Origin of the sequence: Pseudomonas fluvialis (assembly GCF_002234375.1) — a bacterium.
Lineage (GTDB): Bacteria > Pseudomonadota > Gammaproteobacteria > Pseudomonadales > Pseudomonadaceae > Aquipseudomonas > Aquipseudomonas fluvialis.
In genome coordinates, this window is the sequence record NZ_NMQV01000013.1 from 1 (window position 1) to 112,970 (window position 112,970).

A 112,970-nucleotide genomic window follows, 5' to 3' on the forward strand; every position below is an offset into this window, starting at 1 on the left:
GCAAGCGGCAAGCGGCAAGCGCATCATCCTGGCGCTCGACCTGAGGTTGGCATGTCCTTTTGCGCCTACCTGCAACTGGACGCCTATGGCTGCCGTAAAGCGGCCGCATGATGACGCAGGTGGTCCTCGATAAAGCTGGCGATGAAGTAGTAGCTGTGGTCGTAACCCGGCTGCAGGCGCAGGGTCAGTGGATAACCTACCGCCTCGGCCGCCACCTTGAGCGCCAGGGGCTTGAGCTGAGTCTCAAGGAAGCTGTCCGCCTCGCCCTGATCAACCAGGATCGGCAACTTCTGTGTAGCCCCAGCCAGCAGTGTGCAGGCATCCCACGCCTGCCAGGTGGCACGATCTTCGCCCAGGTAGCGGGAAAACGCTTTCTCGCCCCAGGGACAATCCTGTGGATTACTGATCGGCGCGAAAGCCGACAGCGAGCGATAACGTCCCGGGTTGCGCAGCGCACAAACCAAGGCACCATGCCCGCCCATGGAGTGCCCGCTGATACCGCGCCGCTCGCTAACCGGCAAGTGCGCTTCGATCAGCGCCGGCAGCTCATGTACCACGTAGTCATGCATACGGTAGTGGCGCGCCCAGGGCTGCTCGCTGGCATTCAGGTAGAAGCCGGCGCCGAGACCGAAGTCCCAGGCGCCCTCGGGATCGCCCGGCACACCTTCGCCTCGCGGACTGGTGTCCGGCGCCACCAGCACCAGTCCCAGCTCGGCAGCGACGCGCTGCGCGCCGGCCTTCTGCATGAAGTTCTCATCGGTACAGGTCAGCCCCGAGAGCCAGTAGAGAACCGGCAAGCGCTCCCCCTGCTCGGCCTGCGGTGGCAGGTAGACGGCAAACTGCATGTCGCAATCCAGCGTGCTGGAGCGATGGCGATAGCGCCGGTGCCAGCCGCCGAAACTGCGGTTACTGGAAAGAAGTTCCAGAGTCATCGCGGCGCCCTCAGAAGTGGATGACCGTACGGATGCTCTTGCCTTCGTGCATCAGCTCGAAGGCGCTGTTGATCTCGTCCAGGCCCATGGTGTGGGTAATGAAGGTATCCAGGGGAATCTCGCCCTTCTGCGATTTCTCCACATAGCCCGGCAGCTCGCTGCGCCCTTTCACGCCGCCGAAGGCGCTGCCGCGCCACACCCGTCCGGTGACCAGCTGGAACGGGCGGGTGCTGATCTCGGCGCCGGCCGGCGCCACGCCGATGATGGTCGACTCGCCCCAGCCCTTGTGGCAGCACTCCAGCGCCGCACGCATCAGCTGCACGTTGCCGACGCACTCAAAGGAATAATCGACGCCGCCATCGGTCATCTCGACGATCACCTCCTGAATCGGCTTGGCGTAGTCCTGCGGGTTGACGAAGTCGGTGGCGCCCAATTCACGCGCCACGTCGAACTTGGCCGGGTTGATATCGATGGCAATGATTCGCGCGGCCTTGGCCATCTTGGCGCCGATGATGGCTGCCAGGCCGATACCGCCCAGGCCGAAGATCGCCACCGTGGAGCCCTCGCTGACCTTGGCGGTGTTGAGCACCGCGCCGATGCCGGTGGTCACACCACAGCCGAGCAGACAGACCTTCTCCAGCGGTGCTTCCTTGGGAATCTTCGCCAGGGAGATTTCCGGCAGCACCGTGTACTCGGAAAAGGTCGAACAGCCCATGTAGTGATAGACCGGCTGGCCCTGGTAGGAGAAGCGCGTGGTGCCATCGGGCATCAGGCCCTTGCCCTGGGTGGCGCGCACCGCCTGACACAGGTTGGTCTTGCCAGAAGTGCAGAATTTGCACTCGCGGCATTCGGCCGTGTACAGCGGGATCACGTGATCACCGACCGCCAGCGAGGTCACCCCCTCGCCCACCGCCTCGACGATGCCACCGCCCTCGTGACCAAGGATGCACGGAAACACCCCCTCGCTGTCCTGACCGGACAGGGTGTAGGCGTCGGTGTGGCACACACCGCTGGCGACGATACGCACCAGTACCTCGCCAGCCCTGGGTGGCGCCACGTCGACCTCGACGATCTGCAGCGGCTGGTTGGGGGCAAAGGCCACGGCGGCACGGGATTTGATCATGGGAAAGGCTCCTGCAGGCGTTCTGAAGTGACGCCAGTGTAGATCACTGCTAATTCAGGGATAATCCGTCGCCCTGCAAAACATTATTGCCAATAAGGAATAATCCATGAATCGCTGGGATGGTCTGGATGAGTTCGTCGCGGTCGCCGAATGCGGCCAGTTCGCGGCGGCCGGTAAACGCCTGGGACTGTCTACCTCGCAGGTCAGCCGTCAGGTCGCACGCCTGGAAGAGCGCCTGCAGACCCGTTTGTTCTACCGCAGCACCCGCCGCGTGGCGCTGACCGAGGCCGGACAGACCTTCCTGCTGCACTGCCGCCGCCTGCAGGATGCCCGCGAGGAAGCACTGCGTGCCGTGGGTGACCTGGCCGGTGAGCCCAAGGGGCTGCTGCGCATGACGTGCGCAGTCGCCTATGGCGAGCGCTTCATCGTCCCCCTGGTCAACCAGTTCATGTCCAGACACAGCCAATTGAGGGTAGATATCGAGCTGGACAACCGGCCACTCGACCTGCTGCAGGAAGGCCTGGACCTGGCTATCCGCCTGGGTCGCCTGCAGGACTCGCGCCTGGTAGCCACGCGCCTGGCGCCGCGGGTTATGTACCTGTGCGCCGCACCGACCTACCTGCAGCGCGCCGGCCAGCCGGCCAACCTGAGCGCGCTAAGCGAGCACAACTGCCTGATTGGCAGCAGCGACCTGTGGCATTTCCAGGAGCAGGGCCGTGAAGTACAGGTGCGGGTAGCCGGCAACTGGCGCTGCAACAGCGGGCAGGCAGTCCTCGATGCCGCACTGCACGGCGTTGGCCTGTGCCAACTGCCGGACTACTACGTGCAAACGCATCTGCGCAGCGGCGCGCTGGTTTCCCTGCTGGAACACCTGCGCCCGCCGAATACCGCCGTGTGGGCGCTGTATCCGCAACAACGCCACCTCTCACCCAAGGTACGTCTGCTGGTCGAGCACCTGCGCGAAGGGCTGTCTGCTCAGGCGTCGCGCAGCGCCCAGCGCTGACGAAGCCATTCGAGATCTTCCGGGCGGGTCACCTTGAGGTTGTCGGCACGCCCTTCGATAAGCCGCGGCGCCTGTCCGGCCCACTCCATGGCCGATGCCTCATCGGTAATCGCCACCCCCGCCGCCAGTGCTTCGGCCAATGCCTTGCGTAATGCTCCCAGGCGGAACATCTGCGGTGTGTAGGCCTGCCAGATGACACTGCGATCGACCGTTGCGCAAACTCGCCCGTCCGCCCCCGCACGCTTCAGCGTATCCCGCGCCGGCACGGCTAGCAGGCCACCTACCGGATCATCCGCCAGACTGTGCAGCAGCTTGTCCAGATCGCTGCGCGCCAGGTTGGGACGCGCCGCATCATGCACCAGCACCCAGCCCTCATCCGGCACCCCTATCCCGGCCAGATAATCCAGGCCGGCCAGCACCGAGTCGGCACGCTCAGCGCCGCCCCGCACGCGCTGGATACGCGCATCCGCGGCGCAGGACAAGGTTGGCCACCAGGGGTCGTCAGCGGCCAGCGCCAACACCAGGCCACGCAAGTGTGGATGGTCGAGAAAGCCGCTCAGACTGTGTTCGAGAATCGTGCGCCCAGCCACCTGCAGATACTGCTTGGGGCGATCCGCACGCATGCGGCTACCGATACCGGCAGCCGGTATCACCACCCAGAAGGCAGGCAGGCTATCCATCACTGCGCCAACTGGTAGAGGGTCTCACCCTCTTTAACCATGCCCAACTCGTGGCGGGCGCGCTCTTCGACGGTTTCCATACCGCTCTTGAGTTCCAGCACTTCGGCTTCGAGGATGCGATTGCGCTCCAGCAGGCGCTCGTTCTCACCCTTCTGCTCGGCAATCTGCTCCTGCAACGCACGAATCTCCGCCAAGCCGTTGTCGCCCAGCCACAAGCGATATTGCAGGCCGGCAAGCAACAGGCACAACGCGAAAAACAGCCAGAACGGAGCTTTCGACATGATGGGGAGGGCTATCCATAAAAAAGGGCAGCAGGCACAGAAGCTATGCCGGAGCGCTGCCCTTTTAGCATGTTTACCGCGGCAGGCAAATTCCCACCCCACAGGTCTTGCCGCTGTGGGGTGGCAGGATCAGCCGCGGAACTCGGCGCGACCCTTGTAGGGTGCCTTGCCAGCCAACTGCTCTTCGATACGCAGCAGCTGGTTGTACTTGGACACGCGGTCGGAGCGGCACAGCGAGCCAGTCTTGATCTGGCCTGCGGCAGTACCCACGGCCAGGTCGGCGATGGTGCTGTCCTCGGTTTCACCACTACGGTGCGAGATCACCGCGGTGAAGCCAGCGGCCTTGGCCATCTGGATGGCTTCCAGGGTCTCGGTCAGCGAGCCGATCTGGTTGAACTTGATGAGGATCGAGTTGCCGATCTTCTCTTCGATGCCACGCTTGAGAATCTTGGTGTTGGTAACGAACAGGTCGTCGCCAACCAACTGCACCGTCTCGCCGATCTTGTCGGTCAGGACTTTCCAGCCAGCCCAGTCGGACTCGTCCATACCATCTTCGATGGAGATGATCGGGTAGCGCTGGGTCAGACCGGCCAGGTAGTCGGCGAAACCTTCGGCGCTGAACACCTTGCCTTCGCCAGCCAGGTCGTACTGACCATCCTTGAAGAACTCGCTCGATGCGCAGTCCAGGGCCAGGGTGATGTCGGTGCCCAGCGTGTAGCCGGCGTTGGCCACGGCCTCGGCGATGGCGGCCAGGGCATCTTCGTTGGACGCCAGGTTCGGCGCGAAGCCGCCCTCGTCACCCACCGCGGTGTTCAGGCCACGGGCCTTCAGCACGGCTTTGAGGTGATGGAAGATCTCGGCGCCCATGCGCAGGGCGTCGGCGAAGTTCTTGGCGCCGACCGGCTGGACCATGAACTCCTGGATATCGACGTTGTTGTCGGCGTGCTCGCCGCCGTTGATGATGTTCATCATCGGCACCGGCATGGAGTAGACGCCCGGGGTACCGTTCAGATCGGCAATATGCGCGTACAGCGGCACGCCCTTGGCCTGGGCGGCAGCCTTGGCCGCGGCCAGGGACACGGCGAGGATGGCGTTGGCGCCCAGCTTGGCCTTGTTCTCGGTACCGTCCAGCTCGATCATCGCGCGGTCCAGGGCCTGCTGATCAGTCGCGTCCTTGCCCAGCAACAAGTCACGGATCGGCCCATTGATGTTGGCTACGGCCTTGAGTACGCCCTTGCCCAGGTAACGGCTCTTGTCGCCATCACGCAGTTCCAGCGCTTCGCGGGAACCGGTGGAAGCACCGGATGGCGCACAAGCGCTACCGATGATGCCGCCTTCGAGGATTACATCGGCCTCCACGGTGGGGTTGCCACGGGAGTCGAGAACCTCACGACCCTTGATGTCGACGATTTTTGCCATTGTTGTTGGTACTCCGTTGGGTAGCTGCGAAGCTTCAGGCTGCAAGCGGCAGGCTCAAGCGGTTTCGATAGTTGGGAAGCTCTTGACCAGGTCATCCAGCTGCTTGAGCTGGCTGAGGAAGGGCTCCAGCTTGTCCAGGCGCAGGGCGCAGGGGCCATCGCACTTGGCGTTATCCGGGTCCGGGTGCGCTTCGAGGAACAGGCCGGCCAGCCCCTGGCTCATGCCGGCCTTGGCCAGATCAGTGACCTGAGCACGTCGTCCACCCGCCGAGTCGGCACGGCCACCCGGCATCTGCAGGGCGTGGGTCACGTCAAAGAACACCGGGTAGTTGAACTGCTTCATGATGCCGAAGCCGAGCATGTCTACCACCAGGTTGTTGTAACCGAAGGAGGAACCACGCTCGCAGAGGATCAGCTGATCATTACCGGCTTCCTCGCACTTGCGCAGGATGTGCTTCATCTCCTGCGGGGCGAGGAACTGCGCCTTCTTGATGTTGATCACCGCACCGGTCTTGGCCATGGCCACCACCAGGTCGGTCTGCCGCGACAGGAAGGCCGGCAGCTGGATGATGTCGCAGACTTCGGCCACTGGTGCGGCCTGGTAGGGTTCATGCACATCGGTAATCACCGGCACGCCGAAGGTCTTCTTCACTTCCTCGAAGATCTTCATGCCCTCTTCCAGGCCAGGGCCACGGAAAGAGGTAATGGACGAGCGGTTGGCCTTGTCGAAGCTGGCCTTGAACACATAGGGGATGCCGAGTTTCTCGGTGACCCGCACGTATTCCTCGCAGGCGCGCAGCGCCAGGTCGCGCGACTCGATGACGTTGATACCGCCGAACAGCACGAATGGCTTGTCGTTGGCAATGTCGATATTGCCAACGCGAATGGTCTTCTGACTCATGCCTGACGCGCCTTCTGGGCCAGCGCAGCATTGACGAAACCGCTGAACAACGGATGACCGTCACGCGGCGTGGAGGTGAACTCCGGATGGAACTGGCAGGCCACGAACCACGGATGATCCGGCGCCTCGACCACTTCAACCAGCGCACCATCGGCGGAACGACCGGTGATATTCAGACCGGCCAGCTGCAACTGCGGCAACAGATTGTTGTTCACTTCGTAGCGATGGCGATGGCGTTCGACAATACGCGCCTTGCCGTAGCAGGCATGCACATTGGAACCCTCCAGCAACTGGCACTCTTGGGCACCCAGACGCATGGTGCCGCCCAGGTCGGAGGCATCGGTACGCACCTCGACGCTACCGGCAGCATCCTGCCATTCGGTGATCAGACCTACTACCGGGTGGCTGGAGTTCGGATCGAACTCGCTGGAATTGGCATCGGCCCAGCCCAGTACGTTACGTGCATACTCGATAACCGCGACCTGCATACCCAGGCAAATACCCAGGTAGGGAATCTTGTTCTCGCGGGCGTACTGCACGGTGCGGATCTTACCTTCCACGCCACGCAGGCCAAAGCCACCCGGCACCAGAATGGCATCTACGCCCTGCAGCAGGTCGGTGCCCTGGGTTTCAATATCTTCCGAGTCGATATAACGAATATTGACTTTGGTGCGGTTCTGGATGCCGGCATGGCTCATCGCCTCGATCAGCGACTTGTAGGCATCCAGCAATTCCATGTACTTGCCGACCATGGCAATGGTGACTTCCTTCTCCGGATGCAGCTTGGCATCCACCACACGATCCCACTCGGACAGGTCAGCTGGCTGGCATTGCAGGCCGAAACGCTCGACGACGATGTCATCGAGGCCCTGGGCATGCAGCACACCAGGAATCTTGTAGATGGTATCGACGTCTTCCAGAGCGATGACCGCGCGCTCTTCGACATTGGTGAACAGGGCAATCTTGCGCCGCGAAGACAGGTCGATCGGGTGATCGGAGCGGCACACCAGCACATCCGGCTGCAGGCCGATGGAGCGCAGCTCCTTGACCGAGTGCTGAGTCGGCTTGGTCTTGGTCTCGCCGGCAGTGGCAATGTACGGCACCAGGGTCAGGTGCATGAGCATGGCACGCTTGGCACCGACTTCCACGCGCAGCTGGCGAATCGCTTCGAGGAACGGTTGCGATTCGATATCACCCACCGTACCGCCGATCTCCACCAGGGCCACGTCGGCATCACCGGCACCCTTGATGATGCGGCGCTTGATCTCGTCGGTGATATGCGGGATGACCTGAATGGTCGCCCCCAGATAGTCACCGCGACGCTCCTTGCGCAGCACGTACTCATAGACGCGGCCGGTGGTGAAGTTGTTGTTCTGGGTCATGGTGGTGCGGATGAACCGCTCGTAATGGCCCAGGTCGAGGTCGGTTTCCGCGCCATCGTGGGTGACGAACACCTCACCATGCTGGAACGGGCTCATGGTGCCCGGATCGACGTTGATGTACGGATCCAGTTTGAGCATGGTGACCTTCAGGCCCCGCGCCTCCAGGATAGCCGCCAGTGAAGCCGAAGCGATGCCTTTCCCCAAAGAAGAAACAACACCACCCGTGACGAAAATGTAGCGCGTCATGAAAAATCCTAGAAGTCAGCGTTCAAGCGGTCAGGCCGCCGGGGTGAAAGCACAGGCTGGGAAAACCAGCCTGAAATAAGCTAGCCGCTGCGGGTTCCGAAGGAAACCACAGAAGCACTAACAAGACGGGAGCGTAGTCTACCGGAAAGGCCTCGCCAGCTCAATTATTGCCACTGCGGCATTTTGCTCACGACGAAGGCGGCGGCTGCCACTGCACCTGCCAGTCACCGCACTGCCGGCCATCCAGACCGGCTAGCCCCGCCACCGCACGCAACTGTCCGTCGATGGCCAGCAGCGGCCAGCGCTGCCGGAGGAACGCTGGCACGTCACGCTCGTTGAACAAACGCTTGAGATCGCGCTGACCACGCCCAGGCAGACAGAGCAGCTCGCCACCGCGCCGGTAATGCACGCTTACCTGTCCAGCCGGCAAGACGCCCTGCACATGCAGCACACCATTCCCCGGCAATGCCAGAGACGTTTGTCTCGTCCAAGCCGGCGGTTCCTCGGGCGTCACGCACCAGTCACCGGACAACCAGAAGAGCCGCCCGGCACTGCGGCGCAACTCGCCAGCGTGCAAGCGCCACACGGGCTGGCGATCCTCGCCGGCGTCACGCAAGGCTTCCCAGCCGGCCCAATGGGCCGCATCCGGTAGCAGAGTGCGCGGCGCCAACCAGTGCCGCAGGGCATTGCGCTGACGGGCCTGGGACAGCGCGCGCAGCGGCGCCAGTGCCAGCTGCGGCAAGCCCAGCCAGTCCCAGGCAGCGGGCTGTTGCGCTGCGGCCAGGTCGGTTACCGCCAGCTCATCCAACAAACCCTGCGCCTCAGCGGCCTGTTCGGCACAGCGGCGCAAGCTGGCGTCCACGCCTGGCCAATGCTCACGCAGGGCCGGCAAGACCTGGTGACGCAGGCGGTTGCGCGTGAAGCGCATATCCAGATTGCTCGGGTCGTCCACCCAGCGCAACGCATGCTGTTCGGCATAAGCCGCCAGCGTGGCGCGCGACTCGTTGAGCAGCGGGCGGAACAGCCAGCCAGCAGCCAGCGGCCGCACGCTCGGCATGCCGGCCAGTCCGCGCACGCCGGTGCCACGCAATAGGCGTTGCAGCACGGTTTCCACCTGGTCGTCGGCATGCTGGGCGAGCAACAGCAGCTCACCATCCTGCAGCTGCGCCCCCAGCGCCGCATAGCGTGCCTGGCGCGCTGCCTGCTCCAGACTGGCCTCACGCAGCACCTGCACCGCGAGCACCTCAAACGGTACCTGCCAGGCCTCACAGCAGGTCTGGCAGTGCGCCGGCCAGTCTTCCGCTACGGCCTGCAGGCCATGCGCCACATGCAGGGCACGCAGAGGCGGCAAGGCATGCTGCTCACGCAGGCGGCTCAGCGCATGCAACAGCACCAGGGAATCCAGCCCGCCGGACAGCGCCACACTCCAGCGCGGCGCGCCACGCCAGGCGGAAAGGGCTTGCAGGAGGCGATATTCGAGGGACATGGCGCGGGCCGGATGGCAGGGAAGCACTGCGCCAGGCCAGTCAGCCAGGCGCAGTGAGGAGAGGTCGGACTCAGGCGACGCCGAAGCTCATCAGCTTCTCGTAACGCCGGGCCAGCAGCTCGCTGCTGTCCAGGGTCGCCAGGGTGTCCAGCTGTTCAAGCAGCTCGTTGCGCAGCCCCTCGGCCATTGCCGCCGGATCACGATGGGCACCACCCAGCGGCTCACTGATCACCTTGTCGACGATGCCCAGGCCTTTCAGACGCTCGGCGGTAATACCCATGGCTTCGGCCGCCTCCGGCGCCTTATCGGCGGTTTTCCAGAGAATCGAAGCGCAGCCTTCCGGGGAAATCACCGAGTAGGTCGAGTACTGCAGCATGTTCAGGCGATCACACACGCCGATGGCCAGCGCACCGCCGGAGCCGCCCTCACCGATGACCGTGGCGATGATCGGGGTTTTCAGGCGGGCCATGACCCGCAGGTTCCAGGCAATCGCCTCGCTCTGCCCGCGTTCCTCGGCATCGATGCCCGGATAGGCGCCCGGGGTGTCGATGAAGGTGAGGATCGGCAGCTTGAAGCGCTCGGCCATTTCCATCAGACGGCAGGCCTTGCGGTAGCCTTCCGGGCGCGGCATGCCGAAGTTGCGGCGTACCTTCTCGCGCACATCGCGGCCTTTCTGGTGGCCGATGACCATCACCGGACGATCATTCAGGCGTGCTACGCCACCGACGATCGCCGGGTCGTCAGCAAAGTGACGATCACCGTGCAGTTCGTCGAACTCACTGAACAGCTGTTCGATGTAGTCCAGGGTATAGGGGCGGCGCGGGTGGCGGGCCAACTGGGCAATCTGCCAGCTGCTCAGGTTGCTGAAGATACTGGCCGTCAGGCTGCGACTCTTGTCCTGCAGGCGGGCAATCTCGTCGCTGATGTTCAGCGCATTGTCGCTACCCACCAGGCGCAACTCTTCGATCTTGGCCTGCAGGTCGGCGATCGGCTGTTCGAAATCGAGAAAATTCGGGTTCATCGGCTTTCCGTCGTGCTCATGGGGCCTGTGGCCGGTTCCTGTCAGCGGTCTACCTTAAGGGATAGACCGCGCGTGGTCGATACTGCGGGCTGGGCCTGTCAGCGGTAGTGCAGGAAGACGTTGTCTTTGCCGAACTGGTCACGCAGGGTCTGCAGCAACAGATCGCCCGGCTCCACCTGCCAGGCCTCCCCCAGGCTGAGCAGAGCACGCGCCTGTTCGCCGCTGTACTCGATGGCCAGCGGACAGCCGCCGCGATGGCGCGCCAGCAGTTCGCCCAGCCAACGCAGGCGATCACCTTGCAGCTGCTGATGCGACAGGCGCAGGCGCAGGCTGTCGGCCAGCCCGGTACGCGCTTCCTCCAGGCTCATCACCCGCTTGGCACGCAGGCGCAAGCCACCGGAGAAGTCATCGTTGCTGACCTCGCCCTCGACCACCACCAGTGCGTCGTTCTGCAGCAGTGCCTGGTTGCTGGCGAAGGCGTCGGCAAACAGCGAGGCCTCGATGCGCCCGGAGCGGTCGTCAAGGGTGATGAAGCCCATCTTGTCGCCCTTCTTGTTCTTCATCACCCGCAGGTTGACGATCATCCCGGCTACCGTCTGGGTGTCGCGCGCCGGTTTGAGTTCGACGATGCGCTGGCGGGCGAAACGGCGGATCTCGCCCTCGTACTCGTCGATCGGGTGGCCGGTCAGGTACAGGCCCAACGTGTCCTTTTCACCTTTCAGGCGTTCCTTGATCGACAGCTCGCGGGCCTGCCGGTGGTTGGCGTAGACATCCGCCTCCGGCTCGGCGAACAGCCCGCCGAACAGATCCATGTGCCCACTCTCGGCGCTACGTGCGGTTTGTTCGGCAGCCTGCACGGCTTCCTCCATGGCCGCCAGCAACACCCCGCGATTGCGATCGAGATTGGCCTGGTAGGCCTTGGCCTCGTCGTGGAAATACGGCCCCAGGCGATCCAGCGCACCGCCACGGATCAGCGCCTCCAGGGTGCGTTTGTTGATGCGTTTGAGATCGACCCGCGCGCAGAAATCAAACAGGTCCTTGAACGGCCCATCGGCATTGCGGCATTCGACGATGGCTTCCACCGGGCCTTCGCCCACCCCCTTGATCGCGCCCAGGCCGTAGACGATGCGCCCCTCCTCGTCCACGGTGAACTTGAACTCGGAGTTGTTCACATCCGGGGCGAGGATGCGCAGCTTCATGCTGCGGCACTCCTCGATCAGCGTTACCACTTTCTCGGTGTTGTGCATATCCGCCGAGAGCACCGCCGCCATGAAGGGCGACGGATAATGCGCCTTGAGCCAGGCGGTCTGGTAGGACACCAGGCCATAGGCCGCCGAATGCGATTTGTTGAAACCGTAGCCGGCGAATTTTTCCACCAGGTCGAAGATGTTGCCCGCCAGTTCGCCATCGATGCCGTTGTTGGCGCAGCCTTCGATGAAGCCGCCGCGCTGCTTGGCCATTTCCTCGGGCTTCTTCTTGCCCATGGCGCGGCGCAGCATGTCCGCGCCACCCAGGGTGTAGCCGGCCATCACCTGGGCGATCTGCATCACCTGTTCCTGATAGAGGATGATGCCGTAGGTGGGCGCCAGCACCGGCTTGAGGCCTTCGTACTGGTAATCGGGGTGCGGGTAGGACACTTCGGCACGACCGTGCTTACGGTTGATGAAGTCATCCACCATGCCCGACTGCAGTGGCCCCGGGCGGAACAGTGCCACCAGAGCGATCAGGTCTTCCAGGCAGTCCGGCTTGAGCTTCTTGATCAACTCCTTCATGCCGCGCGATTCCAGCTGGAATACCGCGGTGGTCTCGGCTTTCTGCAACAGCTGGTAGGTTGGCTTGTCGTCCAGCGGAATGAAGTCGATGTTGATCAGCTCGGCATCGCTGGCGCCCTTGGCGCGCTGTTCGCGATGGATGGTTTCCAGTGCCCACTTGATGATGGTCAGGGTACGCAGGCCAAGGAAGTCGAACTTCACCAGGCCGGCCGCCTCCACGTCATCCTTGTCGAACTGGGTGACCAGGCCGCCACCCTCCTCGTCGCAGGCAATCGGCGCAAAATCGGTCAATTTGGTCGGCGCGATCACCACGCCCCCGGCGTGCTTGCCGGTACCACGGGTGATGCCTTCGAGCTTGAGCGACATCTCCCAGATTTCCGCGGCTTCCTCGTCGTGCTTGAGGAACTCGCGCAGCGGCTCCTCCATTTCGTAGGCCTTCTCCAGGGTCATGCCGACCTCGAAGGGGATCATCTTCGACAGCTTGTCGGCCAGTCCGTAGGACTTGCCCTGCACCCGCGCCACGTCGCGCACCACCGCCTTGGCCGCCATGGAACCAAAGGTGATGATCTGGCTCACCGCGTTGCGCCCGTACTTGTCGGCCACGTAGTCAATCACCCGATCACGGCCGTCCATGCAGAAGTCGACGTCGAAGTCGGGCATGGAGATCCGCTCGGGGTTGAGGAAGCGCTCGAACAGCAGGTCGTAGGCCAACGGATCGAGATCGGTGATCTTCAGCACATAGGCGACCAGCGAGCCGGCGCCCGAACCGCGCCCCGGGCCAACCGGCACGCCATTGTTCTTGGCCCACTGGATGAAGTCGGCAACGATCAGGAAGTAGCCGGGAAAGCCCATCTGAATGATGGTACCCAGCTCGAATTCCAGGCGGTCGACATAGACCTGCCGCTTCGCCTCATAATCCGGCGTGTCCCTGGGCAGCAAGACCTGCAGGCGCTCTTCCAGCCCCTGGTAGGAGGCATGACGCAGGTAATCGTCGATCCCCATGCCGTTGGGCGTGGGAAAGTCCGGCAGGAAGTAGGTCCCCAGCTGCACGTCGATATTGCAACGCCGGGCGATTTCCACGGTATTTTCCAGCGCCTCGGGCAGGTCGCTGAATAGCTCGGCCATTTCCTCCGGGGTCTTCAGGTACTGCTGGTCGGAGTAGTTACGCGGCCGGCGTGGATCGTCCAGGGTGCGCCCTTCGCCGATGCACACGCGGGTTTCGTGGGCCTCGAAGTCATCCTGCTTGAGAAAGCGCACGTCATTGGTCGCCACCAGCGGCGCACCACACCGCTCGGCCAGAGCCACCGCAGCATGCAGGTACTCCTCATCGCCAACCCGGCTGGTGCGCTGAACCTCAAGATAGAAACGTTCAGGAAACACTGCCTGCCACTCGGCCCACAGGGCTTCGGCCTGAGCCATGTCGCCCGCCAGCAGGGCCAGGCCAATCTCGCCTTCACGGGCGCCGGACAGGGCGATCAACCCGGCGCTGGCCTGTTTCAGCCAATCACGCTGGATCACCACCAGGTCGTTGTGCTGACCTTCGGTCCAGCCACGGGAAATCAGTTCGGTCAGGTTGCGGTAACCGCCAGCATCCATGGCCAGCAGGGTCAGACGGGTCAGCGGGCCATCCTCGTCGCGGCTGGCCAGCCAGATATCCGCACCGCAGATCGGCTTGATACCTCCGCCCATGGCGGTCTTGTAGAACTTCACCAGCGCGCACATGTTGCTCATGTCGGTCACTGCCACCGCCGGCATACCGGCAGCCGCCACCGCCTTGATCAGCGGCTTGACCCGCACCAGGCCATCGACCAGGGAGTATTCGGTGTGCAAACGGAGATGAACGAAACGGGCGGTCATGGCAATCCTGTAGCCTGGAAAAACGCAGGCGCGGATTGTAGCCCAAGCCGAACCCGCTGCGGGTTCTGTCCGCTGTGTCAGCCGCGCCCGCCATGTGCCTGCAGGTGCGGCAGCACCGCGCCGAGCAGAGCCTGTTTGAAAGCTCCCTGGAAGCGATGTGCCAGGCCGGGAATCAGCACCAGCGCACTTCCACGCACATGTGCCGCGACATGCACGCCATGCATCACCGGCAACAACGGATCGGCCGTGCCATGCACCACCAGGGTGGGCACGCGCAAGCGACGCAGCAACTGCACGCGACTGGGCTCGGCGAGAATGGCCAGCAGCTGACGCTGTACGCCTTCCGGGTTGAAGGCCCGGTCGTAGGCGCGCGCCGCCTCGGCCAGCAAGTCCGGCCGCGCATCGGGCAATAGCGGGCTGCCCAGCGCGGCCAGCAACTCGGCCTGCTGGGCCAGTACCTGGGCGCGACTGCTGCCGGTGCGCCGCGCCAGGAGATCCAGCAGCGCTGCGCTGGGCGGCGGAAGGCCATGGTCACCGGAACTGGTCATCAACAGCGTCAGGCTGATCACCCGCTGCGGGGCCAGGTCGGCAAGGTGCTGGGCAATCATCCCGCCCATGCTTGCCCCAAGCAGGTGAAAGCGCGGAATGTGCAGGTGATCCATCAGCGCCAGGGCATCAACGGCCATGTCGCGCAGACTGTAGGGCGCCTGCAGGCTAAGACCGAGCCGATAACGCAGCACCTGGTAACTCAGGTTGGGGGTTGCCGGAATCGGCTGCAGGGTACTCAGGCCGACATCGCGGTTATCGAAACGAATCACCCGCAGCCCCTGGGCACACAGGCTCTGCACCACCTCGTCAGGCCAATGGATCAACTGCCCGCCCAGGCCCATGACCAGTAACAGCGCAGGGTCCTGCTCACGGCCGATGCTCTGGTAGGCCAGGCGCAGGCCATCCAGCTGCAGGTAACGGGTAGCCACCTGGGGCGAACAGTGAGCACCGGCCAGGGCCGGCAAGGCCAGGCTGAGCAGCAGGCCGAGTAGAACAGCGCGCATAATGGGACATCCAGCTGGACACGGCCTTGCACCGTGCGACAAAGCCGGCAGTCTGCCGCCCTCGCCGTCACGCCACTAGCACAGCAGCGTGACGGTTTGGTGACAGCCGACCAGTGGCGCGTCACTCAGCCGGCCAACTCACGACGCAACTGGCGCGCCGCCGCCACCATGTTCGCCAGGGCCGCCTCGCTTTCCGCCCAGCCACGTGTCTTCAGGCCACAGTCGGGGTTCACCCACAGGCGCTCCACGGCAATCCGCCGCGCGGCCTTGCGCAGCAGCTTGAGCATCTCGCCGCTATCCGGCACGCGTGGCGAGTGAATGTCATAGACGCCCGGACCAATCTCGTTGGGATATTCGAAACGCTCGAAAGCGTCCAGCAGCTCCATGTCCGAACGCGAGGTTTCGATGGTAATCACGTCGGCATCCATGGCCGCGATGGCTTCGATCACGTCGTTGAACTCGCTGTAGCACATGTGGGTGTGAATTTGTGTCTCGTCGCGCACTGCCGAGGCACACAGGCGGAACGCTTCACTGGCCCAGGCCAGGTAGTGCGACCAGCCTGCCCGGCGCAGCGGCAGCCCCTCGCGGAAAGCCGCTTCGTCGATCTGGATGACCCCTATGCCAGCGGCTTCGAGGTCAACCACCTCGTCACGAATGGACAGCGCCAGCTGACGCGCCTGTTCCTCACGGGACATGTCATCACGCGGAAACGACCACATCAGCATGGTCACCGGCCCGGTCAGCATGCCCTTCATCGGTTTGTCGGTGCAGCGCTGGGCATAACTGATCCAGTCCACCGTCATCGGCCGTGGGCGGGACAGGTCACCATAGATGATCGCCGGCTTGACACAGCGCGAGCCGTAGCTTTGCACCCAGCCAAAACGGGTGAAGGCATAGCCATCGAGCTGCTCGGCAAAGTACTCGACCATGTCATTACGCTCGGCCTCGCCATGCACCAGCACGTCCAGCCCCAGGCGCTCCTGCACCTGCACGGCATGGCGAATCTCGCTGTACATGGCCTCGCGGTATTCCGCCGCGGACAACTTGCCGGCCTTGAAGGCCTGGCGCGCCAGGCGGATCGCCGAGGTCTGCGGGAAGGAACCGATGCTGGTGGTGGGAAACAGTGGCAGGTTGAGCCGCGCGCGCTGCCGGGCACTACGCTCGGCAAAGGGCGACTGGCGCTGGCAATGCTGCGCAGTGACGGCGGCCACACGCGCCTGTACCGCTGGCTTATGGATACGTGGCGAGGCACGACGGCTTTCCTGCACCTGGCGGCTCTCCGCCAGCGCGGCCTGCACCTCGACAGCCTGCGGTTCGCCCAGGGCCTTGGCCAGCACGGCTACTTCGCGACACTTCTGCACGGCAAAGGCCAGCCAGCTTTTCAGCTCGACATCCAGCTTGTCCTCGCGGGACAGGTCCACCGGGCAATGCAGCAGCGAACAGGACGGCGCCACCCACAGCCGCTCCCCCAGACGCTCATGGGCCTGCTGCAGGATAGCCAGCGCGGCGTGCAGGTCACTGCGCCAGACATTGCGCCCGTCGACCACGCCCAGCGACAGCACCTTGTAGGCCGGCAGGCGGTCGAGGATGGCCGGGAACTGCTCCGGCGCGCGCACCAGGTCGATATGCAGACCATCCACCGGCAGGCCGGCGGCCAGGCCGAGGTTGTCCTCCAGGCCGGCAAAGTAGGTGGCGATCAGCTTCCTGCCCGGCTCCTTCTGCAGCAGGTTGTAGGCGCGCTCGAAAGCCGTTTTCCAGTCCTGCGGCAGGTCGAGGGCGAGGATCGGCTCGTCGATCTGCACCCATTCGATGCCTTGCGCGGCCAGGCGCTGGAGGATCTCGCCATAGACCGGCAGCAGGCGCTCCAGCAGATCGAGCTTGTCGAATGCCGCCCCCTTGCATTTGCCTAGCCACAGGTAAGTGAGGGGACCGATCAGCACCGGCTTGAGGGCATGCCCGAGGGCCCGCCCCTCCGCCACCTCCTCGAACAGCTGCTCCCAGCTCAGGGCGAACGACTGCTCCGCGCTGAACTCAGGGACCAGGTAGTGATAGTTGCTGTCGAACCACTTGGTGAGCTCCTGGGCATGCGTAGCGCCGCAACCCCCCCCCTGACTGACGCCCCGCGCCATGCCGAACAGGGTGTCCAGGGTCGGCCGGCCGCTGTGCGGACGGAAACGTTCGGGAATCACCCCGAACATCAGCGAGTGGCCGAGTACCTGGTCATACCAGGCAAAGTCTCCGACCGGCAGCAACTGTATGCCGGCCTCCTTCTGCAACTGCCAGTGCTCGGCGCGCAGCCGCTGGCCCACTGCGCGCAGTGCCGCTTCATCCAGCTCCCCCTTCCAGTAGGCCTCCAGGGCCTTCTTCAGTTCGCGGTCGCGGCCGATACGTGGAAAGCCGAGGTTATGTGCCAATGCCATGGGATAGTGCTCCTTGTCTGTGAATGACGACATTCTCGACAAGCCCATGCACATGAGACAAACTCAATGTATTCTTGATCATCACAAGTTTCTCTCATTGAGAACCGCTCATGCTGGAAATACGCCACCTGAAGACCCTGCAAGCCCTGCGCGAAGCCGATAGCCTGGTTGAGGCGGCCGAACGCCTGCACTTGACGCAATCCGCGCTATCCCACCAGTTCAAGGAACTGGAAAGCCAGCTGGGCCTGACCCTGTTCATCCGCAAGACCAAGCCGGTACGTTTCACCAGTGCCGGCCTGCGCCTGTTGCAACTGGCCGACGAAGCCCTGCCGCTGCTGCGCGGCGCCGAGCGCGACCTGGCGCGCCTGGCCGGCGGTACCGCAGGTCGCCTGCACATGGCCATCGAGTGCCACAGCTGCTTCCAGTGGCTGATGCCGACCATCGACCAGTTCCGCGATGCCTGGCCGGAAGTCGAGCTGGACCTGGCCTCGGGGTTTTCCTTCGCCCCGCTGCCGGCGCTGGCGCGTGGCGATCTTGACCTGGTGGTAACCGCCGACCCGGTGGAAATGCCCGGTATCACCTACGTACCGCTGTTCACCTACGAGGCCCTGCTGGCGGTTGCCAACCAGCACCCCCTGGCCAGCCGCCCCTATGTGCAGGCCGAAGACCTGGCACGGGAAACCCTGATCACCTACCCCGTGGAACGCGACCGACTGGACGTCTTTACCCGCTTCCTCGAGCCGGCCGATGTCGAACCGGCGCAGGTGCGCACCTCGGAACTCACGGTGATGATGATGCAACTGGTCGCCAGCGGACGCGGCGTATGCTGCCTGCCCAACTGGGCGCTGCACGAGTACAGCTCGCGTGGCTATGTGACCGCCAAGCGCCTGGGCGACAAGGGCCTGTACTGCACGCTGTTCGCCGCGATTCGTGCCGACATGCTCGATGCGCCGTTCATGCGTGATTTCCTGCTCACCGCCAAGGACACCTCCTTTGCCACCCTGGCCGGGGTCAGCGCGGTGCGCGGATGAGCATGCCACCCTACAGCGTCAGCCCGGTGGGCATCCTGCATTCCTGCTTCAAGGAAAAATTCGCCATTCCGCGCCAGCCACAACTGGCCCCGGCGGCCCGCGGCATCCTCGAACTGCTGCCACCGTTCAACACTGGCGAGGCCGTGGCCGGCCTCGAGCAGGTCAGTCATGTCTGGCTGATTTTCCTCTTCCACCAGGCGCTGGAAGACAAGCCGCGCCTCAAGGTGCGCCCGCCCCGCCTGGGCGGCAACCAGAGCATCGGCGTATTCGCCAGCCGCGCCACCCACCGCCCCAACGGTATCGGCCAGTCGGTGGTGCGCCTGGACAAGGTGGAGACCGGCCGCCTGCACCTTTCCGGCATCGACCTGCTGGACGGCACGCCGATCCTCGACATCAAGCCCTATGTGCCCTATGCCGACAGCCTGCCCGAGGCACGCAATGCCATTGCCCCGCAGGCGCCGCAAGCCATTGCCGTCAGTTGGCAGGCCGCCGCCCGCCAGTCCGCCGTACAGCATGCCCAGCGCCTGCAGCAGCCGCTCTGCGAGCTGATCGAACAGTGCCTGGCGCAGGACCCGCGTCCGGCCTATCAGCAACCCGACGCGCAACGCCGCTACGGCGTACGCCTGTGGGATGTGGAGGTGCACTGGCACTACCCGCAGCCGGGACATATCTGTGTGCTGGCCGTGGGCTGAGGCGCCGCCTGTCAGGTGCGTGCCTTGCTGCTCACCAGCCAATAGGTAATGCCTAGCGCCAGGACAATGCCAGCAATGCCGAACAGATAACCCGGCTCGATCACGCTGGTATCGAGCACGATCACCTTGCGTGCCACGGCCATCAGTGCGGTGGCAATCACCAGCTTGACGTGTATGACGTCGTCACGCAGGTACAGGGTGATATTGGCGAAGATCTCGATGGCAATGAGCACCGCCAGGAAGGCGGCGAACACGGCAAAAATATCATTCAGGTTGAGCAGCATGAACGGCGGCGCCATCAACCGCTGGTACAGCACCATCACCACGTCGGCTATGCACCACATGATCACCAGCACCATGAGGATCGCCAGCAGGCGAATCATCTGGCGAATGACCGCATGCAGGTGACGGAGCAGCGGGTCACTCTGCAGTTCGCTGAGATGGTTATCCGGTGCTTCGCCCGGCGGGGTTTCTGTCGACATGCTCAACCTCCTTGCGACGCGGCGTGCGGCCCTGTCTTCTTACTAGCACAGGCTGCACGTCTTGCCGCAAACGGATGATTACCGCATGCGACGAGCCACTCACTCGTCGCACTGCTCCGCCAGTTCCTGCAAGGTACTCAACAAGGCCTCTTCATCGAGCACCCGGATACCCAGCTCCGCCGCCTTGGCCAGCTTGGAACCGGCACCGGGGCCAGCCACCACGCAGTGGGTCTTGCTCGAGACCGAACCTGCCACCTTGGCACCCAAGGCCTCCAGCTGCTGCTTGGCCTGGTCACGGCTGAGGCTTTCCAGGGTTCCGGTGAGCACCCAGGTCTGCCCCAGCAGCGGCAGGCCACCGGCCTGGCGCCGCTCACTCAGCCAGTGCATACCGAAGGCCTGCAACTGGGCGTCGATATCCTCGGCGCGACGCCGCTGCTGCGGGTCGGCAAAAAACTCGCGCAGCGCCTGCCGGGCTTTTTCGTTGAGCCCCTTGCACTGGGCCAGCGTCAGCCAGTCCTGACTGAGCGCAATCAGCGCTTCCAGACTGCCCGTCTGCTCCGCCAGCAGGCGTGCACCGGTGCTGGCGATACCAGGAATGGCCAGTTTTTCCAGCAGCTCGGCCAGGCTGGCGCAGGCCGTGAACTCGGCGGCCAACTCGCTGCTTTGCTGCGGCTGCACGCCATGTTCGAGTAATTCGTTGATCACCTGGCGGTTGTGCGCGTCGGCAAAGAAACTGTGGATTTCATGCGCCACCTCCTGCCCCACATCCGGCAACCAGGTCAGCACCTCGGGCAGCGCCTGGCTAATGCGCGGCAAGTTACCCAGCGCGCGAGCCAGCAGCTTGGCGGTTTCCTCGCCGACATCGGGAATCCCCAGGGCAAAGATGAAGCGCGCGAGACTTGGCTGGCGGCTTCCCGCAATCGCCGCCAGCAGGTTGCGCGTGGACAACTCGGCAAAACCTTCCAGGGCCAGCACCTGCTCGTGGGTCAGGCGATACAGGTCGGCCGGCGAATGCACCAGCCCGTTGTCGACCAGTTGCTCGACGATCTTTTCACCGAGGCCATCGATATCCATGGCGCGTCGCGAGACGAAGTGGATGATCGCCTGCTTGAGCTGGGCTTCGCAGGACAGCCGGCCCACGCAGCGATACACCGCACCCTCGCTGAGACTGGCGCGACCCTTGCTGCGCTTGACCAGCTGGGTGCGCTCCACTGCCGAGCCGCACACCGGACACTGTGCGGGAATCTGCACAGGCCGCGCATCGGCCGGACGGCGCTCGGGCACCACCGCCATGACCTGTGGGATCACGTCGCCGGCACGCCTGATGATCAGCGTATCGCCGATCATCAGGCCCAGCCGGGCGACTTCATCCATGTTGTGCAGGGTGGCATTGGACACGGTAACCCCCGCCACCTGCACCGGGCGCAGGCGGGCCACCGGGGTCACTGCGCCGGTGCGACCTACCTGAAACTCCACATCGAGCAGTTCGGTCAGCTCTTCCTGGGCGGGAAACTTGTGGGCGATCGCCCAGTGTGGGCTACGCGCACGAAAGCCCAGCTGCTGCTGGTCTTCCAGGCTGTTGACCTTGAACACCACGCCATCGATGTCATAGGCCAGGCTTTGCCGGCGCGCGCCGATCTCTGCGTAGTAGGCCAGGCAGGCATCCACGCCACGCGCCAGGCGTAGCTCGCGGCTGATCGGCAGGCCCCAGGCCTTGAGTTGCTCGAGCATGGCGATATGGCTGGATGGCAGGTCGGCGGCGTACTCGCCAACCCCGTAGGCGCAGAACTCCAGGGGGCGGCTGGCAGTGATCTTCGGGTCCAGCTGGCGCAGGCTGCCGGCGGCCGCATTGCGCGGATTGGCAAAGGTCTTGGCACCGGCATCCACCTGGCGGGCATTCAGGGCCTCGAAGCCGGCGCGCGGCATGAACACCTCGCCGCGCACTTCCAGGCGCGCCGGCCAGCCACTGCCCTGCAGGCGCAGGGGTATCGTACGGATGGTCCGCACATTGGCGCTGATATCCTCGCCGGTACTGCCATCGCCCCGCGTGGCGCCGCGCACCAGCAGGCCATCGACATACAGCAGGCTGACGGCCAGGCCGTCGAGCTTGGGCTCGCAGCTGTAATCCACCTCAGCGCCGCCGCCAAACAGGTCACCCGGCGGCAGGCCCAGGCCAGCCTGCACGCTGCGGTCGAAGGCGCGCAGGTCGTCTTCGCTGAAGGCATTGTTGAGGCTGAGCATCGGCACGCTGTGTTGCACTTCGGCAAAGGCCTGCAAGGCACTGCCACCGACCCGCTGCGTCGGCGAGTCGGCACTGATCAGCTCGGGATGGGCCTGCTCCAACTGCTGCAACTCACAGAACAACCGGTCGTATTCGGCATCCGGAATACTCGGCTCATCGAGCACGTAGTAGCGGTAGTTGTGTGCATCCAGTTCATGGCGCAGGGCGCTGATGCGTTGGGCGGCGTCAGTCATGGCAAATAAGCCTCAAGCGGCAAGTTCCACGCGGCAAGAAAGCAAAAAGCCCCAAGCCAAGCGATTAACCTGTGGCTTGAGGCTTGTAGCGTACCGCGGTGGTCTAGCGTTTCTGGGTCATGTGCTTGCGTTCGAAATCGACGATACGCTGGCGGTAGTGCTCGATGGTCTGCGCAGTCAGCACACTGCGCTGGTCGTCCTTGAGGTCGCCTTCCAGCTCGCTGGACAGCTTGCGCGCCGCAGCCACCATCAGATCGAAGGCCTGTTTGGGATAGCGCGGGCCGGGCAGGCCGAGGAAGAAGCTGACCGCACGGGTGCTGAACAGGTCCATGTCATCCAGGTCGAAAGTACCCGGCTTGACACCGTTGGCCATGGAGAACAGCACTTCACCATTGCCGGCCATGCTCTCGTGGCGATGAAAAATGTCCATCTCGCCAAAGCGCAGACCACTTTCCAGGATGCTCTGCAGCAGCGCCGGCCCCTTGAAGCCTTCCGGATGGCGGGCCACCACATTGATCACCAGCACTTCCTCTACCGGCGGCAGGTCTTTCTGGCTGTTCGCGGCCGGCTTGGCCGCGGCGCTTTCCTCGACCGGAGTGAGCAGGGTCGGTACCGGCTCCTCGCTGTCTAGCTCCAGGTCGCCCTGGCGGGGCTCGACACCACGGCGTTTGTTGATGTCCTTGGCGCTGAACGACGGCAGGTCCTGCTCGTCGAAGGTCGGTTCCTGGTCACGCTTGACCACGCGTACCGGGCCGAGCAGGTTGGGATCGACCGGTTCGTCATCCGGCAATTCACTCAGGCTGCGGTCAAGCTTGAACTTGAGCTTGCCCTTGCCGCCACTCATACGTCGCCAGCCGTCGAACAGGATGCCGGCAATCACCACGACACCGATGACAATCAACCATTCACGCAAGCCAAAATCCATGTGCGTCACTATCCCCGAAAAAAGATGAAAAGGGCATTGAGCGGGGCTTGAACCCCACCTCACCGGACGATTCGCATGCTCCCGGAAGCCACTGCAACACGCTGTTCTGCATGGCGTTTTTGAGCACGGTAAAAAAGTGTGCCTAAGCTAGCATGAGCCACGCCCTCTTTGCACCGTCTGGCGTTGCTCCACGCGCATTGATTTGCATCACTTTTTGCTACGGGGCGGGCTGATCGCTCAACTTTCCACCAACTGCATGGCCTCGGCCACATCCACCGCCACCAGGCGCGAGCAGCCTGGCTCGTGCATCGTCACCCCCATCAGCTGCTCAGCCATTTCCATGGCGATCTTGTTGTGGGTGATGTAGATGAACTGCACCTTCTCGGACATCTCCTTGACCAGCCGGGCGTAGCGGCCGACGTTGGCATCATCCAGCGGTGCATCCACTTCGTCGAGCATGCAGAACGGTGCCGGGTTGAGCTGGAAGATGGCGAATACCAGGGCCAGCGCGGTGAGTGCCTTCTCGCCACCGGAGAGCAGGTGGATGGTGCTGTTTTTCTTGCCCGGTGGACGCGCCATGATGGCCACGCCGGTATCCAGCAGGTCCTCGCCGGTCAGCTCCAGGTAGGCGTGACCGCCGCCGAACACCTTGGGGAACAGCGCCTGCAGGCCGGCGTTGATCTGCTCGAAGGTGTCCTTGAAGCGGTTGCGGGTTTCCTTGTCGATCTTGCGGATGACGTTTTCCAGGGTCTCCAGCGCCTCGACCAGGTCGTCGTTCTGCGCGTCCAGATAGCGCTTGCGCTCGGACTGCTGCTGGTACTCGTCGATCGCCGCCAGGTTGATCGCACCGAGGCGGGCAATACGTCCGGCCAGCTGTTCCAGCTGCTGCTCCCAGGCCAGCTCTGCGGCCTCTGCCGGCAGACTGGCCAGCACGCCATGCAGGTCATAGCCATCGCTGTGCAACTGCTCGGCCAGCGCCTTGCGCCGTACATCCAGCCCTTGCCAGTCGAGGCGCTGCTGTTCGATCTGGCCGCGCAGCAACTGGGCCTGCTGTTCGGCCTGGCTGCGGCGTTTTTCCTGCTCGCGCAGCTCACGGTCGGCATCATCCAGGGCATGCCGCGCCAGGCGCAGTTCATCATCCACGGCCAGACGCCGCTCAAGCAGCTCTTCCAACTTCAGACGCAGCTCTTCGAGGGGCGCTTCGCCCTCCTCCAGGTTCAGCTGCAACTGTTCGCGGCGCTCGAGGCTGCGCTCGAACTGCAGCTCCAGACGCTCCAGGGCCTGGCGGGTGGACACCTGTTGGGCCTGCAGGGAGCCCAGGCGCAAGGCCAGCTGGTGGGCATGATCCTTGTGCTGGCGGGCAGTTTGCCGCTGGCGGTCGAGCTGTTCGCGCAACTGATCGCGACGCCCCAGCAACTGTTCGCGCTGCTCGCTGTCGCTGGCCATGCTGTCCAGGGCATCTTGCAGGGCCAGGCGCGCTTCGCCCAGTTGTTCCTGCTCCACGGCCTGCTGCTCAACCAGCTCGGCCTGCTCCTGCTGCAGGCGCTCACGGCGCAGCAGGAGTTGTTCGTTGCGTGCCTGCAGGGCCGACAGGCGCGCCTGCAGATCAGCCAGCAGGCGCGCCTGTTCGGCCAGTTGCCGGCGCTGCTGGTCACGCTGCTGCTCCAGCCTGTGCTGCTGCTCGCGCAACTGCTGCAGCCGGGCATCCTGCTCGTCGAAGCGCTGTTCGGCCTGCGCACAGGCTTCCTGCAGGTCCGCAATCTCCTGGCCACGTGCCAGCAGGCCGCTGTCACTGGCAGCAGCACGTCGCACCCGTAGGAAGTGCCGTCCCACCCAGTAGCCATCGCGGCTGACCAGGCTCTCCCCGGCTGCCAGGCCGGCGCGCGCCGCCAGGGCCTGTTCCAGGCTGTCCACAGTACGCACCTGGGCCAGCCAGGGCGACAGATCGAACGCAGCCTGTACTTTATCAAGCAGGCTGCCCGGCAGCCTGACGCCGCCGGCATTCAGCTGCAACAGGCGCAGTTCACCCTCGCTCAGGCTGGCCAGCGGCAGGCTGGCAAAGTCATCCAGCAATAGCGCCTGCAGGTCGGCACCCAGCACGGTTTCCACCGCCAGCTCCCAGCCGGCCTCGACGCGCAAGCCTTCGGCCAGGCGCGGCCGTTGCGTCAATCCTTGCTCATGCAGCCAATCACTTGCCCCCTGCGCGGGGTTCAATGCGGCCTGTTGCAGCGCTTCCAGCGAGGCCAGCCGGCCATTCAGCCGCTGCAGCTCGCCCTGGGCCTGTTGTTGCGCCTGCTGGGCCTGCTGCAACTGTTCACGCACCTGCAGCAACTGCTCGCCGGTCAGTTGCTCGGCGTCCTGCAATATGAGCTGCGCCTGCGCTGCCTCAGCATGCTGCACCTGCAGCGTCTGCAGCTCCGCCTCCTGCGGCGCGCTGGCCAAGTGAGCCTGCTCATCGCGCAGACGCCGCTCCCGCTCGCCCAGGCGCTCCAGGCTCTGTTCCAGTTGGCTGATCCGCGCCTGCTGGACTTCTGCCTGGCGGCGCGGCTCGGCACTGCGCTGGTTGAAGGCGTCCCACTGTTCCTGCCAGGCGTGCATGGCCGCTTCGGCCTCTTCCAGCGCCGCAGCACCTTCTTCGGCCGCCGCACTGGCTTCCTCCTGCTCCGGCAGCAACAGCTCCAGCTCTTCTTCCAGAGTGGCCAGCAAGGTACGGTCATGGCCCAGGTGCGACTCGGTTTCCAGACGCTGCCGCTCAGCCTCGCGCAGGTCGTCCTGCAACTGACGCAGACGCTGCTGGCCATGCTGGATGGCCTGTTCGACACGGGCAATATCGCCGCCCACCGAGTAGAAACGCGCCTGCACCTGGTTGAAGCGCTCGGACAGTTCATGATAGCCGTCGCGCAGGCGCTCGATGGCCGCATCGGCATTGCGCTGTTCGGCCTGCAGGGCCTCGTAGGCCACCGCCTGGTCGCCGATCATCGCTTCGCGCTGGCCTGCCTGGAGGTTCAGCGCCTGCCACTTGAGCGCGGCCAGCTGGGCCTTGAGCTGCCGCTCCTCGGCCTTGTATTCCTGATATTTTTCTGCCGCCTGAGCCTGGCGATGCAGGCGTTCGAGCTGACGCTCCAGCTCCTCGCGCAGATCGGTCAGGCGTGCCAGGTTCTCATGGGTACGCCGGATACGGTTCTCGGTCTCGCGACGGCGCTCCTTGTACTTGGAGATGCCCGCCGCTTCCTCGATGAAATTGCGCAGGTCCTCGGGCTTGGCTTCGATCAGCTTGCTGATCATGCCCTGCTCGATGATCGAGTAGCTGCGTGGCCCCAGACCGGTGCCGAGAAAGATATCGGTGATATCACGGCGCCGACACTTGCTGCCGTTGAGGTAGTAGCTGTTCTGCCCGTCGCGGGTGACCTTGCGGCGGATGGATATCTCGGCAAAGGCAGCGTATTCGCCAACCAGCGAATTGTCGCTGTTGTCGAAAATCAGCTCGATGGACGCCTGGGTCACCGGCTTGCGGGTGTTGGAGCCATTGAAGATGACGTCGGTCATCGACTCGCCCCGGAGGTTCTTCGCCGAACTCTCGCCCATCACCCAACGTACAGCATCGATGATGTTGGACTTGCCACAGCCGTTGGGGCCGACGACCGCGGCCATGTTGCTGGGAAAACTGACTGTAGTGGGATCAACGAACGACTTGAAACCGGCCAGTTTGATGCACTTCAGGCGCATGGGACGCTCTCACTGTCGGCCAGGGCATCCAGCACCAGGCTGCAGTTGTGCCGCACATAGGCTTCCAGCAGCTGTACCGCGCGCTGTTCGTCACGAATCAGCAGCAACGGCAACAGCGCATCGAAGGTTTCCACCAGGCGGCGCATCTCCGAACGGCGCCGTTCAAGGATCAGGTGGTAGGTGCGACTGACCGCCGGCAAGAGATTTTCCAGGGTCTCCTGCAGAAAAGGGTTGTCGGCGAAGGGAAAGGCGGCACGCATCAGCTCGAAGCTATGGCTGACAAAGGCATCAATATCGTCCTTGGCCAAGCAGGCGTGCAGGCGCTGCTGGATGTCCTCGAAGACCTGCAACTGGGCCGGTTCGCGCCAATTGCGCAGGGTCGCCCGGCAGAGCATGGCATAAAGCTGGGCAAGTAATTCGTAGAGGCTGCGCACATGGCGCGGACTCAGGGCACTGACCTGGGCGCCGCGATGCGGGAGAATTTCCACCAGATGCCGGCGCTGCAGGATCAGCAGGGCTTCGCGCACTGAACTGCGACTGACCTGTAGTGCCTGGGTGACCTTGACTTCGCCTATGCGCTCGCCGGCCGGCAATTCACCACGAATGATACGCTCGGCCAGATGCTGGGCGATCTGCTCGGCGAGGCTGTCCTGTGCCTTGGCTGTCATGGCGCTCTCTGTGGCTGGGGGCGTGCGGGGGCGCAGTCTAGCAAGGGCGTGCGTCGTTCTGGTAGCCCGCTGGCGTCTGGCAGGCCGAGGGTGGAACGCCTTGCCAACGCTTGAAGGCACGGCGGAAGTTGGCTACATCGCGGTAACCCAGGCTGCATGCGATCGCCTGGATACTCAGCCGGCCGGCTCGCAAGTGTTCCAGGGCCAGGCGATGACGCAACTGGTCGAGCAACTGCTGGAAGGATGTGCCTTCGGCCTGCAGATGACGATGCAGGGTGCGCGGGGTCATGTGCAGCAGGCGCGCGGTGGCCTGCAGACCAGGTAGTGCCTGCTGGCGCTCCAGGAGCAGACGCTGCACGCGGGTGGTCAGGCTGCCCTGCGCCTGGCGAGCCGTATCAAGTCGCAGCAGTTCACGCTGACACAGCTGTTCGGCTTCGCGAAAGGCTTGCGGATCAGCCAGTTGCAAGGGCTGGTCGAGCAGTGCCGCGTCCAGGGTTACCGCCGCCCAGGGCTGGGCATAGCGTACCGGGCAGCCAAACAGCTCGCTGGCCAGGGCGGCATAGGCCGGCTCGGCAAAGGGAAAGCTGACCTGGCGCAAGCGCACACCGCCGGGGCTGAGGGCAACAAACAGATTGCTGATCGCCAGCAGCACCGCCTCCAGCAAGCTATGTTCGCTGCGCCCCAGCGCGTACACGCTGCGCACCTGCAGATGCAGACAACCCGCTGCAGGCTCGGCCAACTGCTGCAGGGTCACCAGCGAGGTAGGCAGGGCCAGGTACTGTTCGACCAGGCCAATCGCCTGGCGTAGCGATTCGCTCTGCAGTGCCGCGTAGCCGAGGATGCCATGACTGCCCACACGCAGGCGCTCGCCAAGCAGCAAGCCGAAGGCCGGCTCGCCGGTAGCCTGCAGCGCAGCCTCCAATAGGGCACGCAGGTGCGTCAGGTCGGCCATGAACGCACTGTCGGCCAACTGCGCCGAGTGCAGTCCGGCCTGCCGCAGGCAATCTTCGACATCCCCGCCCATCACGGCGATCTGCTCGACAACCAGCCGCAGGTATTGCACCGGCAGGGTGAAGCGACTCATGGCGGGCTCCCGTGGCACGGCAAGGTGGCCACAATGTCAATTAATGACCCCTTTATGTCAACCGTACACCTCCACCCACGCGGCACACACTTTCTATGCTGTAAGCACTTCCGTGAGATCTTCTCTTGTCTATCGAGGAATCTGCATGTTCGCCTTCTTGCGGCGCGCGCAACCCAGTCAGGCGCAGGTCAACCAGCAATCCATCCAGGTAGCACCTGGCGAGTCACTGTTGCAGGCTGCCTTGCGCCATGGCCTGGATTTCCCCCATGGCTGCCGGGTAGGCGCCTGCGCCAGTTGCAAGTGCCAGCTACGGGCCGGCCAGGTGCGCGAACTGACCGACAGCAGCTATGTACTGAGCGCCGCCGAACGTGCAGCGGGCTACATCCTGGCGTGCCAGAGCGTGCCGCAGGGAGACATCCGGGTGAGCCTGGCTGAACCAGTGCGCCAGGTGGCCGGGCAGATTACCGGCCAACGGGCACTCACCCGAGACATCATGCACTTACAGGTACAACTGGCCGAACCACTGGACTATCGCGGCGGGCAATACGCCGAGCTGTGCCTGGACAGTCTGCCCGGCGTATGGCGCTGCTATTCCTTCGCCAGCCCGGCCAGCCCTGACGGCCAGGTCAGTTTCTTTATCCGCCGCCTGGTCAACGGGCGCTTTTCCACACGCCTGCACGACGACTTGCGCGGCACAGGCCTGAGCCTGCGCGGCCCGCGTGGCGAGTGCTACCTGCGTGCGGGTCATGGGCCATTACTCCTGGTGGCTGCCGGCAGTGGACTGGCGCCCCTTCTCACCCTGCTGCAGGAGGCGCTGGCCGATGGCTGCCAGCGTCCGGTACGGCTGTTGTTCGGCGCCCGCCGCCAGGACGACCTGTATGCCCTGGAGCAGATCGCCCAACTCGCCAGGCAGTGGCCGGGCACCTTCAGCTTTACCCCGGTGCTCTCGCAAGAGCCCTGCGACAGCAACTGGCGCGGCGCACGCGGCTCGCTGCTCGCGCAACTGCCCCAACCAACAAGCAGCGATACCCAGGCCTACCTGTGCGGGCCTGTTGGCCTGGTTGAGGATGTCAGCCAGCACCTGCAACGCCAGGGCCTGGCAGCCGCGCAGATTCACAGCGACCCGTTCAGCCCCGCCAGCGACTAGGAGCGCCACCATGAGCCTGCTGCATTACCTGAAGTTTCTGCTGTTTCATGCCACCGGCCTGCTGGCCATACTTGCCCTGTTGGCGGGCGGCGCCTGGATCAGCTATGGCCTGCTGGCCATCCTGCTCATCTTCACACTCGGTGATGCATTAGGCGGCGACGACACCAGCACACCGCTGTATCGCTATCCGGCCCTGCTGACCCTGCAGCTCTGGACTGCATTGCCCCTGCTGGCCAGCTTGCTGTTCGTCGCCCTGTGGAGTGTCAGCCGCACGGACGTGCTGGGGTTCGGCGCCTGGCTGGGCGGACTCAGCGGCTACGACCTGCTGGGCGCACGGCAGGACACCTGGACAGGGCACTACCTATCAACCTGGCTACTCTGTGGCCTGATGATCGGCATGCTCGGCACCATCACCGCCCATGAACTCATCCACCGCACCTGGGACCCGCTGTCCTTGTTGATCGGGCGCTGGTTGCTGGCCTTCAGTTTCGACTGCGCCTTCGCCATCGAGCATGTCTATGGTCATCACCGCTATGTCGCTACCCACCTGGACCCGGCAACCGCACCACGCGGGCGCAGCGTCTATCGACATATCCTGCTGTCCACCCTGCACGGCAACCGCAGTGCCTGGCAGATCGAGCGGCAGCGCCTGGCGCGCCAGGGCTGGCAAGTGTTTGGCTGGCACAATCGGCTGCTGCGCGGCTACCTGATGAGCCTGCTGCTGGTCGGACTGGCCTATCTGATCAGTGGCTGGCCGGGCGCCTTGCTGTTCATCGCCAGCGGTTTGTGTGGCAAGGCCTTGCTGGAAATCGTCAACTACATGGAGCACTACGGATTACTGCGCGATCCACACCAGCCGGTACAGCCGCGCCACTCGTGGAATAGCAACAAGCGCCTGAGCTCATGGGCCATGTTCAATCTGACCCGGCACTCCCACCATCATGCCCAGGGTGAGCTGCCTTATACCGCACTGCAACCCATGCGCGACGCTCCACTCATGCTCAGCGGCTATCTCAGTACACTCCTCGTCACCCTGCTGCCGCCGCTCTGGCACCGTCTGATGGCGCCACGCCTGCTGGACTGGGATCGTCAGCAGGCCAGTGCAACGGAACGCCAACTGGCTGCCGAGGCCAACGCTCGCAGCGGCATTGCCGCACTGCGGCCGGCGAGCAGCAGGCGCTGAGCACACCAGGTGATTGCCGGGCATAGCTGGCGGCGGCACACTGCCGCCAGACAGACCACCCGGAGCCCTGCCATGCCTGCGCCATCCCCGCTGCGCGAAACCCTTTACCAGGTGATCTTCCACGTCGACACCGCGGCCGGACGACGCTTCGACACCTGGTTGATTGTGCTGATCCTGGCCAGCCTGCTGGTGGTGTTGCTGGACAGCATCGAAGTCATCCAGCAGCGTTATGGCCTGTGGTTCAACCTGCTGGAGTGGGGCTTTACCCTGTTCTTTGCCGTGGAATACCTGCTGCGCCTGTACTGCTCACCACGCCCGGCGCGCTACGCCTTCAGCTTCTTCGGCCTGATCGACCTGCTGGCCGTGCTACCGGCGTTCATTGCCCTGTTCTACAGCGAGGCCCAGCTACTCATCGTGATCCGGGTGATCCGCCTGTTGCGGGTCTTTCGCGTACTCAAGCTGCGTCACTACCTGGTACAGGCCAACTTCCTGCTCAGCGCGCTACGCGGCAGCCGACAGAAAATCATCGTGTTCCTGCTCAGCGTATCAACCCTAGTCACCGTATTCGGTGCGCTGATGTACGTCATCGAAGGCCCGGAGCACGGCTTCAGCAGTATTCCCAAGGGCATCTACTGGGCGGTAACCACCCTGACCACGGTAGGCTTTGGCGATATCACCCCAAAGACCGCGCTCGGCCAGACCATCGCCACACTGGTCATGATCACCGGCTATTCGATCATTGCCGTACCCACCGGCATCTTCACTGCCGAGCTGGCCAATGCCATGCGCCAGGACAATGGCCTGCACCTGGCCCATGCCTGTCCGCGCTGCCACAAGGCCCCGCATGAAGCGATGGCCGCCTTCTGCAGTCGTTGCGGCAGCGCCTTGTACCCTGCCCCAGCGCCAAAGCCAGACTGACCAGGCGACCAGGCGACCAGGCGACCAGCTGGCTAGCCTACCTATCGATCAGGGCGCGCGGTCAATCACCAGGCGCACTGCGGCCTCACCCAGCGGTGCAGCTTCGCTGACCGCCTGCCACTCACCCTGGCTGGCATTGCCGCTGCGTGAAATGCGCGCCACGGCCTGCAACTCGCCGGCGCCCTGCAGGGTTTGCCCGGGCAACATGATGTCGGCATCGCTGAGCGTCACACTGAGCGGCAGGTCGGCCACCGTGAGACGCTTGACGGCCAGCGGCATCGGCCCGCTGGCCGGTGCACGGACAAACACGAACAGGCTGTCGTCAGCGGCCACCTTGTCCTGCAGGGCAGGATCCAGGCTGACCTCGATACGAATCTGCGCCGCTTGCACAGGCGCGGGGGTAGCGCCCGCCGCCTCGTCCTGCTCGGCAGCCGGCAGGCGTGCACGGGCCGCCTCGATACCACTCTGGATCGCCTGACGGGCCGGGTCATTGGCGGCCAGGCCATCGACCACGCGCTGCCAGTAGCCGATGGCTTCGGCAAACCGCTCATTCTCGAAGGCGTCGATACCCAGCAGGCCCAGGCTGGTCTGCTCCTCGGGATTGGCCTTGAGCGCTTCGTCGACCAAGGCCTGGATCTGCTCGTTCCACTGCCGGTCGGCGGCAAAGTACAACGCCTGCGCCCACAAGCCGAGCAAATCAGGCTCACGCCCGGACAGCTCGACGGTACGCTGGAAGGCACTCGCGGCTTCGCCCAGGCGGTTGGCCGCCATGTAGCCACGCGCCAGGAAGAACCAGGCCTCTACCGAGGCCGGCTGATCCTTCACCGCCTGCTCCAGGCGAACCACCATCTCATCCAGGCTCTGCGGCATGTTCTGGCGCTGCTCTACGGTTTCCTGCACCTGCGCGCTGGCCCCCCAGTGCAGGTAAAGGGCATAGCCCAGCACGGGCATCAGCAAGGCCATGACCAGCGGCAGACCACGTCCCAGCGGATTGCTCTGCAGGCGCTCTTCGACGCCGGTGTCCTCGAGCAACTCACGGCCGGCTTCGGCCTTACCCGCCTCCAGCTGCTCGGCACTGAGCGTGCCGGCATCATATTGCGCCTGCAGCTCGGCCAGGCGCTCCTGGTACAGGCTGACGTTCAGCGCGGTACGGTCTTCTTCGGTCTGTGCACGACGCCCGCGCACGATGGGCAACAACAGATAGGCCAGAGCGATCAGCAGCAACAGGCCGGCGGCAAGCCAGAATAGGGTCATGGGTCTTTTCGTTCCTGATCAGCGGAAGAAGCAGCATTGGCGGCCAGCAGCGCCTGCAGGCGCGCCTGCTCGGCGGCATCCAGTTGCGCCTGGCTGGCCGCCTGGGCTTGCGGGCGACGACGACGGACGATCAGCAGCAGCACCAGCAGCCCGCCGACCAGCAGCACACCCGGGCCGAACCACAGCAAGGCGGTGCTGCTGTTAAGCGGCGGGCGGTACAGCACGAAGTCGCCGTAACGGTCCACCAGGTAGCTGATTATTTCGTCATTGCGCTTGCCTTCACCGAACATGCGGAAGATTTCCCGACGCAAGTCCATGGCAATCGGCGCATCCGAGTCGGCGATGTTCTGGTTCTGACACTTCGGGCAACGCAACTCGCTGGTCAGCTCGCGAAACCGCTCGCGCTCATGGTCGTTGCGAAACTCATAGGTATCGATGGCAGCCTGAGCTGCCGTGGCGCACAGCAGCAGGGACAGCCCCAGGGCACGCAGAATCATGGGGTCGCCTCGTCGAGCAGTTGCTGATAGAGCGGCGCCAGCTTGCTGCGCCAGACGTTTTCATCGATGGCACCGACATGCTTGGCGCGGATGATGCCCTGCTTGTCGAGCAGGAAGGTCTCCGGCGCGCCATACACGCCCAGGTCAATGCCCAGGCTGCCCTGCGGGTCTTCGATGTTGAAGCGGTAGGGATTGCCCAGGCGCTGCAGCCACTCACGTGCCGCGGCACTGTCATCCTTGTAGTTGATGCCGTAGATGGCCACCCCCTGTGCGGCCAGGCGATTGAGCATCTCGTGCTCGGCCTTGCAGGTCGGGCACCAAGTCGCCCAAACATTCAGCAGCGCCGGCTGGCCCTTGAGCTCATCACTGTTAATGATGCGCCCCGGCTCTTCCAGCGAGCCCTGGCTGAAACTGGGCAATGGCTTGTCGATCAGCACCGAGCGCAATTCCTTGGGGTCCAGGTACAGGCCGCGGTAGAGAAACACCGCCATGAGCAGGAATACCCCCAGCGGCAACAACAGCATCGCCCGCTTCATGCCGTCACCCCCTGTGCGCCCAGTGCTTCGCGGACACGCTGGCGCACCTTCAGGCGATAGCGTTTGTCCAGCGCCGCCAGCACGCCACCCAGGCACATCAGCAAGCCACCCAGCCAGATCCAGCGTACGTAGGCCTTGATGTGCACGCGCACGGCCCAGGCGCCCTCTTCCAGCGGCTCACCCAATGCCACGAACAGGTCACGGGTAAAGCCGGCGTCGATGCCGGCTTCGGTCATCGGCATCTGCTGCACGGTGTACAGGCGCTTCTCCGGGCGCAACACGGCCAGTTGGCGACCCTCTTCCAGAACGCGCACGGTGGCCTTGTCGGAGATGAAGTTGGGCCCTTCAAAGTGCTCGGCACCTTCAAAAACAAAGGTATAGCCACCCAGCTCCAGGCTTTGCCCAGGCTCCATGCGCAGGTCACGTTCCTCGCTGTAGTGGCTGACCATGACGATACCCACCGCACACACCGCGACGCCCAGGTGGGCCATCTGCATGCCCCAGTAGCTCGGCGTCAGGCTGGACATGCCACGCAGCAATCCCTTGTGACGGGTCTTGTCGAGCAGATCGCGCACCCCGGCCAGCACCACCCAGGCGGCCAGGAACACCACGGCCAGTACGGCCCAGTTGAAGTCGCCGAGCAGCACACAAGCCAGTACGCCCAGCGCCACGCTGGTCAGCAGGACCGGCGCCAGCATGCCCAGCAACCAGCGCATCGGGGTGTCCTTCCAGCGCACCAGCACACCGACCGCCATGGCCAGCATCAGTACGGCCATCAGCGGCAGGAACAGCGCATTGAAGTAGGGCGGCCCCACCGACAGCTTGGCGCCGGTGGTGGCATCGAGAATCAGCGGATACAGGGTACCCAGCAGGATGGTTGCGGTAGACACCACCAGTACGATGTTGTTGGCCAGCAGCAGGGTTTCCCGCGACCACAGGGCAAAGCCCGAAGCCCCCTTGACCACTGGCGCGCGCAAGGCAAACAGGGTCAGTGAGCTACCCACGACCAGCAGCAGGAACACCAGAATGAACAGGCCACGTTCAGGGTCGGTGGCAAAGGCATGCACCGAGGTCAGCACACCGGAGCGTACCAGGAAGGTGCCGAGCAGGCTCAGCGAGAACGCGGCGATGGCCAGCAGCACGGTCCAGCTCTTGAACACGCCACGTTTTTCCGTGACGGCCAGCGAGTGGATCAACGCCGTACCTACCAGCCAGGGCATGAACGAGGCATTTTCCACCGGGTCCCAGAACCACCAGCCACCCCAGCCCAGCTCATAGTAGGCCCACCAGGAGCCCAGGGTAATGCCGATGCCCAGGAAGGCCCAGGCCACCACGGTCCAGGGACGCGACCAGCGCGCCCAGGCGGCATCCAGACGTCCGCCGAGCAAGGCGGCAATGGCGAAGGCAAAAACCACCGAGAAGCCGACATAGCCCATGTAGAGCATCGGCGGATGGAGGATCAGGCCAATATCCTGGAGCAGCGGATTGAGATCACGACCATCGGCCGGAACATGCGGCAACAGGCGCTCGAAGGGATTGGAGGTGACGATGAGGAACAGCAGGAAACCGATGCTGATCATACCCATCACGGCCAGCACACGGGCCAGCATGACTTCCGGCAGCTGCCGGGAAAATACCGACACGGCCCAGGTCCAGCCGCCGAGGATCAACCCCCAGAGCAACAGCGAACCTTCATGGGCACCCCATACCGCGCTGAACTTGTAATACCAGGGCAGCGCCGAGTTGGAGTTGTTGGCCACGTAGGCCACCGAGAAATCATCGACCATGAAGGCCCAGGTCAGGCAGGCGAAGGACACCGCCAGCATGAAAAACTGCCCACGCGCCGCTGGCACCGCCAGGCTCATCCACAGGCGGTCGCCACGCCAGGCACCCAGCAACGGCAGGGTGGCCTGCACCAGACTCAGGCACAACGCCAGAATCAGCGCCAGGTGACCGAGTTCAGGCACCATCAGTTGAAAAGCCATCATCAATACTCCGCGGCCTTGGCCGGCTTGCTCTGCCCGCTTTCGTTGAGTGCCTTGGTCACTTCCGGCGGCATGTAGTTTTCGTCGTGCTTGGCCAGTACTTCGTCAGCAATCAACTCACCGTCATCATTCAGTCGGCCCAGCGCGACAATGCCCTGCCCCTCACGGAACAGATCGGGAAGAATGCCGCGGTAACGCACCGTGACATTGGCCGCGTAGTCGGTGACCACAAAGGCCACGTCCAGCGAGTCGGCCGAACGCTGTACCGAACCTTCCGCCACCATGCCGCCGGCGCGGATGCGCGTGTGCGCAGGGGCTTCGCCATTGGCAATCTGTGTCGGCGAATAGAACAGGTTGATGTTCTGCTGCAGGGCGACCAGCGCCAAGGCCACGGCGATGCCCACACCGGCGAGCAGGCCGAGGACGATGAACAGGCGTTTCTTACGTTGCGGGTTCACTGCGCACCCTCCCGGCGCAGACGGCGCGCCTCTTCCTGCAGATAACGACGGCGCGCCAGCAGCGGCAGCGCCACATTGAGCAGCACCACCAGGAAGCTGATGCCGTAGGCGGACCAGACATAGGGGCCATGGCTGCCCATGGCGAGAAACTCGGAAAACGAGGCAAAACTCATCGAACCTTCTCCAGCAAGCGGCTCATCTCGGCCTTGACCCAACTGGTGCGCGCTTCCCGGCGCAGCACTTCCAGACGCATGCGCAGCAGCAGCACGGCACCAAAGAAGCAGTAGAAACCCAGCACCATCAGCAGCAGCGGCAGCCACATTTCCGGCGCCATGCTGGCCTTGCCGGTGACGGTGAAGGTGGCAGGCTGGTGCAGGGTGTTCCACCAGTCCACCGAGTACTTGATGATCGGGATATTCACCGCCCCCACCAGCGCCAGCACGGCACAGGCCTTGGCGGCACTGTCACGGTTGGTGATGGCCTGGCCCAGCGCAATCACCCCGAAATACAGGAACAGCAGAATCAGCATGGAAGTCAGCCGGGCATCCCACACCCACCAGGCGCCCCAGGTGGGCTTGCCCCACACGGCACCGGTCAACAGGGCAATGAAGGTCATCCACGCGCCAATCGGTGCTGCCTGCTGCAGCGCCACATCGGCCAGTTTCATTTTCCAGACCAGGCCAACCAGGCCTGCCACGGCCATCATCAGGTAGCACGACTGGGCAAGAAAGGCGGCGGGCACGTGGATGTAGATGATGCGGAAGCTGTTGCCCTGCTGGTAATCCGGCGGCGCAAAGGCCAGCCCCCAGACCGTACCAACCAGAATCAGCAGGATTGCCGCGACACTCAGGCCGCGCAGCCACAGGCTGCTGATTTCATAGAACCACTTGGGCGAGCCCAGCTTGTGAAACCAAGTCCAATTCATGGTCTGACTCATCATCTCGCTAATTACTGGCTGAAGCCCACGCTTCATGCCTCATTCACATCGTCCCGCAGAGCGGTTCACTCACCGACACTGATGGTCAGCCCTGCCGCAATGGCAAAGGGGGTCAACGTCACCGCCAGTGCCGTCAGGCTACCCAGCCAGAACAACTGCCCCACCGCCGGCAAGCCCTGCAATGCGGCCTGCATGGCACCACTGCCGAGGATCAGCACCGGGATGTACAGCGGCAGGATCAGCAAGGCCAACAGCAACCCACCGCGTTTGAGGCCCACGGTCAGCGCCGCCCCCACCGCGCCGAGCAGACTGAGAATCGGCGTACCCAGCAACAGCGACAGCAACAGCACCGGCACGCAACGTCCTGGCAGGCCCAGCATCAGCGCCAACAAGGGCGCCAGCAGAACCAGCGCCAACCCGGAAAACAGCCAGTGCGCGCACACCTTGGCCAGCACCAGCAGAGGCAAGGGGTGTGGCGACACCACCCACTGCTCCAGCGAACCATCTTCGAAATCACTGCGGAACAGGCCGTCCAGCGACAACAACACAGCGAGCAGTGCCGCCACCCAGATCAGTCCGGGCGAGAGGGTCTGCAACAACTGGGTCTCCGGGCCAACGGCCAGGGGAAACAGGGCAATCACAATGGCAAAGAACACCAGCGGGTTGGCCAGCTCAGCCGGTCGCCGGCACAGCAGCCGGGCCTCACGCTTGAGCAACAGGGTAAAGACGTTACTCATGCGGCGATCTGTCCCAAATCAAGTTCCCGGTAACCTGCCGGCTTGTCCTGCAGGTTGTGGTGTGTGGTGAGAATGACCAGCCCGCCCTGCTCGCAGTGGGACGCCAGATGGCGCTCCAACTGGGCTACACCGTGCTTGTCGAGGGCCGTGAACGGCTCATCGAGAATCCACAGGGGCGGTGCCGGCAGGTACAGTCGGGCCAATGCCACGCGGCGCTGCTGGCCCGCGGAGAGGGTATGGCAAGGTACATCCTCAAAACCGCGCAGGCCCACGGCGGCCAGCGCCTGCCAGATCGCCTCGCGGTCCTGGGTGACGTGCAGGGCGCTCAGCCACAAGAGGTTTTCCTCGGCGGTCAGCAGCCCCTTGATACCGGCGGCATGACCAATCCACAACAGGTTGCGCGCCAGGGCATGACGTTGGGTATGCAGCGGCTGGCCCTGCAGGAGAATCTCCCCGGCCGTGGGCTGCATCAGCCCGCACAACAGGCGCAGCAGGCTCGTCTTACCACTGCCGTTGGGACCACTGATCTGCAGCATTTGCCCGGGCAGCAACTGCAGGTCGAGATGCTCGAAGAGCAAACGCCAGTCGCGCTCGCAGGCAAGTGACTGGGTTTCGAGGAAGGGACTGGTCACGGCACGGCGCCTGTCAAGGTTCAAGTCGGGGGTGCTACGGCCGCTATACTGGGCGTACCCTGGGCGGCCAAAGTGAGCGGCATTATACACAGCCGCCGGAACGCTCTAAGCACGCATTTTCAACAGGTTGTAACCCGCCATGGTGGAAATCAGCAGCACCCGCGCCGCGCCACCCAGCCCGCCGCTACGCCCATCAGTCGGCAGCGTCGAGCTGGCAGTACGTCTGCTGCAACCACTCGATCAACTGCTCGAAGCGGGCCAGACAGCCAAAGCGGAAGTCCTCCAGCTTCGCGAGGCCGCCAACAGTTTCCAGTTGGTATTGCGCCTGCAACTGGACAACGGCCAGAGCAGTACCCTGCAGGCGCAGAGCAGCCGTCCCCTGCCGATCGGCGAGCAGGTCCTGCTCACCGCACTATCCGCCACCCAGGCCAGTCTGCGCCCGCAAGGTGCCACCAGTCAGGCGCTGCAACAGCTCGACCTGCACTTACTGCCGACCGGCAGCCTGTTGCAGGGCAAAGTGCTCGACAGCCAGTCACAGCTCGACGCACAAGGCCGTCAACAGTTCCGAATCGTGCTCAGCCTACTCAACACACCGCTGGCCGGAAGCCAGCTGCTGATCGACTCACCACAACCGTTACCCAACGGCAGCCTGCTCACCGCACAGGTTCAGGGCAGCCAGCAGTTGCTGTTCCTGCCGCTGAGCCAACAGCTCGATCAGCTGGCTGTACAGCAACAACTGCAAGGCCAGCTGGCCAACCAGGTCTCACTACAACCGCTACTCAAGGCGCTACCCGCCCTGCTACAGGCCAAGGGCCTGCCGGAAGGCGTGCAACAGAGCCTGCGACAATTATTCGCAGGCCTGCCCGAGCTGGAGCAGTTGAGCAACCCCAAGCAATTGGCCCAGGCCATGGAGAATGCCGGCAGCCTGCTGGAAAACCGCTTGTTGAGCGGCCAGCTCGGCACGCTGCCACACGATTTCAAAGCCAATCTGCTACGCCTGCTCGGTCAGCTTCTGCCACATAATCCGCAACAGGCTCTGGCACAGGCGTTCAGTCTCGGCCAGGGCCAGGGTAGCCAGGCCCTGCCGGCCTTCTTCCGCCAGGCACTGGGCGCTCTGGGCCAGAGCAGCACTCGCCAGCCTGCAGGCTTTCCCCTGCCAACGCGCCTGCTGCAGGACATGGAAGGCGAAGCTGATCTGGAAACCCTGCTAAAACTCGCAGCGGCGGCGGTATCCCGTTTGCAGAGCCATCAACTGGCCAGCCTGGCGCAAAACCAGACACTGCCCGATGGCACTCAGCTGACCACGTGGCAAATGGAGCTGCCGGTACGCCAACAGCAGGACATCGTGCCCGTGCAGGTGCGCGTCCAGCACGAGGAGCCTGACAAAGCCAGTGAACGGGAAAGCCTCTGGCGGCTCGATCTGGCCTTCGACCTGCCGCCACTGGGCGCCTTGCAGGTACAGGCACAGCTGCTGCGTGGCACCCTGAGCAGCCAACTGTGGGCCGAGCAGGCCAGCACTGCTGCACTGATCGACCAGGAACTGGAGCACCTGCGCCAACGCCTCAAGGCCGCCGGCCTACAGGTTGGCGAACTGGCCTGCCGGCACGGCATGCCAGCTCAGGGGGCAAGCACACAACTCAGTCATCGCTGGGTGGATGAAACCGCATGAGCACGAGCAAGCATCAGGCACCACGCCAGGCCATTGCCCTGCGCTACGACGGACGCACTGCGCCGAATCTGACCGCCAAGGGCGATGACGAGCTGGCTGAGGCGATTCTCGCCATTGCCCGGGAATATGAAGTACCGATCTACGAAAATGCCGAACTGGTCAAACTGCTCGCTCGCCTGGAACTGGGCGAGGCCATTCCCGAAGCGCTGTACCGCACCATTGCCGAGATCATCGCCTTTGCCTGGCATTTGCGCGGCAAATGCCCGCCACCTCGCGGCACCGCCAGCGACACTGGGGAAGACGGTTTGCTCTGCCTGGCAGGGCCAGGCGGCAGGAAAGACGTTTAACCGCACAGCAGGCAAACAGAATGCCCAGGAAAACACTAGCCGCGGGGGGCCTGATGCAGCCTGCTGATCAACTCGGCCTCGGCCTTGCTCAGACCGCAGGACTGGGTGAGGTCATCGACACTGGCCCCCATGCCCACTAGGCGCGCGGCCTGGGTGAAGGACAGTGAACTGGGATCGCGCTGCTCGATCTGGTTGAGTTTCTCCGGCAGCGGCGCTACCACCCGGCGCAACTCATAGAGTTCTTCACCCATACGGATGCTGCCGGTCAGGTAGGTATCCAGGCGCTTGTTCAGCTCGCGCAGGCGCTGTTCAAAACCACGCGCCTGCACCTGCTGCTGTTCAGCCTGCTCACGCAGGCGGCGGGCCAACCACAGGCAAAACCCCAGTAGTCCGGCGCACAGCACCAGCAGGCCGCCCAGCGCCATTTCCAGCAACTCAGATACTCTCCAGCTCGGACCACTCTTCCTCGCTCATCATCTTGTCGAGTTCAACCAGAATCAGCAGCTCGCCGTTCTTGTTGCACACGCCCTGGATGAACTTGGCGGATTCGTCGTTCCCCACATTCGGTGCCGTTTCCACTTCCGACTGGCGCAGGTAGACCACCTCGGCCACGCTGTCGACCAGGATGCCCACCACCTGCTTGTCCGCCTCGATGATAACGATGCGGGTATTGTCGGTAACCGGCGCAGAATCCAGGCCAAAGCGCTGGCGGGTATCGATTACCGTCACCACGTTGCCACGCAGGTTGATGATGCCCAGCACATAGCTAGGCGCGCCCGGCACCGGAGCAATCTCGGTGTAGCGCAGCACTTCCTGCACCTGCATCACGTTGATGCCGTAGGTTTCGTTATCCAGGCGGAAAGTCACCCACTGCAGGATGGGATCTTCGGAACCTTGTGCTGAACTCTTCTTCATGTTCCCTAGCCTCGTCTTGAGCCGCCAGCAGCGGCGAACGTGGGTACCAATCCCACTGTTGTATTCACTATAGCCGGCCTCACGGCCCGCTTGTCACCTTCAGGTTGCCATGCGCTTGACCGCACCGCTGGCAATCAACTCAGCCAGCGCGGTAACGTCCAGCAAGGCACACATGTGTTCAATCACCGTGCCAGCCAGCCATGGCCGCTGTGCACGCTGCGCACGCCACTTGATCTGTGCCGGCTCCAGGCGAATGGAACGGCTGACCTGATGCACCGCCAGCCCCCACTCGTAACCCTGCACGGATATTACGTACTGTAGCCCTTCGCGGAAATCCTCACGATAGCGTTCCGGCATCACCCAGCGGGCCGTGTCGACCACTTTCAGGTTGCCTGCCTGACACGGCAGGATACCGAGAAACCACTCAGGCTGGCCAAACAACGGGGTCAGCTCCTGTCCGTCCAGCGGATAGATACTGCCCAGGCACACCAACGGCACCGCCAGGGTCAAACCGGCCACATCGAACAGCAGGCATTCGAAAGCCTCCTCCCCCCAACTCGGCCGTCCCTCCAAGGACAAGGGGTTATGCGGCGGAACAGCCGGCGCCTCGACAGCAGCCTCGACGAGTGGCTCGGCCAACGCCGCTGACAGAGGCTCGGCGGGCGGCTCTACAGGCGCAACAGGCAGATCAATACGCGCAACGGGCTCGGCTAGCGGCGCCGCGCTGGCAAGCAGGCGCGCATCACGCACCTGTTCCTCCAGTACGGCAGCCTGGAACTCATCCAGTTCGGCCTGCTCCAGCTCGACCGCCGCCTCCTGCAGCAGGGCATCCAGATAACTCTGCAACGCCAGCTGCGGACGGGTGGCAGTTACCGGCACACGATTCATAAAGCCATCCAACCTTCTTCAATAGTCACTCTATCGGCCATGCCGTGGAGATTCTTGAGCCCAACCCTCAGGCTACCTGCGTGACACCCTGTTGGCTGAGCAGGTGCTTGAGCAGTGCTCGGTAGGCAATCACCCCGCGACTTTTCGCATCGAACTGCGAAGGGGTCTGTCCTGCCCGACTGGCATCACGCAGGCGCGTATCCACCGGTATATAGGCAGGCCACAAGTGTTCTGGATAGGCATTGCGCAATGTACGCAGGGTCTGCAAAGAAGCCTGGGTACGCCGATCAAACAGCGTCGGCACGATGCTGTAGGGCAATGCCTGCTTGCGCGAACGGTTGATCATCTGCAAGGTGCTGACCATGCGCTCCAGGCCTTTGACAGCGAGGAATTCGGTCTGCACCGGGATCACCAGCTGCTGGCAGGCTGCCAACGCATTGACCATCAGCACGCCAAGCAGCGGCGGGCTGTCGATGATGGCAAAGTCGTATTGCTGCCAGAGTTGCGCAAGACTCTTGGCAATCACCAGACCCAGGCCACTCTGCCCCGGTGACTGACGCTCCAGGGTTGCCAACGCCGTGCTGGAGGGCAGCAGGGCCATGCGCTCATGGCTGGTCGGCAACAACAGGCTGGCCGGCAGCCCTTCAGCCACCTGGCCGTGGTCGAGAAACAGATCGAAACAGCTATGTTCCAAAGCGTCGGGATCATGCCCGAAATAACTGGTCATCGAACCATGCGGATCAAGATCGACCAGCAACACGCGCTTGCCGGCATCGGCCAACAAGCCCGCCAAGGCAATGGACGTAGTGGTCTTGCCGACCCCACCTTTCTGATTGGCAACTGCCCAGACTCTCATCGTACGCTTCCAGCCGGCCCGCAGCGGACCTGCACAGGTCAACCGCAGCCAGGCCGCGAATGACAGGGAATTGACGGACTGCGCTTAAGGCGCAGAGCTTGCAGGAGCATTTGCAGGTTGCGTGCCAGCTCGTTGCAAGGCCGCGTCCGGAGTGGCATTGCCACTGCCTACGCCACTCACACTGCGGCGCACTTCGAGATTGCGTGACACCACCAGCACTACCCGGCGATTACGCGCTCGCCCTTCCGGCGTGGCATTGTCGGCTACCGGCTGAAATTCGCCATAACCCACTGCAGCCAGGCGTGACGGATCAACTCCGTCCATCGCCAACAGGCGCACGATACTGGCTGCACGAGCAGTAGACAGCTCCCAGTTGCTGGGAAACAACACCGTACTGATCGGCACGTTATCGGTAAAACCCTCCACGTGCACCGGGTTCTCGTAAGGCGCCAGAATCTTGGCGACCTTATCGATGAGCACGAAGCCGTTCTCGTTGGGAATGGCATCACCACTAGAAAACAGCAGATTGGAGTTCAGCTCGATCTCTACCCATAACTCGTTGCCACGCACCGTCAATTGGTCACTGGAGATCAGGTCACCAAAGGCTTCACGTACGCTGTCGGCAATGCTGACCAGCGGGTCTGTGGGCGCGTCAGGGGCGCCTGTGCCCTGCTGTTGCTGCTCGCCCTGCTCGGGGTTGAGCAACACCGCCGGCTCCTCGCCAATGGGAATCGGCCGAATGGCGCGTTCGGGCTGGTTAAACACACCCACCAGCGAGTCGGAAAGAATCTTGTACTTGCCCTCATTGATCGAGGAGATCGAATACATCACCACAAAGAAGGCAAACAGCAAGGTAATGAAGTCGGCGTAAGAAACCAGCCAACGCTCATGGTTTTCGTGTTCTTCTTCGATGCGGCGACGCGCCATGGCTCGCTCTCCTAGCCAATGAAGCCCTGCAGCTTCAATTCGATGGAGCGCGGATTTTCGCCTTCGGCAATCGACAACAGCCCTTCCAGAAGCATTTCCCGGTAGCGCGACTGGCGCTGGGCAATCGCCTTTAGCTTGTTGCCGATCGGCAGCAGCAGCAGGTTGGCCATACCGACACCATAGATGGTGGCGACAAACGCCACGGCAATGCCACTGCCCAACTGGCTGGGATCGGCCAGGTTGCCCATGACGTGGATCAGACCCATCACCGCGCCGATGATGCCAATGGTCGGTGCATAGCCGCCCATACACTCGAACACCTTGGCCGCCTGGATGTCACGCGCCTCCTGGGTATACAGGTCGACTTCGAGGATGCTGCGAATCGCTTCCGGCTCGGCACCATCGACCAGCAACTGCAAGCCCTTGCGCGCATAGGGGTCCAGCTCGGTTTCGGCAATCGGTTCGAGTCCCAGCAGGCCTTCCTTACGCGCCGTCATGCTCCAGCCGACGACCTTGTCGATGCCGCCCAGCAGATTGATACGCGGCGGTAGGAAGATCCAGCCAACCACCTGCAAGGCACGTTTGAACACCGGAACCGGCGTTTGCAGAAAAGCCGCCCCCAGTGTCCCACCCACGACAATAAGCGCCGCGGGGCCATTGAGCAGTGAACCGACATGCCCGCCCTCGAGAAAGTTGCCGCCGACTATCGCCACGAAGGCCAGCACCAGCCCGATGACGCTCAACACATCCATCAGATACAGGCCTCGGCCAGGTGCCGACCGATGTCATCCAGGCTGTATACCGCATCGGCCAGATTGGCCTTGACCACCGCCATGGGCATGCCATAGATGACACAACTCGCCTCATCCTGCGCCCACACCTGGCTGCCACTCTGTTTGAGCAGGCGCGCTCCTTCACGACCATCGGCGCCCATACCCGTCAGCACCACGGCCAGAACCTTGTCGTTATAGGACTTGGCTGCCGAACCAAAGGTAATGTCCACGCAGGGCTTGTAGTTGAGGCGCTCATCACCCGGCAGAATCTTCACCACGCCACGGCCATCGACCATCATCTGCTTGCCACCGGGAGCCAACAAAGCCAGCCCCGGGCGCAGCACATCGCCATCCTCGGCTTCCTTGACAGAAATTCGACAGAGCTTGTCGAGGCGCTCGGCAAAAGCCTTGGTAAAGGCAGCCGGCATGTGTTGGATTAGCAGGATCGGCGCCGGAAAATTGGCCGGCAACTGAGTCAGTACGCGTTGCAAGGCCACCGGCCCCCCCGTGGAGGTCCCAATGGCCACCAGCCGATAGGATTTGCGCTTGGGTGCCGGGCTAGTCGCTGCGGGGGCAACCGACGCGCTCTGACGCACACTGCCTGGCGAGGCACTGCTTGCTGCACTCGGACGTGGCGCTACGACAGGCGCGCTGCTCGGCACAGCAGGCTGCGGCTGACTGGCGCGCCGATTGCTACGGGCAATGGTGTGGATCTTCTCGCAGAGCAGTTGCTTGACCTTCTCCGGGTTGCGCGAGATGTCTTCGAAATTCTTCGGCAGAAAATCCACCGCACCGGCATCCAGGGCATCGAGCGTTACCCGTGCGCCTTCGTGGGTAAGCGAGGAAAACATCAGTACCGGGGTCGGGCAGCGCTGCATGATGTTCTTCACTGCCGTGATGCCGTCCATCATCGGCATCTCGTAATCCATGGTGATGACATCCGGCTTTAGCGCCTGGGCCTGCTCAATGGCTTCACGACCGTTGGTCGCGGTGCCGACAACCTGGATATTGGGATCGGCACCGAGGATTTCCGACACCCGACGCCGGAAAAAACCGGAGTCGTCCACCACCAGAACCTTGACAGCCATACACTCTCCTAACAGGCAGCAGACATCACTACTGCCAAACAATCAGATTCGACGTGCGTAGCGCTTGAGCATGCTCGGTACGTCGAGGATCAGGGCGATACGACCGTCGCCAGTAATGGTGGCGCCGGACATGCCAGGCGTGCCTTGCAGCATCTTGCCCAGTGGCTTGATCACGACTTCCTCCTGGCCAACCAACTGGTCGACCACGAAGCCGATACGCTGGCTGCCTACGGTGAGGATCACCACATGACCTTCGCGCTGATCTTCCTGGAAAGCATGCGGCACCAGCCAACGCTTGAGGTAGAACAGGGGTAGCGCCTTGTCACGGACGATCACCACTTCCTGGCCATCCACCACGTTGGTACGCGACAGATCGAGATGGAAGATCTCGTTGACATTGACCAGCGGGAAGGCAAAAGCCTGATTTTCCAGCATGACCATGAGTGTCGGCATGATTGCCAGCGTCAAGGGCACCTTGATGACGATGCGCGAACCCTGGCCTTTTTGCGAGAACACGTTGACCGTGCCGTTGAGCTGGGAAATTTTGGTTTTCACCACATCCATGCCCACGCCACGCCCGGACACGTCGGAAATCTCCGTTTTGGTGGAGAAACCGGGAGCGAAGATCAGGTTATAGCACTCCAGATCACTCAGCCGATCCGCAGCATCCTTGTCCAGCAGGCCTTTCTCCACGGCCTTGGCACGCAGCACATCCGCATCCATCCCTTTGCCGTCGTCAGTGATCATCAGCAGAATGTGATCGCCTTCCTGCTCCGCGGACAACACCACTCGACCGGTACGAGGCTTGCCCGCCGCCTCGCGTTCCTCCGGTGTTTCCACACCGTGGTCAACAGCATTACGCACCAAGTGCACCAGTGGATCAGCCAAAGCCTCGACCAGGTTCTTGTCGAGGTCGGTTTCTTCACCCACCAGCTCCAGATTGATTTCCTTCTTCAGGTTGCGCGCCAGATCACGCACCAGGCGAGGGAAACGCCCAAAGACTTTCTTGATGGGCTGCATGCGGGTCTTCATGACCGATGTCTGCAAGTCAGCCGTCACCACATCCAGATTGGACACGGCCTTGGCCATGGCCTCGTCTTCGCTGTTCAGGCCAAGACGCACCAGCCGGTTACGCACCAGAACCAGTTCACCCACCATGTTCATGATTTCATCCAGCCGTGCGGTATCGACCCGCACGGTGGTCTCTGCTTCACTGGCCGGCTTGTCGGCAGCCGCCGGGGCAGCAGCCCGGGCAGCTGCGGGCGCGGCGGCAGCGGGTACCGGGGCAATCGCTGGCTTACTGGCAGCTGGCTTGGCAGGTTCTGGCTTGGTCGATGTTGTCGCCGGCTTTGCCGCGCTGACACTAGCTTGGGCATTGGCTGGCTCAGCGGCTTCGGCCGGCGGCACAAACTTGCCCTTGCCATGCAACTGATCTAGCAAGGCTTCGAATTCGTCATCGGTAATATTGTCGCCTGCCGGCACTGCAGGGCTGGATGCCGCTAGCGGAGCTGCCGGAGCAACGGAAGGGGCAGCAGGCGCTTCGTCAACGACAAACTTGCCCTTGCCGTGCAATTGATCAAGCAGTGCCTCGAACTCGTCATCGGTGATCTCGTCACCGCCTGCCACGGCAGCAGCGGGTGCTGGCGCAACAGGGGTAGCAGCGGCAACGGGTGCAGCAACAGGCGCCGAGCTATCGACAGCGAACTGTCCCTTGCCATGCAACTGATCTAGCAGCGCCTCGAACTCGTCGTCGGTAATCTCGTCGCTACTCGCTGCTGCTACCTCGTTTGCTGGCGCCGGGGAGCTTGGAGCATCGGCCGCTTGCAGCAGTTGCTCGAACTCGTCATCGCTGACTACTTCTGCAACGTCTTCGACCGGAACCTCAGCCGGCTCGACAGTGGCAGTCTCGCCCACATCCTCATCACCGCCGGGCTGCGCCAGGCGTGACAAGGCCGCCAAGAGGTCTGGATGCGCCGGGGTTGGCTCGCAGCGCTCACGCACCTGGCTAAACATCTCATTGACCGTATCCAGCGCCTGCAGGACCACGTCCATCAGATCCGAGGTTACGCGGCGTTCACCCTTACGTAGGATGTCGAAGACGTTCTCGGCAATGTGGCAGCACTCGACCAGCGCATTGAGCTGGAGAAAGCCTGCGCCACCCTTGACCGTGTGGAAGCCGCGGAAAATGGCATTGAGCAGGTCCATGTCATCCGGACGGCTTTCCAGCTCGACCAGTTGCTCGGACAAGTGTTCGAGAATCTCGCCAGCCTCTACCAGAAAGTCCTGGAGGATTTCTTCATCGGCGTCGAAGCTCATGCAGGTGCTCCCTAGAATCCCAGACTGGATAGCAGATCATCGACGTCGTCCTGACCGGACACCACGTCTTCACGCTTATCGGCATGGATCTGCGGACCTTCACCCCGGGAAGGCTCTTTTTGTTGTGCTTGTTCGCTGCGCAACTGCTCACGATCATGATGAATACCGGCAAAACGGTCGACGTGACTGGCCATCAACACCAGTTTGAGCAAGCTGTTCTCCACGTCGGCCACCAGCGCGGTGACTTTCTTGATCACCTGACCGGTCAGGTCCTGATAGTCCTGAGCCAGCAGGATATCGTTCATCTTGGCACTGAGCTGGTCGGCATTGTGTTGACTCTGGCCAAGGAACTGTTCGACACGCCTGGCCAGATCACGAAATTCTTCGGCCGACATTTCCCGGCGCATGAAGCGCCCCCAGTCATTGCGCAGGCCTTGCGCAGCCTGGCTCATTTCGCCAAGCAGGGGCGTGCTTTCTTCCACCAGGTCCATGGTGCGATTGGCGGCCTTCTCGGTCATTTTCACCACATAACCCAAGCGGTCCGTCGCATCAGCAATCTGCGACACTTCCTGAGCATGTGGCGAGGCCGGATCGATCTGGAAATTGACGATGGCGTTGTGCAGCTCACGGGTGAGCTTGCCGACTTCCTGGTACAGGCCGCGATCACGGACCTGGTTCAATTCATGGATAAGCTGGACCGCACCGCTGACATTGCCCATTTCCAGGGTCTCGATCAGCTCACGGGCATGTGTTTTCAGCGTCGACTCCAGGTCAAGCGCATTTGCTTCGTTGTACGCCATAGTGCCCTCGCGGCAGACATCAGCCGTTGACCCGCTCGAAAATCTTGTCGATTTTTTCTTTCAACACCTGGGCGGTGAAGGGCTTGACCACATAACCATTCACCCCGGCCTGCGCCGCTTCGATGATCTGGTCGCGTTTGGCCTCGGCAGTCACCATGAGCACCGGCAAATGCTTGAGCCGCTCATCAGCACGCACCGCACGCAACAGGTCGATACCGGTCATACCGGGCATGTTCCAGTCGGTGACCAGGAAGTCGAAGCTGCCACTCTGCAACATGGGCAACGCCGTCGTGCCGTCGTCGGCCTCGGACGTATTGGTAAAGCCCAGGTCACGCAAGAGGTTCTTGATGATCCGTCGCATCGTCGAAAAATCGTCAACGATGAGGATTTTCATATTCTTGTCCAAGTCGACCTCCGTACAGTCTCAAACGCATTCCCCTGGAATACGCCCTCTCATTCGTAAAACCGGCGGCTGATCAGCTCGCCCGCCACTCACTGAGCCTAGCGCGCAAACGTGCCGCGCATTGGCTATGTAGCTGACTGACGCGGGATTCGCTGACCCCCAGCACTTCGCCGATTTCCTTCAGGTTCAATTCTTCATCGTAATACAGGGCCAACACCAGGCGTTCACGCTCCGGCAGCGCACCGATGGCCTCACTCAACGCCTGCTGAAAACGCGCCTCTTCCAATTCCTGTCCCGGCCCGCCATGGCTACGCGCCATATCATCACGGCTGCCGCCCTGATCGCCGTCCTGCAGCAGGTCGTCGAAACTGAACAGGCGGCTGCCCAGCGTGTCGCTCAGAATGCCGTAGTAATCTTCAAGACTCAATTGGAGTTCGGCCGCAACCTCTTGATCTTTAGCGTCTCTTCCCGTTCTTGCCTCGATGGCACGAATTGCTTCGCTGACCATACGCGTATTACGGTGTACCGAGCGGGGCGCCCAGTCGCCCTTGCGCACCTCGTCGAGCATGGCGCCACGAATGCGGATGCCGGCATAAGTTTCAAAACTGGCACCCTTGCCGCCATCGTATTTTTTCGAGGCTTCCAGCAAGCCAATCATGCCGGCCTGCATGAGATCCTCAACCTGCACGCTGGCCGGCAGTCGGGCCAACAAGTGATAGGCAATGCGCTTGACCAACGGCGCATAGCGCTCGACCAACTGATGCTGTGAGTCCTGCGCCTGCGCCTTACTGTACATACGAAGTCCACTGGCTGCTGTCATAGGGCCGTTCCCGCCGTCGAAGGCTGCACCAAACGCTCGACAAAAAACTCCAGATGGCCGCGCGGATTGGCCGGCAGCGGCCAACTGTCGACCTTCTGGGCAATTGCCTTGAACGCCAGGGAGCACTTCGAACGCGGGAAGGCTTCGTAGACTGCGCGCTGTTTCTGCACAGCCTTGCGGACCGACTCGTCGTAAGGCACGGCGCCCAAGTATTGCAGGGCCACATCGTCGAGAAAGCGATCGGTTACCTTGGTCAGTTTAGCAAACAGATTGCGGCCTTCCTGCGGGCTATGGGCCATGTTGGCCAGCACGCGGAAGCGGTTCATGCCGTAGTCGCGATTGAGCAACTTGATCAACGCATAGGCGTCGGTGATCGAGGTAGGCTCATCGCAGACCACTACGATCACCTCTTGCGCCGCACGCACGAAGCTGACAACGCCGTCACCAATGCCGGCGGCGGTATCCACCACCAGTACATCGACGTTATCGCCAATCTCGCTGAAGGCCTGGATCAGGCCTGCATGCTGCATGGGCGATAGCTGCACCATGCTTTGCGTACCAGAAGCTGCCGGCACGATACGAATGCCTCCCGGCCCCTGGATCAGCACATCCTTGAGATCGCACTCGCCATTGATCACGTCAGCCAGGGTCCGCTTGGGCGTCAGGCCGAGCAGTACATCCACATTGGCCAACCCCAGGTCGGCATCCAGCAGCATCACCCGCCGCCCCAGATCGGCCAGCGCCAGCGACAGATTGACCGATACATTGGTCTTGCCGACGCCGCCCTTGCCACCGGTTACCGCGATTACCTGTACGGGATGCATACTGCCCATTTCTCCACACACCTTGTAGGGCCAAAGGCCGCTGACTATTTCTTCTGTGGCCCTCAGAGGGCCGGCCGTCAATTACCCGGCGCGCAGTGTTGACTGCTGGTACAAGCCGGCAAAAGCGCCTGCCATCACGTCCTCGCTCGGTTCTTCCGGCAGCTGCAGGCTGACCGCACGACTAACCAGCTGATGACTCTTGGGCAGCTGCAAATCATCCGGAATCCGCGGACCATCGGTGAGATAGGCTACCGGCAGTTGCTGGCCTATGGCCAGCTCCAGAACCTCTCCCAAGCAGGCAGCCTCATCGACCTTACTGATGATGCAACCCGCCAGACCACAACGTTTGTATCCATGGTAGGCGGCTTTGAGCACTTGGCCCTGGCTGGTAGCCGCCATAACCAGGAAATTTTTCACTTTCAACCCGCGATTGGCCAGCGCCTCCAGTTGCAGGCGCAACGCCGGGTCATTAGCCGGCAGGCCTGCCGTATCGATCAGCACCAGCTTCTTGCGCGCCAACGGCGCCAACACCTGGCTCAGCGACTGCCCAGGATCAACCTGTAATACCGGCACATTGAGAATACGCCCAAGGGTCTTGAGTTGCTCATGGGCACCGATGCGAAAGCTGTCCATACCCACCAATGCCAGCCCCTGTGGGCCATGCTTGAGCACATGACGCGCGGCCAGCTTGGCCAGGGTGGTGGTTTTGCCCATACCGGCAGGACCGACCAGAGCTACCAGACCGCCTTCTTCGATCACTTCCTGCTCGGGAATGCGAATGGCATGCGCCAGGTGCGCCAGCAAAAGACGCCAGGCCTGACGTGGGTCGTTGATCCGCGCCACACGCTCCAGCATCTGACGGCTCAGCTCAGCAGACAGCCCCAGGCGTTGCAGGCGCCGCCATAGACTGGCCTGCTGAGGTTGGCGACTCTGCAGCTGTCCCCAGGCAATGGAACCTAACTGCACTTCAATCAGCTCACGCAAGCCGTGCAACTCGGCACGCATGGCATCCAGGGCCTGCTGGTCGGCCGGCGACGTGCTGGTACGCGACGCCATGGCTGCCGGCTTGCGTTCCGCAGCTGCGTTGGCGGCAGCAAATAGCTGGCCATTCTGGCTAGCTTCCAGAGTACGGTTATCCAGCTCGCTACGCGCCGCAGCAATTTTTGCCTGGGTAGCGCGCAGCTCCTGCTCCAGCTGTGGATTGGCCTGACCGGCCGGCGGCATCTGCACATCCAGCGCCGCAGTCAGCTCGACCCCACCGGCCACACGGCGGTTGCCAAGGATGCAGGCATCGGCACCCAGTTCATCGCGCACCAGCTTCATGGCCTGGCGCATATCGGCGGCGAAGAAACGTTTGACCTGCATGAGCGGAGCCCTCGATTAGTTCTGTCCCACCGTAGCTACGATGGTCACCTGCTTGTTGTCCGGGATTTCCTGGTAGGCCAGTACATGCATGTTCGGCACCGCCATGCGCGCAAAGCGCGAGAGCATCGCCCGAACCGGTCCTGCTACCAGAAGAATCGCCGGCTTGCCCAGGATTTCCTGGCGCTGCGCGGCTTCGATCAGCGAACGTTGCAGCTTCTCGGCCATACCCGGCTCAAGAAGGATGCCGTCTTCGCTGCCTTGTCCGGCCTTCTGCATACTGTTAAGCAACAACTGTTCCAACCTTGGCTCCAGGGTAATCACCGGCAGCTCCGGCTCAAGCCCCACAAGGCTTTGCACGATGGCACGGGCCAGGGCAACGCGCACCGCGCTGACGATCGCGGCGGGATCTTGACTCCTCGGCGCCACAGTGGCGATCGCCTCGGCGATGGTGCGGATATCACGCACCGGCACCTGCTCCTGCAGCAGCGCCTGCAACACTTTGAGCAACCCGGACAGGGAAATCAGCCCCGGCACCAGCTCTTCGGCAAGCTTCGGCGAGCTCTTGGCCAGCACCTGCAACAACTGTTGAACCTCTTCATGGCCCAATAGCTCATGGGCATGTTTGTTGAGCACCTGGTTGAGATGGGTTGCCACTACGGTGCTGGCATCCACCACGGTGTAGCCCAGTGATTGAGCCTGATCACGCTGGCTGGCATCGATCCACACCGCCTCCAGACCAAACGCCGGATCCTTGGCGGCAATGCCGTTGAGACTGCCAAATACCTGGCCAGGATTGATTGCCAATTCGCGATCCGGATACACCTCGGCCTCAGCCACACTCACCCCCATCAGAGTCAGACGATAGGCATTGGGCAAGAGATCGAGGTTATCCCGGATATGCACCGAGGGCATGAGAAAGCCCATGTCTTGCGACAGCTTCTTGCGTACGCCCTTGATGCGCGCCAGCAACTGGCCGCCCTGGTTACGATCGACCAACGGAATGAGTCGATAACCCACTTCCAGGCCGACCATATCGACCGGCATCACATCGTCCCAGCCCAGCTCCTTGACTTCCGCCGGACGCTGCGCCACCGCCTGCTCCTGCTGCACGGCCAACGCCTTGCTTTCCGTCTCGCGCACCTGCTTCTGGCGATGCCAGATCCAGTAGGCACCACCGGCTGCCAGCAAACCCAGACCAATGAAGGACACGTGCGGCATGCCAGGCACCAGGCCCATGGCAATCAGAATGGCCGCAGACACCGCGAGTGCCTTCGGCGAGGCGAACATCTGCCGATTGACCTGTCCACCCATGTCTTCCGAGGTGGAAACACGTGTCACCATGATCGCCGCAGCGGTCGACAGCAGCAGCGAAGGGATCTGCGCCACCAGACCGTCACCGATGGTCAGCAAGGCATAGACCTTGCTGGCATCGACGAAACTCATCTGGTGCTGGGCCATACCGATGGCGATACCACCGATCAGGTTGATGAACAGAATCAGCAAGCCTGCCACTGCATCACCGCGCACAAACTTGCTGGCACCATCCATCGAGCCATAGAAGTCAGCTTCCTGAGAAACTTCCGAGCGCCGCGTTTTGGCCTCTTGCTGATCGATCAGGCCGGCGTTGAGATCGGCATCGATCGCCATTTGCTTGCCGGGCATGGCGTCCAGGGTAAAACGCGCGGAAACCTCGGAAATACGCCCGGCGCCCTTGGTGACCACCACGAAGTTGATGATCATCAGGATGGCGAACACCACAGCACCCACTACGTAGTTGCCGCCGATCACCACCTCACCAAAGGACTCGATCACCTTGCCGGCCGCATCGCCGCCTTCGTGGCCATTGAGCAGCACGACACGGGTAGAGGCTACGTTGAGGGCCAGGCGCAACAACGTGGCCACCAGCAGGATGGTCGGGAACACCGCGAAATCCAACGGGCGCATGGCATACACGCAGACCAGCAGGACAACGATGGACAGGGCAATATTGAAGGTAAACAACACGTCCAGCAGGAAGGGTGGCATCGGCAAGGTCATCATGCCGAGAATAGCCAGCAGCAATAGCGGCACACCGAGGTTGCCGCGACTGAGGTCTGCCATATTGCTGCGCAGATTGCCGATCAGTTGACTGCGATCCACTGCCACCTTGTATCCCCTGCCCATTCAAACTTTTGACGCCACCCGGCGCGTTACAGGGGATATCGCAAGAAGCATTCCAACTTTGCCAAAGATCAGCTGTCGCGCTGCAGATCCGGCGGAATCGGCAAGTCCGGCAGCGGCCCGGGACGCTTACCCTTGCCGGCGCGGAACTGCTTGAGCTGATAGACGTAGGCCAGCACCTGGGCCACCGCCAGGTACAAGCCGGCGGGGATTTCCTGGTCCAGTTCCGTGGAATAGAACACCGCCCGCGCCAGCGCCGGCGACTCCAACAACTCGACACGATGTTCCTGGGCAATTTCGCGGATTTTCAGGGCCAGGAAGTCTCCGCCCTTGGCAACCAGGCGCGGTGCTCCCCCCTTGTCGGCATCGTACTTGAGCGCGACGGCAAAGTGCGTCGGGTTGGTGATCACCACATCGGCCTGCGGAACCTCCTGCAACATACGGCGCTGGGCCATTTCATATTGCAGTTGACGGATACGCGACTTGACCTCGGGCTTGCCCTCGGTGTCCTTGAACTCGTCGCGCACCTCCTGCTTGGTCATCATCAGCTTCTGTTTGTGATCCCATAGCTGAAAGGGCACGTCGATAGCTGCGATAAGGATCAGACTGCAGGCCATCCACAGGGAACACCAGCCAACAATCTGCGCGCTGTGTGCAATAGCCTGCGGCAGGGGCTCATGACCAATCGACAGCAGGTCATCCTGATTGGCCATCAACACCGCAACCGCCACCGTTAACACGACCAGGAACTTGCCAACCGCCTTGCCCAACTCCACCAGCGCCTGAACCGAGAACATGCGTTTAAGGCCGGACAAGGGATTCATCCGACTGAACTTGGGCTGCAAGGCTTCGCTGGAAAACAGCCAGCCGCCCAACGAAACCGGGCCCGCCAGGGCAATCACCAGCAATGCCATGATCAGTGGTGCCAACAGTTCCAGGGCCAGCTTGCCGGTAGCCAGCAGGTACAGCGCCATGTAGCGTTCATCCAGCAGGACTTCCCGTGACAATTCGAAGTTGCCGCGCATGATGCCCAGCAAGGCATCAGCCATGCCTGCGCCAAACACCAGCAAGCCACCGGCGCCCCCCAGGGTTACCACCAGCGTATTGAGCTCCTTGGAGCGGGCGATCTGGCCTTTCTTGCGCGCCTCTTCCAGGCGCTTGCTAGTAGGCTGTTCGCTCTTGTCGGCGCCACTCTCGCTCTCGGCCATCTAGCGTACCTGTGCCAGTTCACGCAGCCACAACAACGCCTCGCGGGCCAAGTCCTGGTACTGCGCCAGAATATCGGCCATACCCAGCCAGACGATGACCAGTCCCAGAACCAGGGTCAGCGGGAAGCCAATCGCAAAGATATTGAGTTGCGGTGCCGCGCGGGTCATCACGCCAAAGGCGATATTGACCACCAGCAACGCAGTGATCGCCGGCAGCGCCAGCAGCAACCCGGCACCCAGCACCCAGCCCAGGCGGCCAGCAATCGCCAAATAATGATCCAGCAACAAGCCACTGCCCACCGGCAAGGTTACAAAACTCTCTGCCAGGACCTCGAATACCACCAGGTGACCGTTCATGGCGAGAAACAGCAAGGTCACCAGCATCAGCAGGAACTGGCCCAGCACCGCCACGGAAATACCGTTGGCCGGATCGACCATCGAGGCAAAGCCCAGGCCCATCTGCATGGCAATCATCTGCCCGGCCACCACGAAGGCATGAAAAAACAACTGCAGGGAAAACCCCAGCAATGCCCCGACCAATACCTCCTGGCCGATCCACAACCAACCCTGCAGACTGAGCGCATCAATCTGCGGCATGGCTGGCAACACCGGCATCAGCACCAGGGTAAAGGCCAGCGCCAGGTACATACGCACACGCACCGGCACCAGTTGCGTGCCGATGACCGGCATGACCATCAGCAAGGCGGCAATGCGAAAAAGCGGCAGCAGGAAACTGGCTACCCAGCCGCCGATCTGTGCATCACTCAGCGCCAGCATGTCAGCCGATCAGCTGCGGAATGTTGTGGATCAACCGTTCGGTGAACTCCATCAACTGGGTAACCAGCCAGGGCCCGAGCACCACCAGGGTAATCAGCATCACCAGCAGACGCGGCAGAAAGCTCAGGGTCTGTTCGTTGATCTGCGTGGCGGCCTGAAATACGGCAACCATCAGGCCGACAATCAGGCTGGGTACTACGCAGACGGCGACGATCAGCGAGGTCAGCCAGAGCGCTTCACGAAACAGGTCAACAGCAATTTCCGGGGTCATGCCTGTCCCTCGCTAAAAGGTGCCGAAACTGCCGGCCAACGTGCCGATGATTAACGCCCAGCCATCAACCAACACGAACAGCATGATCTTGAATGGCAGGGAAATGATCAGCGGCGACAGCATCATCATACCCATCGCCATGAGAATACTGGCCACCACCATGTCGATGATCAGGAACGGAATGAAGATCATGAAACCGATCTGGAACGCAGTCTTCAGTTCCGAGGTCACAAAGGCCGGCACCAGGATGGTCAGCGGCGCCTGCTCCGGGCTGGCAATATCGGTACGACGTGCCAGACGCACAAACAACTCCAGATCGGAGGCGCGGGTCTGTGCCAGCATGAATTCCTTGAGCGGCACTTCGGCACGTGCCAGCGCCTGCTGCGCCGGCAGCTGCTCGTTAAGATAGGGCTGTAGCGCCTCGGCGTTGATCCGCTCGAACACCGGCGCCATGATGAACATCGTAAGGAACAGCGCCATGCCTACCAGCAACTGGTTGGACGGCGTCTGCTGCAAACCCAGCGCCTGGCGCAGGATGGAAAACACGATGATGATCCGCGTAAAGCTGGTCATCAGCATGACAAACGCCGGGATAAAGCTCAGCGCCGTCATGATCAGCAGGATCTGCAGGCTGACCGAGTACTCCTGCTGGCCTTCGGCGTTGGTACTCAGGGTAATCGCCGAGATTTTCAGCGGGTCGTCAGCCGCCAGAGCCAATGGCCCGAGTAGCATCAGGCCCAGCAGCAGAACGAAACGCAGGCAGCACTTCATGACTGATCCTTGGGCACGCGCCCCAGGGCTTCCATCAGCCGCTGGGCAAATTCAGGAGTGGCTGGCTGGTGATCCGGCAGGCTGACCGGCGTTTTCAACACATGCAACGGGGTGATTCGACCCGCGGTCAGCCCCAGCAACAGTTGTTCCTCGCCGACCTGCACCAGCAACAGGCGCTCGCGCGGACCCAATGCCTGGCTGGACAACAGACGGATGACCTGCCCACCACGCGGCGTGATCTGTTGCACACGGCGCAGCAGCCAGGCCATCGCAAAGATCAAGCCGAGCACCAGCAGCAAGCCCAACAAGAGCTGCAACAACGAGCCCACCCCACCGCTCAGCGAAGCATTGGCCGGCCCCTGCGGGTTGGCCAGGGCCACACCACTGACGAGCCAGGCCACGCCAGGAATCAGGCTACGCATGGTCTTAACGCAGCTTCTTGATACGTTCACTGGGGCTGATCACGTCGGTCAGGCGAATGCCGAACTTCTCGTTGACCACCACCACTTCGCCGTGGGCGATCAGCGTGCCGTTGACCAGCACATCCAGCGGTTCCCCGGCCAGACGATCCAGCTCGACCACCGAGCCCTGATTGAGCTGTAGCAGGTTGCGGATGCTGATCTCGGTGCTACCCACCTCCATCGACAGGCTCACCGGAATATCGAGAATCACATCCAGGTTGGGGCCTTCAAGCCCCTGCGGGACGTTGCTGATCTTCGGCGCGGCGCCGAACTCCTCCATGGGCGCACGCGGCGCCGCCGGAGCTGAAGGGGCAGCCGGCGCCTGGTTCATCAGCGCATCGATATCATCCTGGCTGGCCTCATCACCCGCCTCGGCCAACGCGGCCGCCCACTCATCGGCCAGAGCCTGTTCTTCGGGGGAAGTTGCTTCTTCGTCTGCCATAAGCCGACCTCATCCATTCGCTAGTAAGAGTAAGCTGCTGGTCAGCGCGGTCGCTCGACCGGCTCCAGCACTTGCAGCGCCAGGTTGCCCTTGTGCGCGCCAAGCTTGACCTTGAAGGTCGGCACGCCATTGGCGCGCATGACCATGTGTTCGGGCAGCTCCACCGGTATGACATCACCGGGCTGCATGTTGAGAATCTCGCGCAGACGCAAGTTGCGCCGCGCCACCGTGGCCTCCAGTGGCACCTTGACGTCCAGGACGTCTTCGCGCAGGGCCTTGATCCAGCGTTCGTCCTGATCATCCATGTCCGACTGGAAGCCCGCATCGAGCATTTCGCGGATTGGCTCGATCATCGAGTACGGCATGGTGATATGCAGATCACCCCCACCACCATCCAGTTCGATGTGAAAGGTGGATACCACTACCACTTCACTGGGACTGACGATATTGGCCAGCGCCGGGTTGACCTCGGAGTTGATGTACTCGAAATGCACATCGAGCACTGCATGCCAGGCCTCGCTGAGATCCTTGAAGGCCTGGTCAATGACCATGCGCACCACGCGTAGCTCGGTAGGCGTGAACTCACGCCCCTCGATTTTGGCGTGGCGACCATCACCGCCAAAGAAGTTGTCCACCAGTTTGAAGACCAGCTTGGCATCGAGAATGAACAGCGCGGTACCGCGCAAGGGCTTCATCTTCACCAGATTGAGGCTGGTCGGCACATACAAGGAGTGTACGTACTCGCCGAACTTCATCACCTGCACGCCACCCACCGCGACATCCGCCGAGCGGCGCAGCAGGTTGAACATGCTGATGCGGGTATAGCGGGCAAAACGCTCGTTGATCATTTCCAGGGTCGGCATGCGTCCACGGACGATGCGATCCTGGCTGGTCAGGTCATAGCTCTTGACGCTACCTGGCTCACTGTCGCTCTCGGTCTCGACGATGCCATCGTCGACCCCATGCAACAGGGCATCGATCTCATCCTGGGAAAGCAGATCCTGAACAGCCATCCGGGCCGGCTCCTACTGCAAGACAAAGTTGGTAAAAAGCACTTGCTCGACCACGCCGTCACCGACTTCCTTCTTGGCCAGTTCCTGCACCGTGGTGGTGGCCTGTTGGCGGAGCATTTCCTTGCCGACGGGCGTCATCAGGCTGTCGAAATTCTGGCTGGCGAACAGCATGTTGAGCTGATTGCGCAGTAACGGCAGGTGTACTTTCAGCGCATCCAGCTTGGCCTGGTCGCGCGCCATCAACGCCACGCTCACCTGCATATAACGCTGCCGTCCGGCATGGCTGATGTTGACCACGAAAGCTGGCGCCACATTCTCATAGATGGCCAGCTGCTTGACAGGGGCCGCAGGCGCTTCGCTCTTGGCCTCGGCCGGCGCATCATCCTTCTTGCCCAGGAAGAACAGCGTCCCCCCCACCGACAGACCAACCGCCAACAGCACCACCACGACAATGATGATGATCAGCTTGAGCTTGCTTTTGCCTGCCGGCTTTTCGTCGCCATCCGGCGCTGCGGCTTTTTCTTTCTTCGCCATGCCAATAATCCGTCGCTAGTCGACCTTTTCAGGCGTAGTTACCAGGTGAGAGCAAGGGTTGTGCCAGACACCTGACCCTGCCCGCAACTCTAGCGTCCCGTACCCGCCGCGCCTACCCCTGACAGCTATTCTTGCCGATAAACAAACGGCCCCTTAACTGGGGCCGCCGTTGGTGTGCGTCATGTACGCTCAGGCGTAGTAGTCAACCAGTCCCAAGCCTATGCGACCGGGCTGACTGTGTACTTCGCTAACCCCCTGCAACAGCAGCGGATCGGCTTCCCTGTCGTCGCGTCCGGCCGTTGCACCACGCCCCTCCTCGCCCTGTCCCTGCCAACCGCGGCCTGGCGACTGGTCGGATACATTGACATCCAACTGGGTCATGCCCTGCTGGTTGAACATCTCACGCAGGCGATGCAGCTGGGTTTCCAGGGCATCACGGACGTTGGCATTGGCACTGGCAAAGGTAATCTGGGTCTGCTCCTGATTCAGGCTGATACGCACTTCAAGGCGTCCCAGCTCCGCTGGGTTCAGCTCGATCTCGGCACTTTTCAGATTCTGGCTGGACATCCACATCACCTTGTCCACTGCGCCCTCTGCCCAACCCGGCTGTTGCAGATTGAGCGCTGCACCGGGCACTTGCGGCAGTACCGGTGAAGCCACTCGTGCAGTATTGAGATTATTCTGCGCAACCGCCTGACTGAGCACGCTAAGCCGTGCCTCCAGAGGCTCAGCACGGGGCAGCGAGGCGTTGCTGAGCGGCTGCTCAAGCTGTCTGCTCAGGCTCTCCACGTTTTCTGGCAGCCATTGCTCCACGTGGGGATCACTGCCCGCATTTTCTTCCAGCAGTTCACTGGCGGCCTGCGCCGGCGCCCCGCTGCTGCTGGCCAAGGCCGCCTGGCGCTGGGCTACATTGAGCGTGCCGTTTACCTGCAGCTCGGCCTCGGTAGATGGCTTACTGATCTGATCCTGAAGCACAGACGCCGGCTGCGCACCGAGCACGACAGCATCCAGCAGCAAATCAGCGGAGTCTTCCTCAGCCTGGTCAGACAGCTCAGACTGGGCTGCAGCCAGCGGCAGATCAGCCGCAGCGCTTTGCTCCCCCTCTTGTCCGGTCAAGCCAAGCAACAACAGTGGGTCCAGTTCCGCCAAGGCTGACTGATCATCGACGACAGCCGGCAGATCACCGCCTGGCGGGGCATCGCTCGGCAAACCCTTGCCATCAGCGGCAAGCGTATCGCCGTCATGTTGCGCCGGTTTGCCGTCACCGGCGCGCTCAGTCGCACCACGTGCCTCTCCAGTCGCGCTGCGTGAAGCAGCCTCACGACGCTCCGGCGCCTGGTTCTGGCGCTCGCGGGCATAGACATTGGAAAAATCATCGCGCCCAGGCTGGGCGGGCTTTTCCGCCGTCTTCGCCGGGGCATAGCGAGGTTTGACCTCGACATTCATCTGCAGCAGCAGATCAGGAGCAACGGCCATGAGCTGTCTCCGTTCCAGGGTTTAGGTAACGGATAAAAAGCAAGGATCGGGCCAGGTTTTACAGATCAGTTGGCGTAGCGTTGACGCTCGCTCTTGAGCAGGATCCGCACGATGGCAAACTCACGGGCAATCTGCTCAACAAGGGCGGGGGCCTGCTCCAGTTGCTCACGGCGCGCACAGTCTTCCAACTGCTTGCACAGGCCGGCCAGCAGGCTGGCGCCCATGTTGCTGCAACTGCCCTTGAAGCTATGCGCGGCCAGACGCAGGGCTTGCGCGTCGGCCCCCTCAAGCCCCTGCTGCAAACCTCGCAGCCGCTCTTCGGAATCGACGATGAAGGTATCCAGCAACACCGGGTACTCGTTTTCCATCACGTCACGCAGCGTTGCCAGTACACTGCCTTCCAGGTGTTCAGCTGCCATCCGCCCGTCTCCTTGCTGCGCGCTGGCGGATTATGCCTGAGCCGGCCAATGGAACTCTACGCTCAGACAGCGCTGAGCCGCTTGCCAATGACAGGCATCCGCCAGTTTTCTGACCAACGCCAAACCACGTCCACTCAACGCATCCTGCGCCTGCGCCGGGGGATGAGCCAGCTGCTCGCTCAGTCCGCTACCACTGTCTTCCACCTGCACACGCAGGCAGCCACCGCCCTGGGCCGCACTACGCACCTCGAACAAAACCCGCACATAACCTTCAGTCAGGCTGGCCAGACCGGCACTACGCGCCTGGTAGTAGCGAGCAAAACCTTCGGCGTCGCGCTTGAGGCGAGAATCCAGACCCAATACGCCATGTTCCAGGGCATTCGAATACAACTCGGCGAGTACCGTATACAGCTGTCCAGCCCGCGCGCGCAGCGGTTGCACCTCCAGCAACAACTGGAGAAGAAATGGCAGCGGATTGTAGTGGCGAAGGCTTTCGGCACGGAACTCGAACTGCACGTTCCAGTCATGCAGAGTACTGCCACCACTCCCTGCCAGGCTTAGCGCGGGACGCTGTAGCCGTGCCTCATCGACCCACTCCACCTCCAGCAGACTGAGATCATCCTTGCTCTGCCCATGAAAGTCGGCCAAGGCTTGCTGGATTTCCGCAAACAGACTGGTCGGCTGCCGATTCGCCAGCAAGAGCTCACAAAGCCGCTGCTCACCAAACAACTCACCCTCGGCATTGCTGGTTTCCAGCACGCCGTCGGAAAGCAGGAAGATACGATCGCCCTGCTGCAACGGATAGGCTTCGCAGGCAGGATTGAAAGCGCTTTCGTCAAGGATCCCCAACGGCAAGTGCCGGGAAACCAGCGGCTGCAAATGACCATCCATGGAGCGCCGCAGGTAGCCATCCGGCAACCCACCATTCCATACCTCAAGCACACGGCGCTGAAAACTCAGGTTGAGCAATGCGGCGCAGCAGAAGACCCCCACCGGCAGGATACGCTTCAGCTTGGCGTTCATCTCGCGCAGGATATCGGTCATACCGAAACCCTTGGCGGTCATGCTGTAGAACACTTCAGCCAGCGGCATGGCACCAATAGCCGCGGGCAAGCCATGCCCGGTGAAGTCACCGAGCAACACGTGCATGCCTCCCGAGGGCTTGAAGGCCGCCAGCAACAGATCACCGTTGAACAGCGCATAGGGTGATTGCAGGTAGCGGATATTCGGTGCATTCAGGCAGCCAGAGTGCGCCACCTTGTCGAAGACCGCCTTGGCAACGCGCTGCTCGGTCAACAAGTGCTCGTTATGCCGGGCAATCAGGTCGCGCTGTTCCAGCACCGTGGCCTGCAGTAGGCGCAGGCGGTTCATTGCCTTGATCTTGGCGTCGAGGATTTCCCGGTTGTAGGGTTTGGCCAGAAAATCGTCGCCGCCGGCCTCCAGGCAACGCGCCAGGGCTTCGCTCTCGGTCAGCGAGGTCAGGAAGATGATCGGTATCAGGGTCTGCCCGGCCAGTTGCTTGATGCGCCGGGCCGCCTCGAAACCGTCCATAACCGGCATCAGTGCATCCATCAGCACCAGTTGCGGCTGCTCCTGCTGGAACAAGGCGACAGCTTCCAGGCCATTGGCGGCGGTCAGCACACGATGCCCCTGGCGACTGACGATGGTCGACAAAAGCATGCGGTCGGCCGGGCTGTCCTCGGCAATCAGGACCGTCAGCCGGTTGTCCACGGAGTCAGGCAATGCTGAACAGTTGCTCGAAGTTGGAAATGGCCAGGATCTTGCGTACATCGGCGTTGCAGTTGATCAGCCGAATATCTGCACGATCGCCGCCTGCGTAGTCACGCAACAACAGCAACATGCCAAGCGCCGAGCTGTCGAGGTAGGTGGTATCACGCAGGTCGACCACGTAGCGCTTGGGGGTTACCTCAACACGCTCGTAGGCATTGCGAAACTCTTGATGAGCACCAAAATCGAAACGTCCCTGGATACTGATGTGTAGCTCCTGTCCATCGGCCGAAGGCTGGGCAAGAATGGCCATGGATGACTCCTTGTTTGAATGTATTGAGCCCTGAGGCTGGCCTCAGGTTTAGCACTCGCCGCCCGCGAGAACAAGCCTCTCAGGGCGTATCTCGTTGGTTTAGGCGCTGTGCCAACTCGTCCAGCAGGCGCTGTTCACGGCGATCCTCGGCCTGGCGCGCCTCGTCACGGTAGCGCTGCACCAGTTTACGCAGGCCTTCCAGACGCACATGTTTCTGTTGCCAGAGGTCGCGTGCACGCTGCTGATTTTCACGCAGCCAGTCGATGCTACGTTGTTGTTGGCCAATGGCGACTTCCAGCTGACTGAGAAAGCGCTGGTAATTCATCAACCATTGACCACTGACGCCCTGACTGCCCTGCTGCAGCCACTGCTGCTGGTAATCGTGACGATAGCGCTGCAGTTCGCCCAGTTTCACTTCCCCCTGGCGTAACTGCTCCTGACTACGCGCCAGGGCACGCGCGGCATCCTGTTCTTCACGCTCGGCCATCTGCACCACTGGCAGCAGGCGTTCGGCTCGTTTGAGGCTCATGGCGGGCGTCTATCAACCGGCCTGGGGCGTGGACAACACCCCGACCAGGCGCTCCAGGCTGCGTGACAGCCCCTCGCTTTCCTGTAGGCCCTGGCGCAGGAACGCCTGCATGGCTGGCTGCACGGCCAACGCCTGATCGGTCTCACGATCCGAGCCCGGCACATAGGCACCCACGCTGATCAGATCACGGCTCTGCTGCAGGCGCGACCACAGTTGCTTGAAGCGTTGTGCCGCCTGCAGGTGTTCCGGGCTGACCACTTGCGGCATAACCCGACTGATGGAAGCTTCGATATCGATCGCTGGGTAATGGCCTTCCTCAGCCAGCCGTCGGGACAAGACAAAGTGCCCATCCAGCACCCCGCGTGCCGAGTCGGCAATCGGGTCCTGCTGGTCGTCGCCCTCCGACAGCACGGTGTAGAAAGCGGTAATCGAACCGCCACCCTGCTCAGCATTACCCGCGCGCTCAACCAGTTTCGGCAGTTTGGCAAACACTGATGGCGGATAACCCTTGGTGGCCGGCGGTTCGCCGATGGCCAGGGCGATCTCGCGCTGTGCCTGGGCAAAGCGCGTCAGTGAATCCATCAGCAAAAGGACGTTCTTCCCACGATCACGGAAGTACTCGGCGATGCGCGTGCAATACATCGCCGCACGCAGACGCATCAGCGGCGCGTCATCGGCCGGCGAAGCCACGACCACTGCGCGTTTAAGCCCCTCTTCGCCGAGAATATGCTCGATGAACTCCTTGACCTCGCGACCACGCTCACCGATCAGGCCCACGACAATGATTTCCGCCTCGGTGAAACGCGTCATCATGCCCAGCAATACCGACTTACCCACCCCGGTACCGGCAAACAAACCCAGGCGCTGCCCACGCCCCACGGTAAGCAGACCGTTGATGGCACGAATGCCTACATCCAGTGGTTGGTCGATCGGATGTCGGTTAAGCGGGTTGATGGTCGGACCGTCCAACGGCACCCAGTCCTCGGCCTTCATCCCTCCCTTGCCATCCAGGGCGCGCCCGGCACCATCCAGCACCCGGCCCAGCATGCTCATGCCCATCGGCAGACGGCCAGCATCCGGCAAAGGCACCACCCGCGCCCCCGGGGCAATACCCGCCAAACTGCCAGTCGGCATGAGGAAACTCTTGCCGCCGGCAAACCCCATCACTTCGGCTTCGACCTGCACCGGGTGATAGCTGTCGTCATTGATCACCAGGCAACGACTGCCGATGGCTGCACGCAACCCCTCGGCTTCCAGAGTAAGACCGATCATGCGCAGCAGGCGGCCCTCCACCACAGGCTGCTGGGGCAACTTGAGGGCCTCGGCATAGCCGCCCAGGCGCCGCGCAAAACTACTGCGCTCAAGGCGCATCGCCAGTCTCCAGATCCAGCTGGATATCCGCCGGCGGCACATGGGCTGCCTGCAGACGCTGCTGTTCATAAAGCTGCTTGATGGCCTCGTTCAGGCGCGTTTCGATCGTCGCATCGATACGGCTGTGCTCCGTCTCGATACGGCAGCCACCCGGCAGCAGACTGTCGTCCTCAAAGATCCGCCATTGCTCGGCATGCCGTTCACGCAGCGCCTTGACCAGTTCGAAATCCTGCGGATTGACATACAGGGTGATGTTGCCGGCGCCCATTGGCAGTAACTTGAGCGCCCCCTGCAACACCTGGCGCAACTGGCTGGAATCGCTGTGCAATTCGCGCTGGATGACTTCACGGGACACGCGGATCAGTACATCCAGCAGCGCCTGTTCCAGTTGCTGGTCCTGCTGGGCAATGGGCTCGAAGAGGTGTTCCATCAACTGCTCCAAGCGTTGCACTTTAGCCTGCAGCTGCACCTCGGCTTCCTGGCGCGCCTTGACCTGCCCGGCATGCAGGCCGTCACGCTCGCCGACACTAAAGCCTTCGTTGTAGGCCTCCTGGTAGACCTCCTGACGAATGGCCTCCAGCTCCTCGAGGGTCAGGGGCTTGACCTCTTCAAGCGGCACATCTTCACCCTGTGCGACAGGCTCGGCGAGCCGTGACGACTCGGCGTCCACCGGCTCCTCAGCAGTCCCGCCAGACGGCAGCAGGCTGCTCACGTCACCCTCATCAAAACTGGGCAACGCCCAGCGATCGAAGGCCGCCAGATCCTTGGCGCGAATCAACTCACTGGGATTTTCCTTGGCGGCCATCAACGACTACTCCGCATCAGATCATCGCCTCGCCACCGGCACCACCGAGAACGATCTCGCCGGATTCGGCCATACGCCGGGCAATGGTGAGGATTTCTTTCTGCGCGGCTTCCACCTCGCTGACCTTGACCGGCCCCTTGGCTTCCAGGTCGTCGCGCAGCAACTCGGCAGCACGCTTGGACATGTTCTTGAAAACTTTTTCCTTGATCGCTTCGTCGGCCCCCTTGAGCGCCAACACCAGCACATCGGACGACACCTCGCGCAACAGTGCCTGAATCCCCCGGTCGTCGACATCGGCCAGGTTGTCGAAGACAAACATCAGATCCTCGATCTGCGTCGACAGGTCCTCGTCCACTTCGCGGATCGAGTCCATCAGCTGTCCCTCTACCGAACTGTCGAGGAAGTTCATGATATCCGCCGCGCGCTTGACCCCACCCAGGTTGGCCCGCGTGGTGTTGGCAGCCCCGGAGAACTGCTTCTCGAGAATCTGGTTGAGTTCTTTGAGGGCTGCCGGCTGCACGGTATTCAGTGACGAAACCCGCAGGACAATATCCAGACGCACCTTGTGATCGAAATTACTCAGCACTTCGGCGGCCTGGTCCGGGTCCAGATAGGCGACCACGATGGCCTGGATCTGCGGATGTTCATAGCGAATCACGTCGGCTACGGCACGCGGTTCCATCCACTTCAGGCTATCCAGACCACTGGTACTGCCACCGAGCAGAATGCGGTCGATCAGGTTGCCGGCCTTGTCCTCGCCCAGTGCCTGGGTCAGCATCTTGCGGATATAGCCATCGGCACCGACGCCCAGGCTGGTCTGATCACCAACCACCTCGACGAACTCGCTCATCACCTGCTCTACCTGCTCGCGCTGGATATTGCGCATCGCGGCCATCGCCACACCCACCCGCTGGACTTCCTTGGGCCCCATGTGGCGAAGCACCTGCGCGGCATCGGTCTCACCCAGCGAGAGCAGAAGAATAGCGGCCTTGTCGACCTTGTTCAGCTTACCGGGGCGATTGTCACTCATCGGCGTTAATCCACTCTTTGACTACCTGAGCCACACGACCCGGGTCTTCGGCGACCAGGCTCTTGATGGCATTGAGTTGCGCCTCGTAGCCCTCGGTCGGACTGGGCAGCATGATACTGCTCGGACCACCCAGACTGACACGGTCCTCGCTAAGCTCGCCACCCAAACCCTCCAGGTCACCCAGCTCGACATCGCCACCCCGTCCACCTTCGCCCGCACCAGAACCCTTACCGGGATTGATGATGGTATTGAGTACCGGGCGCAGCACACCAAACACCAGCACCAGGATAAACAACACGCCAAGCACCTGTTTGACGATATCCCAGAACCACGGCTGGGTGTAGAAGGGAATCTCGGCCAACTCCTCGCCGGTCATATCGCTGAATGGCGCATTGATCACGCTGACGCTGTCACCACGGCTGGCATCAAAGCCGACGGCATCCTGTACCAGGCGGGTGAAGCGCGCCAACTCCTCGTTACTCCAGGGCTGGCGGGTAACCGCGCCACTTTGCGGATCAACCTTGATCTGATCATCCAGCACCACCGCTACCGAGAGACGCTTCAGGCGCCCCTGCTGCTGGCGGGTATAACTGATCGAACGGTCCAGCTCGAAATTGCGCGTAGTCTGATCACGCTTGTCGGCCGGGTAAGGTGCCAGCATGGGCTGGCCGGTGGCCGGATCAATGACCTGCTGGCCATTCGCGTCAAGCAACGGCTGTCCCGGCGCCACTGCCCCGGCGGGAGCAGCCGCGGCAGCCTGCTCAGGCGCTGCCGCGGCACCCGGCGGCTGGTTACTCAAGGCACCGGGCACCCCTTGCGGCCCCAGCGCCGATGACCGCTGTTCCTTGAGCAGTTGCTCGCTGCGTAGCGCCGGCTGATCCGGGTTGAACATTTCCGACGTCGATTCCACGGCACTGAAATCCACATCGGCAGACACCTCGGCCTTGTAGCGCCCATTGCCCAGCACAGGCTGCAGGATGCTGTGTACGCGCTGGGTAAACAGGCTTTCCATACGCCGGCTGTAGTCGTATTGGCGCCCGGCGATAGTCAGCTCGGATAGCTCCTGCTGATCAGAGAGCAGATTGCCCTTCTGGTCGACCACAGTGACTTGCGACTTATCCAGCTCAGGCACGCTAGTGGCCACCAGGTTGACGATGGCCGTTACCTGCCCCGGCTCCAGCGCTCGCCCAGGATAAAGCTCGACCAGTACCGAAGCGCTGGGCTTTCGCTCATCACGCACAAACACCGAACTCTTGGGGATCGCCAAATGTACACGGGCAGCCTTGACGTTGTTGAGACTGGCCACGGTACGTGCCAGCTCTCCTTCGAGGCCTCGCCGATAGCGCGTGGCCTCCATGAACTGACTGGTACCCAGGCCTTGTTCCTTATCCAGCAATTCAAAGCCGATGGTGCCGTCACTCGGCGCAATACCCGCACCCGCCAGACGTAAACGCGCCTGTGCCAAGTCATCGGCCTTGACCAGTACGGCGCCGGAGTTTGGCTCGACGCGGAACGGAATATTGGCGGTATTCAGTGCCTCGACCACCTGATTGGCGTCCATACCCGACAGGCTGCCATACAGGGGACGGTAATCCGGCTGCTGCGACCACAACACCACGGCAAAACCGATGGCTACGCTGGCCGCCAGCCCCACCAGCAAACCTAGCTGGCGCAACATCGACATCTGTGCCAGGTTGTCCAGAAAGGCCAGGCCCAACAGCGGCTTACCCGAGGTACCTGCTTCGCTTTTGACCGGCATATTTTCCACTGCTGCTTCAGCCATGATTCAGCCCACCCTCAAACCGGCATCTGCATGATGTCTTGATAGGCCTGGACGACCTTGTTGCGCACCTGGGTCAGCGCCTGCATGGAGACACTGGCCTTCTGCGAAGCAATCATCACATCCGCCAGGTCAACCCCGCCCTGCCCCATCTCGAACGCAGTAGCCAGCTGGTTAGCCGCCTGCTGGGTATCGCTAACCTTGTTCACCGCCTGGCCCAGCAGATCGGAGAAGCTCGGCGCACCGACCTCCAGGGGCTGCTCGACTGGCTTTGCGCGCGCCATGGCATCCATTTGCATGGCACGCATTTCCAACATCAGGCGATTGAATTCGACACCCTGGCTCATCTGATCCTCCTGGCCGCATTTTTTTGACGCGCTGCGGCGCTTTAAGAAGGTCTTTGCAACAAGGATGCCAATAAACCTGCGATGCAGATTCAGAAAGCGTTAGCGCAGGGAGGTACCAGCCAGAGATCAGGCCCGGTCAAATCGGTACGGCCTGTTCACCTGCACGGGTCAACCATCCAGGCTCCTAGCCGAAGAGATAGGCATCCACATCCAGACCGGCATCACGCATCTGCGCCAGCTTGTGGCGCAGGGTACGCGGGCTGATCCCCAACCGTTCGGCCGCCTCGCGACGGCGCCCCCGCTCGCTTTTCAGAGTAGCCATGATGTGCTGGAACTCATGCTGACGCCGTGCATCATCCAGAGGCTCGTCCCGCTCGACAGCGGCTGTCACACCTGGCAGCGCAACAGCAGCTGTACGGGTCGGCACGGCGCTCGGCGCCCCCTGCAGGCACAGGTCGGCGGCCTGGATCAGCCCGCCCTGCTGCAAAATCAATGCGCGCTGCATAGCGTTGTCCAGCTCACGCACATTACCTGGCCAGGCGTGCGCGAGCAGCGCCTGGCGGGCCGAGTCACCCAGCTGTACGTTGGCCATGTGCAGCTTGGCCGCATGGCGCCGCAACAGGCGCTCGGCCAAGGGCAGGATATCCGCCGGACGCTGGCGCAACGTCAGCCAGGCCAGCGGGAACACTGACAGGCGATAGAACAGGTCTTCACGGAAACGCCCCGCACTCACTTCCGCCTGCAGGTCACGGTTGCTGGTGGCCAGCACACGAATATCCAGCTGAATGGCCTTGCGTGCACCCACCCGCTCCACTTCGCGCTCCTGCAGCACACGCAGCAACTTGGCTTGCAAGGCCAGGGGCATCTCCGAGACCTCATCAAGCAGTAACGTGCCGCCCTGCGCCAGTTCGAACTTGCCCGGCTGGCTCTGTACCGCGCCGGTAAACGCGCCTTTCTCATGACCGAACAGCGTCGCTTCCAGCATATTCTCCGGAATGGCCGCACAGTTGATGGCAATGAACGGTCCCTGGCTGCGGGGTGACTGCTGGTGCAGATAACGCGCCAGCACCTCCTTGCCACTGCCCGACTCCCCGGTAATCAACACCGTGCTGTCACTGCGCGCCACCCGCGCCGCCAGCTCCAGCAGCTGCCGACTGCTGGCCTCGACCGCAACCGGGCCGTCATCTTCCTGCAACTGGCCGCGTGCATGACGTGCCACCTCCTGCAGCAACTGACGCGGCTCGAAGGGTTTTACCAGATAATCCTGCGCACCCTCGCGCATCGCCGATACCGCACGCTCGACACTGGCATAGGCAGTCATCAGCAAAACCGGCAACCAAGGCTGCTGCTGGCGAATCTGTTGCAGCAACTGATGGCCATCCATGCCCGGCATGTTCACATCACTCAATACCAGACTGAACGACTGGCGCGTCAACTCGGCCAGCGCCTGCTCAGCACTGGCGCAGGGGCGGACGGCGTAGCCGCCTAGTTGTAGCGTTTCGCCGAGCGCCTCGCGCAAGGCCGCATCATCCTCGACCAGCAGAATCAACGGGGACATGAGAGCACCTCGCTTGCCGCCACCAGCAGGGGCAGCTCCAGCACCGCGCAGGTACCACGCCTCAGACGTGAAAACATCAGCAGCTGGCCGCGATGAGCTTGCGCCACCGCCTTGACGACCGCCAGCCCGAGCCCCGTCCCTTGCGGCTTGCTACTCACCATCGGCTCACCCAGCTGCTGCACAAGCTGGGCCGCCATACCAGGGCCATTGTCACTCACGCACAGGCGCAAGTGCTCACCCCGCCGGTACAGATGCACCTTGATGCGCAGCGGGCCTGGCGCAGACTGGCAGGCATTTTCCAGCAAGTTGTGCAACGCGCCCAGCAAGACATCGCGATGGCACACCAGCAAGCCATCGCGTGCATCGCATTGCCAACGTACCTGCTGCCCTTCCAGCAACTGGGCACTGGCCTCGCGCAGGGCAAACAGGCATTGCGCTGGCGTCAGGCGGTCAGGCAACGGCAGGTCGCCACGCGTAAAGACCAGCATGTCACGCACCTGTCGCTCCAGCTCATGCAGGCGCTCCTTGAGTCGTGCGGCAAAGCGCTGCTGCTGCTCCACAGGAAGCGTCTGCTCAGCCAGGTGACTGGCATACAGCAAGGCGGTGGATAGCGGTGTGCGTATCTGGTGGGCCAGCGAAGCAACCATGCGACCTAACGCAGAGAGCCGGGCATGCCGTGCCAGCTCATCCTGCAAGCGACGAGTTTCCGTCAGATCGGTCAGCAGAATCAGCTGCCCCGGCTCACCGGCCAGCGAACGCGTGGCCAGCGACAGGCGACGTCCGTCCTGTAGGGAAATTTCATGGCCATCATCGGCACGCGGAGCGAAGCTACGCTGGATGACTTCCCGCCAGAACACACCCAGCAGCGGCTCGCCCAGCAACTCAAGCGCCAGCGGGTTGGCCTCGACCACCCGACCACGACCGTCCAGCACCACGACCCCACCCGGCAGGATATCCAGCAGGCTCTGCAGACGCTGGGCCAGGCGCTCCTTTTCTGCCAGCTGCTCCAGACGCTCGGCACTGGCCTGGGCCAATTGCCCCTTCAGCTCGCTGACGCGGGCTTCCAGCAAGCCATAGGAGTTGCCCAGCTGCAGCGACATCTGCTGCAACTGTTCGACACGCTGCTGGAGCTGGTTAGCCGCTTGCTGCTCATCGGCAACAGGACGCAGGCTGTAAGGGTGCATGCTCATGCTCGGCTCTCGCATCAAAGGCCTACCGTCGAAAAACGGTCAGCCACGTTCAGTTGCGAGAATCACTGCAAAGCCTGTGCCCAAAAAATAAGCCACTAAAATCAATGGCTTATTTTAAAAACAAACAATCATCGCCAAGAAACCGGCATACAGTTACTCAGCCTCATCATCCTCGTCACGCCGATTCATGCCGTACTTGCGCATCTTCTCGACCAAGGTGGTACGCCGGATACGTAAGCGCTCGGCGGCGCGCGCCACCACCCCGGCAGCGTCATCCAGGGCCTGCTGGATCAGGTCTTGCTCCAGGTTGCCCAGGTATTCCTTGAGGTCGATACCTTCCGGCGGCAGCAACGCGCCACTTTCCAGGCTCGGCAAATTACCCATCAACGCGTCACGCTCCTGCAACTCCTCACGCAGGCTGGAGAGCTGCTCGTCCTCATCATCGACATGCCGGAATTTCTTCGGCAGCTCGGCCACGCCGATCACTCCGTAGGGGTGCATGATGGCCATGCGCTCAACCAGGTTGGCCAGCTCGCGCACGTTACCCGGCCAGTCATGCCGACACAGCGACATGATGGCCGCCGAGTTGAAGCGAATGGAACCACGCTTCTCATGCTCCATGCGCGAAATCAGCTCGTTCATCAACAGAGGAATGTCCTCGATACGCTCGCGCAACGGGGCCATCTCGATGGGAAAGACATTCAGTCGGTAGTACAGGTCCTCGCGGAAACTGCCCTCCTCGATCATCTTCTCCAGATCCTTGTGGGTGGCGGCGATGATACGCACGTCGGCACTTTGCGTTTTATTGCTGCCTACCCGCTCGAAGGTCCGCTCCTGCAGTACGCGCAGCAGCTTGACCTGCATCGGCAGCGGCATATCGCCAATTTCATCGAGGAACAGGGTGCCCCCGTTGGCCAACTCAAAACGCCCGGCACGGCTACTGATTGCCCCGGTAAAGGCACCCTTCTCATGACCGAACAGTTCGCTTTCCAACAGCTCGGCGGGAATGGCCCCACAGTTGACCGGCACAAAAGGCGCCTCACGCCGCTTGGAGTGGTAGTGCAGGTTGCGCGCTACCACTTCCTTACCGGTTCCCGATTCGCCAAGGATCAGCACGCTGGCCTCGGTATCGGCAACCTGCTGCATCATCTGGCGCACTTGCTGGATGGCACGACTGGTACCTACCAGGCTACGGAACAGATTCGGCTCGCGCTGACGGCCACGCTCACGAGCCTGGTCGTACATTTCACGGTAGACCTGAGCACGGTGCAGCGAATCGAGCAGCTTGTTGTAGCTGGGCGGCATATCCAGGCTGACCAGAACGCGGCGGCGCAAGTCTTCCGGCCACTGTGCAGTCGGTGCCTCACCGACCAGCAGGATCGGCAGAAACTCATCACGCTCGCCTAACTGGCGCAGCAGCTCCAGTACCCCGCCCTTGCCATCAACTTGTCCAACCAGCGCGACCGACAAGGTACGACAGTCTGCCAGGCCATCAAGCAGCGAGGGCCATTGCTGGCTGCTAGCGGCCAGATGCTCCTCACCTAGGAAGTTCAGAATGACGCCCAGGTCATGACGACGCGCGGCATCATCATCGATCAACAGAATCTTGGTTTCTCGCCACATGGCTTGGCTTCTGACTCAACGACGGTAAGAGAAAAGGCTGACACGGGCAGCCTGCCGCTAGGCTGAACAATCAGCCCAGCCGGCAATTGGCCACTAGTAAAGTCAAAAGACCGACAAGAGTCAATTTAATGGCGTGAAATTTCTGAAAATACTGAAAGGATACTGCGCAGGATCAAGCCTGGCGTGCAGCTTGCCTGCACGCCGTAACAGTGCCTCAGCCAAACAACTGATACACCTTGGCGCCCTGTTGCGACTGATTAAGCTGCAAAAGCTCACTGGCCAGACGTTGCTGCTCGCTCTGACAGAGCTGCACCAACTCACGGTAAAGGGCCAACAATTCTTCGAGACGGCCACGCAGCTGTGCTTCGTCACGCACCGACTCATCCATGGCTTCATCAACCAGTGCCCGGCACAGCTGATCCAGCTCACCAATAGCCGCCCAGTCACGTGCCGCCAAGGCTGCACGCAATGCGCAGCCCGTTTGTTCCAGACGTTGTACCGACAGGCTCATGGCTGTGTCCCCAACGGGTTAGATCTGATTGGCAATGCCATCCCAACCGCTTTTTACTTCACGCAGCAGGCCGGCCACTTCATCGATGATAGCCACATCATTACTGCGATTGGCCTGCAGCAGGCGGCTACTCATGTACTCGTACAGGCTATCCAGATTAGCCGCCAGCTCACCACCCTGACGCAAGTCGAGCCCTTCACGCAAGCCGCCAATGATGGCAATCGCCTTGCCCAGCAACTCGCCCTTCAAGGCTACCTGACCACGCTCCATCGCTCCCTTGGCTTGCGCCAGCCGACTGAGCCCACCCTCCATCAACATCTGAATCAGTCGATGCGGGCTGGCATCGAACACCTGCGCCTGGGTATTGACCGTTTGGTACTGCTTGAGGGCTGCCATGGCATTCATGATGACTCCGCACGATGTGTGTTGCTGATACTTGGTTATCGGCAAGCACACGAAAAGCTTGAGTCAAAACAACAGCTAACAGCGCACTTAGGGCCATGACCGCGTCTGGACAGTCAGGCCGGCGACACCGGCTCGACTTCGGGCCCGATAGCATCCCAGGCCGACTTGATCTGTTCCAGGAGCGCAGTCACCTCATCCAGGCTACGCGGTGTGCGATCCAGCGCCACACCCGCCAGGCGACGAGTCATATAGTCATACAAGGCATCCAGGTTGGCGGCAATTTCCCCACCCAATTCTTTGTCCAGGCTGCCTTGCAACACGCCGATGATATCCAGGGTATTGCCAACCGCCAGACCACGAACCTCTGGGTTGCCTTCCTGCAAGGCATGGCGGGCCAGGGAAAGACGATCCAAAGCCCCCTGTAGCAATATCTGCACGGCACGATAAGGTGTCACGTCCTGCTGTGTCTTGACGGACTTGTAGGTATCGATGGGGTTGCTCACGGGTTAACTTTCCTTCTTGACGAAACCAGGCAGGCTACCCAACGACTGAGTCAGGCGGTCACTGGTGCTGTTGAGCTGGCTGACCAGCGAGTCCATGGCATTGAATTGCTTGAGCAAGCGTTCCTGTACCTTGGCGATGCGCAGGTTCTGGCTTTCTTTCTGCTTGTCGATGTCCTTGATGGTGGCCTGCAGGCTGTTCATACGCTGCTCAAGAATGCCGCCAGTCTGAACAAAACCATTGATGCGCTTATCCAGACGCGCCATAAGGCCGCTATCCCCGGTGAAGAACGCCCCCACCGCGTCATAGTTTTCCTTGAGCGCCTTATCGAAAACCGTATCGTCGATTTTCAGCGTGCCGTCTTTTTGCGTGGTAATCCCCAAATCAGCGAGCACACGCAAACTGTCGCCACTGCCGGTGGCCGGATTACCCAACTCGGCACGCAGGCCACCCAACAGGGTGCGCACCGACGCATCACCGACCAGGCCACCCACTACAGGCGGCTTGCCCTCGCCCGCGGAGGTAACCCCGGTCAGTTGGTTACTGGTGGTGATCAGCGTGTTATAGGTATCAATGAATTTCTTGATACTGCTCTTCACCCCGCCGGTGTCCTGCCCCACGGTAATGGTCAGGTTGGTACCAGGCTCGGCCTTGAGCAGATTGAGGGTCACATCGGGTATGGCATCGCTGATGCTGTTTTTGCCACTGAACAGGGTCAGGCCATCAATGGCAAATTCCGCATCGGCTGCCTGGGTCAGGTAGCCAGCCGAACTGTCGCTAACCGCCACTGTGGGGTCGATTTGCAGATCAGTCAGCCCGGCACTGGCCTTCTCAATGACGATGTCCTTGCCGGCACCGGTTTCCTTACCCGTGAGCACCAGGCGTGAAGTCTCTGCAGCAGGATCGTTGACAACGTTGGCCGTCACGCCCTGATCTTTCAGCGCAGCATTGAGTTTGTCACGAATGGCTACCAGGTCATCTCCAGCCGTCACCGCCACTTCCACGGCAGTACCAGAGCCCACCCGAACATCGAAGGTGCCGTCACTGGCTGCATTGAAGGTCGATGCCAGGCTTTGCGTAGCCACCTTGCTGCTGGTGGCCAGGCTACGCACTTCCAGCTGATAGCTGCCGGAAAGCGCAGTGGTGCTGGCGCTGGCCGTGGCCAGCTTGCTGTCCGAGGAAGTCGCCGTACGTTTGTCGAACAACTCAGGCTTGTTGAGCTCCTTGAGCGCGGCCTGCAGTGCGCTGGCGGCGCCCTTGAGCTGGCCCAGGGCAGTGAACTTGGTGGTACTGGCTTTTTCCAGGCGTGCCAGCTGGGCATCCTTGGGCGCTCGTTCTGCACTGACCAGTGCCGAAACGATGCTATTGATGTCCACACCTGAGCCGATGCCGGTTATAGCTGCCATGTTAGCCACCTCGTCAATGGGTTGACGTTCTGATTCGTTGCGCTCCCTTTCACACAAGAATCATGCCAGTTTACTCAGGCTTCCGCCTTGAACAACAGGCTGCGCGCTTGTTCCAGGCTTTCCGCCAAACGCAACGCTTCTTCCGAGGGAATCTGGCGAATGACTTCGCCGGAAGCACCGTCGGTCACTTTCACCACCACTCGCCCCGTGGAGTCATCCAGGGAAAAGTTCAGGTTACGCTGCACGGTCTGCACAAACTGTTGGATGCTGGAAACCGCCTCTTCAAGCGGCTGTTCGCCTTGCCGGGCCGTATCGGCCGTTTCCCGCGCTGCGCGCACGGTTTCGGCCGCAGTGGCAGGCTGCACAGGCTGCGCAGCGCCTGACGGCTCAGCGCGACTGACCGACTGGGCCGGGCGGCTGACCGACGACAAGCCGCCAGCCGCCATACTGTTGATATCCATAAGCTCACCTCGCATGGCAAGACGGGGAGTAGCGCCAAGCACTACCCCCCGTGTTCAAGCATACCGCTCGTTTCAGCTTAACGCAGGAGGCTCAGCACTGCCTGCGGCAACTGGTTGGCCTGCGCCAGGATCGCCGTACCGGCCTGTTGCAGCACCTGATTCTTGCTCAGGTTGGCGGTTTCTGCAGCGAAGTCGGTGTCCTGGATACGGCCACGGGCAGCCGATACGTTCTCCGAGATGTTCTGCAGGTTGGAGATGGTGTTCTCGAAGCGGTTCTGCACGGCACCCAAGCTGGAACGCTGGTCATCGATCTGAGCCATGGCCGAGTCGATCACTGCGATGGCTGACTGAGCACCCGCTGCAGTTTTGATGTCGATCTTAGCGACAGTTTCCAGGCTTGAGTTTGCAGCGGTAGATCCCAGGAACTCTGCGGTGCCGCCATTGACGGAAAAGGACTTGGTTGAAGAAAAGGTGACGAAACCACTCACGGTTGTGGAGTCGGTACCGGTACCGACGGCAGTTTCATCAGGTTCTTCAAGGGTAATAGCAGAGGCGGAGGGGACATAGGTGCCATCGGATTTCAGCGCGGCCACTTTGACGATTGCGTTGTTGGTAGCATCACCATCGGCCACCGAGAAATTCTCGATTTTGATGTCATAACCGGCCTTGCTCTCGAGCACCAGCTTGCCATCTTTGTTCGGCGAAGCACTGGCAGTGATGCCGGTATCTGCCGACTTGGCGTTGATGGCATCGACCAGAGAACTCAGATCGTTGGTGTCGGTGATGTTAGCGCTGATGTCTACCGCGGTGGAGTTCGAACCGGAAAGCTTGAACGACACAACACCGGTCTCGGCCAGAGCGCTGAGCTCCGCCCCCGTCTTGGCTTCTGCCTTAACGCCGGTATTCAAGGTCTCGGCATTGATCTTGTCCGCAACTGCTTTAGCCGTATCGTTAGCACTTGTAGTAATGGTCTTTTGCCCCGAAAAACCAGTAACAATCAAAGACTGAGCATCCAAGCCGTTAACCGGCGCAGTTGTGGCGGCAGCTGAAGCCACGCCAGCAGAAATGCTCCCGTTCGACTTAAGCGTGTGATTGCCCAGTTTATCCGCCGCCGCACTGGTCAGAGTGATATCGATGGTTTCGTTGGCATTGGAACCCACCTGGAAGCTGGAGGTGCCAAAAGTACCGTCCAGCACTTTGCGGCCACCGAAGGTCGTGGTGGTGGCAATGCGCGACAACTCACTCTGCAGTTGGGCCACCTCTTTTTGCAGCGAGCCGCGGTCTTCGGCACTGTTCGAGCCGTTCGCCGACTGCAGGGCCAGGTCGCGCATGCGCTGCAGCAGGTTGGTGGACTGTTGCAGGGCGCCTTCGGCGGTTTGCGCCAGGGAGATACCATCGTTGGCATTGCGTACCGCGACACCCAGGCCATTCACCTGACTGGTCAGACGGTTGGAGATTTGCAGACCAGCAGCATCGTCTTTGGCGGAGTTGATGCGCGAACCGGTGGACAGGCGTTGCAGGGAGGTACTCAGCGCATTGGAGGAATTATTCAGGTTGCGCTGGGTATTGAGCGATGCAACGTTGGTATTGACTGTAAGTGCCATGGTATGAGCCTCCAATGGGCGGGTACTTAAGGTAGCCTGGTGGTGCGGGCCTAGGTGTTCAGCCTGGGCTGGCCCACCATTTACCTCGCATTCGTACTGGTTATCGTCGGGTGGCGGGAAAGCTTGAGGACTTTTTTAAGTTTTTTTGCGTTTTTTTCTGACAACGGGTTGACAGGCATGCCACTCGCCCCAGACAGGCGTCTTACATCTGGCTGAACAGGGTCAACCCGGCGATTTTCACGTAGCTTTGCTGGGCAGCCTCCAGCACGATGCTTTCAAAGGACAGGCGCGATAACGCTTCGGCGTAGTCCAGCTCGCGCAACTGGGCCTGCACGCTTTTGTTGACCAGGCTGACATCCTCGTTGTCGGTCTGCGTGGTTTCCACAATGTTCAGGCGTGCACCGATTTCCCCACGGACACCGTCGAGCGTCACCATGGCATGGTCCAGATTGGTCAAGCCCAAGGCCACGGCATCACGCACCTGCAGGTTGCCGTTGGGTGTGTCTGGCGCATCCAGCAGCGCCTGACGCAAAGTGGCAATGCTGTCGAGCACGCCTTGTTTCTGCACATCCACGCCGCCCACCTGGCGCGGGGTGATCTGCACCAGTTCGCCGCCAGCCGGGGTGCCGTCGAAGTTCACCACCACGCCACGGAATACCAGTTTGTCCTGCTTGGCCGGGTCACTATCCAGCGTGCCGCTACCCAGCACGGCAGGCGGAGCAATCGAACGAATTTCGTAGTTTTGCGGGTTGACCGTATCAAACTCGATTTCGATACCGCCGGGCGGGAACGCCGGGGTGCCGCTGAAGGCCACTTCATCCTGCACCAGCGGTGTACTGACGCGCAGCCCTGGCAAACCCGGCGCCCCGGGCGGAGCCAATTGCAGACGCCCGGCATCGGTGATATTGACGAAGGTCTTCTTGCCGTTGTCACTGATGGGAATATCCAGCGAGCTGGCGATCTGGATCTTGCGCTGCCCTTCATCCCCCTGATAGGCATAGCTGCCGTCAGCCTGTCGGACAAACGGCTGGGTTTTACCCTGGAAGCCGGCAAACAGGTACTCACCGCGGGCATTACGGGTGTTCATCACGCCCAACAGTTCGTCCTCTCGTTCCTGCAGCTCAGCAGCAATGGAGGCGCGATCCTTGCTGCTCAGGGCACCATTACCGGCCTGCACGGCCAGCTCTCGCACACGCTGCAGGATAGTGTTGGCGGAGTTGAGGCTAACCTCTTCCTGGGTCAGGCTGTTTTTCGCGGCGGTGAGGTTTTCTGCGTATTGGTTAAGGACATTCTGCTGCTGCTCCAACTGCAACAGGCGTACCGAGGCTACCGGATCATCGGCCGGGGTGAGGATCCGGTTACCCGTACTGATCTGCTCTTGAGTACGGGTCACATTGGCATAGTTGCGCTGCAAGCCGGCAACGCCGTTATTGAATGCCTGCAAGGTTGAGATGCGCATAGAAAGCCTCTTGTCGCCATGGGAGTCTGCCTCCCGTCCACTTCAACAAGTCCAAGGGTGGGCTTGCCGCTGTATCGACTGGCCAACCAACAGCCAGTCCTCACCTAATTCGTCCGGCGCTTACCTGAAGGTCCCGATCAGGGTATCGAACAGGCTGCGCGCAACTTGAATGATTTGCGCCGAAGCCTGGTAATACTGCTGAAACTTGATCAGGTTGGCTGCCTCTTCATCCAGGTTGACCGCTGACAGCGAATCGCGATTGTCCGTCGCCTGCTTGAGAATCGCACTGGTAGCGGTATCGTCGATCCGCGCCTGGGCAGTCAGCGTACCGACGCGTTCCACCAGATCGCCATAACCATCGGTAAAACTAACCCCGGCCACCAGACCATTGGGCCCGGAGCTGACACCCACCACCTGAGCATTCTGCAGGTCGACGAGACGCAGAGCATTACGGTTATCCGAAACGCCACTGAGGTTCTGCCCCACACTGAAACGATCTCCCTCGACCGGGCGACCACTGAAGGTTTGTTCGACGGTATAGCTCTGGGTTACCCCACCGCTGGTCACCACAATCGCATAGCTGAGGTTATTGCTTTGCCCGGGGGTCACGTTCAACCCGGTAATCGGTGTAGGCGCCGGGGCTGGAGCTGCCGGCGGAGGGGGCGAGGTTTGTGGCACGCTGGTAATACTGACCCCGGCAGGCAGCGGCGTGACAAACTCCAGCTGATTGGTCGCCTGGTTGAAACGCAATTCGATACTGCCCAACGCCTGCAGGTTCTGCAGGCGCAGCGGGTCGGAAACGAAGTTCTGCTGCGGCAGGCTGGCCGGATCGATCACCAGGGTCACGTTTGGCTGACCGATCACGCCATTACCGGCATTCTGCAGATTGGCCTGGCTACGCAGCGGCGCAGCAAATGCCAGCTGATCGGGTTGGTCCAGCACGCTGCGGATGTCTGCCGCACCACGACGGGTCGGCTGCAGGAGGAAACGATCACCGGCATTTGGGGTGCCCGTCAGGTTGACGGTAATGCCCTGATCCACGCCATTGCCATCACTCAGACGCAATCCGCCCGCACCATCCGCGCTGACCGTCATCACTGCATTGTCACTGAGGCGCCGTGCGGTATAGCCGGCAGGCGCGGAAACCCCGTCATACTCCAGGCGATAGTCGCTGGCAGTCAGCAACTGGCTATCACGGATACTCACCGAGGCATCCACGCTCGAAATGTTGTCGGCATACGGCCGCGCCCGCAGATCAGCCAGCTGCGCGTCATTCAGGTTATTGAACAGCGCCACCCCGACATTACCCTTGAGGTCGAGCCCCTGGCCCAACTGGGCGTTGATTTCGCTGTTCATGGCGATGGCCAAACGGCCTACGCTGTTGAGCGTGGCATCCAGCACCTCTTCTCGATAACGAATCAATCCGCCTAATTCACCGCCGGATAGCTGGGTGGTCACCGCCTGCCGCGAGGAGCCACTGACAAAGTCAATCTCGAAGCGGGTTGGATCACCACGACCAATCACCGCCTCCAGCTTGCTCACCGTATTGCCAACCACCAAGGGCTGGCCACTGCCGATAAACAGGTTGTAGGTGTTGTCATCCTGCGGCACCACGGTCACACCGATATAGGTCGACAGCTGGCGAACTGCTTCTTCGCGGGCATCCAGCAGGTCATTGGGTGCCGCCCCATTGGCAGCGGCCACGGCAATGGCATCGTTCAGCTGACCGATCGAACCGGCAAGCCGATTGATCTGCTCGGTCGTGACCTGCATCTGCTTGTTGATGAATTCGTTCTGGCTGGCCAGGCGGTCATAGATGGTATTGAAACGCCGTGCCAGGCCTTCGGCCTCGGACAGCACCAGCTGTCGTGCCGGAATATTGGCGGGATCTTCCGCAGCCGTCTGCAACGAGGAGAAGAACTGTTGCAGCGACGGCGTAATGCCGGTGGTATTGCCGGCCAGCAGCGAATCCAGCTGCTCGATCTGACTTTTGTAGGACTTCACGTCGCTATTGAGTGCCGTGCTGCTGCGCAGCTGGGTACTCAGGAACTCGCTGTAGCTGCGACGGATATCGACCAGGGTGGTCCCGGAGCCGATATAGCCCGAACCACTGAACTGCGGCACGCGAGTAGCTTGCACGGTGTCCTGGCGGCTAAAACCAGGCGTATTGACGTTGCTGATGTTGTGGCCGGTAACCGTCAGCGACGTCTTGTTGGCGGCCAGGCCGGAAAGGCCAATATTGAGAAGGTCTGCCATGGCTTAGGTCCGCTGTTGTGCCGTCGGGCGGCTGGCATCGGCTACCCGCTGGTAGGTGTCCAGTTGGCGGGCGATCTGGTTGACCTTGCGCGCATACTGCGGGTCGGTGGCATAGCCTGCCCGCTGCAGCTCACGCATGAACTGTTCGGGATTGGCGGTCTGCTGCAGGGCGGTACGATAACGTCCGTTGCTTTGCAGGAAAGTCACATAGTCATCGAAGCTCTGCGCCAGCGAGTCGTAGCTACGGAAGCTGGCGCGCTCCTTGATCGCCTGGCCATTGTGGTACTCGGTGGTCATCACCGAAGCGGAGGCGCCCTTCCAGCCGTGCGACTTGATACCGAACAGGTTATGGCTGCTTTCCCCGCCCTGCTTGATGATCGACTTGCCCCAGCCAGTTTCCAACGCTGCCTGCGCCACCAGATAGCGTGGGTCGACACCTATCTTGGCAGCAGCCTGCTCGGCCATAGGCATCAGGCTGGCTACGAAATCGGCTGGCGTATCGAAGTTGAGCACCTGGCTGCCCTGCGTCTGCAAGGGTCGTTCGGCAGGTGCCGCATAACTGCGCGCAGGCACCCAGTCACGCGCCGCCAATTGTGGGGGCTGTGCCGCATCCATGGCGACCTGCAAACGCTCACTGCCGCGTCCTGGCAGGGCCAGACGGCGCTGGTTAAGCAGCCGCGAGTCGTCGCGGGCGGCCTCGCCGGCAGCCGGCAGACGGCTGTTCAGCGCGGCCTGTGGCGAACTGGGCCAGGCGCTCGGGGTATTCATCTGGCTGACGGTTACTGCCGGCGGCACGCCTGCCGAGCCTTCTTGAGCAAAGGGATTGGGCCGGCTGGCACGTTCCTTGAGCTTGCTCATCTGCCGCACCAGTACATCGGCCAGGCCAATGCCGCCCTCCTTGGCCAGGGTCACCGACAGTTGCTGGTCATGCATATCCTGGTAAGTCTTGCTCTCGCTGCTGTTGAGGAAGTTGCCTTCGGCAAATACCTCGTTGCCGGCACGCATGGCCTTGAGCATCTGGTTGATGAACAGCGACTCGAACTCCTGCGCGGCCTTTTGAATATTGGCTTCGCTGTCGCCCCCCACCTTGTACTGGCCCAGGCGGTTGAGGTCGCTGTATGCACCGGAGTCGATGCCGGACGTGCGCGCTTGCATGGCCGTCTCCTCAGATCACGATCAGATCGGCCTGCAGTGCACCGGCCTGTTTGAGGGCTTCGAGAATCGCCATCAGGTCGGAAGGCGCTGCGCCTACCTGGTTGACTGCCCGGACGATCTCATCGAGGGTCGTACCCGGGCCAAACTTGAACATAGGCCGCGCCTCCTGCTCGGCATTCACCCGCGAGCGCGGCACCACCGCGGTTTCACCAGCGGACAGTGCCTCGGGCTGGCTGACAATCGGATCTTCGGTGATGGTCACGGTCAGGCTGCCGTGGGTCACCGCCGCCGGCTGAACCTTGACGTTCTGGCCGATGACGATGGTCCCGGTGCGCGAATTGATGATCACCTTGGCCACTGCCTGGCCCACCTCAACGTCCAGGTTCTCGATGATCGACAGGTAATCGACGCGCTGCCCGGGGTCGGCCGGTGCGCTGACACTGATCGACGCGCCATCCAGCGCCCGGGCCACGCCCGGGCCGAGCAGTTCGTTGAGGGTATCGACGATATTCTTGGCGGTGGTGAAATCCGGACGGTTGAGGTTGAGCACCAGGCTGTTGCCCTGGTCAAAGCCACTCGGCACCGCACGCTCCACCGTGGCCCCGGAAGGAATACGCCCGGCGGACGGTACGTTGACGGTGATCCGCGAACCATCGCCACCCTGAGCGTCGAAGCCACCGACCACCAGGTTACCCTGGGCCACCGCATAGACGTTGCCATCGATGCCCTTCAGCGGCGTCAGCAGCAGGCTGCCACCGCGCAGGCTCTTGGCATTGCCGATCGACGACACGGTGATATCGATGGTCTGCCCGGGCTTGGCAAAGGCCGGCAGCTCGGCATGCACCGATACCGCCGCGACGTTCTTCAGTTGCACGTTGCCACTGCCGGCCGGCACCTTGATACCGAACTGTGCCAGCATGTTGTTGAAGGTCTGCAGGGTGAAGGGCGTCTGGGTGGTCTGGTCACCCGTGCCATTCAAGCCGACGACCAGGCCGTAGCCGATCAACTGGTTGCTGCGCACACCCTGGATGCTGGCCAGATCCTTGAGACGCGCCGCCTGCACGGGCGCGGCAAGCATCAGCCAGAGCAGGCCAAGTACGGCCACCAGGCTGTAGGCAGTACGGGAATGGAAGCTGCACGGATTCATCACTGCCACCTTGTCAGAACGGCCACATCGGGCTCATGAAGAAACGATCCAGCCAACCCGGCTGGCTGGCGTCAGCAAACGAGCCGGTGCCCGAGTAGGTAATCCGCGCGTTGGCAATACGGGTCGACGCTACGGTGTTGTCCGTGGCGATATCGTCAGCACGCACCAGACCGGCAATGCGCACCAGCTCATCCCCGGTATTCAGGGTCATCCACTTCTCGCCGCGCACCATGAGGATGCCGTTGGGCATGACTTCGGCCACGGTGACGGTGATCGAGCCGCTCAGGCTGTTGCCCTGCGCCGCCTTGCTGTCGCCCTTGGTGCTACGGGTACCGCCGTACTCCACGCCCAGTGTCAGGTCGTCAGCCTGCAGCGGATTGAGGCTTCCCTGCAGCGGGTTGGCCAGGGACACCCCACCACCGAACAGCGAGGTCACCCCCATGTTGGTGTTGCTGTCCTTGGACAACTGGGCATTGGCGTTCTTGCTGGCCTGGGTCCGCTCGTTGAGGGTGATGGTGATGATGTCGCCTACCCGGAACGCCTTGCGATCGTCATACAGGTTGGTCTCGAAGCCCGCCTGGTAGATGGCACCACTGTTCTGCGCCGGCGGCAGCGGGGTACGCGGCATCACCGGGGCATAGTAGGGGTCATCCGGCTTGGGCTGCGGCGCCACACAGGCGGCCAGCAGCAGGCTCAAGCTCAACAGCGACAGCAATTTGGCGGCAGGCATGACAATCACCTCAAGACTCAGAGTTGCTGGGTGATGAACGAGAGCATCTGATCCGCGGTGGACACCACCTTGGAGTTCATCTCGTAAGCGCGCTGGGTGGTGATCATGTTGACCATCTCTTCCACCACACTGACGTTGGAGTTTTCCAGGGTGTTCTGCAGCACCGTGCCCAATCCGGTCAGGCCCGGCGTACCGACCTGCGGTGCACCACTGGCGCCGGTCTCCAGGAACAGGTTGTTGCCGATCGCCTGCAGGCCCGCCGGATTGATGAAGTCGGCCGTCTGGATATTGCCGATCACCTGCGGCTGTGGATCGCCAAAGGTGGTCACCGACACCGTGCCGTCTTCACCGACCATGAAGGTCTGCACCTCGGGCGGCAGCACGATGGCCGGCTCCAGGGCAAAGCCGTTGGAGGTCACCAGCTGGCCGTCGGAGTTGAGGTGGAAGCTGCCGTCACGGGTGTAGGACACCGTGCCATCGGGCAGCAGCACCTGGAAGAAACCGCGGCCATTGATCGCCATGTCCAGCGGCTGCTCGGTGGTCTGCAGGCTGCCAGCCGTGAAGATCTTCTGCGTACCGACGATGCGCACCCCGGTACCCAGCTGCAAGCCGCTGGGCAACTGGCTGTCCTGACTGGACTGACCACCCGGTTGGCGACGAATCTGGTACAGCAGATCCTCGAACTCGGCACGATCACGTTTGAAACCCGTGGTCGAGACGTTGGCCAGGTTGTTGGAAATGGTCGTCAGGTTCATGTCCTGGGCGGACAGACCGGTCTTGCTGACCCACAGTGCCGGAAGCATGGTTACTCTCCTCGGGCGTCGGATTCATGACGCCCTTATCTACTCATCAGCTCAGTTGCATGACCCGTGCCATAGCCGCGGCATTGTCCTCGGCGGTACGCATCATCTTCACGTGCAGTTCGAACTGTCGCGCCAGCGACAGCATGGAGGTCATTTCATCGACCGCATTGACGTTGCTCGACTCGACGAAGCCGGACACCATGCGCACATTGGCGTCGGCATCCTGCGGCTGGGTCGCGCCCTTGACGCGGATCAGGCCATCAACGCCTTTCTCCAACTGCTTGGGATCGGGGTTGACCAACTTGATCCGGTCGACCTCAGCCAGCACATTGGGCGCTTCACCCAGCGCACGAATACTCAGCGTGCCGTCCTGGCCGATTTCGACCTTCTCCTCCGGCGGCACCAGGATCGGTCCGGCGTTGCCCAGCACCGGCAGACCGGCACTGGTACGCAACTGACCGAGCGCATCGATCTGCAGACTGGCCGTACGCACGTAAGCCTCGCTGCCATCAGCAGCCTGTACGGCAATCCAGCCCTGCCCTTCCACCGCCACGTCCAGGTCTCGCCCGGTTTCCTGCAGGCTGCCCGGCGTAAAGTCGGTGCCGGGACGCTCGCTCATGGCATAGGCACGCGCCGGCAGGCTTTCGCCAAACACCGGCATGGAGCGGGCCTGCTCGAAATCACGGCGAAAACCACTGGTGGATATGTTCGCCAGGTTATTGGCGTGGGCACGCTGAGCCAGGGTATTCTGACTGGCGCCGGTCATGGCGATATAGAGCATCTTGTCCATGTCTGATCTCCGCTGCAGGCCTCGGCCAAGAAAGGGATGAGCAAACAAATGCACAAGTCATGCCATTCTTTTAAATATTAATAAGTTATTGATTTAAAAGAAAAATAAAGAAAGTAAAGGAGAATCTGAGAAGACCAGCGGCGACAGAATGCCGGCGGCGGCAAGCGACTTTTGCCGGTGCATACAAACAGACGCTCGCCAGCATTCCACCCTGCGGCGAAACACTGGCGAGCGTCTGTCAGTCACTAGCGGATGTTGAGAATGGTCTGGGTAACCGCACTTTCGGTTTCGATGGTCTTGGCATTGGCCTGGTAGTTGCGTTGCGCCACGATCAGATTGACCAGCTGATCCGACAACTCGACGTTGGAGTCTTCCAGCGCACCAGCCTGCAAAGCCCCCAGCGTACCGGTGGCAGGTGGGTTACGCACCGGCTCACCTGACTCGAAGGATTGCACCCACTGGGTTTTACCTACCGGCGTCAGCCCCTGCACATTGGCAAAGTTGGCCAGAATGATCTGCCCCTGAATCATCGACTGGCCGTTGGTATAGCGCGCAAACACTTCGCCCGTTTCAGCAATTTCCAATCCGGCCAACTCGCCGGTGGTGTAGCCATCCTGACTCACCCGGTTGACGGCAAAGGCGCTGGCAAATTGCGTAGCATTACGCATATCCAGATTCACCCCCTCCACATTGGCATTGGCACCGTTTGCCACCGGCACGGCGGGCGTACCATTGTTGAGGTTAGCAGGGGTCCACTGGCGGAGATTGAGTGTGCCATCGGCATTCAACTGCCAGAAGTCATTGGCATCCGGCGGCGTGGCCGGCACGGCATTGGGGTCATACACACCGGTAATCGGCTGCAAACGACCCACGGCGTCAAAAGCCAGGTTAGCACTAATAGGCGACTGAGCACCTACGCGGGCAACAGCTGCTGCCACATCTGCCGCACTAGGCGGCGGCGCGGAGGCCAGCAAGGCACTGACCTGGGTATTCATGTCGGCATAGAAGTCGGAAGCGGGATCCAGCGTACCCAGCGCAGCAGCCAATACGGCAGCCGGTGTCGCACCACCTGCCGCTGCCGTGGTGGCAGCCAGGTTGGGTGCGCCAGCCAAGGGATGTGCGCCGTCGATCAGCACGTTCATCGTCCAGTTATTCGGTCCGGTCTTGACGAAATACTGGGTAAAAACGTGCGCATTACCCTGGGAGTCGTAAATGTTCAGCGAGGTTGATGAGTTATAGGTGGTCGGATCATCCGCTCGGAAGGGGGCATTGACCGGCACGGTATTGGTCGAGTTGAGGTTGTAAACCTGCTCGATGCTCGAGGTAGGCCGAGGATCCTGGCTAGCCGTACGAATCTGCAGATTACCCACGACCCCAGGTTGCAGTACGCCATTGGCGTCGACCGTATAGCCCTGCAGGTTGTAGCCAAAATTATCGACCAGGAAACCATCCTTATCGGTTCCGAAGTACCCGGCACGGGTATAGCTCAAGGCACCGTTGTTGCTGACCTGGAAGAAACCGTTGCCGTTGATCGCCAGGTCAAGCGCATTCTGCGTGTAGTTGATGTTGCCCTGATTGAACAGTTGCGACACATCCGCCAGCAATACACCACTGCCTTGCGGGTTCTTGCCCGTACCCAACACCGAGGACGCATACACATCAGCGAACTCGGCACGCGACTGTTTGAAACCAACGGTACCGGCGTTGGCAATGTTGTTGCCCGTAACGTTGAGGTCTTTGGTGGCAGCACGCAGGCCGCTGAGACCGATATTGAAAGACATCTTCGTCTCCTTTGCCGCGAGCGGCGCTTACTGACCGATGATCTGCACCTTGGACAGGCCGATACTGCCAATGCCTGCCAGGTTCAACATGAGTTCGCCGCCGTTTTGCGGCAGCACAACGCTGTCGACATTGGCCGGCAGCATGGTGTAAAGGCCTTTGTTCTCGTTACCGACCGTAGCCTGGGCTTCGAACTTGTAGGTTCCCGGCGGCATCAGCTCGCCTTTGGCATTCTTGCCATCCCAAATGAAGCTGACATTGCCCGCCGGCTGTTGACCCAGGTTGATACGATTAACCAGGCTGCCGGCATTGTCATACACGTTGACGAACACGTTATTGCTGCTTACCGGCAAAACGGCACTGGCCTTGAAGCTTTCACTGGTATCTACCAGCGCCTTGTCGGTCGGTACTATCACCTTGCGCCCCACCAGCGAAGACGCCTGCAGGGCCTGCGAGGACTGATAGCCGGACAGCAATGAGCCCATGCTGCTATTAAGCTTCTCGATGCCTTCGACCTGGCTGAACTGCGCCAACTGGGCAATAAATTCGCCATTACCCTGCGGCTCCAGGGGGTTCTGGTTGTTCAACTGAGCAACCAGCAGCTCGAGAAACTGGTTCTTGCCCAGTTCCTTGCTGGAGTTGCTTTCATTCTTGATCTGGTACTTCTCCAGCACCGATCCTGCCGCGCCAACCGTGCTCATCTGCCTGCTCCTTGCCTTACTGGCCCAAGGTCAGAACCCGCTGCATCATCTGCTTGGCGGTGTTCATCATTTCCACGTTGGTCTGGTAAGCGCGACTGGCCGAAATCATGTCGGCCATTTCCTCAACGACATTGACGTTGGGGTAATAGACATAGCCCGCCTCATCGGCCATCGGATGATTGGGCTCATAGCGCGGCATGAGCGTGCTCTGGTCTTCGACAATACCCAGCACCTGAACGCCAGCTCCCGCCTGGTCCTGGTCAGCAAATAGCGAACCGCCACCACCCTGCGCCTGCTGGAACACCGTGGCAAAGACCGGATGACGGGCACGGTAAGTCTGATCAATGCTGGACGATACCGTTTCGGCATTGGCGATATTGCTGGAGATTGTATTGAGGCGCGTGCTTTGCGCGCTCATGCCACTCCCGGCAATGTTGAATACACTGGACAGAGACATTTATCGTTCTCCTTATTCGCCGCGCAGGGCCGACATCAGCCCCTTGAACTTGCTGTTGAGCATGGTAAAGCTGGCCTGGAACTGCACCGCGTTCTCCGCGTACTTGGCCTGCTCCTGCTGGACATCCACTGTGTTCTGATCAATGGAAGGATGGTGCGGCGTGGTATAGCGCAACGCAGCATCCCCCATAGCAAGGCCCTCTCCGGCAATGTGCCGGTTGCTGGTACGCGCTAAAGACACGCCTTGGGAGCCCCCAGACTGCTGCTCAGCCAGTACAGCGGCAAAATCCAGGTCACGCGCCTTGAAATTTGGGGTATCCGCGTTGGCAATGTTGTTGGCCAGCACCTCTGCGCGCTGAGAGCGAAAGCCCAGCGCGTGCTGATGAATACCCAGTGCTCGATCGAAACTGATGCTCATGGTCAGGCCCTCGCCCACACCTAATTGGTCAGCAACAAAAAAGCAAAGTGCGTGCCACAAAGAGAATAAGCTTATAAATCAATAAGATATAAAACACTCAGGAAGGCAAAGAGCGACTGCGCGGTAGTTTTTTGCCGCTGATGGCAAGCCACCATGCCGCTCGCGACAGCCGCTACAAGCCCGCTGCACCGGGCGCTCCGCCCACACAGCAGACAAGACACCCCAAGACAGGCGTCATTAACCGGCAGACAAAAAACAGAAGGCGTCGAAAAAATGACGGTCACGCCTGAGCGCGCATGACCATGACAAGGCGACCCGCGGGGCCCGCGGGTCCATAGCGGGCGCTACTTGACCTTGTAGATGATGCCCGGGCTGCACTGCACCATCTGGTACAGATCAGGCAGACCGTTGAGCGCCTCGGAAGCCCCGAGGAACAGATAGCCGCCGGGCTTGAGAGTGGCATGAATACGCGTGAGGATGTCCTTCTTGACCTCAGCCGAGAAGTAAATCAGCACATTGCGGCAAAACACGATATCGAACTTGCCGAGGCTCGCATAACTGTCCAACAGATTGAGCATACGGAATTCGACACGGTTACGAATCGCCGGCTTGACCACCCAGCGGCCAGGTCCCTTAGGGTCAAAATAACGCTGCAGGCGCTCTTGCGAAAGCCCGCGGCCCATCGCTAGGCTGTCGTACTCTCCTGCCTTGCAGGCTGTGAGCATGGACGCCGAAAGGTCAGTCGCGACAATCTGCACACCAGACTTGAGCTGCCCAAGGTTGCTGCGTTCAAACTCATCAATAGCCATCGACAGCGAGAACGGCTCCTGACCGGAAGAGCTGGCTGCCGACCAGATCCGCAAACGCTGCCCCGGATTAGCCTTGATCAGCTCGGGCAGCACACGCGACTTCAGTACTTCAAAGGGATAGGTATCACGAAACCACAGCGTTTCATTGGTGGTCATCGCGTCCACCACCTGCTCACGCAAACCACCACGCGGCTGACTCTGGATGCGCTGAACCAGCTCACCCAGGGTCTTGATATTGTTCTGCTCCATCAATTTGTTGAGACGACTGGAAACCAGGTATTGCTTGTTGCTACCCAGCAATATCCCGCAGGTTTTTTCCAGGAACACCCGGAACTGCTCAAAATCCAAATTGCCCGAAGACACGCGCGCCGCCTCTACCGTCAAAAAATAAGCTGAGGGCCAAGCCCTCAGCTAGCTTCTACTGCCTTGATCCTGTCCACTACGCGCGCCGCCAATTCATCAGGACGGAACTTGGCCAGAAAATCATCGGCACCTACTTTCTTCACCATTGCCTGATTAAACACGCCGGACAGCGAAGTATGCAGGATGATATGCATTTTCTGCAGACGCGGATCACTACGAATTTCCGCAGTCAGTGTATAGCCGTCCATTTCCGGCATCTCGATATCGGAAATCAGCATCAGCAGCTCTTCATCGACCTGCTTGCCCTGCGCAGCCATCTGCATCAGATAGTCATAAGCCTGACGACCATCGTTGAGCGCTATCACCTCGACACCTACCGTTTCCAGGCAACGGATAACCTGCTTGCGCGCCACCGAAGAATCGTCGCAGATGAGCACCTTCTTGCTGACTGCCTTGGCCTGCGTATCCACATCGATCACCCCTTCGGAAATCACTTCCGAGGTGGGTGCTACCTCCGCCAGAATCTTCTCGACGTCGATGATCTCGACCAGTTGATTGTCAACACGTGTTACTGCCGTCAGGTAGTGGTCACGCCCGGTTCCCTTGGGCGGCGGATGGATTTCTTCCCAGTTCATGTTGATGATGCGTTCCACCGAGCGAACCAGAAAGCCCTGAATCTTGCTGTTGTACTCAGTGATGATCACAAAGCTGTTCTTCAGATCCGACAGACCTGCCCGACCTGTCGCCATGGACAGGTCAAGAATCGGGATAGTCCCCCCACGGATGTTCGCCACACCTCGTACGACCGGACTGGATTTGGGCATGATGGTGAGTTTGGGGCATTGCAACACCTCCTTCACCTTGAACACGTTGATGCCATACAGCTGCGGACTGTCCAGACGGAACAACAGCAGCTCCAGGCGGTTCTGCCCTACCAGTTGAGTACGCTGGTTAACCGAATCCAATACACCGGCCATGCCCAGACTCCTTGTTTCAGTCATCGGACGCACTGGCAATGCTAGCAGTGCGGCACGAGCCTTGCTTTATAAAGTGTTATGAACGCAACGATGACGACTTTCCGACGCCACTTGGCATTGCGCTGCCATTGGGTACTTCTTTTACCTGCTTTATTCGGGGCCTGCCACTCTGTCGCACAGAGCCAAAGCATCGGGCCCGAACAGCTTATCGGCGCCAGCCAGCAATTTCTTGAGGAGCTGGTCAGCGCTCATTTGCAGCGTAGCAGTATCCAGGGCCGCCATGAGGTCGAAATCAGCCGCCTTGACCCACGCCTGCGTTTGGCCGAATGCACTCGGCCACTGGAATTCAGCCTGCAGGGCCAAGGGCACCCAATCGGGCGCCTGAGCCTGCGCGTTCGCTGCACAGGCACTACCCCTTGGGCCCTCCTCGTGCCCGCCCACGTACGTCTTTACCAGCCCGTAGTCACGCTTGTGCACCCCCTGCAACGCAACAGCCTAGTACAAGCCAGCGACATCAGTCTGGTTGAACAGGATGTCAGCCTGCTACGCCAGGGCTTCATTACCGAGACACAACAAGTGATTGGCCAAAAACTCACCCGCAATCTGGGGGCCAACCAGATTTTGACACCCAGTCATTTGCAGCAGGCAGAGGCCGTACGCAAGGGCGAACACGTGGTCATCAGTGCCGGCACAGGCAGCATCAAGGTAAAGATGCCTGGCGAAGCGTTATCCGACGGCGCCGTTGGCCAACAGATCCGCGTGCGCAACCTGCGCTCCGAGCGTATTATCCGCGCACGTGTAACCGGGCCGGGACAGGTGGAAGCCGGCATGTAGAAACGACAATGCCGCGTGAGCCAATAGACATTTTTTCTTCTAAAGTTTTATCGAAAGCAGCCGAAAAACAGGCAAGCGTCCAGATACTGTCCGAGGTTTTGCATCATGGTTATCGACTTCAACCGGCTCAATAACGCCGCCAACCCGAACAACAACGGGCGGACGAGCGGCACCCAGAGCGGCCGTAGCGAGTCTGTATCGCCGGCTGCAAGCACCCTAAACCAGCCTCAGTCGAACAATGCCGACCAAGCTGCGCGTGCCGGCGAGTCCGTGCAACTGAGCAAGGATGCCCAGCAATTGCAAAAGATCACCGACAAGTTGCGTGACCTGCCGAGCGTAGACAAAGAACGCGTTAACAAGTTGAAGCAGGCCATTGCTGATGGTAGCTACCAGATCGACAATCAGCGCATTGCCAGCAAACTGCTGAATTTCGAATCCCAGCGCTAAGCTCATGCCGCGCTGGGAGCCCCTTGGACGCCAACTCCCAGAGCACGCCCATGCCAGACGCCTCTTTGCTGCAGTTACTTCACGAGGACCTGCAGACCAGCCAGCAATTGCTGGCGCTTCTTGACGAGGAATTCGCAGCACTGCAGGCACGCGACCTGCACCTGCTGGAGAAACTGCTCGGCAGCAAACAACCCTTGCTGGCTACCCTAAGCCAGAATGCGCAAGTACGCAGCCAAACCCTGCACAGCCTCGGACATAGCCCCGACGCTACCGGCTGGAACGCCTACCTGGCGGGACACGCACAGGCCGAAGACCTGGCTAAAGCCAGCCAACAGCTCGAACAGCAGCTTGAGCAGTGCCGCCAAGCCAACCTACGCAACGGGCGCCTGATCAATGCCAATCAGGCCAGCGTCGGTAGTCTACTGGGCATTTTACGGGGCGCAGAAACGCCGAGCCTCTATGACAGTCGCGGCGCCACCGCTAGAATCGCGCAACAACGCCCGCTCAGTCAGGCCTAAAACGATAATCAGCGCCAAGGGCACGCCCGGAGTGCCATTCAACGTGCGCCACCGATGCGCCTGGAGACCCGCCCGCAGTGTCCTCCCCTTTCAACGATGAAGCCGGCCCACAGCCTCCTCGCCAACTGAAAACAGCTGTCGAGATCAATGCCAACCTGCGTCAACTACAACAGAATCACACACCGCTGATCCTGCGCTTCGTTGAGCGCCAACAGCGCTTCCAGACATTTCTGGTCGCCGTGGACCTGGAGCGCAAGCGCATTGCCCTCGATGAGCTGATCCCCAATGACGGGGAACGTCTTCTGGCCAATCAGGAAGCCTTTCACATCGAAGGGTTCCACGAAGGGGTACGGATTGCCTGGCAATGTGAGCAACCGGTAAAAATTAGCGAACTGGACGGCGCACGCTGCTATTGGCTGCCATTTCCCGAAGAAATCACCTACCACCAGCGTCGCGGTGCTTACCGAGCGGCCTTGAAGCTAGCCGATCAGGTGAGCGTCAGCTTGTCCGGAAAAACGCTGAGCATCGCGCTGCAAGGCAAACTTCAGGACATCTCAGCCACCGGCTGTCGCCTGAGCTTCCCTGGCGATGTCAGTAGCCGCCTGCAAGCAGGCCAGGTCTACGAGAACTTTTCAGCCAAGCTGCCATTTGGTGTGCTGACCCTATCCCTGGAAGCACGCCACGTGCAGTTTGACGAGAAGCACAACTGCACCTTTCTGGGCGCGCGTTTTTTCCGCATGAGCGGCCTGGAGCAGCGCAATGTCGAGCGCTTCGTCTATCAACTGCAGCGCGAGGCACGTCGCTTCGATTTGGACTGAGCCAGCCGCAGGCATAACTCAGGTGATTGGTATCAACGCAGCCAATCAGCCTCAGCCAGCCAGGCCACCAGCAAAAGGACCGGCAGCAGCAACGCCAGCAGCACATTACAGGCCAGCCAGGGCAGCAATGCCGGCATCTGCAACGCTGCACGGCGACAGCCAAACCATAGATAGACGATCAATGGCGAAGCGAGCCAGACCAGCAAACAAGTACCTGGCAAGACGCCCCAAATCACCAGCAGGCTGGTCAACAGCAGCGGAGCCAGCCACTGCACCAGCAGCAAGGCCAGAGCCTGTTGCTGGCTGAGCAGCATCGGCAGGGTACGTCGTCCCACCAGGCGATCAGCCTCGATATCCGGAAACTGATTGAGCAAGAGCAGGTTGTTGCTGAGAAAAAACGGCACCAGCGCCAATAACATGAGCGGCAAGCTCACTGCCCCTCCCAGCGCCAGTACACCCCCCGCCACCATCAACGGGCCAAAGGACAGGCCGGGTGCTACCAGGCACAGCCAGGGATATCGGGTCAGCAAAGGCGTATAGAGCAGAATCAGCGCACTCCCCAGGCCGCCAATCAGCAACAATCCCCTAAACGCCTCAGGGCGCTGCAGGAGGAAATACATGCCGATCAACGCCACCACCAGCAAGCTCAGGCATCCCAGCCACAACGCCCAGGGCAAAAGGTGGGGCTGAGCCGGCAAGGCACCACTGCCACCGCTGAACGCGGTACGCCGAGTCTGCTGATCGAGGCCGCTGCAGAAGTCCTCGTATTCATTGAAGGCATTCACACTCACCTGTGCAGCCACGGCAGCCAGCAGCACCAACAAGCTATCTGTAAACGACACAGGTGCAGCCGCCTGGGTTTGGCACCAGGCAATCGCCAAACCAATCGAAGGCAACGCCAACAGCAGGAATGGCGCCCTGGCCAACGCCACCAACAGCTGCAAACGCTGGAGAAAAACTGACCATTTGCCGGAAAAAACCGCCATTAACGCCCCCTCCTCTTGTCTATCGCGGCCATCTGCCGGCATCCTTGCAGCAAACAATAACAAAGAGTGGCGCCAAGCCATGGATTTACCCAGCCTGTTGTCGCGCCTGCGTCACGACTTTCAGTTATCGATCATCACCCTGATGGGCATTCTCGGCATCGTCGGCATCAGCCCCTATGCCGTGTATCGCCTGAGCACCGGCAATTACCTGGTGGGTCTCTGGGACTCGGTCATCGTGCTGTCCACCTTCTTTGCCGTGCTCTATGCCTGGCGCAGCGGTGACACCATCAAGCCCGGCATTGTGCTCTCGGTCATCTTCTCGGCCGGCGCCACCTTCATCACCCTGGACCTGGGCATTAACGGGCTGTTCTGGATCTATCCGCTGATCCTTTTCAACTTCTTCATGGTGACGCCAGGCAAGGCCTTGCTCACCATGTCCGTAGTTCTGCTGACCCTCTGTGGGCATGAACTGTGGAAGCCGCAAAGCGTCTTCGAAAGCCTTTATCAAATGCTTTCCTTTCTGGTCACCAGCCTGATGGCCAGCACCCTGACCTTCGTGTTCGCCTACCGCACACGCCACCAGCACCAGCTCCTGCATCACCTGGCCAGCAAGGATCCCCTGACCGGCGCACGCAATCGTCGTTCAATGGCTGAGGAACTCAAGATTGCAGTGGCCAGCAAGATGCGCCATGGCCACAGCCACGCGGTACTGGCCCTTGATCTGGACCATTTCAAGCAGATCAACGACCGCTTCGGTCATGCCGCCGGCGATCAGGTGTTGCAAGACTTCGTCAGCCTGGTCAGACGCTGCTCGCGCAAGCAGGATCGCCTGTTTCGCCTGGGTGGAGAGGAATTTTTGCTGCTACTGCCCGACACTGACCACAAGGGACTGCACGCCGCCGCAGAGCATTTGCTCTACTGTGTGCGCGAGCAGTTACGCAGCCCCGGCGGGTCCGTCAGCGTATCCATGGGCGGTGCGCTTCTGGCGACTGGGGAAAGCTGGGAGAGCTGGCTGCACCGTGCCGACGAGCAGCTATACAACGCCAAGCACAGCGGCCGCGACCGCTGCGTGATCGCCGAGGCCCAGGCCCCGGCGACACTCGTCAACGCCTGAGTGATTACTCAGCAAACAGCGGCTTGACCGGGAACAAGTCATCGAACTGTGCCTGGCTCTTGGTCGCCTTGGCCTGGAAGGTCTTCATCATGTCATGCGGACGGAACATGCCAGCCTGCCAGGTGGCCATGTACTTCAGGCTGTCGGCCACACTGTGATCACGGCTGTAATTGAGCATTTCCTTGCAGCCCGTGACGGCCAGCGGCGAGTTGGCGGCAATCTGCGCGGCGATAGCCATAACACCTTCGAGCATGGCCTCCTGGTTGGGGTACACCTGATTGACGAAGCCCAGCGCCTTGGCCTCTTCAGCCTCCAGTTTGCGGCCCGTATAGGCCAACTCGCGCACCACACCCTGCGGCATCAGCTTGGGCAGGCGCTGCAATGTACCGACATCAGCGGTCATGCCCAGCTCGGTTTCCTTGATGGTGAAATAGGCATCAGCCGTGCAATAACGGCTATCGGCAGCACACACCATATCCAGCGCACCGCCAATGCAACCACCGTGTACCGCCACCAGCACCGGCACGCGCACCTCTTCCAGGGCACTCAGGGTATCCTGCAGCTGCAGAACCACACGCCGCAGGTTTTCTGCCATGCGTCCCGGATCACCTGCCATCGGCACTGATTTCGGATTACTGAATACCGCCAAGTCCATGCCTGCCGAGAAATGCTTGCCGGTGGAGGAGATCACGATGACTCGCGTCTGCCCACTGGCTTCCAGATCGCGCATGCACTGTGGCAACTCCAGCCAGAATGCCGCATTCATGGCGTTGAGTGCTTCCGGGCGACTCAGCTGAACATGGGCAATTGCGCCGTGGTGGGTAACGTTGAAGCACTGGTAGGACATGCGGCAATCCTCTGCTGCGGGTAGGTTGACTCGCCAAGGGTGCGACGCCATCCTGACACTGTCAAGTTACCCTTGCTGCAGGTACGCCATGCCCACTGTCGCCAGCCCCTACCATCATGGCAATCTGCGCCAGAGCCTGCTCGACTGTGGTCTGCAACTATTACGCGAACAAGGCATCGCCGGGCTGTCCCTGCGTCAACTGGCAGAACGCTGCGCCGTCTCACGTAGCGCACCCTACCATCACTTCACCGACAAACAGGCCCTGCTGGCTGCCCTGGCTGCGCAGGGTTTCTCCAGCATGTGCGAACAACTGAGCACCTATGTACAGGACGGCATACCCAGCGATGAAGCACTGCTGTTGGCTTGCCTGGACTACCTGGATTTTGCACTGCAACAACCGGCATTGTACGAGCTGATGTTCGGCAGCCTGTTGTGGCGCGACAGTGACCCAACGCGCCCTGATACCGCGCGTTTCCAGCGGCTGGGCAAGGACTGCTTTCGCCAGTACGTCCAGCTGTTCGCGCAACGACCAGGGGCAAGTGCAGCGCATAGCCTGCGCCAAGCGCAGCTACTCTGGGCCAGCCTGCATGGGCTCGCCAAGCTGGCGCTGGATGGCATCTTCGTGAAGCGCGAGGATCTTGGCGCCATCGTCCGCCAGGCGCTATTGGTAGCCTGCACGAACGACCCTTCGGCAGAAAGCACTAGGTAATCAGTGGACAAACGCGTATGGTGACCGGCTGCTCGCGCCATTTAGCGTCTGCAGCAGGCCATACCCTGTGCGGTGCGTGTGCGTTCAACGTGCCCGTCTGGCCTGGAAGACCCTCCAGGGGAAAGCCCTGCGCCGCCCCGGCGCCACCTCAGCAGGAGCGAGCTACATGCGCGTCAAAGGTTCCAGCCAGAAAAGCAAACCGGCCCCGGCCGTGGAAACCCGTGAATCCATCGAGGCGCAGATTGCTGCCTTCCTACAGGCTGGCGGTGAGATCCAGCAAATCGATCGTGGCGTCAGCGGCCAGACCTGGACCAGCGGCCGACAAATCAGCCTCGCCAAGAAGTAACCGCCCACGCCGGCGCCCGCTCAGGGCGCCAGGCGGATACCGTCGTCACCGATCAGAATGACGCCCCGCTTGTACAGGCCACCAATGGCCTTCTTGAAATTGCCCTTGCTGACCGAAAACTGCTGGCTGATCAACTCTGCCGGGCTCTTATCGCTCAGCGGCAGAAAGCCCCCCGCCGCCTGCAAAGCCTCGACAATCCGCTCAGCAAGCACATCACGCTGCTCTGCGCCAACCGGCTGCAGGCTCAGGTTGATCTTGCCATCGTCACGCACCTCACGAATGTACCCCGTCTCGCGCATGCCGCTGCGTACAAAGCGGAACAGTTCGTTCTTGTGCAGCAGCCCCCAATGGCGCTCGTTGATGATCGCCTTGAAGCCCAGGTCGGTGCGCTCGGCAATCAGCAGTTCGACCTGTTCGCCCACCTGATAGGTAGCCGGACTGTTGTCGAGGAACCGATCCAGGCGCGCCGTCGCGGTAATACGCCGGCTGCGCGGGTCCAGATAGACGTGCACCAGCACATAGTCACCCACCTGCAACGGGCGCTTTTCTTCGGAGTGCGGCAGCAGTAGATCCTTGCTCAGCCCCCAATCGAGGAACAGGCCAACCGAGTTGATTTCCACCACCTTGAGGCTGGCAAAACCACCCACCTGCACCTTGGGCTTTTGCGTGGTGGCAATTACCCGATCCTCACTGTCCAGATAGACGAAGACATTCAGCCAGTCGCCTACCTCCAACGCCTCCTGCTTGGGAATATAGCGCTTGGGCAGGAGGATTTCGCCATCGGCACCTGCATCCAGATACAGCCCGAAATCGGTAAATTTACTGACTTGCAGTGTGTTGAAGCGTCCAATCAGAGCCATGCAGCCCCCTGTGCAGAAGAAACCATGGGCACCCACGATGCCCAGCAAGCGCCGACCATTCAGTCAGCCGCAGGCAAACGACGCTTGAGCGGCGCCAGCCCGTCGTCACTGACCAGCGCGGGTTTACCGGCGGGACGCGGCGCGCTCTTACGCTTGGCGGCCGGCTTGCCCTTGGCGTCCTTCTTGTCGGCTTTTTTCTTCTTGCTGCCGGCTGCCTTGCCCGACGCCTTAACGTTCTTCGGTCCCTGGTAGCTGCCCTTAAGCTCCTTGATGACACGCCGCTCGAAGCGCTGTTTGAGGTAGCGTTCAATACTCGACATCAAATTCCAGTCGGTATGGCAGATCAGTGAAACCGCCATCCCGCCGGCACCGGCACGCCCCGTACGGCCGATGCGATGCACATATTCATCGCCCGAGCGCGGCATATCGAAGTTGATTACCAGGTCCAGCCCTTCGATATCCAGGCCACGCGCAGCCACGTCGGTCGCCACCAACACCTTGATGCCTCCTTGCTTGACCCGCTCGATAGCCAGCTTGCGCTCTTTCTGGTCCTTATCACCATGCAGCACGAACGCCTTGACGCCAGCTGCCACCAAATGGCCATACAGCCTGTCGGCGGCGACTCGGGTATTGGTAAAGATGATGGCCTTCTGGAAGCTCTCGTTGCCCAGCAGCCAATGCACCAGGCGTTCCTTGTGCGCCGGGTCATCGGCCGTGATGATCTGCTGAACGACATTCTCGTTCAGCTCACTAACCCTATTGAGCTGCAGCAGCAGGGGATCACGCAGCACCTGGCCAACCACCTCGCGCATGGCGTTGCCGCCACTGGTAGCGGAAAACAGCAACGTCTGCTGGCGCGCGGCACACTCGGCGGTGAGTCGCTGCATGGCTTCGGCGAAGCCCATGTCAAGCATGCGGTCCGCTTCATCCAGCACCAGCACCTCAACCGCACCAAGGCGCAAATTGCCGGCATCCAGGTGCTCGATCAAACGCCCTGGCGTACCGATCAGGATGTCCGGGCATTTGCGCATTACCGCCGCCTGCACCTTGAAATCCTCACCACCGGTGACCAGCGCCGCCTTAATGAAGGTGAACTGGGCAAAACGCTCCACTTCCTTGAGGGTCTGCTGGGCCAGCTCACGGGTCGGCAGGAGAATCAGCGCACGAATGTCCGCACGCGGCTGGGCCGGCCCCATCAGGCGATTGAGCAGCGGCAGGACAAAAGCAGCCGTTTTGCCACTGCCGGTCTGCGCCACAACGCGCAGATCACGCCCCTCCAGCGCCGGAGGAATGGCCGCCAGCTGCACAGGGGTCGGCTCGGTGAATTTCAACTCGGCAACCGCTTTGAGCAGCCGTTCGTGCAGGGCAAATTGGGCAAACACGGGATAATCCTCAACAAAGCACAGCTATACAGTGCTATAGGTTACCGTCTAAGCCATCCGGTTGCGGAATTTTATCGTCCAGGCCCGATGCTTCTGCAACTTTGCCAGGCTAGGCACAGTCTCAGAACACGCCGACCAAATCCCCGGGAGTTCTTCAGCATGTCACGCCCCGCTATCACCTTTCTATCCGGCAGCCTACTGGCTCTGCTGTTGAGCAGCAGCCTGGCACAGGCTGCACCACCACACGATAAGCCAGCCCACGGCAAGCCTCCCCGAAGCACCAGCCAGGCCTACAGCTCCGCCTCCCTGCTTTCTGCCACGGACCTGCAAGGCATACGCCAGATACTGCATCAGCACCAAGCTCTGCTTAGCCCTGCCAGCAGCCTGCCACCAGGAATCCGCAAGAACCTGGCACGTGGCAAACCCCTGCCTCCGGGCATCGCCAAATCACTGGATCAGCGACTCCTGCGACAACTGCCAGAGTACCCCGGCTATGAATGGCAACAGGTTGGCCGGGATGTTGTACTGATTGCCCTGGCCACGGGTCTTATCGAAGCAGTCCTCGACGGCTTGTTGTGAAACTCGCAAGCCCACCTGGCGCCTGCTAGGCTATCTGGCCGTAGCAATACTACGGCCAGCAACCTCCGCAAGCTCAGGTGCATCCTTGGATCTAGCCACACTCATCGGCCTTATCGGCGCCCTGGCGATCATTGTCGCCTCCATCCTGCTGGGAGCCTCCAGCCAGATCTTCTTCAATGTGCCCTCCCTGCTGATCGTCGTGGTGGGTAGTTTCTTCGTGGTCATGGCCAAGTTCAGCCTGGGTCAATTCATAGGCGCCTTCAAGGTCGCCGCAAGGGCTTTCAAATTTCGCCTGCCCAGCGTCGAGGAAAGCATTGCCGAACTGGTGGACATCGCCAATATCGCACGCAAGCAGGGCACCCTGGCGCTGGAGGAGAAAGAGGTCAGCTCGCCCTTCCTGAAAGCCGGTATCCAGTTGATGGTCGACGGCCAGAATCAGGAAACCATTCGCGCTATCCTCGACAAGGAACGCCTGTTGACGCTGGAGCGCAACCGCTGGGGCGCCAAGATCTTCAGTGCACTGGGAGATGTCGGGCCTGCCATGGGCATGATCGGCACGCTGGTGGGCCTTGTACAGATGCTCTCGAACATGGAGGACCCCAAGTCAATTGGCCCTGCCATGGCTGTCGCACTGCTCACCACCCTGTACGGCGCCATGATGGCCACCATGATCTGCCTGCCGATCGCCGACAAGCTCAACCTGCGCATGACCGAGGAAGCCCGCATGCAGCAATTGTGGATTGATGCGCTGGGGGCGATACAGGATGGCATCAACCCACGTATCGTCGAACAGATGTTGCGCAGCTACCTGCCGGCCAACAAACGCGATGTACCGCTTCCCGGTCAGCCAGGCGAATAAGTCATGAGTGATGACGCCGACGAGGACAAGGCGAGTATTCCCGCCTGGGTCATGACCTTTGCCGACCTGATGTCGCTCCTGATGTGCTTCTTCGTCCTGCTGTTGTCGTTCTCGGAAATCGATGCACGACGCTTCAAGCAGATTGCCGGCGAGCTGGCCGTCGCCTTCGGCGTGCAACGCGAAGTGCCTGCACTGGAAGTTCCCATGGGCACCAGCGCGGTGTTCAAGGACTTCTCGCCCGGCAAGCCGGAACCCACCCTAGTGGACCAGGTACGCCAGCAAACCACGACACAAGATCCCCAGGTAGAGACCAACACCACACAAAACCCCGAGCCCAGTCCCAGTGCAGCCGAACAGCAGCTTCAGGACAGCGCCCAAGAACTGCGTGAAGCACTGGCCAAGGAGCTGCAAAATGGCCAGTTGCAGATGGAAGAAGAGAAGCGTCGCATCATCCTGCGCGTCGAGGAAAAAGGCTCCTTCCCTTCCGGCTCAGCCGAATTGACCCCAGCCTTTGAGGACATGCTCGATCGCATGGCCGGTGTGCTGACGGAAATACCCGGTGAGCTGACGATCGAAGGGCATACCGATAACGTACCGATCAGTACGCTACGCTTTCATTCCAACTGGGATCTGTCTGCTGCACGCGCCTCGGCGGTGGCCAACGCCCTGCTGTTCAGCGGCGATATCGAGCCTGGGCGCCTCAAGGTGCAGGGATTTGCTGAAACCCGCCCCCGTGCAGCCAACGACAGCGTGGAAAACCGTGCGCTCAACCGTCGGGTAGAGATCATCATCGACCAGACTAACGGGCACATTGCCCAGGACGAGCGCTTGCGCAGTCTGCTACAAGGCGAAGGCGCCCCCGATCATCAGCTGGAAATCCAGCGCAACCCATCACCACGCTAGGGGCTTGATCTGCCGCAGTAGCCACTGGCCAGCCCTGACGTACACTGCACGCTGAACCTCAAGAGGCCAGGCCATGCCACAGCTGATCCATGACCGCCAAGAGCTGCTCGACTACCTCTGCCAGCGGGCTCAATCCAGCAGCCCGCATCCGCGTCTGGGCGAGTTACTGGTCAACGCCGGACAACTCGACGCCCAGCAATTGCAACTGGCCCTGGAGGAGCAGCAACAACGCCCCAACAGCGGCAAGCTCGGCCAGATTCTCCTGCAGCGCAACCTGGTCGAGCGCACCCAACTGGCCCAGGCACTGATTCAGCAACTGGACATCGCCCGGGTCAACCTGGACGATTTTGACGTCGACACTGCCGCCTTGGAGCTGGTTCCAGAGGACCTGGCCAGGGTACACCGGGTCATGCCACTTCTGGTCGAACATGAACGCCTGGTAGTGGCCACGCCCACGCCTTCCAACCATGAACTCCTGCACCTGCTGGGCTTTGTCACCGGCAAGCAGGTCGAGGCCATCCTCGCCAAGGGCGACGAGGTCGAGCGCGCCATCTGCCAATACTACGGCGCGGTCAGCGCGTTCGACTTGCCGGAATTCGAAACCCAGGAGCCGGAACTCAGCCTGCACCGGATAAAGCTGCTGGCCGAGGACAAACCCACGGTACGCTTTGTCGACAGCCTGCTGGACGATGCCATCGCCCGCCGTGCATCGGACATTCATATCCGTCCGGGGGCCAAGGAAAGCGTGGTGCTGCTGCGTATCGACGGCGTGCTCGACGAAATCCGCCGGATCAAGACCAGCAACCTGCCAGCCATTGTCAGCCGCATCAAGATCGTCGGCGGCATGAACATCGCCGAACGCCGCCTGCCCCAAGATGGCCGCCATCTGGTACGCCTCGGCGAGCGCACCGTGGATCTGCGTCTGTCGATCATGCCCACCGTGCATGGCGAAAGCGTGGTCATCCGTATCCTCGACACCCAGCAAAGCATGAAGACCCTGGAGCAGATCGGCTTCAACGACCAGGACGCCCAACGCTTCCGTGAACTGATCAGCCACAATCAGGGCATCCTGCTGGTCACCGGGCCTACCGGCTCAGGCAAAAGCACCACGCTCTATGCCGCACTCAACGACATCCGCCAGAGCGGCGTGAATGTCATCACCGTGGAAGACCCGGTGGAATACCAGATCGACGGCATTCGCCAGATCCAGGTAAAGCCGCAGATCGGCTACACCTTTGCTCGTGCTCTGCGCCATATCCTGCGCCATGACCCGGACGTGATCATGGTCGGTGAGATCCGTGACCACGAAACCGCGCTGATGGCCACCGAAAGCGCCCTTACCGGTCACCTGGTGCTGTCCACCCTGCACACCAACAGTGCCGCTACCACCGTCACCCGCCTGCTGGAAATCGGCATCGCTCCCTATCTGCTCAACGCCAGCCTGCTTGGGGTTCTGGCGCAGCGTCTGGTACGGCGCAATTGTCCACACTGCCTGGTTGAAGAAGAGGTCAGCGATGCCGTGCGGGCCAGTCTGGGCCTGCATGAGCACGAGCGTTTCTATGTGGGCAAAGGCTGCAGCCAGTGCCACGGCAAGGGCTTGCAAGGGCGCATGGCAGCCTATGAACTGCTGCAGGTCACGCCGGCTCTACGCGCCCTGATCCAGGCCGACAGCTCTGCCCAGGCGATCGAGCAACAGGCCGTGAGCGATGGCATGCGTCCACTGACCCAGAGCGCTCTGGCGCTGGCCCGCCAGCGGCTCATTCCCCTGGCCGAGGTGTATCGGGTACGTCTGGAATAATCAGCGCGTGCGCCACAACAGGCGCACGCTGTCGCAAACCGTCAGGGCAATCGCCAGCCAGATCGGCAGATAGGTCAGCCATTGCCCGGCAGAAAACGCCTCGTCCAGCCAGAACAGCGCCACCAGGAACAACAGCAAGGGCTCCAGGTAACTGAGGATGCCGAACAGCCCCAGCGGCAACAGGCGGCTCGACGCCATCATGGCGGCAAACGCCAGGGCACTGAGCAAGGCCAGGCCAGGCAACAACCAGAGCAACTGGGGGGCCTGGCTGAATAGCGACGACGGACCATAAGCCAGCACCAGGTAAACGGCCAGCGGGGCCAACACCAGCATTTCCAGAATAAATCCGGAGAAGGCATCCAGGCGCATCCAGCGACGCAGCATGAAATAAGGCGGATAGCCCAATGCGGCCAGCAAGGTAACCCAGGAAAACGCCCCGCTGTACCACCACTCATGGGCCACGCCCACGACGGCACAGGCCACCGCCAGGCGTAGCAGCGGACGCAGACGCTCGCCATAGAACAGACGCCCGACGAGTACCATCACCAGCGGCAACAGAAAATAGCCCAGCGACACATCGAGCATGCGCCCGGCCAGTGGTGCCCAAACGAACAGGGCCCACTGCACGCCCATCAAGGCCGCCGCCAGGGGCAGGGCCAGCGCCAGGCGCGGTTCGCTGCGCAAGCGACGCAAGGCCTGCAGCAGCAAAGGCACTTGCCGCGTCAGGCACATCAGCAAGAGGATCACCGGGATGGACCACAGCACCCGCTGCGCGAACACCTGCAAGCCATCCAGCGGCTGCAGCACACGGACATAAGGCGGGATCAGCACAAACAGGCAGGACGCCCCCAGTGACAGGGCGACACCCCGAGCAGACAGCGACACGCAAACCTCTCTCGACAAGGCGGGCTACCCGGCGCAGGTAGCAGCCGCCAGCATGGCATGTTCGACAGGCAAAAAAATAGCGCCCACCAGGGGCGCCAGAAGTCGCATTCCGGGGAGGAATGACAGAAACGCTTGCATCCACGGCTCGCAGGAGCGGGATAGGCGCATTTCACGCTTTTCGCGTGATGCAGGCCATTGCACCTTAGTCGTAGCGGCGGCCGCCGGGCAGGCAAACTTGGCCAGGTAGCGCCAGCCTCGGTATGATCAGCAAAGGCCGGCCAATCCCGGCACCGAGCGCCCGGCAGAGGCGCCGTTCAGTACACAGGGACCCCATGAGCATTCCAAAAAACAGCGTCGCCGAGCGCACCCATCGCCTGCCTACGCCTCCCATGCGCGAGTACTATTCACGCGTGCTGGCCTACATGGTGGGAGCGGCCTGCATTGCCGCCGGCACCAGCATCCAGCACTTTAGTTACGATATTCTCTGGCTGGTACCCTACGCTCTGCTCTACCCGCATCTGGCTCATCAGATCAGCCTGCGTTTCAAGCAGGACTACCGTAGCCAGACCGCCACCCTTTTGCTGCTGACCGATGCCCTGCATGCCGGGCTGGGCAGTGTCTTGCTGGGTTTCTCGGTGGTGCCCAGCCTGTTGTTCGTGCTGACCATGAGTTTCAGCTCACTGATCGTCGGAGGCCTGCGTTATCTGGGCCTGTCACTGCTGGCCTTCGTCAGCACCCTGCTGTTGGGCGGCGTGCTGCTACAGCCACAACCCCTGTTCGCCAGCCCCCCCTTAGTGGCCTTGGTGGGCATCGCCTTTGCCACTCTGTACATCTGCATTTCCGCCTATTTCGTCCATCAGCAGGGCCTGCACCTTGCGCAAGCCCGTGGCGAGATCAAACGCGAACAGGAAAAGGCTGCCCGGCTGGCCCGCAACCTGGCCAAGTACCTCTCGCCACAGGTCTGGGAAATGATCTTCAGCGGCAAAAAGAGCGTGCGCCTGGAAACTCAGCGCAAGAAGCTCACGGTGTTTTTTTCCGATATCAAAGGTTTCACCGAACTGTCCGAGGAACTGGAAGCCGAAGCACTCACCGACCTGCTCAACACCTACCTCAACGAGATGTCGAAGATTGCCCTCAAGCATGGCGGCACCATCGACAAGTTTGTCGGCGACTGCGTGATGGTGTTCTTCGGCGATCCCACCAGCCAGGGTGCCAAGAAGGATGCGCTGAATGCCGTAGCGATGGCCATTGCCATGCGCAAACACATGAAAGTACTGCGCCAGCAGTGGCGGGCCCAGGGCATCACCAAGCCATTGGAAATTCGCATGGGCATCAACACCGGCTACTGTACGGTCGGCAACTTTGGCGCCGATACACGCATGGACTACACCATCATCGGCCGCGAAGTGAACCTCGCCAGCCGCCTGGAAAGTGCTGCCAGCGAAGGTCAGATCCTCATCTCCCACGAGACCTACTCGCTGGTCAAGGACCTGATCATGTGCCGTGACATGGGCCAGATCAACGTCAAGGGCTTCAGTCGTCCGGTACAAATCTACGAGGTGGTCGACCATCGCCGCGATCTGGGCGCCAAGTCCAGCTATGTGGAACACGAACTGCCCGGCTTTTCCATGTACCTGGATACCAACGGCATCCAGAACTATGACAAGGAAAAAGTCATCGCGGCCTTGCAGCAGGCGGCGGAAAAACTGCGCGACAAGGTCATCTTCTAAACCGCAAGCTGCCTGATAGCTGAGCACAACTGCGCGCAACCGCCCCACCACAGTGCTTCCTGAACCAGGGCCTGCCTCTGCCGGCAGCCCTCCGCCAGCCCTGCAGCAGCCATGCGCTCAGGGCGTCCCAGCCCCCCAGCAACCTGGCACAGTCCTCGCTTAGGCCTCATTGCCGGCTGGCTGTGCACGCCTGTCGCCACGTGCCAGACAGGGTGCTGGCAGATACCTGAGCGTATTCGGCCCCGCAACAGACCAGCCCGCCTCCGTGTTATGAACACCGACTGCCGAGGTTCGCCATGTCCATGATTACGCTGCTCAAATGCAACGCTACCGCGCTGCTGCTTGCCCTGGCATGAAGGAGCCAGGGTATCAGTGCGTTCATCGAGCTGAAGAATGTCTGGCAAGAGTACAGCGATCAGTAAACCAAAAACTCCGGCAAAAGCAGGCCAACGCGTCAGCAAGGACGTTGTTTAGACCACCTGCCACTGCCCCAGCGGGTCACCCTCCAGACGCTGCTGGGCAGCCAGGAACACTTCGGCACTGCTACGCCAACCCAGCGAAGCGGCCCAACGCGCGCAGTCCTGACGATCCAGCTGCACGGCAGCCAGGCAGGCCTCTGCCAGATCATCGGCCAGGTAGCCGGTCACGCCCTGCTGCACAATGTCCAGCGGGCCGGGCACGGCGAAGGCCGCCACGGGCGTGCCGCAAGCCATGGCTTCCAGCATCACCAGGCCATAGGTATCGGTACGCGAGGGAAACACCAGCACGCTGGCCTGTCGATAGGCATCGGCCAGCGCCTGGCCCTGCAGATAGCCGCGAAACTCCACCTGCGGATAGGCCTGTTGCAACGCGGTACGCTGCGGCCCGTCCCCCACCACGCATTTACGCCCTGGCAAATCCAGCTCCAGAAAGGCAGACAGGTTCTTTTCCGCCGCCAAGCGGCCGACATACAGAAACAGCGGCGACTCGGCCGCCGCAGGCGAGCCGGGATGAAACAGCTGGCTATCCACGCCCTTGTGCCACAGGCTGGCTTGCCCCAGCCCCCAGCTCAGGCATTCCTCCTGCAAGCGCGGGGTGCTGACCAGGATCGCCTGGCTGTGCCGGTGGAAACAGCGTAGGTAGGCGATGCCCAGGCGTAAGGGCAACCAAGGCCAGCGAGCCTTGACGTAATCGGCGAAGCGCGTGTGCAGCGCCGTGGTAAACAGCAAGCCACGGCGGCGTAACCAGCCTCGCGCCGCCCAGCCCAGCGGCCCCTCGGTCGCGATATGCACGCAGTCAGGACGAAACTCGCGAATCATCGGCCCGAGCCGCCAAAGATTCCAGGCCAGGCCGATTTCACCGTAGCCAGGACAAGGCAGGCAGCGAAAATCAGCCGGGCTGATCACCTTGACCCAATGGCCCATGTCGCGCAGCTGCGCGACCAGTGCCTGCAGGCTGGTGACCACGCCATTGACCTGGGGTAGCCAGGCATCGCTGACCAGGAGAATTCTCATGCCGCCTCCCCCACCACCGGCAACGGCAGCGTGCTGCCCGATTCGGCCAGGCGGTAGAGCTCTATGCGCCCATCGCGGTGCTCAATCAGTGCCGAACAGGACTCTACCCAGTCACCACAGTTGTGATAGGTCACGCCACCCACCTCACGGATTTCCGCATGGTGAATATGCCCGCACACCACACCATCGAAACCCCGCTTGACGCACTCGTGGGCAATCGCTTCCTCGAAGTCGCTGATGAAATTGACGGCTGTCTTGACCTTGTGCTTGAGATAAGCCGAGAGCGACCAGTAGCCATAGCCCCAGCGCTCGCGCCAGTGGTTCAGCCAGCGATTGAGGGTCAGGGTGACTTCGTAGGCGCTATCACCGAGAAACGCCAGCCAGCGGTGGTAGCGTGTGATCACGTCGAACTGGTCGCCATGGATAACCAGCAGACGCCGGCCATCGGCGGTTTCATGCAACGCCTCGTCGACCAGCTGGATATTGCCCAGCACCAGGCGTGAATAGCGCCGCAGGAACTCATCATGGTTGCCGGTGACGTAGATGACCTCGCAGCCTCGCTTGCTCATGGTCAGCAGACGGCGGATCACATTGCTGTGGCTTTGCGGCCAATAAATCCCGCTGCGCAGCTTCCAGCCATCAATGATGTCGCCGACCAGATAGATGCGCTCGGCTTGATAGCGTTTGAGAAAGACCGCCAGGCGCTCGGCCTGGCAATCGCGCGTGCCCAGGTGCACGTCGGAAATCCACAGGGTACGGACACGCTGCTTGCGCAGCATAGTTACCGGCTTGGCTGTGCTCATGGGCTCGCCTCGGTGGTTTTTGCCGACCATAAGCGGCACTCGTGACCAGCGGATGACGAAGACAGGGCAAGTGCGTGACAATCCACGCCCTGTTCAGTCTTGCAGCGAGCAGCACGATGCTCTCCGTGCGTCACTACCATCAGGAATACCTGGCCCACCAGCACAGCCACGCCCAGCTGGTGTTCGGCTTGCAGGGCCAGTTGCACCTGGAAATAGCCGGACATGGCCAGTGCCTGGGCAATAGCCAGCTGGCCGTGGTGCCTGCCGGGATGGCCCATGCCTGTTTCAGCGCTGCCGGCAGTGATTGCCTGGTACTCGATGTGCCCAGCGAAGACTGGCTGGATTTGCGTCTGGGTGAGCAAGCCGATGCCAGCCGACGCCTGCTCACCCAGGTCAGCCAGGTGCAACTGAATACCCATCAGCAGCAGTTGCTGGACTGGCTGGCACATAGTCCGCTGGATAACCCGCTGCTCGCCGAGCAGGGCGCTGCGTTGCTGCTAACCTGCCTGCACGCGCCGCTGGCCGGCCCATTGGCCCAGCAGTTGCCACTGGCCAAGCTGTATGCCTTTGTCGACCGGCATTGTGCCCATCCCCTGCAAGTCGCCGATTTGGCGCGCTGCTGCGGCCTGTCCAACGCCCGCCTGCATGCCCGTCTGCTCGCCGAAACCGGCCTGACCCCGATGGCCCTGGTTCGCCAGCGTCGTCTACGCCTGGCCCGCCAGCTGTTGCTGCACAGCACACTGAGCCTGGGTGAAATCGCCGTGCGCTGTGGCTACACCTCGCAAAGCGCCTTCAGTGCCGCCATGCTGCGCGATACGGGTTGTTCGCCACGCCAGTACCGTCAGCAGGCACGCGACAATATCCGCGAGTTGCGCGACAGACAGCAGCTCCCCTAGCGCCTAGACTGGGCAGCCCGCTGGAGTGCTGCCATGTCCCCACACCTCACCCCTCGTCAGGCCCTGATCGCCCTGCATATCGGCGCGCTGTGCTTTGGGCTGTCCGGTATCTTCGGCAAACTGGCTCTGGCCGCGCCTTTAGTGATCGTTTGTGGACGAGCCCTGTTCGCCGTGCTTGCCCTGGCCCCCCTGGCCTGGCGGCAGGGCAGCAGGGCACGCCCAGGCGCACTGCGCATCCTCGCCCTGTGTGGCGCCGGGCTATTGCTGGGCGGTCACTGGTGGAGCTTTTTCGTAGCTATCAAGATTTCCGGGGTAGCCGTAGCCACCCTGGGCTTTGCCAGTTTTCCCGCCTTTACCGTGCTGCTGGAGGCGCTGCTGTTTGGTGAGCGTATCCAGCGCGCAGAGTGGCTGGTGGTTGCCCTGGTCTGCTGTGGTTTGCTGCTGGTCACCCCAGCCTTCTCCCTGGAGGCCAGTACCAGCCAGGGACTGCTCTGGGCGGTTTTGTCCGGCTTGCTGTTCGCCGCCCTGTCCGTTAGCAATCGCGCCACTACGCCCGGCGTTGCCCCGGCCCAGGCAGCTTTTTGGCAAAGCCTGGCCATCCTGCTGGTCAGCCTGCCCATGGCAGCACCGCTGCTACTTGAGATACGCACCGTGGACTGGCTGTGGCTGGCCTTGCTGGGCGTATTGTGTACCG

The 112,970-nt window shown here is 61.6% G+C and carries 111 protein-coding genes (1 of these 111 running past the window's edge); 22 read left to right on the top strand and 89 right to left on the bottom strand.

Annotated features, from left to right (window positions below; translation table 11 throughout):
* Positions 1-83: 83 nt before the first annotated feature.
* The gene (gene fghA, locus CFY91_RS07210) at positions 84-932 is read right to left on the bottom strand and encodes an S-formylglutathione hydrolase (protein WP_093985676.1); all 849 of its coding nucleotides are present in this window, start codon (positions 930-932) and stop codon (positions 84-86) included.
* A 10-nt stretch (positions 933-942) separates the two neighbouring features.
* On the bottom strand, positions 943-2,055 hold the full coding sequence (locus tag CFY91_RS07215; RefSeq protein ID WP_093985677.1) for an S-(hydroxymethyl)glutathione dehydrogenase/class III alcohol dehydrogenase: 1,113 nt from the start codon (positions 2,053-2,055) through the stop codon (positions 943-945).
* Between the two features lie 106 nt (positions 2,056-2,161).
* On the opposite strand from CFY91_RS07215, the gene CFY91_RS07220 reads away from it, so the two are divergent.
* Positions 2,162-3,058, top strand: coding sequence for a LysR family transcriptional regulator (locus CFY91_RS07220; RefSeq protein WP_093985678.1), 897 nt, complete (start codon positions 2,162-2,164; stop codon positions 3,056-3,058).
* On the opposite strand, the gene ispD is transcribed toward CFY91_RS07220, so the two are convergent.
* The 10 genes from ispD to metE form a co-directional block, all read right to left on the bottom strand.
* Positions 3,031-3,741: a 2-C-methyl-D-erythritol 4-phosphate cytidylyltransferase gene (ispD, locus tag CFY91_RS07225; protein ID WP_093985679.1), complete on the bottom strand. Its 711-nt coding sequence runs from the start codon at positions 3,739-3,741 to the stop codon at positions 3,031-3,033. The two genes, CFY91_RS07220 and ispD, sit on opposite strands and share 28 nt — an antisense overlap.
* Complete coding sequence (gene ftsB / locus CFY91_RS07230; protein WP_371870537.1) at positions 3,738-4,019, bottom strand: cell division protein FtsB; 282 nt, start codon at positions 4,017-4,019, stop codon at positions 3,738-3,740. The genes ispD and ftsB overlap by 4 nt, the downstream gene beginning before the upstream one ends.
* A gap of 129 nt (positions 4,020-4,148) precedes the next feature.
* Positions 4,149-5,438: a phosphopyruvate hydratase gene (eno, locus tag CFY91_RS07235; protein ID WP_093985680.1), complete on the bottom strand. Its 1,290-nt coding sequence runs from the start codon at positions 5,436-5,438 to the stop codon at positions 4,149-4,151.
* Positions 5,439-5,492: 54 nt separating this feature from the next.
* The gene (kdsA, locus tag CFY91_RS07240) at positions 5,493-6,338 is read right to left on the bottom strand and encodes a 3-deoxy-8-phosphooctulonate synthase (RefSeq protein ID WP_093985681.1); all 846 of its coding nucleotides are present in this window, start codon (positions 6,336-6,338) and stop codon (positions 5,493-5,495) included.
* Complete coding sequence (locus CFY91_RS07245; RefSeq protein WP_093985682.1) at positions 6,335-7,966, bottom strand: CTP synthase; 1,632 nt, start codon at positions 7,964-7,966, stop codon at positions 6,335-6,337. Before CFY91_RS07245 ends, kdsA begins: the two co-directional genes overlap by 4 nt.
* A 187-nt stretch (positions 7,967-8,153) precedes the next feature.
* Positions 8,154-9,452, bottom strand: a complete 1,299-nt coding sequence (gene tilS, locus CFY91_RS07250) for a tRNA lysidine(34) synthetase TilS (protein ID WP_093985683.1) — start codon at positions 9,450-9,452, stop codon at positions 8,154-8,156.
* A gap of 70 nt (positions 9,453-9,522) precedes the next feature.
* A complete protein-coding gene (gene accA, locus CFY91_RS07255; protein WP_093985684.1) occupies positions 9,523-10,473 on the bottom strand; it encodes an acetyl-CoA carboxylase carboxyl transferase subunit alpha in 951 nt (316 codons plus the stop codon).
* A gap of 98 nt (positions 10,474-10,571) precedes the next feature.
* Entirely contained in the window at positions 10,572-14,102 is a 3,531-nt protein-coding gene (gene dnaE / locus CFY91_RS07260) for a DNA polymerase III subunit alpha (RefSeq protein WP_093985685.1), read from the bottom strand.
* 77 nt (positions 14,103-14,179) lie between these two features.
* Complete coding sequence (locus CFY91_RS07265) at positions 14,180-15,154, bottom strand: alpha/beta fold hydrolase (protein WP_093985686.1); 975 nt, start codon at positions 15,152-15,154, stop codon at positions 14,180-14,182.
* Between the two features lie 125 nt (positions 15,155-15,279).
* Entirely contained in the window at positions 15,280-17,574 is a 2,295-nt protein-coding gene (metE, locus tag CFY91_RS07270; protein WP_093985687.1) for a 5-methyltetrahydropteroyltriglutamate--homocysteine S-methyltransferase, read from the bottom strand.
* Between the two features lie 110 nt (positions 17,575-17,684).
* Between metE and metR the strand changes: the two genes are divergently transcribed.
* Together metR and tsaA are read left to right on the top strand one after the other, a co-directional pair.
* Positions 17,685-18,605 carry a transcriptional regulator MetR gene (gene metR / locus CFY91_RS07275; protein ID WP_093985688.1) on the top strand — a complete coding sequence of 307 codons (921 nt, stop codon included), beginning with the start codon at positions 17,685-17,687 and terminating at the stop codon, positions 18,603-18,605.
* A 2-nt stretch (positions 18,606-18,607) separates the two neighbouring features.
* Positions 18,608-19,297: a tRNA (N6-threonylcarbamoyladenosine(37)-N6)-methyltransferase TrmO gene (gene tsaA, locus CFY91_RS07280; protein WP_165765314.1), complete on the top strand. Its 690-nt coding sequence runs from the start codon at positions 18,608-18,610 to the stop codon at positions 19,295-19,297.
* An 11-nt stretch (positions 19,298-19,308) separates the two neighbouring features.
* Here tsaA and CFY91_RS07285 read toward each other — a convergent pair whose 3' ends face one another.
* The 6 genes from CFY91_RS07285 to CFY91_RS07310 form a co-directional block, all read right to left on the bottom strand.
* Positions 19,309-19,779 carry a phosphate-starvation-inducible PsiE family protein gene (locus CFY91_RS07285; protein ID WP_093985690.1) on the bottom strand — a complete coding sequence of 157 codons (471 nt, stop codon included), beginning with the start codon at positions 19,777-19,779 and terminating at the stop codon, positions 19,309-19,311.
* 99 nt (positions 19,780-19,878) lie between these two features.
* Positions 19,879-22,254, bottom strand: coding sequence for an NAD-dependent DNA ligase LigA (gene ligA / locus CFY91_RS07290; protein ID WP_093985691.1), 2,376 nt, complete (start codon positions 22,252-22,254; stop codon positions 19,879-19,881).
* Between the two features lie 103 nt (positions 22,255-22,357).
* Positions 22,358-23,179: a cell division protein ZipA gene (gene zipA, locus CFY91_RS07295; RefSeq protein ID WP_093985692.1), complete on the bottom strand. Its 822-nt coding sequence runs from the start codon at positions 23,177-23,179 to the stop codon at positions 22,358-22,360.
* A 237-nt stretch (positions 23,180-23,416) separates the two neighbouring features.
* Positions 23,417-26,905: a chromosome segregation protein SMC gene (gene smc, locus CFY91_RS07300; RefSeq protein ID WP_093985693.1), complete on the bottom strand. Its 3,489-nt coding sequence runs from the start codon at positions 26,903-26,905 to the stop codon at positions 23,417-23,419.
* The gene (locus CFY91_RS07305; RefSeq protein ID WP_093985694.1) at positions 26,896-27,573 is read right to left on the bottom strand and encodes a GntR family transcriptional regulator; all 678 of its coding nucleotides are present in this window, start codon (positions 27,571-27,573) and stop codon (positions 26,896-26,898) included. The genes smc and CFY91_RS07305 overlap by 10 nt, the downstream gene beginning before the upstream one ends.
* 37 nt (positions 27,574-27,610) lie before the next feature.
* Positions 27,611-28,657 (bottom strand): AraC family transcriptional regulator, encoded by a 1,047-nt coding sequence (locus CFY91_RS07310; protein ID WP_093985695.1) that lies wholly within the window; start codon positions 28,655-28,657, stop codon positions 27,611-27,613.
* Between the two features lie 145 nt (positions 28,658-28,802).
* Between CFY91_RS07310 and CFY91_RS07315 the strand changes: the two genes are divergently transcribed.
* From CFY91_RS07315 to CFY91_RS07325, 3 genes are all read left to right on the top strand, one after another.
* The gene (locus CFY91_RS07315) at positions 28,803-29,804 is read left to right on the top strand and encodes a 2Fe-2S iron-sulfur cluster-binding protein (RefSeq protein ID WP_093985696.1); all 1,002 of its coding nucleotides are present in this window, start codon (positions 28,803-28,805) and stop codon (positions 29,802-29,804) included.
* A gap of 10 nt (positions 29,805-29,814) precedes the next feature.
* On the top strand, positions 29,815-30,987 hold the full coding sequence (locus tag CFY91_RS07320; RefSeq protein WP_093985697.1) for an alkane 1-monooxygenase: 1,173 nt from the start codon (positions 29,815-29,817) through the stop codon (positions 30,985-30,987).
* A gap of 72 nt (positions 30,988-31,059) precedes the next feature.
* Positions 31,060-31,905: an ion transporter gene (locus CFY91_RS07325; protein WP_093985698.1), complete on the top strand. Its 846-nt coding sequence runs from the start codon at positions 31,060-31,062 to the stop codon at positions 31,903-31,905.
* Between the two features lie 48 nt (positions 31,906-31,953).
* On the opposite strand, the gene ccmI is transcribed toward CFY91_RS07325, so the two are convergent.
* The 9 genes from ccmI to ccmA form a co-directional block, all read right to left on the bottom strand.
* Positions 31,954-33,159 carry a c-type cytochrome biogenesis protein CcmI gene (gene ccmI / locus CFY91_RS07330; protein ID WP_093985699.1) on the bottom strand — a complete coding sequence of 402 codons (1,206 nt, stop codon included), beginning with the start codon at positions 33,157-33,159 and terminating at the stop codon, positions 31,954-31,956.
* Entirely contained in the window at positions 33,156-33,656 is a 501-nt protein-coding gene (locus CFY91_RS07335; RefSeq protein ID WP_093985700.1) for a cytochrome c-type biogenesis protein, read from the bottom strand. The genes ccmI and CFY91_RS07335 overlap by 4 nt, the downstream gene beginning before the upstream one ends.
* On the bottom strand, positions 33,653-34,192 hold the full coding sequence (locus CFY91_RS07340; protein ID WP_093985701.1) for a DsbE family thiol:disulfide interchange protein: 540 nt from the start codon (positions 34,190-34,192) through the stop codon (positions 33,653-33,655). Before CFY91_RS07340 ends, CFY91_RS07335 begins: the two co-directional genes overlap by 4 nt.
* A complete protein-coding gene (locus CFY91_RS07345; RefSeq protein ID WP_093985848.1) occupies positions 34,189-36,162 on the bottom strand; it encodes a heme lyase CcmF/NrfE family subunit in 1,974 nt (657 codons plus the stop codon). The genes CFY91_RS07340 and CFY91_RS07345 overlap by 4 nt, the downstream gene beginning before the upstream one ends.
* A 17-nt stretch (positions 36,163-36,179) precedes the next feature.
* Positions 36,180-36,635 (bottom strand): cytochrome c maturation protein CcmE, encoded by a 456-nt coding sequence (gene ccmE / locus CFY91_RS07350; RefSeq protein ID WP_093985702.1) that lies wholly within the window; start codon positions 36,633-36,635, stop codon positions 36,180-36,182.
* Positions 36,632-36,808, bottom strand: a complete 177-nt coding sequence (gene ccmD, locus CFY91_RS07355; RefSeq protein WP_093985703.1) for a heme exporter protein CcmD — start codon at positions 36,806-36,808, stop codon at positions 36,632-36,634. The genes ccmE and ccmD overlap by 4 nt, the downstream gene beginning before the upstream one ends.
* Positions 36,805-37,560 carry a heme ABC transporter permease gene (locus CFY91_RS07360; protein WP_093985704.1) on the bottom strand — a complete coding sequence of 252 codons (756 nt, stop codon included), beginning with the start codon at positions 37,558-37,560 and terminating at the stop codon, positions 36,805-36,807. Before CFY91_RS07360 ends, ccmD begins: the two co-directional genes overlap by 4 nt.
* A gap of 77 nt (positions 37,561-37,637) precedes the next feature.
* A complete protein-coding gene (gene ccmB, locus CFY91_RS07365; RefSeq protein ID WP_093985705.1) occupies positions 37,638-38,309 on the bottom strand; it encodes a heme exporter protein CcmB in 672 nt (223 codons plus the stop codon).
* On the bottom strand, positions 38,306-38,941 hold the full coding sequence (gene ccmA / locus CFY91_RS07370) for a cytochrome c biogenesis heme-transporting ATPase CcmA (protein WP_093985706.1): 636 nt from the start codon (positions 38,939-38,941) through the stop codon (positions 38,306-38,308). Before ccmA ends, ccmB begins: the two co-directional genes overlap by 4 nt.
* Before the next feature lie 139 nt (positions 38,942-39,080).
* On the opposite strand from ccmA, the gene fliK reads away from it, so the two are divergent.
* Positions 39,081-40,610, top strand: a complete 1,530-nt coding sequence (fliK, locus tag CFY91_RS07375; RefSeq protein WP_093985707.1) for a flagellar hook-length control protein FliK — start codon at positions 39,081-39,083, stop codon at positions 40,608-40,610.
* On the top strand, positions 40,607-40,957 hold the full coding sequence (locus tag CFY91_RS07380; protein ID WP_093985708.1) for an EscU/YscU/HrcU family type III secretion system export apparatus switch protein: 351 nt from the start codon (positions 40,607-40,609) through the stop codon (positions 40,955-40,957). Before fliK ends, CFY91_RS07380 begins: the two co-directional genes overlap by 4 nt.
* 35 nt (positions 40,958-40,992) lie before the next feature.
* On the opposite strand, the gene CFY91_RS07385 is transcribed toward CFY91_RS07380, so the two are convergent.
* From CFY91_RS07385 to CFY91_RS16285, 55 genes are all read right to left on the bottom strand, one after another.
* Positions 40,993-41,382 (bottom strand): DUF2802 domain-containing protein, encoded by a 390-nt coding sequence (locus CFY91_RS07385; protein WP_093985849.1) that lies wholly within the window; start codon positions 41,380-41,382, stop codon positions 40,993-40,995.
* A 10-nt stretch (positions 41,383-41,392) separates the two neighbouring features.
* Positions 41,393-41,872, bottom strand: a complete 480-nt coding sequence (locus tag CFY91_RS07390) for a chemotaxis protein CheW (RefSeq protein WP_093985709.1) — start codon at positions 41,870-41,872, stop codon at positions 41,393-41,395.
* 99 nt (positions 41,873-41,971) lie between these two features.
* Entirely contained in the window at positions 41,972-42,760 is a 789-nt protein-coding gene (locus CFY91_RS07395) for a CheW domain-containing protein (protein WP_093985710.1), read from the bottom strand.
* Between the two features lie 67 nt (positions 42,761-42,827).
* Positions 42,828-43,616 carry a ParA family protein gene (locus CFY91_RS07400; protein WP_093985711.1) on the bottom strand — a complete coding sequence of 263 codons (789 nt, stop codon included), beginning with the start codon at positions 43,614-43,616 and terminating at the stop codon, positions 42,828-42,830.
* 84 nt (positions 43,617-43,700) lie between these two features.
* A complete protein-coding gene (gene motD, locus CFY91_RS07405; protein WP_093985712.1) occupies positions 43,701-44,543 on the bottom strand; it encodes a flagellar motor protein MotD in 843 nt (280 codons plus the stop codon).
* A gap of 11 nt (positions 44,544-44,554) precedes the next feature.
* Positions 44,555-45,295 (bottom strand): flagellar motor protein, encoded by a 741-nt coding sequence (locus CFY91_RS07410; protein ID WP_093985713.1) that lies wholly within the window; start codon positions 45,293-45,295, stop codon positions 44,555-44,557.
* Positions 45,295-46,404 (bottom strand): protein-glutamate methylesterase/protein-glutamine glutaminase, encoded by a 1,110-nt coding sequence (locus CFY91_RS07415; RefSeq protein WP_093985714.1) that lies wholly within the window; start codon positions 46,402-46,404, stop codon positions 45,295-45,297. Before CFY91_RS07415 ends, CFY91_RS07410 begins: the two co-directional genes overlap by 1 nt.
* 42 nt (positions 46,405-46,446) lie before the next feature.
* Entirely contained in the window at positions 46,447-48,720 is a 2,274-nt protein-coding gene (locus CFY91_RS07420) for a chemotaxis protein CheA (protein ID WP_093985715.1), read from the bottom strand.
* 11 nt (positions 48,721-48,731) lie between these two features.
* Entirely contained in the window at positions 48,732-49,520 is a 789-nt protein-coding gene (locus tag CFY91_RS07425; protein WP_093985716.1) for a protein phosphatase CheZ, read from the bottom strand.
* A 19-nt stretch (positions 49,521-49,539) separates the two neighbouring features.
* A complete protein-coding gene (locus CFY91_RS07430) occupies positions 49,540-49,914 on the bottom strand; it encodes a chemotaxis response regulator CheY (protein ID WP_170307339.1) in 375 nt (124 codons plus the stop codon).
* Between the two features lie 82 nt (positions 49,915-49,996).
* Entirely contained in the window at positions 49,997-50,743 is a 747-nt protein-coding gene (fliA, locus tag CFY91_RS07435) for an RNA polymerase sigma factor FliA (RefSeq protein WP_093985718.1), read from the bottom strand.
* Complete coding sequence (fleN, locus tag CFY91_RS07440) at positions 50,740-51,576, bottom strand: flagellar synthesis regulator FleN (protein ID WP_093985719.1); 837 nt, start codon at positions 51,574-51,576, stop codon at positions 50,740-50,742. The genes fliA and fleN overlap by 4 nt, the downstream gene beginning before the upstream one ends.
* Before the next feature lie 72 nt (positions 51,577-51,648).
* Positions 51,649-52,932, bottom strand: a complete 1,284-nt coding sequence (gene flhF / locus CFY91_RS07445; RefSeq protein ID WP_093985720.1) for a flagellar biosynthesis GTPase FlhF — start codon at positions 52,930-52,932, stop codon at positions 51,649-51,651.
* A gap of 15 nt (positions 52,933-52,947) precedes the next feature.
* Positions 52,948-55,071 carry a flagellar biosynthesis protein FlhA gene (gene flhA / locus CFY91_RS07450; protein ID WP_093985721.1) on the bottom strand — a complete coding sequence of 708 codons (2,124 nt, stop codon included), beginning with the start codon at positions 55,069-55,071 and terminating at the stop codon, positions 52,948-52,950.
* A 92-nt stretch (positions 55,072-55,163) separates the two neighbouring features.
* Positions 55,164-56,300, bottom strand: coding sequence for a flagellar biosynthesis protein FlhB (flhB, locus tag CFY91_RS07455; RefSeq protein WP_093985722.1), 1,137 nt, complete (start codon positions 56,298-56,300; stop codon positions 55,164-55,166).
* The gene (gene fliR, locus CFY91_RS07460; RefSeq protein ID WP_093985723.1) at positions 56,301-57,077 is read right to left on the bottom strand and encodes a flagellar biosynthetic protein FliR; all 777 of its coding nucleotides are present in this window, start codon (positions 57,075-57,077) and stop codon (positions 56,301-56,303) included.
* Position 57,078: 1 nt separating this feature from the next.
* The gene (fliQ, locus tag CFY91_RS07465; protein ID WP_093985724.1) at positions 57,079-57,348 is read right to left on the bottom strand and encodes a flagellar biosynthesis protein FliQ; all 270 of its coding nucleotides are present in this window, start codon (positions 57,346-57,348) and stop codon (positions 57,079-57,081) included.
* Between the two features lie 12 nt (positions 57,349-57,360).
* Complete coding sequence (fliP, locus tag CFY91_RS07470) at positions 57,361-58,119, bottom strand: flagellar type III secretion system pore protein FliP (RefSeq protein ID WP_093985725.1); 759 nt, start codon at positions 58,117-58,119, stop codon at positions 57,361-57,363.
* Positions 58,116-58,541, bottom strand: coding sequence for a flagellar biosynthetic protein FliO (gene fliO / locus CFY91_RS07475; protein ID WP_093985726.1), 426 nt, complete (start codon positions 58,539-58,541; stop codon positions 58,116-58,118). Before fliO ends, fliP begins: the two co-directional genes overlap by 4 nt.
* A gap of 4 nt (positions 58,542-58,545) precedes the next feature.
* Entirely contained in the window at positions 58,546-59,022 is a 477-nt protein-coding gene (gene fliN / locus CFY91_RS07480) for a flagellar motor switch protein FliN (RefSeq protein WP_093985727.1), read from the bottom strand.
* Positions 59,023-59,063: 41 nt separating this feature from the next.
* Positions 59,064-60,035, bottom strand: a complete 972-nt coding sequence (gene fliM / locus CFY91_RS07485) for a flagellar motor switch protein FliM (RefSeq protein ID WP_093985728.1) — start codon at positions 60,033-60,035, stop codon at positions 59,064-59,066.
* Between the two features lie 12 nt (positions 60,036-60,047).
* Positions 60,048-60,569 (bottom strand): flagellar basal body-associated protein FliL, encoded by a 522-nt coding sequence (gene fliL / locus CFY91_RS07490; protein ID WP_093985729.1) that lies wholly within the window; start codon positions 60,567-60,569, stop codon positions 60,048-60,050.
* A gap of 189 nt (positions 60,570-60,758) precedes the next feature.
* Positions 60,759-62,045 carry a flagellar hook-length control protein FliK gene (locus CFY91_RS07495; RefSeq protein WP_093985730.1) on the bottom strand — a complete coding sequence of 429 codons (1,287 nt, stop codon included), beginning with the start codon at positions 62,043-62,045 and terminating at the stop codon, positions 60,759-60,761.
* A gap of 65 nt (positions 62,046-62,110) precedes the next feature.
* Positions 62,111-62,464 (bottom strand): Hpt domain-containing protein, encoded by a 354-nt coding sequence (locus CFY91_RS07500; protein ID WP_093985731.1) that lies wholly within the window; start codon positions 62,462-62,464, stop codon positions 62,111-62,113.
* A gap of 30 nt (positions 62,465-62,494) precedes the next feature.
* Complete coding sequence (locus CFY91_RS07505; RefSeq protein ID WP_229727205.1) at positions 62,495-64,144, bottom strand: ATP-binding SpoIIE family protein phosphatase; 1,650 nt, start codon at positions 64,142-64,144, stop codon at positions 62,495-62,497.
* 55 nt (positions 64,145-64,199) lie between these two features.
* Complete coding sequence (locus CFY91_RS07510) at positions 64,200-64,505, bottom strand: STAS domain-containing protein (RefSeq protein ID WP_093985733.1); 306 nt, start codon at positions 64,503-64,505, stop codon at positions 64,200-64,202.
* 79 nt (positions 64,506-64,584) lie between these two features.
* Positions 64,585-65,034, bottom strand: a complete 450-nt coding sequence (gene fliJ / locus CFY91_RS07515) for a flagellar export protein FliJ (protein WP_093985734.1) — start codon at positions 65,032-65,034, stop codon at positions 64,585-64,587.
* A gap of 12 nt (positions 65,035-65,046) precedes the next feature.
* Positions 65,047-66,405: a flagellar protein export ATPase FliI gene (gene fliI / locus CFY91_RS07520; protein WP_093985735.1), complete on the bottom strand. Its 1,359-nt coding sequence runs from the start codon at positions 66,403-66,405 to the stop codon at positions 65,047-65,049.
* Positions 66,395-67,210 carry a flagellar assembly protein FliH gene (fliH, locus tag CFY91_RS07525; protein WP_093985736.1) on the bottom strand — a complete coding sequence of 272 codons (816 nt, stop codon included), beginning with the start codon at positions 67,208-67,210 and terminating at the stop codon, positions 66,395-66,397. Before fliH ends, fliI begins: the two co-directional genes overlap by 11 nt.
* A gap of 16 nt (positions 67,211-67,226) precedes the next feature.
* A complete protein-coding gene (fliG, locus tag CFY91_RS07530) occupies positions 67,227-68,240 on the bottom strand; it encodes a flagellar motor switch protein FliG (protein ID WP_093985737.1) in 1,014 nt (337 codons plus the stop codon).
* Positions 68,233-70,023 (bottom strand): flagellar basal-body MS-ring/collar protein FliF, encoded by a 1,791-nt coding sequence (fliF, locus tag CFY91_RS07535; RefSeq protein WP_093985738.1) that lies wholly within the window; start codon positions 70,021-70,023, stop codon positions 68,233-68,235. The genes fliG and fliF overlap by 8 nt, the downstream gene beginning before the upstream one ends.
* A 14-nt stretch (positions 70,024-70,037) precedes the next feature.
* Positions 70,038-70,367 (bottom strand): flagellar hook-basal body complex protein FliE, encoded by a 330-nt coding sequence (gene fliE / locus CFY91_RS07540; RefSeq protein ID WP_093985739.1) that lies wholly within the window; start codon positions 70,365-70,367, stop codon positions 70,038-70,040.
* 184 nt (positions 70,368-70,551) lie between these two features.
* A complete protein-coding gene (locus tag CFY91_RS07545) occupies positions 70,552-71,925 on the bottom strand; it encodes a sigma-54-dependent transcriptional regulator (RefSeq protein WP_093985740.1) in 1,374 nt (457 codons plus the stop codon).
* Positions 71,913-73,115: a sensor histidine kinase gene (locus CFY91_RS07550; RefSeq protein ID WP_188390286.1), complete on the bottom strand. Its 1,203-nt coding sequence runs from the start codon at positions 73,113-73,115 to the stop codon at positions 71,913-71,915. The genes CFY91_RS07545 and CFY91_RS07550 overlap by 13 nt, the downstream gene beginning before the upstream one ends.
* 153 nt (positions 73,116-73,268) lie before the next feature.
* On the bottom strand, positions 73,269-74,738 hold the full coding sequence (locus CFY91_RS07555) for a sigma-54 dependent transcriptional regulator (RefSeq protein ID WP_093985742.1): 1,470 nt from the start codon (positions 74,736-74,738) through the stop codon (positions 73,269-73,271).
* 214 nt (positions 74,739-74,952) lie between these two features.
* Positions 74,953-75,249, bottom strand: coding sequence for a flagellar protein FliT (fliT, locus tag CFY91_RS07560; RefSeq protein ID WP_093985743.1), 297 nt, complete (start codon positions 75,247-75,249; stop codon positions 74,953-74,955).
* Between the two features lie 18 nt (positions 75,250-75,267).
* Positions 75,268-75,654 carry a flagellar export chaperone FliS gene (fliS, locus tag CFY91_RS07565; RefSeq protein WP_093985744.1) on the bottom strand — a complete coding sequence of 129 codons (387 nt, stop codon included), beginning with the start codon at positions 75,652-75,654 and terminating at the stop codon, positions 75,268-75,270.
* A gap of 113 nt (positions 75,655-75,767) precedes the next feature.
* Positions 75,768-76,157 carry a flagellar export chaperone FliS gene (fliS, locus tag CFY91_RS07570; RefSeq protein WP_093985745.1) on the bottom strand — a complete coding sequence of 130 codons (390 nt, stop codon included), beginning with the start codon at positions 76,155-76,157 and terminating at the stop codon, positions 75,768-75,770.
* Between the two features lie 3 nt (positions 76,158-76,160).
* Positions 76,161-77,561: a flagellar filament capping protein FliD gene (gene fliD / locus CFY91_RS07575; protein ID WP_093985746.1), complete on the bottom strand. Its 1,401-nt coding sequence runs from the start codon at positions 77,559-77,561 to the stop codon at positions 76,161-76,163.
* 74 nt (positions 77,562-77,635) lie between these two features.
* Complete coding sequence (locus tag CFY91_RS07580) at positions 77,636-78,022, bottom strand: flagellar protein FlaG (RefSeq protein ID WP_229727202.1); 387 nt, start codon at positions 78,020-78,022, stop codon at positions 77,636-77,638.
* 77 nt (positions 78,023-78,099) lie between these two features.
* A complete protein-coding gene (locus CFY91_RS07585) occupies positions 78,100-79,626 on the bottom strand; it encodes a flagellin (protein ID WP_093985747.1) in 1,527 nt (508 codons plus the stop codon).
* Positions 79,627-79,828: 202 nt separating this feature from the next.
* On the bottom strand, positions 79,829-81,085 hold the full coding sequence (gene flgL / locus CFY91_RS07590; RefSeq protein ID WP_093985748.1) for a flagellar hook-associated protein FlgL: 1,257 nt from the start codon (positions 81,083-81,085) through the stop codon (positions 79,829-79,831).
* Between the two features lie 120 nt (positions 81,086-81,205).
* A complete protein-coding gene (flgK, locus tag CFY91_RS07595; protein WP_093985749.1) occupies positions 81,206-83,341 on the bottom strand; it encodes a flagellar hook-associated protein FlgK in 2,136 nt (711 codons plus the stop codon).
* Between the two features lie 3 nt (positions 83,342-83,344).
* Positions 83,345-84,496, bottom strand: coding sequence for a flagellar assembly peptidoglycan hydrolase FlgJ (gene flgJ, locus CFY91_RS07600; RefSeq protein WP_093985750.1), 1,152 nt, complete (start codon positions 84,494-84,496; stop codon positions 83,345-83,347).
* Positions 84,497-84,506: 10 nt separating this feature from the next.
* Positions 84,507-85,643: a flagellar basal body P-ring protein FlgI gene (locus CFY91_RS07605; RefSeq protein ID WP_093985751.1), complete on the bottom strand. Its 1,137-nt coding sequence runs from the start codon at positions 85,641-85,643 to the stop codon at positions 84,507-84,509.
* 13 nt (positions 85,644-85,656) lie between these two features.
* Positions 85,657-86,373 carry a flagellar basal body L-ring protein FlgH gene (gene flgH / locus CFY91_RS07610; protein WP_093985752.1) on the bottom strand — a complete coding sequence of 239 codons (717 nt, stop codon included), beginning with the start codon at positions 86,371-86,373 and terminating at the stop codon, positions 85,657-85,659.
* 17 nt (positions 86,374-86,390) lie between these two features.
* A complete protein-coding gene (flgG, locus tag CFY91_RS07615) occupies positions 86,391-87,176 on the bottom strand; it encodes a flagellar basal-body rod protein FlgG (RefSeq protein ID WP_093985753.1) in 786 nt (261 codons plus the stop codon).
* A gap of 46 nt (positions 87,177-87,222) precedes the next feature.
* Positions 87,223-87,966: a flagellar basal body rod protein FlgF gene (locus CFY91_RS07620; RefSeq protein WP_093985754.1), complete on the bottom strand. Its 744-nt coding sequence runs from the start codon at positions 87,964-87,966 to the stop codon at positions 87,223-87,225.
* 245 nt (positions 87,967-88,211) lie between these two features.
* Positions 88,212-89,747, bottom strand: a complete 1,536-nt coding sequence (flgE, locus tag CFY91_RS07625) for a flagellar hook protein FlgE (RefSeq protein ID WP_093985755.1) — start codon at positions 89,745-89,747, stop codon at positions 88,212-88,214.
* 27 nt (positions 89,748-89,774) lie between these two features.
* Positions 89,775-90,446, bottom strand: coding sequence for a flagellar hook assembly protein FlgD (gene flgD, locus CFY91_RS07630; RefSeq protein WP_093985756.1), 672 nt, complete (start codon positions 90,444-90,446; stop codon positions 89,775-89,777).
* A 16-nt stretch (positions 90,447-90,462) separates the two neighbouring features.
* The gene (flgC, locus tag CFY91_RS07635) at positions 90,463-90,903 is read right to left on the bottom strand and encodes a flagellar basal body rod protein FlgC (RefSeq protein WP_093985757.1); all 441 of its coding nucleotides are present in this window, start codon (positions 90,901-90,903) and stop codon (positions 90,463-90,465) included.
* A gap of 12 nt (positions 90,904-90,915) precedes the next feature.
* Positions 90,916-91,320, bottom strand: coding sequence for a flagellar basal body rod protein FlgB (gene flgB / locus CFY91_RS07640; RefSeq protein WP_093985851.1), 405 nt, complete (start codon positions 91,318-91,320; stop codon positions 90,916-90,918).
* A 344-nt stretch (positions 91,321-91,664) separates the two neighbouring features.
* Positions 91,665-92,492 (bottom strand): protein-glutamate O-methyltransferase CheR, encoded by an 828-nt coding sequence (gene cheR / locus CFY91_RS07645; protein WP_093985758.1) that lies wholly within the window; start codon positions 92,490-92,492, stop codon positions 91,665-91,667.
* A gap of 44 nt (positions 92,493-92,536) precedes the next feature.
* A complete protein-coding gene (locus tag CFY91_RS07650) occupies positions 92,537-93,469 on the bottom strand; it encodes a chemotaxis protein CheV (RefSeq protein ID WP_093985759.1) in 933 nt (310 codons plus the stop codon).
* Positions 93,470-93,619: 150 nt separating this feature from the next.
* Complete coding sequence (locus tag CFY91_RS16285) at positions 93,620-93,838, bottom strand: hypothetical protein (RefSeq protein ID WP_268237304.1); 219 nt, start codon at positions 93,836-93,838, stop codon at positions 93,620-93,622.
* On the opposite strand from CFY91_RS16285, the gene flgA reads away from it, so the two are divergent.
* The 4 genes from flgA to CFY91_RS07670 all read left to right on the top strand — a co-directional run bounded on the left by flgA (position 93,737) and on the right by CFY91_RS07670 (position 96,086).
* The gene (flgA, locus tag CFY91_RS07655; RefSeq protein ID WP_268237303.1) at positions 93,737-94,303 is read left to right on the top strand and encodes a flagellar basal body P-ring formation chaperone FlgA; all 567 of its coding nucleotides are present in this window, start codon (positions 93,737-93,739) and stop codon (positions 94,301-94,303) included. The two genes, CFY91_RS16285 and flgA, sit on opposite strands and share 102 nt — an antisense overlap.
* A 105-nt stretch (positions 94,304-94,408) precedes the next feature.
* A complete protein-coding gene (flgM, locus tag CFY91_RS07660) occupies positions 94,409-94,750 on the top strand; it encodes a flagellar biosynthesis anti-sigma factor FlgM (RefSeq protein WP_093985761.1) in 342 nt (113 codons plus the stop codon).
* Positions 94,751-94,800: 50 nt separating this feature from the next.
* On the top strand, positions 94,801-95,268 hold the full coding sequence (locus CFY91_RS07665; protein ID WP_093985762.1) for a flagella synthesis protein FlgN: 468 nt from the start codon (positions 94,801-94,803) through the stop codon (positions 95,266-95,268).
* 77 nt (positions 95,269-95,345) lie between these two features.
* A complete protein-coding gene (locus CFY91_RS07670; protein ID WP_093985763.1) occupies positions 95,346-96,086 on the top strand; it encodes a flagellar brake protein in 741 nt (246 codons plus the stop codon).
* A gap of 32 nt (positions 96,087-96,118) precedes the next feature.
* Here the strand turns inward: CFY91_RS07670 and CFY91_RS07675 are convergent, their stop codons facing one another.
* Positions 96,119-97,072, bottom strand: coding sequence for a prenyltransferase (locus CFY91_RS07675; RefSeq protein WP_093985764.1), 954 nt, complete (start codon positions 97,070-97,072; stop codon positions 96,119-96,121).
* A 79-nt stretch (positions 97,073-97,151) separates the two neighbouring features.
* Here CFY91_RS07675 and CFY91_RS07680 point away from each other — a divergent pair, with 79 nt between their 5' ends.
* Positions 97,152-98,186 carry a GGDEF domain-containing protein gene (locus CFY91_RS07680; protein ID WP_093985765.1) on the top strand — a complete coding sequence of 345 codons (1,035 nt, stop codon included), beginning with the start codon at positions 97,152-97,154 and terminating at the stop codon, positions 98,184-98,186.
* Positions 98,187-98,190: 4 nt separating this feature from the next.
* Here the strand turns inward: CFY91_RS07680 and CFY91_RS07685 are convergent, their stop codons facing one another.
* Entirely contained in the window at positions 98,191-99,033 is an 843-nt protein-coding gene (locus CFY91_RS07685) for a crotonase/enoyl-CoA hydratase family protein (protein ID WP_093985766.1), read from the bottom strand.
* An 88-nt stretch (positions 99,034-99,121) separates the two neighbouring features.
* On the opposite strand from CFY91_RS07685, the gene CFY91_RS07690 reads away from it, so the two are divergent.
* Together CFY91_RS07690 and CFY91_RS07695 are read left to right on the top strand one after the other, a co-directional pair.
* A complete protein-coding gene (locus CFY91_RS07690; protein ID WP_093985767.1) occupies positions 99,122-99,742 on the top strand; it encodes a TetR/AcrR family transcriptional regulator in 621 nt (206 codons plus the stop codon).
* A 166-nt stretch (positions 99,743-99,908) separates the two neighbouring features.
* Positions 99,909-100,088, top strand: coding sequence for a hypothetical protein (locus tag CFY91_RS07695; protein ID WP_093985768.1), 180 nt, complete (start codon positions 99,909-99,911; stop codon positions 100,086-100,088).
* 20 nt (positions 100,089-100,108) lie between these two features.
* Here the strand turns inward: CFY91_RS07695 and CFY91_RS07700 are convergent, their stop codons facing one another.
* Together CFY91_RS07700 and CFY91_RS07705 are read right to left on the bottom strand one after the other, a co-directional pair.
* The gene (locus CFY91_RS07700) at positions 100,109-100,948 is read right to left on the bottom strand and encodes a CvfB family protein (RefSeq protein ID WP_093985769.1); all 840 of its coding nucleotides are present in this window, start codon (positions 100,946-100,948) and stop codon (positions 100,109-100,111) included.
* A gap of 59 nt (positions 100,949-101,007) precedes the next feature.
* The gene (locus CFY91_RS07705; protein ID WP_093985770.1) at positions 101,008-102,330 is read right to left on the bottom strand and encodes a DEAD/DEAH box helicase; all 1,323 of its coding nucleotides are present in this window, start codon (positions 102,328-102,330) and stop codon (positions 101,008-101,010) included.
* Between the two features lie 159 nt (positions 102,331-102,489).
* On the opposite strand from CFY91_RS07705, the gene CFY91_RS07710 reads away from it, so the two are divergent.
* The 4 genes from CFY91_RS07710 (at position 102,490) to CFY91_RS07725 (ending at position 106,469) form a co-directional block, all read left to right on the top strand.
* Positions 102,490-102,909, top strand: coding sequence for an anti-virulence regulator CigR family protein (locus tag CFY91_RS07710; RefSeq protein ID WP_093985771.1), 420 nt, complete (start codon positions 102,490-102,492; stop codon positions 102,907-102,909).
* Positions 102,910-102,994: 85 nt separating this feature from the next.
* Positions 102,995-103,768 carry a flagellar motor protein PomA gene (gene pomA / locus CFY91_RS07715; protein ID WP_093985772.1) on the top strand — a complete coding sequence of 258 codons (774 nt, stop codon included), beginning with the start codon at positions 102,995-102,997 and terminating at the stop codon, positions 103,766-103,768.
* A gap of 3 nt (positions 103,769-103,771) precedes the next feature.
* Positions 103,772-104,671 (top strand): MotB family protein, encoded by a 900-nt coding sequence (locus tag CFY91_RS07720; RefSeq protein WP_093985773.1) that lies wholly within the window; start codon positions 103,772-103,774, stop codon positions 104,669-104,671.
* Between the two features lie 73 nt (positions 104,672-104,744).
* Positions 104,745-106,469 (top strand): GspE/PulE family protein, encoded by a 1,725-nt coding sequence (locus tag CFY91_RS07725; protein ID WP_093985774.1) that lies wholly within the window; start codon positions 104,745-104,747, stop codon positions 106,467-106,469.
* On the opposite strand, the gene rarD is transcribed toward CFY91_RS07725, so the two are convergent.
* Positions 106,470-107,354 carry an EamA family transporter RarD gene (gene rarD, locus CFY91_RS07730; protein ID WP_093985775.1) on the bottom strand — a complete coding sequence of 295 codons (885 nt, stop codon included), beginning with the start codon at positions 107,352-107,354 and terminating at the stop codon, positions 106,470-106,472.
* A 389-nt stretch (positions 107,355-107,743) separates the two neighbouring features.
* Between rarD and CFY91_RS07735 the strand changes: the two genes are divergently transcribed.
* Positions 107,744-109,084 (top strand): adenylate/guanylate cyclase domain-containing protein, encoded by a 1,341-nt coding sequence (locus CFY91_RS07735; protein ID WP_093985852.1) that lies wholly within the window; start codon positions 107,744-107,746, stop codon positions 109,082-109,084.
* Positions 109,085-109,554: 470 nt separating this feature from the next.
* On the opposite strand, the gene CFY91_RS07740 is transcribed toward CFY91_RS07735, so the two are convergent.
* Together CFY91_RS07740 and CFY91_RS07745 are read right to left on the bottom strand one after the other, a co-directional pair.
* Positions 109,555-110,577 (bottom strand): glycosyltransferase family 4 protein, encoded by a 1,023-nt coding sequence (locus tag CFY91_RS07740; RefSeq protein WP_093985776.1) that lies wholly within the window; start codon positions 110,575-110,577, stop codon positions 109,555-109,557.
* A complete protein-coding gene (locus tag CFY91_RS07745) occupies positions 110,574-111,380 on the bottom strand; it encodes a UDP-2,3-diacylglucosamine diphosphatase (RefSeq protein WP_093985777.1) in 807 nt (268 codons plus the stop codon). The genes CFY91_RS07740 and CFY91_RS07745 overlap by 4 nt, the downstream gene beginning before the upstream one ends.
* Positions 111,381-111,496: 116 nt before the next feature.
* Between CFY91_RS07745 and CFY91_RS07750 the strand changes: the two genes are divergently transcribed.
* Complete coding sequence (locus CFY91_RS07750; protein WP_093985778.1) at positions 111,497-112,276, top strand: AraC family transcriptional regulator; 780 nt, start codon at positions 111,497-111,499, stop codon at positions 112,274-112,276.
* A gap of 33 nt (positions 112,277-112,309) precedes the next feature.
* A protein-coding gene (locus tag CFY91_RS07755) for a DMT family transporter (protein ID WP_093985779.1) crosses the window boundary here: on the top strand, positions 112,310-112,970 show its 5' portion. Its footprint extends 197 nt past the window's final position; the window shows 661 of its 858 coding nt (coding positions 1-661); the start codon lies at positions 112,310-112,312; its stop codon lies beyond the right edge, outside the window.

What these genes read in the sequence shown, in the direction of transcription:
- fghA (WP_093985676.1), bottom strand. Translation starts at nt 932, where the DNA reads ATGACTCTGGAACTTCTTTCCAGTAACCGCAGTTTCGGCGGCTGGCAC.
- CFY91_RS07215 (WP_093985677.1), bottom strand. Translation starts at nt 2,055, where the DNA reads ATGATCAAATCCCGTGCCGCCGTGGCCTTTGCCCCCAACCAGCCGCTG.
- CFY91_RS07220 (WP_093985678.1), top strand. Translation starts at nt 2,162, where the DNA reads ATGAATCGCTGGGATGGTCTGGATGAGTTCGTCGCGGTCGCCGAATGC.
- ftsB (WP_371870537.1), bottom strand. Translation starts at nt 4,019, where the DNA reads ATGTCGAAAGCTCCGTTCTGGCTGTTTTTCGCGTTGTGCCTGTTGCTT.
- eno (WP_093985680.1), bottom strand. Translation starts at nt 5,438, where the DNA reads ATGGCAAAAATCGTCGACATCAAGGGTCGTGAGGTTCTCGACTCCCGT.
- kdsA (WP_093985681.1), bottom strand. Translation starts at nt 6,338, where the DNA reads ATGAGTCAGAAGACCATTCGCGTTGGCAATATCGACATTGCCAACGAC.
- CFY91_RS07245 (WP_093985682.1), bottom strand. Translation starts at nt 7,966, where the DNA reads ATGACGCGCTACATTTTCGTCACGGGTGGTGTTGTTTCTTCTTTGGGG.
- tilS (WP_093985683.1), bottom strand. Translation starts at nt 9,452, where the DNA reads ATGTCCCTCGAATATCGCCTCCTGCAAGCCCTTTCCGCCTGGCGTGGC.
- accA (WP_093985684.1), bottom strand. Translation starts at nt 10,473, where the DNA reads ATGAACCCGAATTTTCTCGATTTCGAACAGCCGATCGCCGACCTGCAG.
- dnaE (WP_093985685.1), bottom strand. Translation starts at nt 14,102, where the DNA reads ATGACCGCCCGTTTCGTTCATCTCCGTTTGCACACCGAATACTCCCTG.
- CFY91_RS07265 (WP_093985686.1), bottom strand. Translation starts at nt 15,154, where the DNA reads ATGCGCGCTGTTCTACTCGGCCTGCTGCTCAGCCTGGCCTTGCCGGCC.
- metE (WP_093985687.1), bottom strand. Translation starts at nt 17,574, where the DNA reads ATGGCATTGGCACATAACCTCGGCTTTCCACGTATCGGCCGCGACCGC.
- metR (WP_093985688.1), top strand. Translation starts at nt 17,685, where the DNA reads ATGCTGGAAATACGCCACCTGAAGACCCTGCAAGCCCTGCGCGAAGCC.
- tsaA (WP_165765314.1), top strand. Translation starts at nt 18,608, where the DNA reads ATGCCACCCTACAGCGTCAGCCCGGTGGGCATCCTGCATTCCTGCTTC.
- CFY91_RS07285 (WP_093985690.1), bottom strand. Translation starts at nt 19,779, where the DNA reads ATGTCGACAGAAACCCCGCCGGGCGAAGCACCGGATAACCATCTCAGC.
- ligA (WP_093985691.1), bottom strand. Translation starts at nt 22,254, where the DNA reads ATGACTGACGCCGCCCAACGCATCAGCGCCCTGCGCCATGAACTGGAT.
- zipA (WP_093985692.1), bottom strand. Translation starts at nt 23,179, where the DNA reads ATGGATTTTGGCTTGCGTGAATGGTTGATTGTCATCGGTGTCGTGGTG.
- smc (WP_093985693.1), bottom strand. Translation starts at nt 26,905, where the DNA reads ATGCGCCTGAAGTGCATCAAACTGGCCGGTTTCAAGTCGTTCGTTGAT.
- CFY91_RS07305 (WP_093985694.1), bottom strand. Translation starts at nt 27,573, where the DNA reads ATGACAGCCAAGGCACAGGACAGCCTCGCCGAGCAGATCGCCCAGCAT.
- CFY91_RS07310 (WP_093985695.1), bottom strand. Translation starts at nt 28,657, where the DNA reads ATGAGTCGCTTCACCCTGCCGGTGCAATACCTGCGGCTGGTTGTCGAG.
- CFY91_RS07315 (WP_093985696.1), top strand. Translation starts at nt 28,803, where the DNA reads ATGTTCGCCTTCTTGCGGCGCGCGCAACCCAGTCAGGCGCAGGTCAAC.
- CFY91_RS07320 (WP_093985697.1), top strand. Translation starts at nt 29,815, where the DNA reads ATGAGCCTGCTGCATTACCTGAAGTTTCTGCTGTTTCATGCCACCGGC.
- CFY91_RS07325 (WP_093985698.1), top strand. Translation starts at nt 31,060, where the DNA reads ATGCCTGCGCCATCCCCGCTGCGCGAAACCCTTTACCAGGTGATCTTC.
- ccmI (WP_093985699.1), bottom strand. Translation starts at nt 33,159, where the DNA reads ATGACCCTATTCTGGCTTGCCGCCGGCCTGTTGCTGCTGATCGCTCTG.
- CFY91_RS07335 (WP_093985700.1), bottom strand. Translation starts at nt 33,656, where the DNA reads ATGATTCTGCGTGCCCTGGGGCTGTCCCTGCTGCTGTGCGCCACGGCA.
- CFY91_RS07340 (WP_093985701.1), bottom strand. Translation starts at nt 34,192, where the DNA reads ATGAAGCGGGCGATGCTGTTGTTGCCGCTGGGGGTATTCCTGCTCATG.
- CFY91_RS07345 (WP_093985848.1), bottom strand. Translation starts at nt 36,162, where the DNA reads ATGGTGCCTGAACTCGGTCACCTGGCGCTGATTCTGGCGTTGTGCCTG.
- ccmD (WP_093985703.1), bottom strand. Translation starts at nt 36,808, where the DNA reads ATGAGTTTTGCCTCGTTTTCCGAGTTTCTCGCCATGGGCAGCCATGGC.
- CFY91_RS07360 (WP_093985704.1), bottom strand. Translation starts at nt 37,560, where the DNA reads ATGAATTGGACTTGGTTTCACAAGCTGGGCTCGCCCAAGTGGTTCTAT.
- ccmB (WP_093985705.1), bottom strand. Translation starts at nt 38,309, where the DNA reads ATGAGTAACGTCTTTACCCTGTTGCTCAAGCGTGAGGCCCGGCTGCTG.
- fliK (WP_093985707.1), top strand. Translation starts at nt 39,081, where the DNA reads ATGGTGGAAATCAGCAGCACCCGCGCCGCGCCACCCAGCCCGCCGCTA.
- CFY91_RS07380 (WP_093985708.1), top strand. Translation starts at nt 40,607, where the DNA reads ATGAGCACGAGCAAGCATCAGGCACCACGCCAGGCCATTGCCCTGCGC.
- CFY91_RS07385 (WP_093985849.1), bottom strand. Translation starts at nt 41,382, where the DNA reads ATGGCGCTGGGCGGCCTGCTGGTGCTGTGCGCCGGACTACTGGGGTTT.
- CFY91_RS07390 (WP_093985709.1), bottom strand. Translation starts at nt 41,872, where the DNA reads ATGAAGAAGAGTTCAGCACAAGGTTCCGAAGATCCCATCCTGCAGTGG.
- CFY91_RS07395 (WP_093985710.1), bottom strand. Translation starts at nt 42,760, where the DNA reads ATGAATCGTGTGCCGGTAACTGCCACCCGTCCGCAGCTGGCGTTGCAG.
- CFY91_RS07400 (WP_093985711.1), bottom strand. Translation starts at nt 43,616, where the DNA reads ATGAGAGTCTGGGCAGTTGCCAATCAGAAAGGTGGGGTCGGCAAGACC.
- motD (WP_093985712.1), bottom strand. Translation starts at nt 44,543, where the DNA reads ATGGCGCGTCGCCGCATCGAAGAAGAACACGAAAACCATGAGCGTTGG.
- CFY91_RS07410 (WP_093985713.1), bottom strand. Translation starts at nt 45,295, where the DNA reads ATGGATGTGTTGAGCGTCATCGGGCTGGTGCTGGCCTTCGTGGCGATA.
- CFY91_RS07415 (WP_093985714.1), bottom strand. Translation starts at nt 46,404, where the DNA reads ATGGCTGTCAAGGTTCTGGTGGTGGACGACTCCGGTTTTTTCCGGCGT.
- CFY91_RS07420 (WP_093985715.1), bottom strand. Translation starts at nt 48,720, where the DNA reads ATGAGCTTCGACGCCGATGAAGAAATCCTCCAGGACTTTCTGGTAGAG.
- CFY91_RS07425 (WP_093985716.1), bottom strand. Translation starts at nt 49,520, where the DNA reads ATGGCGTACAACGAAGCAAATGCGCTTGACCTGGAGTCGACGCTGAAA.
- CFY91_RS07430 (WP_170307339.1), bottom strand. Translation starts at nt 49,914, where the DNA reads ATGAAAATCCTCATCGTTGACGATTTTTCGACGATGCGACGGATCATC.
- fliA (WP_093985718.1), bottom strand. Translation starts at nt 50,743, where the DNA reads ATGACAGCAGCCAGTGGACTTCGTATGTACAGTAAGGCGCAGGCGCAG.
- fleN (WP_093985719.1), bottom strand. Translation starts at nt 51,576, where the DNA reads ATGGGCAGTATGCATCCCGTACAGGTAATCGCGGTAACCGGTGGCAAG.
- flhF (WP_093985720.1), bottom strand. Translation starts at nt 52,932, where the DNA reads ATGCAGGTCAAACGTTTCTTCGCCGCCGATATGCGCCAGGCCATGAAG.
- flhB (WP_093985722.1), bottom strand. Translation starts at nt 56,300, where the DNA reads ATGGCCGAGAGCGAGAGTGGCGCCGACAAGAGCGAACAGCCTACTAGC.
- fliR (WP_093985723.1), bottom strand. Translation starts at nt 57,077, where the DNA reads ATGCTGGCGCTGAGTGATGCACAGATCGGCGGCTGGGTAGCCAGTTTC.
- fliQ (WP_093985724.1), bottom strand. Translation starts at nt 57,348, where the DNA reads ATGACCCCGGAAATTGCTGTTGACCTGTTTCGTGAAGCGCTCTGGCTG.
- fliP (WP_093985725.1), bottom strand. Translation starts at nt 58,119, where the DNA reads ATGAAGTGCTGCCTGCGTTTCGTTCTGCTGCTGGGCCTGATGCTACTC.
- fliO (WP_093985726.1), bottom strand. Translation starts at nt 58,541, where the DNA reads ATGCGTAGCCTGATTCCTGGCGTGGCCTGGCTCGTCAGTGGTGTGGCC.
- fliN (WP_093985727.1), bottom strand. Translation starts at nt 59,022, where the DNA reads ATGGCAGACGAAGAAGCAACTTCCCCCGAAGAACAGGCTCTGGCCGAT.
- fliM (WP_093985728.1), bottom strand. Translation starts at nt 60,035, where the DNA reads ATGGCTGTTCAGGATCTGCTTTCCCAGGATGAGATCGATGCCCTGTTG.
- fliL (WP_093985729.1), bottom strand. Translation starts at nt 60,569, where the DNA reads ATGGCGAAGAAAGAAAAAGCCGCAGCGCCGGATGGCGACGAAAAGCCG.
- CFY91_RS07495 (WP_093985730.1), bottom strand. Translation starts at nt 62,045, where the DNA reads ATGGCCGTTGCTCCTGATCTGCTGCTGCAGATGAATGTCGAGGTCAAA.
- CFY91_RS07500 (WP_093985731.1), bottom strand. Translation starts at nt 62,464, where the DNA reads ATGGCAGCTGAACACCTGGAAGGCAGTGTACTGGCAACGCTGCGTGAC.
- CFY91_RS07505 (WP_229727205.1), bottom strand. Translation starts at nt 64,144, where the DNA reads ATGCTTTTGTCGACCATCGTCAGTCGCCAGGGGCATCGTGTGCTGACC.
- CFY91_RS07510 (WP_093985733.1), bottom strand. Translation starts at nt 64,505, where the DNA reads ATGGCCATTCTTGCCCAGCCTTCGGCCGATGGACAGGAGCTACACATC.
- fliJ (WP_093985734.1), bottom strand. Translation starts at nt 65,034, where the DNA reads ATGAGCCTCAAACGAGCCGAACGCCTGCTGCCAGTGGTGCAGATGGCC.
- fliI (WP_093985735.1), bottom strand. Translation starts at nt 66,405, where the DNA reads ATGCGCCTTGAGCGCAGTAGTTTTGCGCGGCGCCTGGGCGGCTATGCC.
- fliH (WP_093985736.1), bottom strand. Translation starts at nt 67,210, where the DNA reads ATGGCCGCCAAGGAAAATCCCAGTGAGTTGATTCGCGCCAAGGATCTG.
- fliG (WP_093985737.1), bottom strand. Translation starts at nt 68,240, where the DNA reads ATGAGTGACAATCGCCCCGGTAAGCTGAACAAGGTCGACAAGGCCGCT.
- fliF (WP_093985738.1), bottom strand. Translation starts at nt 70,023, where the DNA reads ATGGCTGAAGCAGCAGTGGAAAATATGCCGGTCAAAAGCGAAGCAGGT.
- fliE (WP_093985739.1), bottom strand. Translation starts at nt 70,367, where the DNA reads ATGAGCCAGGGTGTCGAATTCAATCGCCTGATGTTGGAAATGCGTGCC.
- CFY91_RS07545 (WP_093985740.1), bottom strand. Translation starts at nt 71,925, where the DNA reads ATGTCCCCGTTGATTCTGCTGGTCGAGGATGATGCGGCCTTGCGCGAG.
- CFY91_RS07550 (WP_188390286.1), bottom strand. Translation starts at nt 73,115, where the DNA reads ATGAGCATGCACCCTTACAGCCTGCGTCCTGTTGCCGATGAGCAGCAA.
- CFY91_RS07555 (WP_093985742.1), bottom strand. Translation starts at nt 74,738, where the DNA reads ATGTGGCGAGAAACCAAGATTCTGTTGATCGATGATGATGCCGCGCGT.
- fliT (WP_093985743.1), bottom strand. Translation starts at nt 75,249, where the DNA reads ATGAGCCTGTCGGTACAACGTCTGGAACAAACGGGCTGCGCATTGCGT.
- fliS (WP_093985744.1), bottom strand. Translation starts at nt 75,654, where the DNA reads ATGAATGCCATGGCAGCCCTCAAGCAGTACCAAACGGTCAATACCCAG.
- fliD (WP_093985746.1), bottom strand. Translation starts at nt 77,561, where the DNA reads ATGGCAGCTATAACCGGCATCGGCTCAGGTGTGGACATCAATAGCATC.
- CFY91_RS07580 (WP_229727202.1), bottom strand. Translation starts at nt 78,022, where the DNA reads ATGGATATCAACAGTATGGCGGCTGGCGGCTTGTCGTCGGTCAGCCGC.
- CFY91_RS07585 (WP_093985747.1), bottom strand. Translation starts at nt 79,626, where the DNA reads ATGGCACTTACAGTCAATACCAACGTTGCATCGCTCAATACCCAGCGC.
- flgL (WP_093985748.1), bottom strand. Translation starts at nt 81,085, where the DNA reads ATGCGCATCTCAACCTTGCAGGCATTCAATAACGGCGTTGCCGGCTTG.
- flgK (WP_093985749.1), bottom strand. Translation starts at nt 83,341, where the DNA reads ATGGCAGACCTTCTCAATATTGGCCTTTCCGGCCTGGCCGCCAACAAG.
- flgJ (WP_093985750.1), bottom strand. Translation starts at nt 84,496, where the DNA reads ATGCAAGCGCGCACGTCCGGCATCGACTCCGGTGCATACAGCGACCTC.
- CFY91_RS07605 (WP_093985751.1), bottom strand. Translation starts at nt 85,643, where the DNA reads ATGAATCCGTGCAGCTTCCATTCCCGTACTGCCTACAGCCTGGTGGCC.
- flgH (WP_093985752.1), bottom strand. Translation starts at nt 86,373, where the DNA reads ATGCCTGCCGCCAAATTGCTGTCGCTGTTGAGCTTGAGCCTGCTGCTG.
- flgG (WP_093985753.1), bottom strand. Translation starts at nt 87,176, where the DNA reads ATGCTTCCGGCACTGTGGGTCAGCAAGACCGGTCTGTCCGCCCAGGAC.
- CFY91_RS07620 (WP_093985754.1), bottom strand. Translation starts at nt 87,966, where the DNA reads ATGGACAAGATGCTCTATATCGCCATGACCGGCGCCAGTCAGAATACC.
- flgE (WP_093985755.1), bottom strand. Translation starts at nt 89,747, where the DNA reads ATGTCTTTCAATATCGGTCTCAGCGGCCTGCGTGCTGCCACCAAAGAC.
- flgD (WP_093985756.1), bottom strand. Translation starts at nt 90,446, where the DNA reads ATGAGCACGGTTGGCGCGGCAGGATCGGTGCTGGAGAAGTACCAGATC.
- flgC (WP_093985757.1), bottom strand. Translation starts at nt 90,903, where the DNA reads ATGTCTCTGTCCAGTGTATTCAACATTGCCGGGAGTGGCATGAGCGCG.
- flgB (WP_093985851.1), bottom strand. Translation starts at nt 91,320, where the DNA reads ATGAGCATCAGTTTCGATCGAGCACTGGGTATTCATCAGCACGCGCTG.
- CFY91_RS07650 (WP_093985759.1), bottom strand. Translation starts at nt 93,469, where the DNA reads ATGGCCGGTGTATTGGATTCGGTTAACCAGCGTACTCAACTGGTAGGG.
- flgM (WP_093985761.1), top strand. Translation starts at nt 94,409, where the DNA reads ATGGTTATCGACTTCAACCGGCTCAATAACGCCGCCAACCCGAACAAC.
- CFY91_RS07665 (WP_093985762.1), top strand. Translation starts at nt 94,801, where the DNA reads ATGCCAGACGCCTCTTTGCTGCAGTTACTTCACGAGGACCTGCAGACC.
- CFY91_RS07675 (WP_093985764.1), bottom strand. Translation starts at nt 97,072, where the DNA reads ATGGCGGTTTTTTCCGGCAAATGGTCAGTTTTTCTCCAGCGTTTGCAG.
- CFY91_RS07680 (WP_093985765.1), top strand. Translation starts at nt 97,152, where the DNA reads ATGGATTTACCCAGCCTGTTGTCGCGCCTGCGTCACGACTTTCAGTTA.
- CFY91_RS07685 (WP_093985766.1), bottom strand. Translation starts at nt 99,033, where the DNA reads ATGTCCTACCAGTGCTTCAACGTTACCCACCACGGCGCAATTGCCCAT.
- CFY91_RS07690 (WP_093985767.1), top strand. Translation starts at nt 99,122, where the DNA reads ATGCCCACTGTCGCCAGCCCCTACCATCATGGCAATCTGCGCCAGAGC.
- CFY91_RS07695 (WP_093985768.1), top strand. Translation starts at nt 99,909, where the DNA reads ATGCGCGTCAAAGGTTCCAGCCAGAAAAGCAAACCGGCCCCGGCCGTG.
- CFY91_RS07700 (WP_093985769.1), bottom strand. Translation starts at nt 100,948, where the DNA reads ATGGCTCTGATTGGACGCTTCAACACACTGCAAGTCAGTAAATTTACC.
- CFY91_RS07710 (WP_093985771.1), top strand. Translation starts at nt 102,490, where the DNA reads ATGTCACGCCCCGCTATCACCTTTCTATCCGGCAGCCTACTGGCTCTG.
- CFY91_RS07720 (WP_093985773.1), top strand. Translation starts at nt 103,772, where the DNA reads ATGAGTGATGACGCCGACGAGGACAAGGCGAGTATTCCCGCCTGGGTC.
- CFY91_RS07725 (WP_093985774.1), top strand. Translation starts at nt 104,745, where the DNA reads ATGCCACAGCTGATCCATGACCGCCAAGAGCTGCTCGACTACCTCTGC.
- CFY91_RS07735 (WP_093985852.1), top strand. Translation starts at nt 107,744, where the DNA reads ATGCGCGAGTACTATTCACGCGTGCTGGCCTACATGGTGGGAGCGGCC.
- CFY91_RS07740 (WP_093985776.1), bottom strand. Translation starts at nt 110,577, where the DNA reads ATGAGAATTCTCCTGGTCAGCGATGCCTGGCTACCCCAGGTCAATGGC.
- CFY91_RS07745 (WP_093985777.1), bottom strand. Translation starts at nt 111,380, where the DNA reads ATGAGCACAGCCAAGCCGGTAACTATGCTGCGCAAGCAGCGTGTCCGT.
- CFY91_RS07750 (WP_093985778.1), top strand. Translation starts at nt 111,497, where the DNA reads ATGCTCTCCGTGCGTCACTACCATCAGGAATACCTGGCCCACCAGCAC.